The sequence below is a fragment of the Oceanihabitans sediminis genome (genome assembly GCF_003337215.1).
Lineage (GTDB): Bacteria > Bacteroidota > Bacteroidia > Flavobacteriales > Flavobacteriaceae > Oceanihabitans > Oceanihabitans sediminis.
The window spans coordinates 1-115,343 of sequence record NZ_QPIG01000001.1 but is presented as its reverse complement, the minus strand read 5'-3'; the positions used below and the strand labels follow the sequence as shown (position 1 = coordinate 115,343).

Below are 115,343 nucleotides of genomic sequence, written 5' to 3'. Positions count from 1 at the left end.
CTTTTTGGTCCTGGAAAGGATAAAACACATTTTTTGATTTTCGACCTATGCCAAAACTTTGAGTTCTTTAGCGAAAACCCGGAAGGTATTGAAGCAAGTACACAAAAAAGTTTAACCGAGATATTATTTGGCATCCGATTGCGTCTGGCTGAATATTTAAAAAGCAGTCAATTTAAAGAGGACGAGTCTTTGCAAGCTTTTAAAATAGAGTTGTTAGATGGTTTATTTAGAGATGTAGATGGATTAAATCTTGAACGTTTTGATGTGAAAATGAAGCTGGAAATTGTATACGAATTTGGCAATGGAAATAGAGAGCTTTGGAACCATTTATCTAAACGAGATGTCAAGCGAATTGAAGAGAAATTAGCGCCATTAGTAAAACCTCAAAAAGGAGATTCAGATTTAGCGAGATATTACGATAAGCTTTTATATACATTAATTGCAAAGCGATTAGAAACACCAAATAAGGAGGAGTATATTAATAGTTTTATGTTACCTATTTCTAAAGTCGCAAACACCTCAAAGAAACTTTTAAAGAAAACCACTATTCCAGCAGTAAAAGAAAAGGAGGACATAATTAAAGCTCCTTTAGAGGAAGAGTTTTGGGGGATAGAGGGTATTGTACATTTAGAAAAATTAAGAAAAGCAGTTCGTGAACTTGTCAAATATATAGACCCAGAAGATCAACGTTATGTGACAACAGATTTTGAAGATCATATTCTAGAGGATCAAGTAAAAATAAGTGACTTTATTAGTGAACCTAAAGAAGATACATATACACCTTCTCCGTTTCAAAACAATGTATATCGTCTCGAGCAATTAATTCGCGAAAACGAAAATCATATAACAATAGCTAGAATTAGAAAAGCAGAAACCATTACAAAAGAAGAACTTCAAGCTTTAGAAGCCATGCTTTTTAAAGGTGGTATTGATAAGGAAACTATTGAGAAAGAATTAGGTTCGCAATTCAATTTAGTAAAATTTATTATCTCATTAATGGGGCTTAGTTCAGAGAAAGTAGACCAATCTTTCGCACAATTCATAAACGACTATCAATTAAATGCTGTGCAAATAGAATTTCTAGACACTATAAAGAAATTCTTAACAACAAATGGTAAAATAGAGCCAAGTAAGTTATATGATTCTCCATTTAAAAACTATCATAGTCTGGGTATTGATGGAGTCTTTACCGAGCAGCAAGCCGATATAATTTTTAAAATATTAGAGGACTTTAAAGAAGCTAAATAATAAATAACGTTGTCAGTCATTAAATTGTGCAATTACACTGCATAGTCCTGTTGTATTATTGCAGTATTAATCTTTAATTCTGTTAATATGACTGCTTATCAAAACTTTTGGGACGCTGAGATAGAAACTCTTCTTCAGCAATTAGACGCACCACAAACTCTAGAAGAGAATATTGTAGACACATTAAATAACGCGAAAAGAACCGGTATCTTCCCGAATCAAGTTATTAATGCTCTTCGTATTGGGCTTTCTGTAAAAGAGGGCAACCAGAATATGGCTTTTGTTGCATCTATGCAAAGTGGTAAATCCGGAACAATCTATTTTTTGTGTAATTATGTTTTACCTGTAATAGGAATGATTAAGGAGTACGAGTCGATTCTATTTGTAACTAGTATGCGAGATACAGATTTGTATGACCAAAATTGTCGCGTACTTGAACGCGAATTTTATGACTGCGTCACTGGGGCTATGAAGCCTTCGGTTTTAAAGGTTATGAAAATGAGTGATTTCTTTAATCATCCTAACCCACATAAAGTGGTTAATGAATATGACGTGCAGTTAATTGTACGCGATGAGGATCAGTATGGTTCTGGAATAGAATCCTCTTTTGAGTTAGCCTTTTTTTCAGAATTGAGATGTCGCATTCCTGATATTAAACTTTTAGCTGTTAGTGCAACACCATATGATATTTTGGATGCTCAATTTACAGGTGCGTCTGATGTGGATGTAATTGTTGGTGTCCGACCACCAGAATACTACGGAATTTCTGAAATGTTAGAGGATGATGTAATTGAAGATATACCTCAAGGGTTTAGACCAATACAAGCTCAAGATGTTGATGGCGAAAAGATCTATACTATTCATCCTAAAACGTTAGAATATGTGAATTTTTTAAACACTTTTGACAGTGGGTTAGGTATTATTAGAGAGTCAAATACGTCCAGAGCAATAGAGTTAAGAAGGTTGTTGCGTGAGAGTTATACAAAAGAATGTACCACAATATTGATTGGCTCTGATGCAGATTGTGATTTTAGTATAAATGAGGGGATAAAAGAGCTTTCAGATTTAATACTGAAAAGAGGTCAAAGAGTTGTCTTAATTATTGTGCAAGCGCTTACAGCAGGGAAAGATTTAGGTATTCTTAAAGAGAAAGTGCGTTTTGGTATAGAGCCACGAGATAAACAATTAGCTAATGGTGCTCAGGGAATCACAGGTCGATTTTGCGGATATCATAAAAACCGAAAATTTAAGTTAATGGCAAGCATCGGGCTATTACAGCATTATGCGCAATTTGAACAAGATTGGGAGATTTTTGCGGATGAAGAATGGCGTAATAATCTCTTTAATCAGAATGTGAAAGGCTTAAGCACGCATACCAAGTTTGTGAAAATGCAAGCGGAGGGTTCATTTATACCAGTGAAGGACATAGATACCTTGTCTTATGAACAGATGTTAACAGAGGAAGGACGGGAAACTTTATCGTTTATTGATGATGAGGCGTACCTTCGTTTATTGGATTATTTTGAATCACATTTTTATGATGTTTCTACCAAGGGAATACGCTTTAATCAAAAAGGAGTTACAGTACGTATTGCATCCGGATATAATCAATCCAGCAATCGTGTATATAAAAACTGGAATTGTACGCTAGAGTCAGATTTTGGTAATATTTTTTTCAAAAAGAATCCATATCAATATGGAATCTTAATTAGCAATTATCCAGTAGATGATGAGCGTAATACATTAGGATTTACTGGTGTAAAGATTATTCAGTCTGGTAAGAAAGAGTGGAGAAATCAGATAACTAACGTTCATAATAACTCTATGTACGGTAGTAGCGACGCAGCATAATGTAATGTTTTTTAAATTTATTATTTTTAATATTATATACTTTATATGATTACAAAATTAGAAAATGCCGGACCATTAGTTGACTATTTTACTCCTTCAACTTCAAAAAAGTTTATTGAAGTTGTTGATGATGCATTACGTTCATTGGATCTTATAAAAATCGAAAGCATATTCAGAGAATATCAAATTTATCATCTAGATGAATGTCAAAATTTTATAGGACAATTAAAACATCAGTTTAATTCTTTAAAAAATGATGAGGCTAGAGTTGTTTTATTAGGTAGTTCCAAACCCAGATTAAGCAAATGTATGGGGTGTGAATTTGGTAGCTCTATCAGTGCTTATAGGTATGAATATAGTAAGCGTTATTATGAAAAAGAGTCAAAGGATGCTTATTATGATGTTGTTTACGCTAAAGAATTTGGGGTGTATTTCAATGTGATTAATAATGTTTTAGTAGAACTTAGTGTCTGTAATGCTTTTTTAACTAAAGAAGAGTGTGATGAGTTAAATAAATATGGTTCTTAAACAGTGTTAATCGTCTTATTTGCAAATAAACCTTACATATAAGTAATTTGTATGTTTACCTAGAAAAGAAAGTGACTAAATTTAAAGTTTGTTTATATCTAAAACAATTTAAATTTCCGAGCATACAGGGAGTTACTCTTTTACTACCAATATATACGGAACAGTACCAAACGAGGTTATAATGTCTGTTTGTGGTTGGAAAAAAGAAGGTGTTGTACTACATTAGATTAAGAAGGTTAAGTTTGAGTATTTTTCTGTACTGAACGAAACTAGGGATAAAAAGTAAATAATTAAATTTCAAGAAACTAATGAAAGAAGAAGTAAACGAAAATGATTCAAAAATCTTAAAGAATGTTATTAATGCGCTTGGTTTAAAGCAGCATTCTTTAAGTTTAAAGCTTGGATATAAAAGTCCGGCATCTGTATATCATGTAGTCAATGGAGTGAACTCGTTGTCAAGTGGTATGAAGGAGCGTATAGTTCAAGTGTTCCCCAATGTAAGTATGTCTTATTTGAGTTCAGGAGAAGGCCCGGTTTTACTTACAGGAGAAGACCTTAAAACTCAAATCAATATTTTGAATGTTCAGTCGGATCCGGAAGTAGAGTTTATAAAAAGAATAGCCGATATTCCTAATAGACTTGATAAAATCGAACGTATGCTTAAGGAGCTAATGGAGGATAAAGGAAAAGATTTTAATTAGTTGTCTTTTGATTTGATTTTTGAGCAAAAAAACGCCTTCTATTTCTAGGGGCGTTTTTTGTTTTGATATAGGTCTCATTAAATTTCTTGAGGCTCAAATTTAATGTCAACCTTTAAAGTATGCAGAACCTTCGCTAAAGTTTTTAGCGTCATTCCTTTGCGTTTTCCGTTCTCTATTCTAGAAACCCACTTACTTTTAGAGTTTACTCCAAAGGCCATGTACTCAACTTGCTCTTGACTTATGCCTAGCTCTTTTCTTCTTGAGCGGATTAATCCGGATACTGTTTCCATTAAAAGCTCTTCTACTTCTGAATTATGTGCCATTACTCGTTGTCTTTTAATTATTAAAAATTATGTTAGTATATTCTTTCAATTTCATAAACTTAACAAAAACTATTCTTTCCTTTTAGGTACACTCAATTAATTTTTTGGCGTAAACGAGTCAATGGTCCTTTATTAATAAATAAGGAAATATGTGTTTTTAATAATTTCCTTTACCTTCAACACAATGTCTAACGCCTCCTCTTGGGTTTTCCATGTCGCCAATATATCTTGGAATGACATGGCAATGAAAGTGCATTACAGATTGCCCAGCAGCTTCACCGCAATTCATTCCTATATTATATCCATCAGGGCTATATTTGTTTTCTATTAATTCCTTAGCCTTATCAATTAAAGTTGTTAGTTCCGCTTTTTCATTATCTTCTAATTGAAAATAATCTAATTTTTCCTGATTAGATATTATTAAAATATGGCCTGGTGATACAGGAAAACCATCCTCAATTAAGAAAAAATACTTTCCTTGATATATTTTTCTTTCTTTTTCGATATTGCTAAATACACTCATTAAAAATTTCCTTTTAATTCTATCTCTGGCTTCCACGTTATAATAGCAGAATTTAGAGCAATTTGATATTGTTTATTTAAAAAATCTATTCTTTTCTTTTTTGTGCTTCCTGTTTGATTAATAATAGTTTCAGCTAAAGGATGTTTACTTTCAATATAAAATTCATTTCTATTATATAGTCTCTCTAAGAATCTTCTTTCTGGAATACGGGCAGATTTATTTCTATTTACATTCTTATCGGCCAACACAAGATTCCATACCCCATCAATGTTAGCTCCAAGTTCATTATGAAAGGATTTATTTAAATGAGGAAGGAAATGATCCACATCACATAAATTTTCTGAACCACTTACAACAGATATGTCTTGAAAACTATAAAAACATTTTCCTTTTTGATAACCATTTAATGAATCTCTAACAGAGGTAATATCTGTTCTTCTCATTAAACTGTTTTCTAAAAAGAATAAAGATTTTTCTTCATCATATTTAACCTCAAGAAGTTTGGGGTTAAGGTTTAAGTTCCAGGCTGTTTCAACTAAATTCCATCGAGCTTCTACTTCCTGATCAAAGTTCTGAAAGTGAAAAGACTCCTTTAGCTTCAAGAGATTATCTTTTATTATAATCTCCTTGTTTCCTCCTTTATAATTCTTCTCATAAAACAAATCTGGTATTTGGCCTCCGTTTATATTTTGAAAAGCATCAACTACATTGTTGAAACCTAATTTCTCAGTTTTATGCCACAATTCTTCATCTGTAACTTCTCCTTTTATATGATCTCTGCATACATCTAAAAAACTACTTGATTTTGAGTTACCTTGTTTGTCATTTTGTTTTAGATGTTCAATAATATTTTTTGAAAAGGGTTTTGATAAATCGGACAAAGAAATTTTTGTTGTTTCATTATCTATTAGTTCTAATAGACTTTTTGCAAAAGCAAACTTATAGGTGGCACTATTTTTTCCAAATAAAATTAACGCTCTCCATTGGGACTCTAAGCTAGGGTCATTTATTTGAAATTTTGTCATTTTCACTTTTTGTATAGTTTAGGAGTAGTGCTAAGGAAGATTTTCAGTATAATTATAATGATAAATTTAATTCTTATAAAATTTTTTTGAGATATTTTTTAAGAAGAGTTTTTTTGTTATGATTGATCACTTTTATTTGAGATTGTTTAAATTGAAGTTGTATTTAATATACTTGTGGAGTGAGTTTTAACATACAATTTTAGATAATAATTACTATATTTGAATAGAAAATTATTATAAATCAGAGTACATAACCAGGTACATGATTTAATTTATATAAGGCGTAAATAGCGTAAAATAAGGGTTTTAGTTAAACTCATAACCCGAAGGTCACTGGTTCGAGTCCAGTTCCCGCTACGAAGCTTAAAGCTAATTAATTCAAAGGGTTGTGTATTCACAACCCTTTTTTTTATGTCTTCAGTTTTAAGTTTTATATTGCAGGTACATGATTCAGTACATCTTAATCAGCTATAATTGAATACGAAAAGGCAACACTGCTATGTTAGCTTTCAATATATTGAGGTTTCAATTTTATTTTTTTATATGAATTCTTTAATTTTTTAAAAATTAATTAATCTTTAATCTATCGACTTAGTAAATAACTACTCAATTCTTTTGATCGGTCTGCTATAAATGTAGTCCAATCAATTATTCTTCTAGCCATGCTCTAAATCTTGCCGTGTTAGACTGACTTGTTTTTAAGTAATTATCCTTAGCTTTTAATTTGACAGCGAGTGAGTTTTTGTTATATCGTTCTATCATGACAATATGTGATTTTTGTACCATCTCAGATCGATTGATGCGAAAGAAATCTATAGGATTAAGTTGTTCTTCTATTTCCTTTAAGCTAGTCTCGGTTAGCATGTGTTTATTACCCAAAAAATCGTAAGCAAAAACAACACCTTCTTGAGCTTGAAAGAAACCGATATTCTCTGCTTCTAAAAAGTAAATTCCTTTTTGTGAATTGATGATAAAACGTTTTTTGTACGTCTTTGTATATAAATTGTATTTAAGAAGCTCAGTAAGTTGTAATAAGCTTTGATTTTCAGAAGTAGGCATGTTATTTAATAACATAAATTTATCCCACGCTTTTTGAAAACGGTCTTTAGAAAAGGGTTTTAGCAAATAGCCAATACCATTGCTCTCAAAAGCGTTCATCAAGAATTGATGATAAGCAGTGGTAAATATGATGGGGCAAGTAATTTTAACTTCTTGGTAAATCTCAAAAGCATTTCCATCTAATAATTCAATATCCGAGAAAATTAGATCTACTTGATGCTTATGTAAAAAATCGATACCGGCTTCTATGGTGTCTATTTCGGCTATGATTTCATATGGAGTTTTTACTTCTTCAATAAATCTTTTAAGCTTTTTCCTTGCAGGAATCTCATCTTCAATAATTAGAATTTTAATCATTTTTATGCTTTATAAATTAAGGGAATTGAAACGATAAAACTGGTGCTAGTAGCCTTAACTTTTATGGGTTTTTGGGATAATAATTGGTATTGGGCTTGAAGATTCTGTAAAGCTTTTCCAGACGATCTGTTTATATTTCGTTTTAGATTTACATTATTCTCAACCAAGATGTTTTCCGTTAAAGAGATATGGATAATGATGGGGTTTTCCTGCGTTCCAAGATTGTGTTTTATGGCGTTTTCAATCAATAATTGTAGACTTAAAGGCACAACGTAAGCCTTATTTTTAGTTTCTTCTATATGTAATTGATAAGCACCCCCATATTTATATTCAATAAGTTTAAAGTATTGTTTCGCAAAAGCTATTTCTTCGTGGATATCAACTAATTCCGATTCAGAGGACTGTAGAACATAGCGATATATTTCCGAAAATTCATTTAAAAAGTCAGAGGCTTTATGCTTGTCTTCCTCAATTAATTGATCCAAAACATTTAAATTATTAAACAGAAAATGCGGATTTAATTGTGTCTTTAACTGATTTATTTTACTTTCTGTAATCGCTTGGTTGTAACACACAAGCTTTTGCTGGTACTGCTTGTTTTTATGATAATAGTAATAGGCTAGAAAAAAACTCCCATAGATTATGCCGTCTAAGAAACGCGAAAACAAAGCAAGGCTAAAGGTGTGTTGGTTGAAATTTTGTTCAATTTTCCCCAATACTGCAGCTAGTAAAAAACTCATCAATTCCAAAGAAACTAAATAGGTGAGGAGAGAAGCTCCAAATATTTTTAAAACAAGGCGAGTATCAGGTAGCTCTCTTTTCTGCCACTTCCTGATGAAAAAGTATAGAATAGAAAATAAATAGGCCGAAGTCAATAATGTAACTAAGGCTGCCTCTGGTGTAAAGGTATAGGTGTCTATCTGTCTACTAACGGAGATACGTGTGTAGATGGATTGCACATAAGCAAAGATTAAAATGAACAACAGAAAGTAGCGGTTCTGACTAGTTTTTTGAAGAATATCTTTCATTTAAAAGTTAAAGAAGCAAAATACTAAAATAGTCCTATTGTTGGATAGGACTATTTAAAAAATTAAATTTTTTTAGTTTGATTTTTGAGGAAATGACCCTAATATATTTCCATTTTCGTCGTAGAAATCTAGTTTAGCATTATTTTCTTTGTCAATATAAAACATGGCTCTAGGCATTCCTTGGTCATCAAACAAAAATAAACCATTATTTTCACTTCTAGTTTTCCCGAGCATAACACGTGGAACACTACCAATCAAGCCCTCTTCTTGGTATTGTAAGTATTTTTCTTGCATTTTTTTAGGGTCAGTCGCGCGTAATGTATCTAGTTCTTTGTTTATTTCCATTAGCTTTAGTTGAGATTCTTTGCTCGGACGATCATTAAAAACCAAAGAACTACTCACACTTCTTTTATCTCCTTGCCCAAAATCTTGGGTAAGTAATTGCATTACCTGATCTCCATCGTATTGATCATAAGTTAACGAAAGCCCAGCTGTATGTCCATTTTCTGTCTTTTTTCCATCATAAATGAACCCACCACACTCTATACCATCTTCATTAAAGAATAACATTCCAGAACGTTTTTTCCTATCTTCATTAGTAGGTCGTTGATTGATTCTCTCATTCCCATTCGGAAAACGGTCTACATTGGTGATGATCATTTTTACGCTACCATCTTTTTCATTTATATTGATACGTTCTACATCTATTTCACTGAATCTTTGATTGTCACCTTGGTTAAACGCAGTTGTGCTAGTGAATACAACACCAATCGCTACTATAGAAGCAAACACTCTTAAAAAAACTAATTCTCTGTTCATCTTTTTTTGATTTTAATTATTATATAAGTCAAATGTATCAGCTAGTCTATTAAATAACAATCAAAGAATATTGAATACGGGAATAAATTGAATGAACTAAGGAAAATTCAGGATGAATGAATTAGGCTTTTTGTTTTTTTAATATTTAACCAATCAAATGCGTAAACAAATCCCTATTTCCATTCAAATACTGATAGGTAAACTTTTGCGCTTTTAAATTTGCTTCAATTCCAGATAAATCGGCTTTGTTTTGCAACTCAATTCCAACGACCACAGGACCGGTTTCTCGGTTGTTCTTTTTTGAATATTGGAAATAGGCGATGTCGTCGTTTGGACCTAAAATGTCGTTAACGAATTCCTTTAATGCACCCGGACGTTGTGGGAATTTCAAGAGGAAATAATGCTTCAATCCTTCATACAATAAAGACCGTTCCTTGATTTCTTCCGTACGGATGATGTCGTTGTTGCTGCCACTTACCACACAAACTACGTTTTTTCCTTTGATTTGATCTTTGTAAAAGTCGAGTGCAGAAATGGTTAATGCTCCAGCAGGTTCTACGACAATGGCTTCTTCATTGTACAAACGTAAAATCGTGGTGCAAATCTTTCCTTCGGGAACAAGGATAATGTCCTCAATGTTGTTCTTGCAGATTTCAAAAGTTTTTTCTCCCACACGTTTTACAGAAGCACCATCTACAAATTTATCAATGTCCTCCAAAGTTGTGTTGACTTCATTTTGAATTGAATTTTTCATGGATGGAGCACCTTCAGGTTCAATACCAATGATTTTCGTATGCGGACTCAGTTGTTTAAACACCGAACTTACTCCAGCGGCTAAACCACCTCCCCCAATCGGAACAAACAAATAATCTATGGGATTTTTGCTGTCTTCTAACAATTCCAAAGCTATTGTTCCTTGTCCAGCCATGACTTTTTCATCGTCGAAGGGATGAATGAAAATTGCTTCGGATACTTTGCAAAATAGCATGGCTTCTTCATAAGCTTCATCAAAAGTGTCGCCTTTTAAAATCACTTCAACTTTGTCTTTCCCGAAGAGCTTGACTTGTTTTGTTTTTTGTGGTGGAGTGGTCACCGGCATGAAAATCGCCGCTTTAATATTCAATTTATGGCAAGCAAAAGCAACTCCTTGAGCGTGATTCCCAGCACTTGCGCATACTACTCCTTTGGCTTTTTCTTCGTCTTTCAGCGAAACAATTTTGTTGTACGCACCTCTCAATTTATAAGAGCGAACGGGTTGTAAATCTTCCCGTTTCAAGTAAACTTGAGCGAAGAATTCCTCGCTCAAGTTTTCATTTTTCATTAAAGGTGTATGCAGCGCAACGTTTTTTATTCGTTCCCTAGCTTCATAAACTTTGTCTAATAATTCCATTATTTCGTAGGTCTTAATTTTCGCACTTCTAATCCAGTTTGCCAAAGTTCACTGTTGTGCATAACGCTGAGTTCTTCTTCTAATTTTTCACGATAATCTGCTTTACTATTCGCTTCGATTAAGATTTCTGCTTCTTTTCCTGAAACAACACTGTCGTATAATTCATTCAAAACAGGTTCTGTTGCGTCTCGGAATTTTCCTTTCCAATCCAATGCTCCACGTTGTGCAGTGGTTGAACAATTAGCAAACATCCAATCCATTCCGTTTTCTGCAATCAGCGGCATTAAACTTTGTGTGAATTCTTCCACAGTTTCGTTAAATGCTTCACTTGGCGAATGTCCACGTTGACGTAAAACATTGAATTGCGCTTCAAATATTCCTGCTACAGCGCCCATTAAAACACCTCGTTCTCCTGTTAAATCACTGTACACTTCTTTTTGGAATGTTGTTTCGAATAAATATCCCGAACCAATGGCGATTCCTAATGCCAGAGCACGTTCTTCTGCTTTTCCTGTTGCGTCTTGGAAAACGGCATAACTGGAATTCAAACCTTGACCACTCAAGAATAAACTTCTCAGCGAAGTTCCCGAGCCTTTCGGTGCAACTAAAACAACATCGATATCCGTAGGAGGAACAATTCCTGTTTTTTCGTGGAAGGTTACGCCAAATCCATGAGAGAAATAAAGCGTTTTCCCTTTGGTTAAGTGTTTTTTCATTCCTTCCCAAGCTTGAATTTGACCCGCATCAGAAAGTAAATTCATCACTACAGTTGCTTTTTCACAAGCTTCTTCCACTTCGAAAAGTGTTTTTCCTTCTTCCCAACCATCTGCCAAAGCTTTTTTCCAACTTCCAGTTCCTTTGCGTTGACCCACAATGACATTTACTCCATTGTCTCTTAAATTGAGCGCCTGCCCAGGTCCTTGAACTCCATAACCGATTACAGCTACGGTTTTATTTTTTAATACTTCTTGCGCTTTCCCCAACGGAAATTCATCGCGCTTTACTACGTTTTCTAATACGCCTCCAAAATTTATTGTTGCCATTTTTTCTATTGTTTATTTGTTAATTCGTTTTTTTGTGAAGTTGTTAATTTGTTTTTCTGCAAATCGTTTATTCGTAAATCTGTTGAGTGATATTTTTTTTAATTCGTAATTGAACAATTCATAATTATCTAAATCTCCTCCAAGTATGTACTCAACTCCTTCATCGGTTTCGTTACTGCCACCCTTCCAGATCTTGCGAATTCCAGCACTCCATACGGTCTGAGCTTTTCGAAAAGCAATTGTGTTTCTTCAACATGTCCGGTTTTTTCGATGACCATAAATTGAGGGTCAACTGTTAATACTCGTGCATGATGTTCACGAATTACCTTTTCGACATCGCCATTCGTTAATGTTTCTGTCCTAATCTTATACAAAGCAACCTCTTGATGAACGATGTCATTTTCTTCATGAACAAAAGCCTTGATTACATCGATTACTTTCTCCAGTTGACCTACCACCTTATCTACCTGTTGGCGAGTTGTTCTTAAAACAATCGTGTAGCGAAATACGCCAGGGACTTCAGATTCAGAAGCCGTAATACTGTCAATGTTTAAATGTCTACGCGTGAAAACAATAGTCACACGATTCATCATTCCAATGCTATTTTCTGTAAAAACCGAAACGGTATATGTTTTTTCCATTTTTTTATTAGTTTAATCGTACTTCTGAAACCGAAGCGCCTGTGCAAATCATTGGGAAAACATTTTCCTCTTTTGCGACCATGACTTCAAGTAAATAAGGACCATTGTGATGCAACATTTTTAATAAATTCTCTTTCAGTTCCTCACGAGCTTCAACTTTTTTAGCGCTGATGGAATATGCCTGAGCCAAAGCAATGAAGTTCGGACTGACCATATTGGTAAAAGAATAGCGTTTTTCGAAAAACATTTGTTGCCATTGTCTCACCATTCCAAGGAATCGATTGTTGAGAATGATGATTTTTATATCTACTTCACTTTGTAAAATCGTTCCCAATTCCTGTAAAGTCATTTGGAATCCGCCATCTCCGATTATGGCAACGACTGTTTTTTCTGGTGCTCCGAACTTCGCTCCAATCGCCGCTGGAAGTGCGAATCCCATCGTTCCTAGTCCTCCAGATGTAATGTTGCTCTTCGTTTTATTGTATTCGTAATAACGCGCAGTCAACATTTGGTGCTGACCAACATCGGTAACAACAACAGCTTCTCCCTTGGTAATTTCAGAAAGCATCTTAATCACTTCTTCCATTTTTATCTCATCGCTGAATGATTCGTCTGTACTTTTTTGCAAAGTTTCAACCTCAACTTTCTTAAGATCTCTGAATTCCTGTAACCAAGCCGTATGCTTTTTCTCTTGAACGAGCTCTGTCAATAAAGTCAGTGCTTCTTTTGCATCGGAATGAACTCCAACATCAGCATTGATGATTTTATTCAACTCCGAAGCGTCAATATCCACATGAATCACTTTTGCTTGTTTGGCATAACGAGAAACATCTCCAGTCACTCTATCGTCGAAGCGCATTCCGATAGCAATCAGCACATCACATTCGTTGGTTTTGACATTCGCCGCGTAATCTCCGTGCATTCCTAAATAACCAGCATATAAAAGATGATGATTTGGGAAAGCACCCAATCCTAAAAGAGTAGAAGCCACAGGAATTCCAGATTTTTCAACGAAATTCAAAAGTTCCTGTTCGGCATTCGATAGCATGATGCCTTGACCGATCAATAAATACGGTTTTTTCGCTCCATTGATTAAAGTTGCAGCCTCTTCTACCAAGGCTGAATTCAATTTAGGTTTCGGACGATAACTTCGGATCGTCGTACATTTTTCGTACTGAAATTCCATTTCACCAAACTGTGCATCTTTGGTAATGTCGATTAAAACAGGTCCTGGACGACCAGATTTCGCTATATAAAATGCCTTTGCAATCGCCGCTGGAATATCTTCTGCTTTGGTTACCTGGGTATTCCATTTTGTAATCGGCATAGAAATCCCCACCACATCTGTTTCCTGGAAAGCATCTGTTCCCAGTAATTTCGAATCAACTTGTCCTGTGATGCAAACTAAAGGCGTTGAATCGATCATGGCATCCGCCAAACCTGTAATTAAATTCGTTGCTCCCGGTCCAGAAGTGGCGAAAACTACTCCCGTTTTCCCTGATGTTCGCGCATAACCCTGAGCAGCATGTGTTGCGCCTTGTTCATGACGAACTAAAATGTGTTTTACCGCATCTTCATAGTCGTATAAAGCATCATAAATCGGCATAATTGCTCCTCCGGGATATCCAAATATTGTATCGACTTGCTCCGCGACTAAAGATTTCATTACCGCTTGAGCGCCTGTTGTTTTTGTTGTTGTCATTTCTTTCATTATTTATCTGTTATACAACCTGTAGATGCACACGAAACACACTTTGCATATTTATACAACACTCCCTTTTTCGCTTTAAGTTCAGGCTGTTTCCAATTCAACTTTCGTTGCGCCAATTCTTCTTCACTCACTTTTAAATTCATGGTATTGTTCTTCGTATCAATGGTAATGGTGTCACCATTTTCAATAAGAGCAATCGTTCCTCCTTCATAAGCTTCGGGCGTGATATGTCCCACCACGAATCCGTGTGTTCCACCTGAGAATCTTCCATCGGTAATAAGCGCAACACTTTTCCCAAGGCCAGCGCCCATGATAGCAGAAGTTGGCTTGAGCATTTCTGGCATTCCAGGACCTCCTTTCGGTCCACAGTAGCGAATCACCACTACATCTCCCGATTTCACTTCGCCGCTTTTTATTCCATCAATTGCTTCGTATTCATCGTTGTAAACTTTTGCAGAACCTTCAAAAAATTCACCTTCGTTTCCGCTGATTTTCGCCACACTTCCATTCGGTGCCAAATTCCCAAACAGAACTTGCAAATGCCCCGTTTCTTTAACAGGAGAATCCAATGAGAAAAACACTTCCTGACCTGCCGTTAAACTCGGAACTTCAGCTAAATTCTCGGCAACTGTTTTTCCTGTTACGGTTAAACAATCCCCGTGAAGCAAGTTGTTGGCCAGTAAATATTTCATCACTGCAGGAACACCACCAACAGCATGTAAATCTTCCATCAGGTATTTTCCGCTTGGTTTTAAATCGGCTAAAACAGGAACTTTATCGCTGATTTTCTGGAAATCTTCTAATGTTAACTCGATTTCTACAGCATGCGCCATCGCGATTAAGTGTAAGACCGCATTGGTAGAACCACCCAAAACGGTAACCATGGTAATGGCATTTTTAAATGCCTTTTTGGTCATGATATCTTTTGGTTTGATGTCTTTTTCAAGTAATACGCGTATCGCCTTTCCAGCAGCTAAACATTCTTGATTTTTCTCAGCGCTCAAAGCAGGATTTGAAGAACTGTAAGGTAAACTCATTCCCAGAGCTTCAATGGCAGAAGCCATCGTGTTGGCAGTGTACATTCCGCCACAAGCACCTGCACCTGGACAAGCATTTTTGATGACGCCTTTGAAATCCTCTGGACTTATCGTGTTGTTAAATTTCTTTCCCAAGGCTTCAAAAGCCGAAACGATGTTCAAAGATTCACCTTTCCATTTTCCAGAATGAATACTTCCACCGTAAACCATGATCGCAGGACGATTTAATCTGCCCATGGCGATGATAGAACCAGGCATATTTTTATCGCAACCCACTACGGCTAAAACTGCGTCATACCATTGTGCGCTAACCACGGTTTCGATTGAATCAGCAATAACATCACGGGAAACTAAAGAAAATCGCATTCCATCTGTTCCGTTGGAAATCCCATCACTTACGCCAATCGTATTGAAAATCAATCCAACAAGGTTTTCGTTTTGAACCCCTGTTTTGACTTCTTTCGCCAAGTCGTTCAAATGCATATTGCAGGTATTCCCTTCGTAACCTGTACTCACAATCCCGATTTGTGCTTTTTGCATATCTTCTTCCGTCAACCCTATACCGTAAAGCATAGCTTGTGCAGCAGGTTGAGATTCGTTTTGCGTGATTGTTTTACTGTATTTATTTAAAGTTTTCATGATTAGTTTTTGCTCAATACGTTTGAAGTTTCTCTCACTCTTTTTGAGTAAGCATCTTGTAATTTTTTCCCTAATGAATCTTTCCAAGCTTTTGGAAATACAGTTTCATCAACCGAAGCAATTCCAATGACTTCAGCGGCTGTTCCACAGTAGAAAGCACTATCTGCTTCAAATAATTCATTCGGCTTAAATAAGCCTTGCTGAACCTCCATTTCAAGTTCTTCGGCTATTTCTAACACTGTTGCGCGCGTAATTCCGGGAAGGATATTTCCCAATTGCGGCGTGAATAAAACACCATCTTTTTCGAAGAATAAATTAGCACCCGGACCTTCTGCCAAGAAACCATCGCTATCCAAAAGCAAGGCTTCGTCATAGCCTTTATCTTTGGCTTCATTTGTAGCAAGAATTGAATTCACATAATGTCCGCAGACTTTGGCTTCAATTTTTATAGAGCGGGGGTGAGGTCGGCAATAAGAAGAAACCATTAAACGCAATTGTTTGTCGCCCAAATATGCGCCCCATTCCCAAGCGCAGATCATGATAGAAACATTGTTTGGTCGCGCTAGTGTCATGTTGGGATCACAGAACACCAAAGGACGAACATAGGCATCTGTTAGCTTATTTCTACGCAACAATTCATCCGTAGCATCTACTAAGGCTTGCACATCATACGCGAATGGAATTTGAATAAGCTCTGCTGATCTTTTCAAGCGTTCGAAGTGCTCATAAGATTTAAAAACTTGAGTTCCGTTCTCTGTAGCATAGGCGCGAATTCCTTCAAAAACGCCGTATCCGTAGTGAAGCGTTTGACTGTATAAATCTGTGGAAGCTTGGTTAGCTTTAACAAATTTTCCGTCTAGATAAATTACTGTGTTGTCGTTGTAGTACATGGTATGTGATTATTAAATTTTGATTTTTGGTTAAAAAAAAAGCCTTTCTCAAATGAATGAGAAAGGCTTAGGTATAGGTATAGCAGCATTTCTCACTCGGGGGAGCGAATATTAATAATGCTGATAATAATGTTAGTGAAAGTTGTCATGATGTGTGTTTGTTCTATGTTTGGTGTTGTTGTTTTCAATAGATTTTTTATGTGTTCTTTAAGTCTTTAAACAAAAAAAGCCTTTCTCAGGTGAGTGAGAAAGGCTTAGTATTATAGATACCAGAAATCCTCACTCTCGGGAGCGAATAATAATGCTGATAATAATAATGTTTGTATGTGTTGTCATTTTGTTTTAACTAATAAAAAAAGCCTCCTGATTTCTCGGGAGGCTTTTAAATATATTTTATATTTTTTCTATAGCATCCCTGTTGCAGGTGTGAAAATCACAATTGCAATAATAATAGCAGGAATAATAGATAAATTTCTCATTTCGGTTCTAAATTCAGGGCAAATATAGAGGAATTATTAAAAAAACAAACTTGTTTTCTCTTTTTTTGGGAAAAAACAGCAAAATCTTGTTCTGAAATAAAAATAAATATTGAATGTTTTGTCAGACCTTTTGTTAATCCGTAAATTGTGATTTTCCATAAAAAACCATAAAAAATTTACTGTTTTCATGATAAAAATAAGACTTTTTGTTCTTTTTACGCTATTTATATATTTTATTTCAAATGCTCAGGTTTCGTCAGGAGGCAAAATGACGATAAAGCTAGAACTTCAAAACCCTTCTTCCGAAATAAATAACGGTATTGCGAAAGTTTCGGTTCAGGGGGGGGAAGCTCCTTATGAATATAAATGGAGTAATGTAAATACCGACTTAGAATCTTCGAAATCTGTTGGCTTGATAGAGGGAATGAACCATTCTGTTACTATTAGTGATGCTGAAGGAAATAATACTTCAAAGACATTTAAAATTCCAGCAGAATCTATTACAGAGATTTTTAATAGTAAAGTGCAACCGGCCGTAGATGTGCTTGGAGCTATTTTGTTTTGGGATCCTTTTGCTACTTTAGGAATTTATGATCCTGTGGTATATACTTCTTCTAAAAGTATTTTACTATCCAAAGAGGAGGTAGGTGCTCGTGAGAAATTTCTATTAAAAAAATGGCTTGTTGAAGATGGTGCAGAAGTTAAAAAAGGAGAGAAAATTGCCATACTAGAAAATGAACAAAAAATAGAAATACCTTTTACAGCTTCAGCAGCAGGGGTTTTACAACATATATCTAAACAGGGAGATGTTATTTCTAGAAAACCAGCAGTTGGAACTTTTAAAGCGCTTCCGTTAGGTGAAATACAATTTCAAGAACCACAAGCTCTTTTACATCCTAATGGAGATGTGAAAACCAATACGATTCCGTTTATTGTGATTTGGCTTATTTTAGGATCGGTGTTTTTTACTCTACGATTAAAATTTGTGAATATTCGCGGATTCAAACACTCTATGGATTTAGCAAAAGGGAAGTATGACGACCCTAATGCACCTGGTACGATTACGCATTTTCAAGCAATGGCAACCGCGGTTTCTGCAACTGTTGGTCTAGGGAATATAGCAGGTGTTGCTGTGGCAATTTCTTTAGGAGGAGCAGGTGCTACTTTTTGGATGTTTTTAGCAGGATTTTTTGGTATGTCTTTAAAGTTTGCCGAATGTACTTTAGGTGTAAAATATCGTTTTATAGATGAAGAAGGTAGGATTTTTGGTGGGCCAATGAACTATTTGCGCTATGGTTTAGAAAAACAAAACCTTAAAAAATTAGGAAAGTTTTTAGCGATTTTATTTGCTGTGCTTGGTGTTGGTGCTTCGTTTGGTGGTGGAAATATGTTACAGTCTAATCAGGCTTTTAAAATTGTTTCAGAGCAAATTCCGTTTTTACAAGGACAAGGTTTTTGGTTCGGAATTGGATTTGCCTTATTAGTTGGAGCGGTGATTATAGGGGGTATTAAAAGTATTGCCAAAGTAACAGCGAAAGTGGTTCCGGTAATGGCGATTTTTTATGTTTTAGGATGTTTGATTGTGATAGGATATCATATTGAATATATAGGAGGTGCTATTACTGCAATTTTTGAAGGAGCATTTTCTGCAGACGCATTAAAAGGAGGATTTATTGGTGTGTTAATTATAGGGCTACAACGTGCGGCATTCTCTAGTGAAGCAGGGGTTGGTTCTGCTGCAATTGCACATAGTGCATCAAAAACAAATAACCCAATTGCAGATGGTTTTACTGCCTTGGTAGAGCCATTTATTGATACCATGTTGGTTTGTACCATGACTGCTTTAGTTTTAATTTTTACTGGAATGCATGAAACAAATAGCGGACTAGGAGGTGTAGAGCTTACAGCTGATGCCTTTGGAAGTGTTGTTTCTTGGTTCCCGTCTGTCTTAGCGATTGCTGTATTTTTGTTTGCTTTCTCAACTATGGTTTCTTGGTCTTATTACGGAATGCGTTCTTGGACTTATTTATTTGGAAGAAGTAAAAAACTAGAGATGGTTTATAAAGTCATGTATTTGGTTTTTGTTGTATTAGGTGCTTCGGTAAGTTTAGGAGCTGTTTTAAGTTTTGCAGATATGATGATTCTTGCTATGTCCTTTCCAAATATTATAGGCTTGTACATTATGGCTCCAGAAATTAATGCCGATATGAGGGCTTATTGGAAGAAGCTGAAAGAAGGTAAATTGTATGTGAATCCGAAATTTATTAAAACAAAGGAATAGTTGTTTGCTAACTATATAGTTTAATATAAGATTCAACTTTTTAGCAATAAATGTTTCACTATAATTTTGGCTGTTTCTTTACTGCCTTTTAATGAAGGGTGAAAACCATCTGCACCATAATATTGAAAATCGTTAGTGCTACCAAAGTGGTTTTTCCATTCTAGACCTACGGGGAGTAGTATGGCATTGTTTATTTTCGAAGCAAGACTGTAGTTTTTAATGACATTTTCAAAAGTATGGTAATATGTTAAAGACGGCCAAACCATTAGGAAACATAGTTTTGCATTGTTTGGTTTGCAGATACTCTGAAATTTTTCACCATATTCTAGTAACATTTCTCTGCCTTTAATTTGCGAAGATGGGCCTTGCTGAACTATCACAAAATCATATTGGTTTTTAGTGATTAATTCTTGGGCTGTTCCGTTTGTCCAATGATCTTCAAGGGAGTAATTTGGCAAAGCAAGCATTTTATACGCTACCTCTATTTTTTGTTTCTTAGCGAGGTCTTTTACTAATTGAGGAAGATTGTTTGTGTAAGTTAGGCTGTTTCCTATAAATAAAATAGAAACCTCTTTATTGGTAGTATCTTTAAGACTCGTTTGCTGACTAAAACCACAGATGAATGAGATGAAAACGATGCAGATTAAGTAGATGTTTTTGTTGATACTTCTCATGTAATTACTATAAATACTTTGCTTACAACTAAATTAGTGAAACAAAATGAGGTGTTCCTATTTATTTTGCATCTTCTTCATTTGTTAGCTTGATTACCCCCTTGTTTTGGTAGCATTAACTTAACCTAAACTTCGCATAAAATTCATTCAAAAGCGGACAAATAGAACAAATTTTGTGGCAAAAAGAAATGGAATTATTTTTAATGATTTTTGGAGCTTTATTCTCTGTAATGAACCCTTTTGGAACCGTACCTGTTTTTGTAGGGTTGACCCAAGAAAATAGTAGGTTAGAACGTAATAAAATAGCATTTTGGACTTCGTTTAACGTGTTAATTATATTGCTTATTTCCTTTTTTCTAGGGAAGTTTATTCTGTCATTCTTCGGAATAACATTAGACTCTTTAAAAATTGCAGGAGGGTTGATAATTGCTACTTCTGGATTTGCTTTGTTAACGGGAGATTTTAATAAGCATAAGGGGATGAAAAAGGAAAAAGTGAAAAAGGATATAGAAAACCGATCTGAAATATCCTTAACTCCGTTAGCAATTCCAATGATTGCTGGTCCGGGAACCATATCTTTACTTATTGCTTATAATCAAGAATTTCAAGAGTTACAGAGTGTTTTAATTATTCTTGGAGCAATCGTTTCGGCTGCTATTTGTATTTATTTGATTTTAAAAAGCTCTTTCTTTATAGCCAAATCGCTTGGTGCATCTGGGATTAATGCATTGTCAAGAATTATAGGTTTTATAGTAATTGCGATAGGAGTAGAATTTATTATTTCTGCTGTAGTAAGTGTTTTTAGGATTTATTGATTTTTAATCTTTCTATCCAAAATATTTTTGATTTAAAAAACTGAAGACTTGTAGGAACTATTTTATTTGATTTATCACGAGGTGATTTTGTGATAAATCTAGCTTTGGTATCGTTAAGGTTTAGAGTGTATTTTCGTTAATATCGTTCTCTTTATTGGTATGGAAAGTAATTACTTTGGCTTCATTAGCCCAAGTCCCTTTTCCGAATAGATAGTTTTTTTGTGGAGGATTTTCAATATTTGTAAGGGAATGAAAAGTAAAAGTTCCGTCTTTAAATAGTTGAAGTTTGTATTCAATATTATGTTTTGCGTTTCCACTTTTATAAAGATAATCTCCAGGTATTTGATTGCTTTTGCCGATAATACTTAGAGAGCTTATTAGGAATAGAATTAAAGTAAAGGTTTTCATATTAAAAATATTTTATAGGGTTTAGGTAGAACATCTTTTTCCAACCTTGCCTGTCGGAATCAATTTGCCAAACGTATGGTATTACTGTCATAATAGAATAATGTAGGTGTGGTGTTTTTCCTGCTGCATTACCCGTTGCTCCCACGGTTCCGATAATAGTGTTTTTACTAACAAATGATAATGAAGGCTTTTTCGCTTCATGCAGATGTGCATAGTAATGTAATCGCCATTTAGGACCGAGAACCAAAACAACATTTCCTCCTATAGGAATTGTGCCAGAAAATAATATAAGGCCAGATGTAGATGAATTAATCGGAGTTTCTTTTTTTGCGAAAATATCTACACCTTTGTGGGTTACAGATTTTCCCCAAGGATAAAACCAAAAAGACTTTTGATTATAATCAGATTTTGATGCTCCTTGAACAGGCATTTTTAAATTTTGAGGTATTAAAAAACCAATGACAAGTATTGTTACTAGGCTAATTAAAACTATCTTTCTTTTTCTCAATATATAAAGGTCTTTTGTTAATGAAATGATACTAAAGATATTAATTTTCTTTTCTTAGTTTTTCAATAATAGCTTTTAATTCCTGTTCTCTTTGTGTTCCTATAAGAAGTTTTGTGCCGTTATAGAGTTCTATTTTTAGACCAATATTTCCTCGTGTATTGTAAACGGTTCCGTATTTAGTTCCAAGTCTAATTCCCCAACCACCAACAAAACCATAATTAATTACTTCAGCAGTTTTTATTTTCTCCCAGCTTATTTGTTTTTGTTTGATAAAAGGAAAGAGGCTAATTTTTATTTCTTTTTGATTTATTTCTGTTTTTAATTTTAGAAACCAGAATAAGGCTATGAGGCTAAAAATAAATAGAGAAAAAAATACAACACCTATATCTGGCATAGGTTTGTCTCCAAAAGCTTCCCCAAGTATAAGTTGTTTGTAGATTACTAAGATTGGTAAAAAACCAATACTAATTAAAATAAGCCAAAGCCACCATTGATGGAATTTTTCGTTCTTCTTTAAATTCGATTTTCATTTTACAGCCTTTAAAATTTAAAAATTAGATAAAAACGAGCGTTTTATGAATTATAAGAAGTTAAATGTAGTGATTTTTAAGCTGTAAGAGAGATCTTTCATTGTTGTAATTACAGTCGTTAATCATTTAATTTTGAGAATATTTTGTACATTTACATAAATTTTTCTATCTTAAGTAATTGCTTGTGGTTTTAATAAAACAAAGTAAAATAATCTTAATAGTTAGATGTTTTCGATTATTAAAACAAAAGTGAAAATAGTGATGAATACCCCCAATTATAGCTTTGTAGATTTGCAGCCCTTAAAGAATGAGATAGATGGAAATCTTAAAGTATGCAAGATGTTAATAGATACTTTTTTGGTAGATATTGATGTGTATATGAATGCTATAAGTACAGAAATAAATTATAATAAATTACCCGAAATTTACCAAGTAGCCCATAAAATCATACCTAGTATTAGAATTTTTAGCATTAAAAAATTAGAACCAATTATCCTACAATTGGAATCTGAGCTAAAAAAAGAGAAGGATTTAGATCTTATAAATAAAAATATAAAGTCAAGTCTAGAAATTTTTAATCAGGTAAAAATGGAGCTGCAAAATGAGCTTAAATTAATAGAGAATGCAGCGAAGTAAAATTGTTTTAGCTGAAGACAACTCAACACTTTCCTTACTTTTAAAATATAGACTAGAAAAGGAGGGTTATGAAGTGTTGGTTGCCGTTGATGGAAAAGAAGCTGTAGAATTAGTAGAAAGCCATAAACCAGATATGGTTTTAGCAGATATTATGATGCCTTTTTACAGTGGACTTGAAGTTGTCAGTTATATTAGAAACAAGTTGAAAAAAGATATCCCAATCATCATTTTTTCATCAGCAGGTCAGGAGGAAATGGTTCTTAAAGCTTTTAATTTAGGAGCCAATGATTTTATGACAAAACCGTTTAGCCCAAATGAATTAGTTATTAGACTTAAAAGATTTTTTAGCTAAAATTAACCTACTAGTACCGTGAATTTATATGAATACCTAATTGATGCTTTCAATCAAGCTCCTGTATTAATACAAATAGGATTTCTTATAGTTTTAGCATTAATAATATGCATTATTACACTTATTATTAGTCTTAGAGCCATTCGTTCTTATTTAAATATTAAGGGCAAAGAAATTATTAAAAACAAAAAAGAATTTGAAGCTTTAGTTGTTGAGTATCTGTACTCAGGGACAGGATTCGACGAACTTAGTGAGAAACAACTAGCTATAATTACTAGAATAAAAGACGCTATTATATCTACTTCAAAGCGAAAAAGTGTTATCACTATCCTTAGTAATTTAATGAATGAGGTGTCTGGTGAAATGTCAGATTCTATCAAAACGCTCTACCATAAAATAGGTCTTATTACTTACGCTACACAACGATTAGAAAGTAAGAAATGGCATATAGTTGCCAAAGCTATTGTAGAGTTAAGACGATTCAAGGTTTATGAAACTCAAGATAAAGTAGCAACATTTTTAAACCACCCTAGAAAAGAAATTAGAAAAGAAGCACAATTATATTCTGTTCACTTATTTAAGTTTAACGGACTTAGTTTTCTAGATGATTTAGAAACTCCGCTTTCAGAATGGCATCAGCTTCTATTGCTTGAAGCTTTGTTAAACTTAGAGAACCAAAAGATTTGTGATATCACACCATGGTTGAAATCTTCCAATACAAGTGTAGTTTTATTCGCATTAAAATTAGTTAAGATTTATACGCAATTTGAAACGAAAGAAACTCTTATAGAACTGTTATCACATCCTGAAAAAGAAGTTAGAGTATATACATTAAAAGTATTAAAGGAGTTATTTGGCTATGAGGCTGAAGAATCTTTGATTGAAAATACTAGTACTAGTGACCTGAGAATAGATGCCGAAATGAGTTTATTGAATCTAGTAAAAAATTAGAAAACAGAAATGGATAACGATATCATTAAAATAATAATAGACATATTTCATTATCTGTTTTTTACAGGCTCCTTTTTGGCTGTGCTGTCATATGTTGTATTGTCCATAATTTCAGCAGTTGAAACAATAGAGTATGTTAAAAAAAACAGTTTTGTAAACTATAATCATATATTGTCATCACCTATATCGCCTTCTATAACCATTATCGCTCCGGCATATAATGAGAGTCTTAATGTTGTAGAAAATGTACGTTCCCTTTTGTCTAATCACTACCCTAATTACAATGTAATTATTGTAAATGATGGAAGTTCAGATGATAGTCTTGAAAAACTTATTGAAGCTTACGATTTAGAGCATGTAGAATATGTTGTAAATGAAAAAATAAAAACCCAACCATTTAGAGAAGGTGTTTTTAAATCGAAAAACCCTGCCTTTGAAAAACTAATTGTAGTAGACAAGGAAAATGGTGGAAAAGCAGATGCTTTAAATATGGGGTTAAACATTAGCGAAAGTAAATATGTTGCTTGTATAGATGTAGACTGCTTATTATTGGAAGACGCGCTTCAAAAAATGATTAAACCATTTATGGAAGCTACCGATCATAAGGTAATTGCAGCAGGTGGAGTAATTAGAATTGCCAACTCCTGCGTTATAAAAGGAGGAAAATTAATTGAAGTCAACTTACCAAAAAACTTAATAGTTCAAGCACAAATTCTAGAATATTTAAGAGCCTTCTTATTAGGAAGAATGGCTTGGAGTAGGTTAAATGGTTTGTTAGTAATATCGGGGGCCTTTGGTATTTTTGAAAAAGAAACAGCAATTAAAGTTGGAGGGTATGATACAGCTACTGTTGGAGAAGATATGGAAATCATTGTTAGAATGAGACGCTATATGGAAGAACAGAATAAAAAGTATAAAGTAGCCTATATTCCAGATCCATTATGTTGGACAGAAGCTCCAGATAATTATAAAACACTTATTTCACAACGAAATAGATGGACTCGCGGAACCATTGAAACTTTAAGAAAACATCGTAAAATTGCGTTCAATAAAAACTATGGAAAATTCGGTCTTTTAAGTTATCCGTATTGGTTGTTTTTTGAACGTTTAGCACCAGTTGTAGAAGTAACAGGAATTATATATTTCGGTATTTTAATAGCTTTCAATTTAGTACACTGGCAATATGCTGTTTTATTTATTGCACTTGCTTATTTATTCTCTGTGCTTTTTTCTATTGTAGCGTTATATTCCGAAGAATTAACCTATAATCAATACAAGAAAAAAGGAGCTGGCTATAAACTAATTCTCCTTTGTTTTATCGAGCCAATAATACTTCACCCAATCGTTTTATATGCAGCAATTAGAGGGAATATAGATTATTACTTCAATAAGAAAAAGAAATGGGGAGCAATGGAGCGAAAAGGAATGACTGCAGCAGAAACAAGTTAAAATTGAATATAGATCGTACTGAATGAAGCTTAGCTTAAAAAATAATGATATTTTAAATTATATGTATTTCATAATAGCTCTAATTCTAGCTTATTGGCTGATTGGGCTGTATGAAATTTTCATGTCAAAACCACAGGTGGAAGCAGAACTAAGTTTAGGCTTAGTCATTCTATATAAATTTATAAATGATTTTTGGAGCGGATTAATAGTAGGGATTTTGTTTTTTCCACTATATCTTATCTCGAATTTTTTGAGTAGAAAAGTAGCTTCCATTTTAATAGCTGTGATTTTTGTAGTATTTGTTATTCTTCACTTTTCATTGGTAAAATATAGTTTAACAACTTTAATCAATCTTGGCGCAGATGTTTTAGGCTATTCTTTTGACGATGCATTTAATACGGTTGCAAGTTCAGAAGCTATTTCGTTTGTATACTTTCTGCCATTTATTGCTTTTTCTGCAGTATTTCTGCTGCTTTATCTGCTACTTAAAAAATATGCTAAAGCTTCTATAGTTTTGTGGAGTGGACTCGCAACCCTTCTAATATTTGGAGGAATAACTTTCTTTTTATCAGCAGCTACTTCTGAGAAATTTCAAAATAAAACGGCTTTTTTAGTAACGGATATCATTAAATTTCAAAAGGATAAAAATAAATTAAGTGCGTATAATTTTTCCGAAAGATCAGATTATCCACTTTTAAAACCTTTTAATTCACCAGATGTTTTGTCTTCGTTTTTGAATACAAAGGAAGAAAAACCAAACATAGTTTTTATTGTAGTAGAAGGTCTTGGAAGTGAGTTTGTAGATGGGAATAATTATAGTGGCTTTACTCCGTATTTGGATAGTCTTATTGAGGAATCTTTATATTGGGAAAACTTTGTTAGTACAACCGGTAGGTCCTTTGGCGCTTTACCATCATTATTTGGTTCTTTGCCTTATGGCGATCAAGGGTTTTTAGAAATTAAAGACACACCATCTCATTTATCTTTAATCAATGTTTTAAAAGCTAATGGATATAATACTTCTTTCTATTCTGGTGATGCTGCTAGCTTCGACAGAAAAATTAACTTTTTAGAGTATAATGGTATAGATAATTTGATTGATGAATCTAGTTATGGTTCTGCTTTTGAGAAAACCAAAGCGAATGAAGGAGGTTTTACTTGGGGGTATCCAGATAGTGCGATTTTTAAAAAAGCACTGCAATCTCAAAGTATAGAGAAACAACCTCGATTAGATATTATTATGACGCTTACCAATCATGAGCCATTTGAATATCCAAATAAAGAGGAATATATGAAGCAGGTAGACGATTTCGTTAGGGTTTCAGAAAAAACAGATGCTTTAAAAGAGCAAATTTTAAGTCATAGAGATATTTATGGAAGTCTGTTGTATTCCGACGAAAGTCTTAAGGATTATATGGAAGCTTATTCTAAAAGGCCAGATTATGAAAACACTATTTTTATTATCACAGGAGATCATAGATTGATTCCTATTGCAATGAAAGACAAGCTTTGCAGGTATCATGTGCCGCTTTTAGTTTATAGTCCGATGTTAAAAAAAGCAGAAAGGTTTAAATCTGTTTCTTCGCATTGGGATGTGGCACCAACACTACTTAGTTATTTGCAACACAACTATACTTTTAAACCCTTAAAAGAAGCTTCTTGGTTGGGGCAGGGCCTAGACACTGTGAAAAATTTTAGAAATGTGAAGCATATTCCGTTAATGCGATATAAAGGCGATATTAATGATATGATATACAAAGAGTATTTATTTGCCAATAAAGAATTGTATAAAATTAACGAAGATTTTGAAACCTCTAGAATAGAGGATGAGGCTTTAGCCAAAACTATTTCAGATTCTTTAATGGCGTTCAAAAAAATGAATGCTTATGTGACACAGCATAATAGAATATTTCCAGAGAGCTTGAATATATATTCTGTTTCTAAACGAAAGTTTTCAGACAAAGAATTAATGTTTATAAATAAATATGCAGAAGGAAAAAACTTTGATGAATTACTTATAATAGCTAGAGATTTGGCTTTTGATAAAGAATATGAAACCGCTAGCTTACTCTGTGATTATATTCTGAATGAATTGCCAAACTATACAGAAGTAAGAGTTTTAAAAGGGCGTATTCATGCCTGGAAAGGAGATTATGAAACTGCCGAAAAGCTAATACTAGAATCTATTACTAGATCTCCTTTTGCAAGCGATGCTTATGCTGCGATTTTAGATATATATTGGTGGTCTGATCAAGAGCATAAATCCGAACAAATTTTTAAGCAGGCTATAAAAAACGAAGTGGAAGATCCCGAAATTAGCTTTAAAATGGCAAAGGCATATCAGCGAAAGAATAAGCTTGAAAATGCACAAAAAATAATGGATAGTTTAATTGAAGTCTATCCAGAATCAGCTGAATATAAAAATTTTAAATCCGGCTTATAGTAAAATAATTTAAGTATGAAAAAGCACCTTTTTATCATTTTAATATTAACTAGTATGTTTTCTTTTTCCCAAGAAAAAGAATTTACAGGAGATCCTGATACTGCATTTGAACGTGCTAGAGAATTAGCCTTTAATGAGCAAAGAGCCAAGGCGCAAGATTCCCTGAAGTTCATTTTAACAAAGTATCCTAATTACCATGATATTCGTTCGTTTTTGGCAAACACCTACTCTTGGGATGGCGATTATGATAAAGCTAAAAAAGAATTCGAATACATTCTAAAGGATCGCCCAGATAGATTAAATGATTGGAAATTGGCTATTACCAACGAATTAAGAAGCGACGCTCCTGATAGTGCTTTAGAAATGACGAATAAAGGGCTGAGTCACTTTCCGGAAAACCCGGATTTACTTTATTTAAAAGCAAGTGCTTTAGAAGATTTAGATAAAAAAGAGACTGCCTTAGAAACACTTCAACAACTTTTAGAGAAACACCCAGGACATGCAAAAGCAAAAAGCTTTAAAGATAGCTTATTAGATGATTTAAGTAAAAACACCATAGGAGCAAGTGCTTCGGTGGATTTATACTCTGAAGTTTTTGACCCGATGCAGTATTATTTATTGAAATATGCACGACAAACCAAATACGGAAGTATTCATGCAAAAGTGAATATTAATAATAGGTTTGAGTCTACTGGAGCGCAATTTGAAATAGATGCTTATCCGAAAATCACTAAAGGCTTATATGCTTATGTGAATGTAGGTTTTTCAAATTCATTCTTATTTCCTAAGTTAAGATATGGAGCAGAATTATATAAGTCTTTACCTAAAAGTTTAGAAGCTTCCCTTGGTTTTAGAACTCTTAAATATAATGCAAGTACTACTATTTACACGGGTTCTGTAGGTTGGTATACAGGTAATAGCTACTGGTCTTTACGTTCGTATGTAACTCCAGGGGAACCAAAAACAAGTGTTTCGGGGACTTTAAGTTATAGAAAATATAGCCGAAATGCAGATAATTACTATAGCGTTGGAGTAGGTTTAGGGTATTCGCCAGAAGTAAATAGGTTTTATGTAGAAGGAATTGATGAAGCTGTAATTAATTTAGATTCTCAAAAACTAAATTTAGGATATAATTTCACTTCAAAAAGTAATAAGAATGCTTGGGGAATTCAGGCAGGTATTACTCATCAAGAAATTAGTTTCGACCCAGGTGCTTATTTCTGGATCTATTCTATTTCTGTGTCGTGGAATATGAAATTTAGAGGGAAATAAATATTTCGAAATTTAAATTAATATATTTCGAAATATCTTTAAGTTTAATGCTTCTTAATTTTTAAAGAAGGTATTTAGCATGTAATTTTAAAACTAATTCTTTAGTTAACGGTTTATCCATAAAATCTTGAATATAGTTGTTTTCTATAGCTCGTTTCTTGTCGTCTGGATTAAGAGAAGAGGTCAGCATCACGAAAATGTGTTTTCCTTTTTGGCCCTCATCAAGCTTTTCATATTCTTCCATAAACTCAAAGCCATTCATAGCAGGCATATTTATGTCTAGAAAAATTAAATCAGGCTGCGGGAAAGAATCTTCTTTTCCGTTATAATTCCCTTTAGAAGTTAGGTAGTCTAAACCTTCTTGTCCGCTAGTTACCGAATGTACTTTATTGGCCACGCCAGCAATGTTGATGATTATTTCATGATATTCGTTGGTGGCAATATCATCATCAATCAGTAAAATGGTGTTAAATTTTCTCATATTTCATTTAAATCTTTAAATATAGTAAAATAAAAAGTACTGCCTTGGTTTACTTCAGATTCTATCCAAATTTCCCCTTTGTGCATATCTACAATTTTTTTGCATATAGATAGGCCAATTCCTGTTCCTTGGTAATCGTTTCTGTTATGTAGTCTTTGGAAAATAATAAATACCCTTTCATGGAATTTCTTATCCATTCCAATACCATTGTCCTTTACCGAAAACTGCCAGTATTCTCCTTGGTCTTCCACTTGGATTTGTACATGAGGGTCGGTGCCTTCTTTTCTAAATTTTAAACCGTTGTTTATTAAATTCTGAAACAATTGTTTTAGTTCTACTTCTAAGCCGTTTACCGTTGGAAGTACATCATAATCTACTGTAGCATTAGAGTCTTTAATAATTAACTCATGATCGGTTAAAATATCTTTAACTATTTGGTTGAGGTCTACAGTAGTAACGGTTTTTTCTTTTCCAATTTTAGAATAGTCTAATAAATCCTTAATAAGGGTTTTCATTCTTAAGGAAGCATCTTCTACATGCGACATATATTTAGATGCATTATCATCTAATTTGTCTATGTACAATTCTCTTATTAAGCCAACATAGCTAGACATGGTTCTAAGTGGTTCTTGTAAATCATGCGAGGCAACATAAACAAATTGTTCTAATTCTTTATTAACAGATTTTATTTCTTCAATTTGATTTTCTTGTTCATTGAAACTCTTTTTAAGAGCGTTTGCCATGTGGTTGAAATGCTTTCCTAATTCTGCTAGTTCGTTATCCCCTGTAATTTGAACTCGTTCGTCTAAATTTCCTTTACTCATTTTTAGGGCAGCCTTTTTTAATTTAAAAATAGGATCTGAAATGGAGTAAGTGATTTGAAATGTAATGATTAGGGCCAGGATAATTCCAAAAGTTCCGGTAAGCAGAATGATATTTGAAACATTTTTTAAATTTTTAGCTAATTCATTATTATAAGCTTCAAATTCGCGCTTGTAATTAACATTCAGCTGGTTTATATTTTTGTCTATGGAAGCATGTAGAACTAAAATGTCACTCTGATAAATACCTTTTGCCGTATTTAAAAGATCTTGTTGGTTTTTACTATTTTTAAATAAGAGTTTTAATTTTTCAGATATACTTATTAATTTTTCTGTATCTTTAATAAGTTCCTCAATTAATAATTTATCGGGATTTTCAATCGGTATAGATTCTTTTATAGATTTTAGTTCCGCTTCTAAGTAAGCAAGTTCCACATCAATAATTCCTCTAATTCTATTGATGGAGCTAATTCTGTCATCTCCATTTACTCTATTGTTTAATAATAAGGTGAATTCTTTATTAATAGATTCGTAGTGTTTTAAAACAGATAAAGTGGGATTTATTTCAGATTGAAGCGTTTCATACGTTTTGGTTGCGCGGTTAGTAATAACTTGGTTAAGTATTATCTCAGCTGTTAAAATGACAATTAAAACACTAAAGGCTAATATTAATTTATGGCTAATTTTCATTTTGGGGCTGTATTATCTTTTAACTTTAACGATTGGGTTTTCTTTTGAATCGTATTTGTATAAAGAAAAATAAATTCCTTTGGATCCCCCTTCTTTTTTTATTGCGATATTTCCACAAATTCCTTGATAGTAATTTACCTTCAATAGAGACTCTCTTAACCAATCATCAAAAGAACTGTCTACATCTTTACTTTGGTTTATTGTTCTAACTCTACTTAAAACTAAGTTTGTCGCGTCATAGGCTTGCATAGTAGGCCATACAGAAACAGGTTTTTTGTTAAACTGTTTTTCGAAATCTGCCAGAAATTCATTTACTAAGATTCTATTCCCATCAGCAGGAGTAAAGAAAGGATACTCGGTGCCAATTATTGCTCCTTCAGAGTTGTTATAAAATTCCGGGTCTAGTAATACGGTGGAACCAAAAAATGGCGCAGTAATTCCCATGTCTCTAGCCTCTTTCATTGCAAAGCCAAATTCTTTGTAGCCAAAAAACACATAAGCATCGTGCTCTTCGCTTTTTAATTGTTCTAGCTGTTTTTTGAAAGTTGTTTGTCCAACCTCTGTAGGTACTACATGTATTTCTATATTCGCGTTGTCTAAAAGTCTTTCAACTTCTTCTGAAGCACGAGTCATATAAACATTTGGAAACTGAAATAGAGCCACTTTTTTTAAACCTAGCTCAATAATTCTAATAGCAATTAGCCCGTTTGCCTGTTCGGTGTCTTTTGCAACTTGAAAGGTGTTTTTGTTTAAAACATTTAGTTGTTTTCCGTTGTTTAAAGGGTTTACTAAAATGACTCCGTCTTCTAAAATTTTCTCTTGTAGTCTAATATTGCTATTGGTATTACTTACAAAAACTATTTCAACATTATGTTCTTCGCGTAGCTTGTTGTAAACGGGTATTGCATTCTTAGGATTCCATTGGTCATCTTCTATAAACAGGTTTATTTTAGGTTCACCATCTGCGCGGTTTGCGTTGTATTGATCAATAGCTAACTGCATCGCGTTGGAAGGATCTACGCCTAAGTCTACAGCTCTTACAGAAAGCGGACCAATATACCCAATGTTTATTTCTTCAACTTGTTTAGGCCCACAGCTAGAGAGGCTAAGTAGTAAACAAAGGCAGGTTACTAAAGCAGTTGGAATTGATTTTGTTAAATTCATTCTTTTATATACTTAAGCCTCTATAGACTGTTTGTTTTGATGGTTGAAAATAGTTGTTTTATTTTATGGTATCAACAAAGTCTTTAAAAACTTTTTTGTGTAGTTCCATATTTAAGTCGGGGGACAAGGATACTCTTGCAATATAATCTTTATCTCCTTCTTTGGTTGTTCCTTGGGTTGAGGTTGCTGGAATTGTCCAATAACACCCTTTTAACTGACCGTAACTTACACAGTATTTGCTTTCGTTTGGAATTTCAGTAATCATTAAGTTGATTAACTTATGATTTAAAGCTCTTTTGTAGGTTTCTCTTTCTTCTGGGCTATTTCCTTTTGTAGGAAGGTCTAAAGAAAAAACCGAAGGAGTAAACCCTTGTTCTGCTAGTTCTTCGGAAACAAAATTAATTTTCGCCTCTGGTAATGTAGCTTGAATAAAGTTTACATACTCTCTGGTGTTTTTATATGCGTCTATAATTCTTTGATTCATTGAAGGCGTTTGCTCTGCTAATATTTCATATTGAAGTGCTGTAGCCTCGTTATCACAAAGAGTTAGATGTTGTTCAATTTTATCTATTAAAGCATTTGTTTTTGAATTTCCTACACAGTATCCTGCGGTACATTTTCCACCACTTGGAAATTTGGATCCACTAGCAAATGAAATAGTTCTAATGGTTGAAAGTATTTCTCCCTCCCCTAAAAAGTGCACATTCGGACAAAAAGTTTGGTCTAAGATAAAAACAGGATCTATAGCAGTTTCTCCATTTGCTGTTTTTCTTTCTTTGCTTAAAGCTTCTTTTAAAGCTATAAGATTTGGAACTTCTACTCTTGGGTTTGTAGGGATTTCTGCAATGATATAAGGAATTGCATTTTCTGCAGCAACTTTTGTTAAAACCTTTTCAATACTCTGAACCATGTCGTTGTCGCCATCTACAGGTAAATCTACAATTTCTACATTGTCAATGCAGGCAGTAACACGTCTAGCTTGATCGTTGGTTCCACCATAACAGTTTGGTGGTACAATAAACTTGATATCTTTTCCTTTATGATTTTCAAGAGCATCATGCACAAGTCCCATCATAATGGCATATTGAATAGATAATCCGCTAGATGCAACCAAAGCTTTTGTATTGGTTCCTGTAATTTTATTTATAGATTCTAGAACAAGTGCTTTGTTTGTTTTTTTGTTGTTTGCTGGTATTTCAATAGAAGTATTTGTAGCTAATGATTTAAGTGCAATATGACAATTAGCAGGTGTCATAGCAATAGTTTCTCTTCTTCTTACATGTTGAATATCGGAAACATAGTGCGCATTCTCTTTTCCGTTGATAATTAAAACACTTCCAAGATCGGAATGAAGGTTTACGTAGAAATCAATATTAGGGTTTAGACTTGTTTTATTAATTTCATTTTGTTCTGAAACTAAAACCGTGCTTCCGTTGTATTTTGAAACATCTTCGGTGCTTTCAATCTGTTTCAGTTCAAAATTATAACCGTAAACGCTTTTAAGTACCTCAGCATCAAAAATATTTGGTAATTCGCCAGTGTACAGAATTTGTGTGTTTTTCTTTTCAAATAAATTCTTTCTTAGAATCGCTATAACAGGAATTGTTTTAGAAGAAAAACTAATTACGTTGTTAGGGTGTAGCTTAAGTGATTTTGCAATTACCCATTCTAATACACAAGATAAAGGATGGCCTAAACGAATATAATCGTAGGCTGTTGGTAATTCTGCTAGGGCAGAAGTTTCTGTGTTGCTATTGTTATATAGGTTTTCAAATTGCTCTAAAAATTGGGTTTTGGCCAATTCTTCATTATAAATATCTAAACGATGTGTTGTCGTGCTTAGCCAACCGTTTGGCATGTTGTTTAATACATCTTTTATAAAATTCAGCATTTTGTTTTGTTCCATAGTTTATTCGTTAAATATAGCTGCAAGATACGTTAATCTAGTTTATTATTAATCTAGCAAGTGCTTCTCTTTATATAGTTATTATCTATATGCTATTAGGGAATTTCAATGTGAATATTTGCAAAATAGCTTATTAAGTGTTATCCTTTCCGATGTTGTATAAATATAATAAATATGAATTGTCTACAGCATAGGTTTAAAAAAAAGCAGATAGCAAGTTTGTTTTTGCTAAGGTGAATCAGCAATACAAGTGTAAAAGCTATTGTTGTTAATTTCAGCATTTTTATACAAACACCCTATAAGATTTTCTTCCTGTTTTTTAAAACAGGAGTTTTCACTTAATAAATAAACTAATATTATATGTCGATTAAAGTTACTAGAAAAGAAAGTGCTTCAAAGTTTCTTGGCTTGGTTGTAAATAAAACGGTATTCTTTGCAGCTATTGCGGCTGTTGTTTTTAGCGTTGGATTTACCCTGATTTTTCAGGAACAAGCAGATTATTATTTTGGAATTGCACAAACTGCAGTGTCTGCACATGGAGGTTGGATTTACACCTTGTCTGTAAACTTATTTATAGTTTTTTGTTTGTATATGGCCTTTGGTAAATATGGAGGTATACGAATAGGAGGAAGTAGCGCTAAACCCGAGTTTAGTTTGTGGGCATGGTTTGCCATGTTGTTTAGTGCCGGTATTGGTAACGGATTGGTGCTTTTTAGTATTGCAGATCCAGTAAGAGATTTTTTAAATCCGCCACGATTAGCAGGAGAAGAACCTGCTCTTATTGCTCAAGAGGCTATTAACTTTTCCTTTTTACATCATGGTATTCATGGTTGGGCTATCTATTCGGTAGTAGGGCTTTCTTTAGCATATTTTACTTTTAATAGAAAGATGCCACTGACCTTGCGTTCGGTTTTTTATCCAATTTTAGGAAATAGAATTCACGGTTGGATGGGAGACCTTATAGATATTATGGCGGTAATTACTACTTTGTTCGGACTAGCAACAACTATAGGTTTTGGAGTAGGACAAATTAACTCCGGATTTACTCATGTGTTTGGGGTTCCTAGTTCGCTTTTTTATCAAGTTGTTATCATTATTTGTGTAACATTAGCGGCAACGCTTTCTGCATTTAGTGGTGTAAATAAAGGGGTGCAAATGTTAAGTAAATTGAACGTAAGAGTGGCTTCAGCTATTTTCTTGTTAGTACTTATTTTAGGGCCAACTACCTTTATTTTTAAATCTTATATTCAAAACATTGGAAGTTACTTAGTGCATTTTGTAGATATGTCAACTTGGACGGAAGCTTTACGTGGAACCGATTGGCAAAAAACAAGAACCATCATGTATTGGGGATGGTGGATTTCATGGTCACCTTTCGTAGGGACATTTATAGCTCGTATTTCAAAGGGTAGAACCATTAAGGAGTTTGTTCTTTGTGTGTTAATCCTACCTGCTTTAGTTACTTTCTTGTGGTTTAGTGCTTTTGGAGGAATTACCATGAGAGATATTCTTGGTGGAGATACAGCAATGATTGCTGCGGTAAATGATAATATTTCTACAGCACTTTATGTGTTCTTCGATAAGTTCCCGCTAGCAATATTATTGAAAGTTTTAGGAGTGGTGCTTATTTGTAGTTTTATTATTACTTCGGCCGATTCTGGAGCTTTAGTAGTCGATAGTATTACATCTGGAGGTAAAATGAAAACGCCTAAATTTCAAAGAGTAATTTGGGCTGTAGCCATTGGTGTTATTGCTTCGGTTTTAATGTATGGAGGAGGATTAAACGCCCTACAAACGGTAGTGACTATTTCTGGATTGCCATTTGCAATTCTGCTCGTCATGATGTGCTTTTCTTTGTTTAGAGGAGTGAAGGAAGATCACGAAAAAGCAGAACGAAAAGAAAAACTTTTAGAGCGTGAAACGTATAGGAAAAACATTCTTCAACTTGTAAACAAAGAAAGAGAAGAAAAAAATCTTAAAAAGATTGATCGAGAATCCGATACCGGTAAAAAGCCAAATATAACCGACTTATAGAGCTTTAAGTTCCGGAAATACAAAGATTAGAATTATATTTAAAAAGCAAATTTAGAGGACATGTCAAAGAAAATAAATTTAGATAACGAGTTAAAATTGATGGTGGCTTTAGACTTAACCGAGATGGATGCTATTTTATTAAAGTACGTTAGCTTTCTTTGTGAAGTGTGGAATATTGAGCACTTATATTTCACCCATAATATCAAACAATATAAACTTTATGACTTATACGATGAGTTTTTAGAAGAAGGAATCACTGTTGAAGATATAGTAGATAGAGAAATTGAAAGAACTGTAGAGAAACATTATACAGCTTCTGTTCCGCATACCGTGCTAATTACTTCAGATGATTATACCGAAAGTATCTTAACGCATCTTGCCAAAGAATACAAGATTGACATCGTGGTAACGGGTAATAAAGATGAATTACAAGGAACCGGAGCTTTGAGTCAGAAGTTAGTTAGAATGTTAGATGCACACGTTTTATTAGTTCCAGAAGAAGCGAAACATAGATTTGAAAGAGTTTTAGTTCCTACGGATTTTAGTGCTGCATCTTCAAGGTGTTTCACGGTAGCGAAAAGCTTAGTAGAACGTTCAGGAGGAGTTATTGAAGGTTTACATGTGTATAATATTCCTTCGGTTTTCTTCCCGTATATCAATACAGAAAAAGCTATTGATAAAACAAAACGCCATTTACAGGAGAAGGTAAAACAATTCCGAAAGAAATTTAAACTACCAGAAAATATACCTTTCAAATATACCGATAGAGAAGAGCTTTCTGTTGTTGAGGTTATTGAATTACATGCAGAAAAAGGTGATTTTGATATTGTGGTGGTTTCTGCAAGAGGAGGAAATAATATTACATCACTATTTATAGGAAGCGTAACCAATGATCTATTAATTAGAAACAGAGATATGCCTTTGTTAGTTGTGCGTAGGCAATAGTCTTGTTTCTGTTTTTAGCTTAAAAAAGCCTCTCTAGAATTTGTTTTTGGAGAGGCTTTTTACATTTAAATACAGTTTCGATACAGTTTGTTTAGTACATGATATTTTAAAAGGAATAAAGCTATTTCAGTTTTTTTAGGAATAATACGTAATCAATTTAATTATAAATCCTATTAAAGCTACCAAATACTAAATGAAAGTGACTGAATTCTAAAAGACAGAGAAGGTTTCAAATAAGATTGGTATTTTTGTTAGAACATGAAAACCAATGTTTTAATATTTTGTTTGTTCATATTTGGCTTAACTAGCCTTAATGGGCAGATTGTGGCCGATTCTATACCGTATAAACTAGAGTTGCTTGCAAATGAAAATGTTAAGGTGCTACGTGCTGACAAGGAAACGTCTTTTGAAAATATAAGACAAAAAACCTCATGGTTGTCATACGATTCCTTGTACAAGCCAGAACTAGATACAAGTATTTGGCTTCAGTTTATAATAGAAAATACTTCTCAAAAACCTACTGAAATTTACTTGTATAGTTTAGAGGATTATATAACGGTTTATGTTGAAAATGATCGAAGCTTTAAGGAACTCAAGAATGGTGTTTTGGTGCCCTTGTCAGAGAGAGCAAATAAATCAGAACACTTTTTTACACCTTTAGGAATTGGGCCTCAAGAAAAATCTATAGTCTATATCAAACTTGAAACAAATAGCGGAAAGGCTATAGGTTCACCAGTTATTTATTCTGAAAGAGGATATTGGGAATTCTCAAGAAACCTCTATAAAGAAGAGGAATCTGCTATTGGGTTTTTATACTTATATATAGTTTCTTTGATTACCATTTTTGTATTTACACTGGTTTTTTGGATTCGTTTAAGTGAAAAACTTTATTTCTATTATTTAGGTTATTTGTTTTTTCAATTGGTTTATGGTTTTCTAGTACTTAAGGGAACTATGTCGCCGTTTGGTGATTTTATTAATGAAGCTCCTGTACTTGTAAACAATCTAATGGAACCTGTGCAATTTATATTTATAGGGTTTTATGTCTTTTTTATTCAACAACTCCTTGTAGTAAAAAAGTATGATAAACTACTAGAAAGAATACTTTATTACTTGGGGTTATTCTGTTTTTTGTATGCCATAACAAATTTTGTTTTTAGCCATTTACTATTAGATGCTAAGTATATGGAGCAAATGTTTTTGCTTGTTCGGTTTGTAATTCTACCTATTAATTTTATTTTAATTATCTGGATTATTTATAAAGTAAAACATCCTTTACTAATATATTTTATAGTAGGGCAGACCTTCTTTTTTGTGGGTGCAATACTTAGTACATATCTGTCTATTAATAATGTACATCTTATTCCTGGGCATATTTTTAATTTTACCGAGTCACTAAATATTGTGTTTCAAGTAGGACTGTTAGCTGAAGTGTATTGTTTTTCATTGGCCTTAGGGAAAAATGTTTTTTTACTTCAAAAAGAAAAGGAGGAAATCAATGTAGAGTTGATAAAACAGCTAAAAGAAAATCAAGAGATTCAGGAACGTATGAATCGTAAACTTGATAAAAAAGTTAGTCAAAAAAGCTATGAATTACTCCAGCTTTATTCAGAAATAGAGAAAGAAAGAGAGCAAAAAACTAAAGATGACTTTAATAAAAAACTAAAGGAAACAGAAATGATAGCTTTGCGCTCGCAAATGAATCCGCATTTCATTTTTAATAGTATGAATGCTATTAAGAGTTTGATTATGACTTCTAGAAATGAGGATGCAATAACGTATCTAGACGATTTTTCAAGCTTATTACGAAGTATCTTATACAATAGTAATCTGAAAAAAATAACAGTGGAGGAAGAACTTGAAATCTTAGAACTATATCTTTCCTTAGAACAAAGTAGAATGGGAAAAGAGTTTGTTTATTTTATTGAAGTAGCTTCTAAAGAAGCACTTTCACAATACAGTATTCCTCCTTTGCTTTTGCAACCTATTGTTGAAAATGCTATTTGGCACGGACTTCAACCTAGCTTAAAATCATTAAAAAAACTAACAATTACTTTTGATACAACTGAAAATTTAAAAATAATTATTGAAGACAATGGTGTAGGTAGAGAAGCAAGTGCTAAAAAGAAAAAATTACACACTTCTAAGGGGACATCCATAGTTCATGACCGACTAAAATGGTACAACTTCCTCAATGATTATAAAATTTATTTGACAATTACAGATCTAGTTGAGGTAGATGGAAGCTCTTTAGGAACAAGAATAACATTAACATATGATCATTAAGCTATGACGAAAATTATTATAATAGACGATGAAACACATTGTATAAATGTGCTTGAAAATTTAATAAGTAAGATAAACCCTAATTATAAGGTGGTAGGTACTTTTACAAACCCTCTCTTGGGCTTAGAATTTATTAAGAATAATAAACCGGATTTATTATTTCTAGATATTGAAATGCCTAATCTTAATGGTTTTGCATTATTGGATCATATCCTTCCTATAGACTTTGATATTATATTCACAACGGCTTACGATCAATATGCTATTAAAGCTTTCCAATATAGTGCCATTAATTACCTTCTAAAACCAATCACCGAAAAAAACATTGTAAAAGCAATCTCATCTTGGGAAAAGAGACGTAATAAAACTAGTGATAAGCAATGGCGATTGCTACAAGAGCATTTAAATAAAACAGATAATGCACCCTCGCAAATAGCTTTACCAACAGGAGTCGGTTATCAAATTGTGGATGTTGAAAACATAGTAAGATGTCAATCAGATAATAATTATACAAACATATTCTGTAATCAGGAGAAGAGAGTTTTAATTAGTAGAACATTAAAAGAAATCGAAGCACTTTTATCTGTACATAATTTTATTCGGGTACATCAATCTCATTTAATAAACCCTAAATATGTAAAAGGAATTCTTAAACAAGATGGAGGGAGCTTAATAATGAAGGATAATGCCGAAATACCAGTGTCTAGGCAAAAAACCAAACAGATTAACGATATATTAGAAACGATGCTAAGATTTAAGTAAATAAATTTTTAATTGATATCTAGTTCCTTAAAATACTTTCTATAATAATTATCACAGTTTATATACTAATTCTAACTCATCACAACCAAATTCTAACTAAGGGTTGTTGTATAACTATTTGATTGATAGGTTTGTAATTGTTTAAATATTAAAAAGAACAATTATGAAAAAGATATATCTATTACCATTGTTAGTTTTTTTGTCCCTTGTTTTTGTCGCTCCACTACATGCGCAACGTGGATTAATTAAGCGTCAAATAAAGAATAAAGTGCGTGAAGATATGAAAGAAAAGCACGCCGAACCGCAACGTGAGAAAGGTCGAAAAGCTCTTGAAGACATTACTTATGAAAATGATACTCGCTACCCTGTTCCAAACAATCCTGTAAAAGCAACCTTGGCACTGGAGATGAAAACCTTCAAGAAAAATGGAAAACTAAAAGAAACAACAACCACTAAAATGGTTTTTGGTGATACCGGTGAGTGCTTAATTAATAATGAAGGAAGTAAAGATGAGTCAAGAATGCTATTCGATTATAAAGCTGCGGCGCTTTATATGCTAAATACTCAAGATAAAATAGCTACAAAAATGCCTATGATTAACTTTCAGAAGATGGCAGAAAAATTGGCGGGAGACCAACTTTATATAGAAGATGAAAATGGAAAGTGGGAGCGAACAAACGAGGTGAAGCAAATTCATGGTAAAAGTTGTAGAAAGTACATTTACTTCAATAGTAAAGAAAAAACAAAAATGCATGCATGGGTTACTAAAGATATAAGCATTGATTTAAGTGGAAATCATCTTTTTGGCGGACAGATTCAGGATTTTTCAAGTGGTACGTCAGCAACAACTACACGAAAAATAGATGAAAATTTCCCAGAGGGCTTGATGGTAAGAAGTGTTCATTTTGAGAAAAACAATGATACTCCAAGTGTACAGATGGACCTAATTACTGTAGATAAAACCTCAGATCCAAAATATTTTGATCTTAGTGGATATGAAATTCATGATGTTTTGAGTAAGCTTTAACAAACAAAGCTATTCTTTGCTTTCAAAACATTCTTGTAGTTATGAATACAGTTATATGTAAAGTTATTAAGTTTTCAAATCATATAGCATTTGAGTCAAGTACAGAAACCAAAAGTATAAACAATGTTAAAATACTCATTGAGTAAAACCATCTTATTTGAAATTAGTCAAGAAAGCATTTTGTATTCAACTACAAAGTGCTTTTTTTATTTCTAATTTGTAGCTAATGTCTTTGAAAATTAGTTTGTTGTGAGGTTCGTGCGATTTGAATGTGTTTTTCAAGTATTCAGGTCTAGATATTCATTTTATTAATAAAGAAAATGAATACTAACTCATATCCCTCAAATACTATATGGTATATGCTAAATACTAAATTGGGGTTTGGTGATGGGGTTAATGTGTTAGTTTTGAAATAGTTATTAATTAAAAAAATCAAAAAAATGTACTTAACAAAATGTAACATTAACTTTAAAACTTTATTCTACTTAATATTTATAGGCTTTATTTTTACTAGCTGCAGTAGTGATGATGACGCTGTAGCAATTAATCAAGCACCAAATGACTTTGTCTTAGAACAAGTGGCCGATGGTGTAGATTTACAGCCTCAATTAACTTGGCAAAGTGCAACAGATCCTGATGGAGATGCTGTAACCTATCAAGTTTATTTAGATACACAAAATCCGCCATTAACATCGATTACGAATAATCTTGGAGTAAATGCTTATGGCGTTCAGGAGGAATTAATTCCTGAAACAACTTATTACTGGATGGTAGTAGCTAAGGATTCTAGCGGAAATACAACAAATAGTAATATAGGTTCCTTTACTACTCGTGATTTTACTACAGAAGAATTGCTACAAAATATATGGTTTATGTATTCAGTAAATGGTGAGGTGGAAACAGAATGTAATCAATTAACTAATGTTGAGTTCACTTCGGGCATGTTATATGAGGAAGCAGTGTATGATCTAGTCGATAATGGAAATTGTGAGGTTTCATATTATATGCTAGGCACTTATAATTTTACAGATAATAGTAATTTAAGTATTGATTTTGGAGAATATGTTGAAGTATGGGAAATATTATCTATAACACAAACGGAGTTAATGGTTGTTGTTAATAATGACAATACTTTGGTTCTTAAGAGATAGTGGTTTTTTCTTCTGATATGAAATAGTTGAACTAGTTTGAGTTAAATTACTAGAAAACTAAAATTATATATAAAAAGTTAACTATAGAATATTATAACCTTAAAAGACTTCTGTTTTCAGAAGTCTTTTTTTATACAAGCTCCATTTTGAAGGTTATTTTCCTGAATAGATAGATGATTCTTGCTGTTTTTTCCTAAAAACTTAGGATTAAAATACTCATTTGTATCAATTTAATAGTTAACTTAACTAATTATAATTTTAGTTTAAACTTTTGAAAATGAGTGAGTCAGGTGGAATAAAGTCTTTTTTTGTTGAAATTGGCGAACTAAGCTTATTTGCTACACGTTTTTTTAAAGAGCTATTTTCAAGACCTTTTGAAACCAAAGAGTTATTAAATCAATGTTTTAATATAGGCTACCGTTCGCTGCTGTTAGTTAGTGTCACGGGTTTTATAATTGGTTTGGTTCTAACCATGCAAACAAGACCAACATTAGAAGATTTTGGAGCAGAATCTTGGATGCCCTCTATGGTAAGCTTATCTATTATTAGAGAGATAGGTCCGGTAATTATAGCTTTAACCTTTGCTGGCAGAATTGCTTCAGGTATAGGAGCAGAGTTAGGTTCTATGCGAGTAACCGAGCAGATTGATGCTATGGAAGTATCAGGAACCAATCCCTTTAAATTTTTAGTGGTTACTAGAATTCTTGCAGCTACCTTAATGTTGCCACTTTTAGTGCTTTTAGGAGATGCTATTGCGCTTTTCGGGTCTTATATTGTAGAAAACCTTAAAGGAGATGTTTCCTTTGTGCTTTATTTTAATAAGGTCTTCGATGCATTGTCGTTTAGCGATATTCTTCCGGCAACGATTAAAACTTTTTTTTTCGGATTTGCTATTGCGCTAGTTGGTTGCTTTAAAGGATATAATTGCGAAAAAGGAACCGTTGGTGTTGGTGCAGCAGCAAATGCAGCAGTAGTATATTCATCAATGCTTTTATTTGTTATCGATTTTGTTGCTGTTTTTGTTACCGATATATTTTTCGAACTGTAATATTATGAATACGAATCTAAACATATCACATTCTCATGAAGTAAAAAGTCCTAGACGTCTCATGTTAGAGATTAAAGACTTAAGAAAAAGTTTTGGAAAAAACCATGTTTTAAACGGCTTCCATTTAGCATTATATAAAGGAGAAAACTTGGTTATTATGGGGAAATCTGGCTCTGGAAAATCGGTGATGATAAAATGCTTGGTTGGTTTATTGCAAGCAGATTCCGGAAGTATTAAAATCATGGATCAAGAAATAAACACCTTAAATCAATCAGATTTAGATACACTTCGAACCGAGATTGGTTTTCTCTTTCAAGGAAGCGCTTTGTATGATTCCATGACTGTAAGAGAGAATTTAGAATTCCCTTTAAGACGTCATAAAAGTAAAATGGATGCAGATACTTCTATTTCAGAATTAGTAAATAACGCACTAGAAGATGTTGGATTATTGCACACTATAGACCTCATGCCTGCAGAACTTTCTGGAGGAATGAAACGTAGAGTTGCACTTGCAAGAACCTTGATATTAAAACCGAAAATAATTTTATACGATGAGCCAACCAGTGGCTTAGATCCTATAACTTCTAAAGAAATTATTGAGTTAATGCGACGTATTCAGGGGCAGTATAAAACATCCTCTTTAATTATAACTCACGATATAGATTGTGCACGTGTAGTTTCAGAACGAATTCTTTTACTGGTAGATGGTATCAATTATGTCGAAGGTACTTTCGCAGAATTATCTACTTCCAAAGATCCACAAGTAAAAGCATTTTTTAAGTAAAAAAATATAGCATATTATGAAAAAATCAACCAATCAGAAACTAAAGTTAGGTGTATTTGTAATCCTTGGTTCGCTTATTTTTATTACTGCAATTTACTTTATAGGCGAACGCCAAAATATATTTGCAAAAACATTTACCATAGGCTCCAATTTTAATAATGTAAACGGATTAATGAAAGGAAATAACGTAAGGTATTCCGGAATTAACGTAGGGACCGTTAAGGATATAACTATGGTTAATGATTCTACAATTAACGTGAGCATGTTTATAGAAGAAAGAATGCAAACGCATATTAAAAAGAATGCCATTGCAACAATTGGTTCAGATGGTTTGGTAGGAAATATGATTGTAAATATTATTCCTGGATCGGGAACTGCAGAAATTATTTCAGACGGAGATACCATCAAGTCTTATTCGAAAATTGGAACTAACGAAATGCTTAACACCTTAAATACCACCAATGAAAATGCCGCTTTACTAACCTCAAAATTATTAGATATTGCGAATGAAATTACTAGCGGAAAAGGAACTCTAGGAATGCTGATAAACGACACAATAGCTTCCAACGATTTAAAGCAAACTATTAATTATCTTAAACTGGCCAGTTTGGAAGCCAATAAAACTATTGTAGAAATAAACGCACTTGTTGCTAATGTAGATATGGAAAATAGTGTTGCAGGTGTTATGTTGAATAATGAAGCCGAAGCACAAAAAGTAAAGGATATGATCACCAATTTAAATCAATCAAGTCAGGATATAAAATTGGTAATAGATAATTTAAACGAAACCATTACCAAATTTAAGGAGGGAGATGGTGCATTAAATTATATAACAACGGATAAAGAATTGGTTGAAAGTTTAAAAGCATCTATGGAGAATATTAATGAAGGTACAGATAAGTTTAATCAAAATATGGAAGCTTTAAAACACAACTTCTTAACTCGAGGTTATTTTAGAAAACTAGAGCGACAAGAAAAAAGAGCTGCTAAAAAGCAAGATTAAATCATAATCTATTTATGTTTACGGTATTAGTTACTTCAACCTTTTCCTTCCTGTAATTTCCTTTATTTTAATTGTAAACACAATAGGAACTTCTTCGTTATAAATTTTACTAGAAAACTCACTTATGAAATCTGGTTTGTGATGTTCTTTTTTAGTAATAATATTTTTTACACCTAAGGAAAATTGATGTAAATAAGATTTTGCTGCACTTGCAAAATGTAATTCAAAATCCCCATGAACAAGAACAGATCTCCAATCGATTACAGAATCTATATCTGCAACTTGTAAGGAAACAGCATTGTTTTTTCTCATTGCATTCATTTTGTGTCCGTCTCCAGAGTAACAAATAATAATGTTTTTTTCTTTGTCAAAGTAATATGTAATAGGAACTACAAAAGGTTTGTCTTGAGAGATGTATCCTAAATTTCCTATGTAATTATTCTCTAAAATATAATCTATTTCCCTTTGTTCTAAGTTTGTAATCATGGTATGCTAATTTGTTGTTTTCGTTTTCAATATAAGTAATAAAAATATGTGTTTCTATGATATTAATCAGTTTGAATTATTAGTTCCATTATTTCTTTAGTTCTATTTCTAGCTTAGCTAGTAGGATTAATTCCGATTTGTTTCTGCTAGAAAAGCTACTAGCAATAGCATTGCAAGTATGCAGAATAAGTCTGTTAATAGACTTAGTAAACAAGTGATGTTCTTCATTTTTAAAGTTTATAAAGTCAGAAAATAGCTTGTCAATGTTTTGGTTGTCTTCGTTTTTTAAGTTGTTAAACGTAGCGGTAATCAGTTTTAAATCATCATGGTTGGCCAAATCCATAGCTTTCCAATCAGATTCAATAACTTCTTTTAAAGCCAATATTTCCATATCGTCAATATTTTTATCTGCTGCAGCAATTGCATAAAATAACTTTCCTAAATTTTTAAAGAATAAGGTGCTCATAAAATAGTTCTACTTCTTGTGGTTATCTAAAGATAAGTCAAAGTTAGTTAGGGAAGTATGATGATTGTCATAGTTTCTTGTTTTATAATGAATTACATTTATAATGTAGTTTAAATAGTCTAGGGATTAACTTAATTAAACTACGAGCTATTAACCGATGAAAGCCAGATGTAAGTCTGGCTTTTTTCTGCTATTGTTTTGTAAGAAAAACACTCAATAATTAGAAGGGGGTTTGTTGATGTTTTAGTTTTTAAAGTGTTTGTAATGAAATGTTTAGGTGTTGTATGATAAATGTCATAATTTACATGAAGAGGATGGTTTATATTTAACTTATAAAACACAATAACTATGATTAAAATTTTAATGCCAACCGATTTTTCAGACAACTCAATGAATGCAATTAAATATGCATTAGAGTTTTTTAAGTACCAAACCGCTGAATTTTATTTCATGCATGCCTATGAAGCAGAGGTTTATAATCATGAAGAATTATTAAGTAGAACCGTTTTTGATGATATTGTTGCAAGGGTTAAGAAAGAATCCGAAGAAAATCTCGCAAAGCTATTAGCGGCAGTAAAAGAAATATCTCCAAACCCAAGGTTTTCCTATTTTACTAGGTCTGCAAATAATACTTTGTTAGATGAAGCTGAAGTAATAACAGACGATAAGAACATTGATCTTATTGTAATGGGAACAAAAGGAAAGTCAAATAAAAGCAGCTTAACTTTTGGAAGTAACACCTTGCAAGTTTTAAAATATGTAAAATGTCCGGTATTAGCTATTCCAGAAGGTTATAAGTATTCTCAGCCAAGACACGCACTGTTTCCAACCAACTTTTTAATTCCGTATAAGAGAAGAGAGCTAAAGTTGTTATGCGATTTACTTACACCATATAGAACAAAAATCGATTTACTTTATGTGTCCTCTAGTAGTAAATTATCTTTTAGACAAGAAGATAATAAAGCATTTATAGAAGGAACAGTTTGCAACAACGAACTAAACTATTTTTCAGAAGATAGTAGAAAAGTAGACGGAGCCATCAATAAATATGTGGAAGAAAATGAAGTGGATTTTTTAATTATGGTAAACACGCAGCATTCTTATCTAGAAAACATTCTTTTTCAATCAACCATTGATAAGATCAGTCTAAAGATTGCTATTCCGTTACTAGTAATGCAGAATTTAAGGCGATCATAAATATAAAATGAGGATGCTTGGTTTACTAAGATTTCTTCTGATGCTCCAGAAATTATAAAATAATAAAAGAACCAATGGTTAAGAATTAGGCTCCCATACAATCGTTCCGTTCTTAGTGTTACACGAATAAATAAAGATTCGACCTATGAATAATTTAGATATAAACATCATTAAGTCTGGTGGGGAAAAAGAGAAATTTTCACTAGAGAAGCTATATGGTTCATTAAAACGTACTGGAGCAAGTGATAAAACAGTAAATCATATTTTAGATATAGTGAGAGATGAGCTATATCAAGGTATTTCTACAAAAGAAATTTACAATAGAGCTTTTGCTTTACTAAAAAAAGACCATAGCCATTTTGCTTCTAAGTATAAGCTTAAAAGAGCAGTTTTCGAATTGGGGCCAACAGGTTTTCCATTTGAAAAATTTATTAGTGCCCTTTTGCAATTTTCAGGCTATGAAACTTATACAGGAGATATTGTACAAGGAGATTGTGTAAAGCATGAAATAGATGTAATAGCACATAAAGAGGGAGAAACTGCCATTATAGAATGTAAATATCATAGTGAGGATGGTTTAAAGTGTAATGTAAAAGTACCGCTATATGTCAACTCAAGATACTTAGACGTTAAAGAACATTGGAACAACAGTACAAACAATATAACTAAAATAACTAGCGGCTGGGTAGTAACTAATACTAGGTTTACAGAAGATGCTAAGCAATTTGGTAATTGTGTAGGCTTGAAACTACTTAGTTGGGATTATCCTAAAGGAGAAGGTTTAAAAGATAGAATTGACAGATTAGGCTTGTATCCTGTTACCGTTTCAACTTTATTAACCAAAAGAGAAAAACACTTTTTGCTAAGTAGAGATGTGGTGCTTTGTCGGGATTTATTAAACGATACTTTCTTTTTAGATCATCTAGGAATTTCAGAAACTAGAAAACATAAAATTTTAAAAGAAATAACAATGCTTTGTAACAGTTAAAACCAATACTCATGAAAGATTTTGCCAAAATAAAGTTTTTAGGTGCCGCAGAAACCGTTACTGGTTCCAAGTTTTTATTAGAAGCTGTTGGCAAAAATATTCTTATAGATTGTGGAATGTTTCAAGGTCTAAAAGAACTGCGTGAACAAAATTGGGAGGACTTATCTGTTAATGCTGAAGAAATTGATATTGTTTTATTGACGCATGGTCACTTAGATCATGTTGGTTACCTTCCTAGGCTCTTAAAACAAGGTTTTAAAGGTAAGATTGTTGGGACTGCTCCAACTTTAGCAATTGCCGAAGTTATTTTACGCGATAGTGCAAAAATTCATGAGGAAGAAGCAGATAGAGCAAACAAAGAAAAACTCACAAAGCATAATCCAGCCCTTCCGTTCTATACGGTAAAAGAAGCAGAAAGAACCGTGCAGCATTTTCAGGTGGAAGTTCAAGATAAATGGATTTCATATACAGAGCATATTTCTTATCGCTTTCAGTATAACGGACATATCATCGGAGCAACTTTTATTGAATTAGATATAGATGGAAAACGATTTGTGTTTTCAGGTGACATTGGTAGAGTAGATGATTACTTACTTAACGATCCTAAAAAACCAGAATGGGCAGATTTTCTTTTTATTGAAAGTACTTACGGAAATAAGTTACATCCAGAGGAAGATGTTGAAGAAGTTCTTTCAGAAATCATTAAAGAAACCTTACATAAAAAAGGAAACCTTATCATACCTAGTTTTGCTGTAGAAAGACTACAAACACTAATGTATATTCTATGGAAGCTTTACAAACAAAATAAGATTACTAATATCCCTATTTTCGTAGATAGCCCAATGGGAAATAATGTACTCGAAGTCTTTAACCGTTTTCCTAAATGGCATAAATTATCACCGGCAGATTACAATGCCATGTGCGAACATATAAATATTATTCAGTCATATAAAGAAACTTGGGAAACAATAGACGATAAGCGCTCTAAAATTATAATTGCAGGAAGCGGAATGGTTACCGGTGGAAGGGTTTTAACCTATTTACAGCAAATGATAGATGCATCATCTACTACTGTTTTGTTAGTAGGTTACCAAGCCGAAGGAACACGAGGAAGACAACTGTTGGAAGGCGCTCATGAAATTCATTTTTACGGAAAATATTATCCGGTTAATGCAACTATAAAAAGTATAGAGAGTCTCTCTGCGCATGCCGATCAACAAGATTTAATAGACTGGATGGCTAAGATTAAAAACGTTCCAGAAAAAATATTTTTAATTCATGGCGAACCTAATGCTTTAGATGCTTTTAGAGTAAAAATAAAAGACGTTTATAATTGGAGTGCTACGATTCCAAAATTCTTAGATGTAATAAAAGTGAATCTTTAACTTTATTTAAATAAAAACTTATATAAATTTTTCTTCTGCTTAAAAGGAATTATAGAAGAATGAAAAACTATAAATTTTAGCACGATTTAATCACTGAATAACTATATATTTTGTGAAATAATCAGCATCTTTGTAGAATAAATTCTAATTGAAAACAAGTTTATTAAACGTATTAAAATATAAAAAATGAACAAGCAAATTGACCAACAAGCAGCAGATAACATTAGAGCTTTAGCAGTAGCTATGGTAGAAAAAGCAAATTCCGGGCACCCAGGTGGGCCTATGGGAGGAGCAGATTTTATGCATATTCTGTATTCAGAATTCTTCAATTTTGACCCTACAGATATGACTTGGGCTTTTAGAGATCGCTTTTTTATGGATGCTGGTCATTTGTCTACTTTAATGTATGCGCAATATTACCTTTTAGGAAACTATGCTAAAGAAGATATTGCAAACTTCAGACAATGGGGTTCTATCACTCCAGGTCACCCAGAAGTAGATTTTGAAAGAGGAATAGAAAATACTTCAGGACCATTAGGTCAAGGTCACACTATGGGAGTAGGAGCTGCAATTGCTGCAAAATATTTAAAAGCTCGTTTTGGTGATTGGATGAATCATAAAGTTTATGGTTTTATTTCAGATGGAGGTATTCAAGAAGAAGTTTCGCAAGGAGCAGGAAGAATTGCTGGTCACTTAGGGTTAAGTAACTTTATCATGTTCTTCGATTCTAACGATATTCAATTATCAACTTCTACAGACGAAGTAACTACAGAAGATACTGCAATGAAGTATGAGTCTTGGGGATGGAAAGTAGTAACTATTGATGGTCATAACCACGACGAAATTAGAAAAGCTTTAAAAGACGCAAATAACGAAACAGAAAAACCTACACTTATTATTGGTAAAACCGTAATAGGAAAAGGTTCTGTTACTGCAGAAGGAAAACCTTTTGAAGGGTACTGCGAATTACATGGTCAGCCAATTAGTAATACAGATGCAGACTATGAAAAAACCTTATTAAACTTAGGAGCAAATCCAGAAAAACCTTTTGATATCTATAAAGATGTTCAAGAGTTTTATAAAAATGTAATAGCTGAAAAAACAGCAAACGCTGCAAAAAAGAAAGCAGAAATAAATGCTTGGAGAGCAGAGAATAAAGAATTAGCAGATAAATTAGATTTCTTCCTTTCAGGAGAATTACCAGAATTAGATTTCTCTTCTGTATCCTTTAAAGAAGGTTTAGCTACAAGAGCTGCTTCTTCTGCTGTATTAGGTTATTTAGCAGAGAACGTAGAAAACATGATTGTTTCTTCAGCAGATTTATCTAATAGTGATAAAACAGATGGTTTCCTTAAGAAAACACATGCAATTCAAAAGAATGACTTTACAGGATCTTTCCTACAAGCGGGGGTTGCAGAGTTAACAATGGCTTGTATTGCTAACGGTATTGCTTTACATGGTGGAGTTATTCCTGTAGTAGCAACTTTCTTTGTGTTTTCAGATTATATGAAACCAGCAATTCGTTTAAGTGCACTTCAAGAGTTAGGAGTGAAATATGTTTGGACACATGATGCGTTTAGAGTAGGGGAAGACGGACCAACACACCAACCTATAGAGCAAGAAGCACAAATTCGTTTATTAGAAAAATTAAAGAACCACAGCGGAGATCCAAGTTTCTTAGCCTTACGTCCAGCAGATTCTGCTGAAACAGTTGTAGCTTGGAAAATGGCTTTAGAAAACAAGAAAAGACCAACAGGGTTAATTTTATCTAGACAAGGAATTAAAGATATTGAAGCGCAAGGAGACTCTAGATATAACGAAGCTTTAGCTGCAGAAAAAGGAGGTTACTTAGTAAAAGAAGTAGAGAATCCAGATGTTGTTTTAATTGCAAATGGTTCAGAGGTTTCAACATTAGTTGCTGCTGCAGAAATTTTAGAAAAAGAAAACAACCTAAAAGTGAATATAGCTTCGGTAATTTCAGAAGGAGTTTTCAGATTACAATCTAAAGAATATCAAAATAGCGTGATTCCTAAAAATAAACCATTATTCGGTTTAACAGCAGGATTACCTGTAAACTTAGAAGGTTTAGTTGGTGAAAACGGAAAAGTATTCGGTTTAGAACACTTTGGGTATTCTGCTCCAGCAAAAGTATTAGATGATAAATTTGGCTTTACTGGTGAGAAGGTAAGTCAGCAAGTATTAGAGTATTTAAAAACAGTATAAAACAATAGATATGAAATTTTTTATAGACACTGCAAATCTAGATCAAATTAAAGAAGCGCAAGATTTAGGCGTTTTAGATGGTGTGACAACAAACCCATCTTTAATGGCTAAAGAGGGTATTACTGGTCAAGAAAATATTTTAAACCACTACAAAAAGATTTGTGAACTAGTTGACGGAGATGTTTCTGCTGAGGTTATTTCAACAGATTTTGAAGGAATGGTGAAAGAAGGGGAAGCATTAGCAGCACTACACCCACAAATTGTAGTAAAACTTCCTATGATTGCAGATGGTGTAAAAGCATGTAAATATTTCTCTGATAAAGGAATTAAAACCAATGTAACTTTAGTTTTTTCTGCAGGACAAGCTTTGTTAGCAGCTAAAGCTGGAGCAACTTATGTTTCTCCTTTTTTAGGAAGATTAGATGACGTTTCTACAGATGGTTTAAACTTAATTGATGAAATTAGAATGATTTATGATAACTACGGTTTTCAAACAGAAATTCTAGCGGCTTCTATACGTCATACTATGCACGTTATTAACTGCGCTAAATTAGGAGCAGATGTAATGACAGGACCTTTATCTTCAATTAAAGGGTTATTAAATCACCCTTTAACCGACATCGGATTAGCTAAATTCTTAGAAGATTATAACAAAGGAAACTAAGAAGTTCTTTTCCAAAGAATATATGTAAAGCAGATTATAAGAAAATTATAGTCTGCTTTTTTATTTGCCATTTGCAAAACAAAAATATTTTCCATCTAAAATATTAATGTTATTTTGTATTCATAAAATCAAACTGTTATAATGCTTTTCTACCTAATACTGTTTCACGTATTTTCTTTTCAAGATCTTGGAGCAACTACAAACCAAACGCTTTTAAATTTTGATATTATTCTAAAAGGCAAGATAGTTGGTCAGTTGCAGGCTTCAAAGTCTTTTAAAGACTCTAAAATGCATTATCAGAGCAAAACCGATATCAGTACAAGGTTTATAAAAGAAATTCATGTAAACTATAAATATCATGTTGTTTTTAGCAACAATAAGCTGCAAGAATCAGATGTTAATGTGGTAGTGAATAATAAACCTCATGCAGAAACTAAAATAGAAAGAGAGCAAAATCACTATCTTGTTAAGCAAGAAAAGAAGGAGGCTAGAGTTTTTAAAGAAGCTATAAACTATAGTACAATTTTATTGTATTTTGAAGAACCAAAAAATATAAAACATTGTTTTTCTGAAGAAGAAGGAAAAATGAATACGATTGTGCCTCTTGGAAATCACACATATAAAAAAGTGAATGCTAGAGGAAATGAAAGTATTTATTATTATGAAAACGGAAAACTTATAAAAGCAGAAATAGATGGTGGCTTAATTAAGTTTCAAATACAAGCCAAATAAATAATAAAAGAAGAAATGAATATAGGATTAGTACTTTCTGGAGGAGGAGCAAGAGGAGTTGCGCATATAGGAGCTATTAAAGCTTTAGAAGAAGTTGGGATTTTTCCAACACATATCTCAGGAACAAGTGCAGGGGCAATTGTAGGAGGAATGTATGCCGCAGGTATGCCTTGGGAAGAAATTCTTCATTTTTTTAAAACAGTGCCAATTTTTAGAACGAATAATTTCGCCTTTTCTAAACCAGGATTTATAGATTCTGAAAAACTTGCAGCAGAATTTAAAGTATGTTTTCCAGATAATTCTTTTGAAAGTTTAAAGAAGCCCCTATACGTTACAGCAACCAATGTAGAGACAGGAAAACTGCGAATTTTTAGTTCAGGTGAAGTAATCAAACCAATTTTGGCTTCGGCATCTTTTCCTGGTGTTTTCACTCCGGTAAAAATTAAGAATGCCCATTATATTGATGGAGGTGTGCTTAATAACTTTCCAACAGAACCATTAAGAAAAAAGTGTGAAACCTTGATAGGTGTATATGTAAATCCGCTAACTCCTGTTAAAGCTAAAGATATTAAATACTCATATTCTGTTCTTAAAAGAGCTTATGATATTATGTCTGCTTCAGAGTCTTTAGCAAAGTTTTCAGATTGTAATATGGTTATTTCTCCAGATGAAATCATGCACTATGGTACATTTAGTATGAAAAACATGGACGAGATATTCGAGCTTGGTTACATAAGTACTATGGATAAATTGAAGAATAATATCTTCAATATAAGTAGATCAAAAAAATGATTTTATAGAAGTAATACCTTCTTTTTTAATATACTTAAAGGAGCTATTTAGCTATCTTCTTATTAAAAATAACAAGGTTTTATAGAAAACAAACAATTGCTAACGTATCTTTGCAACAAAATTAAGAGAAATGCACAAAGCTGGTTTTGTAAATATTATTGGTAACCCAAACGTTGGGAAGTCTACATTAATGAATGCCTTTGTTGGCGAAAAATTATCTATTATTACATCCAAGGCGCAAACAACGCGTCATAGAATTTTAGGTATTGTTAATGGAGATGATTTTCAGGTGGTCCTTTCAGATACACCAGGAATTATCAAGCCTGCTTACGAGTTGCAAGCTTCTATGATGGACTTTGTAAAGTCTGCTTTAGAAGATGCAGATGTGCTAATCTACATGGTAGAAATAGGGGAGAGAGAATTGAAAGATGAAGCTTTCTTTGATAAAATCACTAATTCAAAAATACCAGTATTACTTCTTTTAAATAAAATTGATAAGTCTGATCAGACGCAATTAGAAGAACAAGTGCAGTTGTGGCAATCAAAAGTGCCAAACGCAGAAATCTTTCCTATTTCAGCTTTAGAAGGATTTAATGTAAAAGAAGTTTTTGATAGAATTTTAGACTTACTTCCAGAATCACCACCTTTCTATCCAAAAGACCAACTTACAGACAAGCCGGAGCGTTTCTTTATTAACGAAACCATTAGAGAGAAAATATTAATACACTACAAAAAGGAAATTCCTTATGCTGTAGAAGTAGACACCGAAGAGTTTTTTGAAGAAGAAAAAATTATTCGTGTTCGATCTGTAATTATGGTAGAAAGAGACACACAAAAAGGAATTATTATAGGTCATAAAGGAGCTGCTTTAAAACGTGTTGGAGTTGAAGCTAGAAAAGACTTAGAAAAATTCTTTGGTAAACAAATACACTTAGAACTTTACGTTAAAGTAAATAAGAACTGGAGAAGCAATCAGCGACAGCTGAAACGTTTTGGTTATAATCAGTAATTATTAGTATTCTGTATGAATACCATTACTTCGCAAGGTGTCACGCATAAACCCATGTAATTCATGCATCTGTCCTGTACCAGTTTTCTTTCCTATGCTTCCGCCAAAGTAAAGAGCAAACCAAATAAGGACCATAAACAGCGTTACAAATAACTGTAGTGAGTAATTGGTGTCTAAAGTCCAATTGCTATATGCCCATACGCCAAATCCAAAAAATAAACACGCCACTATAAAGTGGAAAAACATAAACATGGTCCAAACCGTTGGGTTTGGTCCAAACAACCCACGAATAGTACAAGTGCCTTTTGTGTCGTTTTCGCTAATTTCTAAATGTAATTGTGGAGACCAAAAGTGCTGTTTCACTTTAGGAATCTTGATAAAAACATGATCATCTATTCTAGAAACTATAAAATCACTTTGTGTGTTTTTAGTGTCCTCAAAGATTTTTAAAAGCGTTTGGTTATCCTGTTTTACATCAAATTTAAAACGAGGCCTTAATACAATTTCGTTGCTTAGTGACATTTATTTAACTTTAAAGCTTCTAATGTAAAGATTTTTTATAGTCTCTTTTGTATTTATTTTCAGCTAATTGAAAATAAATTAAAATTGTTAAATAACTAAACACTACCTTTGCAAGCGCTTACAGGATATGTAATGCAGATTAAAACAAGAAATATGAGTAATATAGTAGCTATTGTCGGAAGACCAAATGTAGGAAAGTCCACATTTTTTAATCGTTTAATTCAACGTAGAGAAGCCATTGTCGATGCGGTAAGTGGGGTAACTAGAGATAGACATTACGGAAAAAGTGACTGGAACGGAAAGGAATTTTCGCTTATTGATACAGGAGGATATGTAAAGGGAAGCGATGATATTTTTGAAGCAGAAATAGACAAGCAAGTAGAGTTAGCTATAGATGAAGCAGATGCTATAATTTTTATGGTGGATGTAGAATCTGGTGTAACAGGAATGGATGAGGATGTTGCTAAATTACTTCGTAAAGTAGATAAGCCTGTTTTTTTAGTTGTTAATAAAGTAGATAACGGAAAAAGAGCTGAAGATGCAGTAGAGTTCTATAGTCTAGGATTAGGGGAGTATTTTACTATTGCAAGTATAAACGGAAGTGGAACAGGAGATTTATTAGATGCTCTTGTAGAAGCTTTACCAGAAAAAACAGAAGAGGAAGCTGCAGCAGAAAAAGATGAGTTACCTCGTTTTGCTGTTGTAGGAAGACCAAACGCAGGGAAATCTTCATTCATTAATGCATTAATAGGAGAGGATAGATATATCGTTACAGATATAGCGGGTACTACAAGAGATTCTATAGATACAAAATACAACCGTTTTGGTTTCGAATTTAATCTCGTAGATACTGCTGGGATTAGAAAAAAATCGAAAGTAAAAGAGGATTTAGAATTCTATTCTGTAATGCGTAGTGTAAGAGCTATCGAGCATTGTGATGTTTGTCTTTTAGTTTTAGATGCTACTCGTGGTTTCGATGGTCAGGTACAAAATATCTTTTGGCTTGCAGAACGTAACAGAAAAGGTATCGTAATCCTGGTAAATAAATGGGATTTAATTGAAAAAGATACTAAAACTACTAAGCAGTTTGAAGCTTATATTAGAGAGCAAATTTCTCCTTTTACCGATGTGCCAATTGTGTTTATTTCGGTATTAAACAAACAACGTATTTACAAAGCAATTGAAACAGCTGTTGAGGTTTATCAAAACCGTACAAAACGAATTAAAACAAGTGAGTTAAATGACGTTATGTTGCCGATAATTGAAAATTATCCGCCACCAGCTTATAAAGCTAAATACGTAAAGATTAAGTATGTCATGCAGTTGCCAACGCCGCAACCACAGTTTGCTTTCTTCTGTAATTTACCACAGTATATAAAAGAACCATATAAACGTTTCTTGGAGAACAAACTACGTGAGAAGTTTAACTTTCACGGTGTTCCAGTAAGTGTTTATATGCGTAAGAAGTAATAAATAGATTGCTATATAAAAGCGATATAAAAGAAAAGGCTCTACGTTATGTAGAGCCTTTTTTTATGTGATAAAATGGAATTTTGAATTAGATGTTTTGAAAGTTTTTGTGAATTTACCAACTTCCACCAGCGCCACCACCAGAGAATCCTCCGCCACCGAAACCTCCTCCGAAGCCACCGCCCCCAAATCCTCCTCCAGAAGAACCTCCAAAGCTACCGCCGCCATAGCCGCCTCTTCCCATATTGCTTAAGATAATAGCGTCAAGAATGCTAAAACCACCACCTTTGTTGCTTCCAGAACCACCGCTGCCACCGCCCCGTTGGTTTTTTGAAAGAGAAACAATGATGATTATAAAAACAATAATCATAAAGAAAATAAATCCTACAGGTATTTCATCTTTTTTAGATTGTTTTCTAGTACCTTGATATTCTCCCATTAAAACCTCGAAAATAGCATCGGTACCTTTATCTAGTCCGCTGTAATAATCTCCTCTTTTAAATTCAGGGATGATAACGTTTCGGGTAAGTTCACCAACAATACCTGCGGTAAGTCTGTGCTCAACACCATAGCCAGGAGAAATCCATATCTTACGATCGTTCCTTGCTAATAAGATAAACACCCCATTATCTTCTTTTGCTTGCCCAATACCCCAATCATGAGCCCATTTAGCCGATAAAAGCCCGATGTTCTCTCCTTTGGTTGTTGGTATAATTGCTACCACAATTTGCGTAGAAGTAGTGTCAGAATATCTAATAAGCTTCTGTTCTAAGTTGTTTTTTTCTGAATTAGAAAGTAAAGCTGCGTAATCGTATACGCTTGTTTGTTCTTTTGGAATTGCAGGAATATCAAACTGTGCTAATAAGTTTTGCGAAAAGCATAAACCTATCAACAGTATTATAATATACTTTATTTGTTGGGGTTTTATCATTAGCCTTTTGAAATGTCGTTTGGTAATTCGTTAATATCTGAATGATGCCAAGGGAAATGTTTTTCTAGTACAACACCAGCTTTTAAAATACCATCTACAAGACCTTGTTTAAAATTTCCTGCTTTAAAATGTGTTTGAATTACGTCTTTAGTAGAGTTCCAAAAATCTTTTCCTACAATATCGTTAATGCCTTTGTCTCCATAAATAACAAAGGTTTGGTCTTCTACAGCAACGTAAATTAAAACACCATTCTGTTCTTTGGTATTGTCCATTTTTAGATAATGGAACACTTCCATAGCGCGATCAAAAACGTCTTTTTTAGAAGATTTTTCAAGATGTACGCGAATTTCTCCAGACGTATTTTTTTCGGCAGTACGAATAGCTTCAACAATCTCTAGTTCTTCTTGTGCAGTTAAAAAATCTTCTATTTTAGACATCTTTATTCTAGTTAAAATCGAATTCTACATCTACTGGCTTTTCAGCTCCAGCTTCAGCATCAAAATATGGTTTTCCTTCAAAGTTAAAAATACCCGCTAATATAGAATTAGGGAATGTTTTAACATGTGTATTGTAAGGTTTTATAGCTTCGTTGTAACGAGTTCTAGCGGTTTGAATCGTGTTTTCTGTGCTAGTTAATTCGTCTTGAAGTTTTAAGAAATTCTGATTAGCTTTTAATTCAGGATATCTTTCAACTGTTACTAATAAACGAGATAAAGCACTGCTTAATCCACCTTGCGCTTGGTTGAATTGCTTTAATTGTTCTGGTGTAATATTAGAAGGGTCGATAGTTGTTTTGGTAGCTTCGCTTCTTGCTTTAATTACTGCTTCTAGAGTGTTTCTCTCAAAATCTGCAGCACCTTTAACAGTGTTTACTAGATTTCCGATAAGATCGTTTCTACGTTGGTAAGAAGTTTGGACATTACCCCAAGATTCACTTACATTTTCATTAAGTCTTACTGCTGTATTGTTAAATCCTACAGCCCAATTATAAAGACCAAAGCCAATAACGGCTATGATAATTACTGGTATTAACCATTTTTTCATGATAAATTGTTTTAAGTGTTTGCGTTTGTTTTATTAGTAGCAAATGTAACGAGAATGTTACAGTTGTTCTTTAATTTTGATGAGTTGATTTTTAACTCCTTCTAATTTACTAATAATCTCAAATTTTGAAAGGGTTTTTTGCTTTTCTTCTTTTAAATGTGTTTTTGCACCTTCTAAAGTAAAGCCTCTTACTTTTACTAAATGGTAAATAAGTTTTAGATTGTTTACATCTTCAGGTGTGAATTTCCTGTTTCCTTTTGCGTTTTTCTTAGGTTTAAGGATATCGAATTCCTTTTCCCAAAAACGTATTAAAGATGTGTTCACATCAAAAGCCTTGGCAAGTTCGCCAATTCCGTAATATCGTTTTTCAGGTAACTCTATAAACATTTAAATCTAGTCTAAAGATTGATTTTCTAAAGCAGCATGCTTTAATAGTTCATTAAACTCTTCTGCAGTTAAACTTCCGTAGTAAAAGTTTATTGGGTTTATTCGTTGCTCGTCTTTAAAAACTTCGTAGTGAAGGTGAGGTGCTTCACTTCTTCCTGTGCTTCCTACAAATCCAATTACATCACCACGTTTTACTTTTTGGTTCTTTCTTACATTGTACTTGTATAAATGTGCATAAAGAGAAACATAGCCGTAACCGTGATCTATTCTAATATGGTTTCCGTAACCTGCAGCATTGCTATCTGCACGTTCTACAACACCATCGCCAGTAGCGTAAACTGGTGTTCCTCTAGGAGCGGTAAAGTCCATTCCCCAGTGCATTTTTCTTGCTTTGGTAAAAGGATCGGTACGCATACCGTAACCAGAGGCCATACGCGTTAAGTCTTCGTTTCGTATTGGTTGTATAGCCGGGATAGCAGCTAGAAGTTTTTCTTTTTCTTTGGCAAGGGTAGCAATTTCATCTAATGATTTCGACTGAACAACAATACGTTTTTGTAACCTGTCAATACGTTTGTTGCTTTCTATGATAAGTTTTGAATTATCGTAGCCTTCAAAACCTTTGTATCTGTTAATTCCACCAAAACCAGCTTTTCTTTGCTCTTCAGGAATTGGGTTAGCTTCAAAATAGTGTCTGTAAATATTATTGTCTCTGTCCTCAATATTTGCAAGAACAGCTTCTGCTTCATCAAACTTTTTGTTTAGTAATTCGAAGTTTAATTTTAGATTTTGAAGCTCTCTATTTAAGGCTTTTTCTTTAGGGGATTCTAAATAATGACTAGCAATAAAAACAAAAAAGAAACCAAACAATGCAGCAGCACTTAAAAATAGTGTAACGTACTTAATTGTGCGTCTTTTTTTACGCTCTATTTTTCGATAGGAGAGCGTTTCGGAATCATAATAATATTTTACCTTACTCATTACTTATTTTATTCTATTTTTGCAATTATTATTAAAGTTGGTTTTCCACTTAATAGTTAACAGCAAACGAACAAACTTACAAAATATTATCAAATAATTTTTTAACTTTAATAGTTAGTATGTTTAGAATTAACAAAATATTAAGCTGTAAGTCGTTGTAAGTTTGTGAAGAAAAATAAATTAACAGAAATAAGATATTAATACAAGTACATGAAGTCTCAAGATATTCGCTCTAAATTTTTAAGTTTTTTCGAACAAAAAAAACATAGCATCGTGCCGTCTGCACCAATGGTGTTAAAAGATGATCCAACTTTAATGTTTGTTAATTCTGGAATGGCTCCTTTTAAAGAATATTTCTTAGGAAACGCCCAGCCCAAAAATAGCAGAATAGCCGATAGCCAAAAGTGTTTGCGTGTTTCAGGAAAGCACAATGATTTAGAGGAAGTAGGATATGATACCTATCATCACACGCTTTTTGAGATGTTAGGAAACTGGAGTTTTGGCGATTACTTTAAAAAGGAAGCTATCGCTTGGGCTTGGGAGCTTTTAACAGAAGTTTACGGTATTGATAAAGATATCTTATATGTTACGGTTTTTGAAGGAAGTGATGATGCCGATAACCTTAAAATGGATACCGAAGCTTATGATATTTGGAAACAATATATTTCTGAAGACCGAATCTTAAAAGGAAATAAAAAAGATAATTTCTGGGAAATGGGTGAGCAAGGGCCATGCGGACCTTGTAGTGAAATTCATGTAGATATTCGTTCTGCAGAAGAAAAAGCTAAAGTAGATGGTAAATCTTTAGTGAATATGGACCATCCACAGGTTGTGGAAATTTGGAACTTAGTATTCATGCAATACAACCGTAAAGCAAATGGTTCCTTAGAGATTTTACCAAATAAACATATTGATACAGGTATGGGGTTTGAGCGTCTTTGTATGGTTTTACAAGGAGTACAGTCTAATTATGATACCGATGTATTTACGCCTATTATTAGAGAAATTGAAACCATAACAGATAAAGATTATGGTAAAGAAGAAAAAGTCGATGTTGCTATTAGAGTAATTTCAGACCACGTACGTGCGGTAGCTTTTTCTATTGCCGACGGACAATTGCCATCAAATACAGGTGCAGGTTATGTGATTCGTAGAATTTTACGTCGTGCGGTTCGTTACGGATTTACTTTCTTAGATAAAAAAGAACCATTTATTTATAGATTGGTAGACGTTCTTGTAAAGAAAATGGGGGAAGCTTTTCCTGAATTAAAAGTACAACGCCAACTTATTGAAAACGTAATTAAGGAAGAAGAAGCTTCTTTCTTAAGAACTTTAGATCAAGGCTTAATGCTTTTAGATCGTATAGTTGAATCTGCAAAAACAAAAGAAATTTCTGGAGCAAAAGTTTTTGAACTTAAAGATACATACGGTTTTCCAGAGGATTTAACCGATTTAATTCTTAGAGAAAAAGGCTTTACTTATAATGTTGAAGATTTTGAAAAGAAACTAAAAGAGCAACAAGACAGAGGTAAAAAAGCATCAGAATTAAAATCAGACGACTGGACGGTTTTAATTGATGACGAAGAACAAGAATTTATAGGTTATGATACACTTGAAGCACAAGTGAAAATTGTAAAGTATAGAAAAGTAGTTTCTAAAAAAGATGGGGAACTTTACCAATTAGTGTTTAATCTTACTCCGTTCTACGCAGAAGGAGGAGGGCAAGTTGGTGATAAAGGATATTTAGAAGATGCTCAAGGAGATGTAATTTATATTGTTGATACCAAAAAAGAAAACAATGTATCTATTCATTTCGCTAAGAGCTTACCAAAAGATGTAAATGCAACTTTTAAAGCTTCTGTAGATGCTAAGCAACGTTACAGAACAGAATGTAACCACACAGCAACACACTTATTGCATCAGGCTTTAAGAGAAGTTTTAGGGGATCATGTAGAGCAAAAAGGTTCTGCAGTTCATTCTAAATACTTACGTTTTGATTTTTCACACTTTTCAAAATTAACCGTAGAAGAATTACGCGAAGTAGAAAACTTCGTAAACAGAAGAATTGATGGAAAGTTACCTTTAGAAGAACAACGAAACATTCCTATGCAAAAAGCCCTTGACGAAGGTGCAATGGCGCTTTTTGGTGAGAAATACGGTGACACCGTTCGTGCAGTTCGTTTCGGACAATCCATCGAGCTTTGTGGAGGAACACATGTAAAAAACACCGGAGATATCTGGCATTTTAAAATTGTTTCAGAAGGAGCTGTAGCTTCAGGTATTCGTCGTATTGAAGCGATAACAAGTGATGCGGTTAAAGATTTCTATGCAGAAAACAATAAAGCGTTTTTCGAAATGAAAGATTTGCTTAATAATGCTAAAGAGCCAGTAAAAGCATTGCAAAACTTACAAGCTGAAAATTCAGAATTAAAAAAACAAATTGAAGCTTTATTAAAAGATAAGGCTAAAAATATAATAAACGATTTAAGAAACGAGTTAACCGAAGTAAACGGTATTCAGTTTTTAGCAAAGAAATTAGATTTAGATGCAGCAGGAATTAAAGATGTTTGCTTTAATTTAGGTCAGAACCAGTCTAATATATTCTTGCTTTTCGCAACCGAGCAAAACGGTAAAGCATTACTGTCTTGTTACATTTCTAAAGAATTGGTAGCAGAAAGAGACTTAAATGCAGGAACGGTTGTAAGAGAATTAGGAAAACACATCCAAGGAGGTGGCGGTGGTCAGCCTTTCTTTGCTACTGCAGGAGGGAAAAATCCAGACGGAATCGAAACCGCTCTAAACGAAGCTAAGAGTTATTTAGCTTAATACATCTCCTTTTTAGGAGTAAAAGAGAATGAACTTCTTAACAAAAATACCAATCCATCAACAAGAGAATAATCTTATAGATTATAATTCTAAACTCTTGTTGATTGGATCTTGTTTTTCTGAAAACATAGGAAGTAAATTTGATTATTTTAAGTTTCAGAATACCATAAACCCTTTCGGTATTTTGTTTCATCCAAAAGCTATTGAAGCTTTAATTGTAAATGCTATTGAAGAAAAAGAATTCACAGAACAGGATATCTTTTTCCATAACGAACAATGGCATTGTTTTGATGCGCACTCTTTACTTAGCAATACTTCTAAAGAAGTTTTACTGCAACAACTAAACGAAAGGATTACAGCAACAAAGACGCAATTACAAGAAGTTTCTCATATAATAATAACATTAGGGACTTCTTGGGTGTATAATCATATTGCTAACGATAAAACCGTTGCAAACTGTCATAAGGTTCCTCAAAAAGAGTTCGAAAAGCAAATACTTTCTGTAGATACTATTTTACAATCTCTCGAAAATATAGAAAAATCTATCAGGAGGCTGAATAAAAAGACTTCTGTGATTTTCACCGTTTCTCCCGTGCGACATATAAAAGACGGTTTTGTAGAAAACACACAAAGCAAAGCGCATTTAATTGCTGCAATACATCAATTCTTGGTTAAGAACCCTCAAAACTATTATTTTCCGAGTTACGAAATCATGATGGATGAACTTCGTGATTATCGTTTCTATAAGGAAGATATGTTACACCCAAATGAAATAGCGGTAAATTATATATGGGAGCGGTTTAAACAGACCTGGATTTCTCCTAAATCAGAAGTTACAATGAAAGAAGTTGCTGTTATTCAAAAAGGCTTAAGGCATAAACCTTTTAATCCAAGTTCAAAAGCGCATCTTCAATTTGTAGAAAATATTAAAAATAGGTCAGAGCAATTACTTCAAAAACATCCTTTTATGGAGTTTTAAGATGTTGGTAATTAATTGATAAGCGTTTTGACTAATATATTTTCTTTTCAACGAAATTAATCTTCAACTCTCAAATAAAAGACTAAATTTACAATGCTATTAATCAAGTTTCATTTTAAACATCAATAACAAGATTTATCATAAAAGATTTTGTTGTTGATGTTTTTTTATATGTATTTTTGAAATATGCGAAAAATTCTACTCGGTGTTATAATTGCTCTGGCTGTTTTATTCACTTTTAAATACTGTGAAAGTAAAAAACAAGAAAGTATTGTGCTTAAAGAAAGCTCAGCACTAATTCAAGAGCAAATAAAAAATGTTGGAAAGCTTGTAGTTACAGAAGGACACTTCAGTGAAGTTTTTAATTATAAAAGTTCTAAAGAAATATTCGGACAGTATTATACTTCAGATAAAAAAGCATTGGTGGTAGTTAATGCCGATGTGACTATCGCTTTCGATTTAAGTAAAATCGAATACGAAATAGATGAGGCTAATAAAATCTTAATCATAAAAAGTATTCCGAAGGAAGAAATAAAAATTAGTCCAGATTTAGAATACTATGATATTCAAGCGGATTTCTTTAATCCCTTTGAAGCGAAAGATTATAACGACATTAAAGAAACTATAAAAGCTTCCTTAGTGAAAAAACTAGAGGATTCCGATTTAAAAGCGAATGCTAAAAACAGATTGATTAGTGAGCTGTCCAAATTTTATATTTTAACAAATTCACTAGGATGGACACTGCAGTATAACGAAACTCCAATCTTAAAACCAGAAGCCTTTAATACCTTAAAATTATAGTTTTTGGCTTAAGCTAAACCAGCCTCCGCCATTCATAGCTTCTATACCTTGAGCCTTTAAAATAGTTGCCGCACTGCCAGAACGCATTCCGCTTGCGCAACAAGTAATTACCGGTTTGTTAAGTTTTTTTATCTCGTTAATTTTGCTATTTATTACTTGTAACGGTATGTTTTTAGATCCAGGAATTGCTCCTTGGTCATACTCTCCTTTAGTTCTTACATCTATTATCAATGTGCCTCTAGATTGAAAATCTTTAATTTTCTTAGATTTATTTCCAAAAATTGAATTTAATATTCCCATAATTTTATTTTTAAGCAAATTACCGCTATTTTTCTCTGTTTATTTGTAACAAGAGTTACAAGCTCTCTTTATAAGCATATTTAATTTTGATGAAGAAACCAGAAACTAGAAAAGAAGAAATAATAAATACTGCAGCTAAGCTATTTAAAGAAAAAGGTTATAGCGCAGTAACTATGCGTGACTTGGCAACGGCAATGGGGATGAAGGCAGCAAGTCTTTATAATCATATCAATTCTAAACAAGATATTTTAAATGCTATCATTATTTCTTTGGCAGAAGAGTTTCGGAATGGCATGCGATTAATTCACGATTCAGATGGTTCATGTGTTGATAAATTAAAAAAAATCATAGAACTAAATGTAGAAATTTCAAGGCAGAATAGTTTCGCTATGGCCTCCTTAAATAACGATTGGATGCATTTAGAGGAAAAAATGATGTACTATCAAAAGTTGAAAAAGGATTACGAAACCGATTTCAGAAACATATTAATAACCGGCATAGAAAAAGGAGAAATTGTAAATATAAATCCCGACGTTATGATGTTTTCTATGCTTACAACCTTACGTTCACTTTATATATGGATACCTAAAAAAGAAGATGTTAACCCAAGGGAACTATCAGAAAACCTGAATGTGATTTTAGTAAAAGGAGTATTAACTTAATATAAGATTATTTTATTATATTTGACATCAGACTAACAAGTGTTAGTTGAAGATTTAAGTTTAACATAACAGTTTCTTTTTCTTTTACAGGCCGAATATGGCTAAATTTAGAAAAACGAATTAAAGATAGAATGGCAGAATTTTACAAACTAAAAGTTGCAGACATTTATAAAGAAACCGATGATACTTCGGTAATCACTTTCGATATCCCTTCAGACTTACAAGATGTATTTAAGTTTAGACAGGGTCAACACTTAACCTTAAAAGCAGATATTAACGGAGAAGACGTTCGTCGTTCTTATTCCTTATGCTCTAGTCCAATAGATAACCAATGGCGGGTAGCTGTAAAGTTAATTCCTGGCGGTAAGTTTTCAAGCTTTGTAAATAATGAACTTCAGGCAAATGATACGCTTGAAGTCATGAAACCTAGCGGAACTTTCGGTGTGGAGGTCAACGTAGAAAAATCTAAAAACTATTTGTTTTTTGCTGCAGGATCTGGTATTACACCAGTTTTGTCTATGATAAAAACGCATTTACAAGGCGAGCCAAATTCTACTTGTAAACTGTTTTATGTGAATAAGACAGCAAAATCCATTATCTTTAAGGAAGAATTAGAGCAACTTAGAAATACCTATTTCGGAAGATTAGAAATTTATTATTTCTTAACCAAAGAGCGTCGCGATATCGAATTGTTTAACGGACGTTTTGATGATGAAAAAATGCAAGTCCTCACCAAAACATTCATCGATATTCCAGACACTAGCGAAGTGTTTCTATGTGGGCCAGAAAAAATGGTACATTATGTAAGTGATTATTTAATCAAAGCCGGGCTGCCTAAAGAATTGGTGCATTTCGAGCTGTTTGTTACCGGACTATCAGAAGAAGATATCAAACGTGCTGAGCGTCTAGCCAAACAAAATGTAGAAGGCGTGGAAGTCACTATCGTCGATGGCGGTAAAGAATTCGCATTCACCATGACCAAGGAGTACGACAATATTTTAGATGCTGCCTTAGGTGCTGGTGCCGATTTACCTTTCGCCTGTAAAGGTGGGGTGTGTAGCACCTGTAAATGTAAGGTCGTGGATGGCGCGGTAGAGATGAAAATCAATTACGCTTTAGACGATAAAGAGGTGTCACAAAACTTGGTGCTTAGCTGTCAGGCGGTACCAACTACAGAAAAAGTTGTTGTCGATTTCGACGTTTAATATAAACATTTGGGCGTTACCCTAAAGGGTCGGGCTTTCGGCAGTCGCTCTCTACGAGGAGCTCCAACAAAGCCTCAATCCCTAACGCACTAATCAGCCTACAAAAGGCATAATCAGAAATCAGTGATTGTTTACAAGTCCGGTTTCTAATTAAAATAAAAAATAAGTTCAATAAGCGAAAGGCGATGAGCCCAGAGCGAAAAGCTACTATTATGAGTGAAGAACAAATAAAAAATCTAGAAAAACAATTCGAAGAACGTATCGCAAGAGACGAGAAAATCGAACCTAAAGACTGGATGCCAGAAAAATACCGTAAAACACATATTCGTCAAATGTCGCAACACGCACATTCCGAAATTGTAGGGATGCTTCCAGAAGGTAACTGGATTACCAGAGCGCCATCTTTAAGACGTAAAGTAGCGCTTCTTGCTAAAGTACAAGATGAGGCTGGTCACGGACTCTACTTGTATTCGGCAACAGAAACTCTTGGGATTTCACGAGACGAAATGTACGAGCAACTCCATACCGGAAAAGCTAAATACTCTTCCATTTTTAACTACCCAACAATTACATGGGCAGATATGGGAGCCATTGGTTGGTTGGTAGATGGTGCAGCCATTATTAACCAAGTGCCACTTTGTAATACCTCTTACGGACCGTATGCAAGAGCGATGATTCGTGTGTGTAAAGAAGAAAGTTTCCACCAAAGACAAGGTTTCGAAATCATGCTAAAACTTAGTAATGGTACGCCAGAACAAAAGGAAATGGCGCAAGATGCCCTAAACCGTTGGTGGTGGCCAGCATTAATGATGCTTGGACCTACAGATGCAGAGTCTGTTCACACAGAACAATCTATGAAATGGAAACTGAAAAGAAAATCTAATGACGATCTGCGTCAGCAGTTTATAGATCAAACAGTGCCGCAAGCCGATATTTTAGGTTTAACCATTCCAGATCCAGATTTAAAATGGAACGAAGAACGCGGAAGCTACGATTTCGGTGAAATTAACTGGGACGAGTTTTGGCAAGTGGTTAAAGGTCACGGACCATGTAACAAAGAACGTATGAAAGCTAGAGTAGGAGCATGGGAGCGCGGAGAATGGGTTCGTGATGCAGCTATGGCTTATGCAGAAAAATCACAGGAAAGAAAGAAAAAACAAGTAATCTAAAAAAAGAACTTGAAAATGATCTTACACTGCAAATCGAATACATTTCGAAAGGCAAGTGAGAGTTCAATTTCAATTTAATATATAAATAATATGTCAACAAAAAACTGGCCTCTTTGGGAAGTCTTCGTAAGAAGTAAAAACGGATTAGAACACAGACATTTTGGTAGTCTTCACGCTGCAGATGCAGATATGGCTCTAGAAAATGCACGTGATGTATATACAAGAAGAAATGAAGGCGTAAGTATTTGGGTTGTAGAATCAAAAAATATTACAGCATCAAACCCAGAGCATAATGGCGAAATGTTTGAGCCTGCTCAAGATAAAGTATACCGTCACCCAACGTTTTACGATCTACCAGACGAAGTGAAGCATATGTAAAGGTGAAACTGAACTTGAAGCTGATTTAGCTAAATTGAAAAATGAAAATGATCAGCTTATTAGAATTATTGTCACAAGAATTAAAAATATAAATTGAAGGGATTTCGAATTCGATTTCAATTTCAATTTCAATTTCAACATGAAACAAAACTTATATAATTACATACTTGGAATAGCAGATAACAGCTTAATCCTTGGTCAGCGCATGGGAGAACTATGTGGCCATGGTCCAAGTTTAGAAACCGATATCGCGTGCACCAATATCTCATTAGATTTATTCGGTCAGGTGCGTAGCTATTTTCAATATGCATCAAAATTAGCAGGTGATGGTAGAACAGAAGATGATATTGCCATGCTTCGTCAAGAGCGTGAATATGTAAATGTCTTATTGGTAGAACAACCAAATACAGACTTTGCTTATACCATAGCACGTCACTTTCTTTTTGATGTATACCACTTATTATTCCTTACAGAATTAGAGAAAAGTAAAGACTTAACACTTTCTGCAATTGCGAAAAAATGTATTAAAGAAGTGCGTTACCATGAGCGATTTACTTCAGATTGGATGAAGCGTTTAGGTGATGGTACAGCAGAAAGTAAAGCCAAAATACAAGAAGCTATAAACGATTTATGGACCTATACCGATGAATTATTCCATCAAACGAAGGCCGATAAAGCTATGGTTGCAGAAGGAATAGGTGTAGATGTTACCAAGCTAAAAGACGCCTATTACGAAAAAGTAAACGAAGTTTTAACCGAAGCGACTTTAGAAACACCAGAATCTAAATACTTCCAAAAAGGAGGTAAAAAAGGTATTCATACAGAACATATGGGCTATTTGTTGGCAGAACTGCAATACATGCAGCGTGCTTACCCAAATATGGAATGGTAAAACAGAAATGTCATTCAGAGCGAAAGCGAAGAATTTCATGATAAAAAGAAAATAGAATAACGAAATCGAACACGAAGTTGAAACGCCAGATGTGAATTTTTAACTCCGAATTCAATTTCAATTTCAATTTCAACAACAAATGACAACAACAGAACAAAATATAGACGACATCTTAGTTCCAATCTTGGAGCAAGTTTCAGATCCTGAAATTCCGGTCCTGTCTATTATGGATATGGGGGTGGTACGTTCTGCAGTTATCGAAAATAATACAGTTAAAGTGCAAATCACACCAACCTACAGCGGCTGTCCTGCAATGGACGTTATTGGTGATGATATTAAAGCGGCTTTAAAACACGCAGGTTACGATTCTGAAGTAGAATTAATTCTGCACCCAGCTTGGACCACCGATTGGATTACGCCACGAGGTAGAAAAGCATTAGAAGATTACGGAATTGCAGCACCTCTTGGGCCGGAAGCCGATAAAGATGTATTGCTGCACGGAAAACGTTTTGTGAAGTGTACCAATTGTGGTTCGCAAAACACACGATTAGTCAGTCAGTTTGGTTCAACAGCGTGTAAAGCACAATTTCAGTGTGATGACTGCCAAGAGCCGTTCGACTATTTTAAATGTTTAAAATAAAAGTTATTTAAAACGAAGGGAAAATCTTCTTTAAGACCATCCCTTTTTTTTATGACAAACAAAATATAAGGTATGAGCAATAATTCAATCGAATTAAAAATCGAAAACAAAATCGCCTTCATTACACTAAACAGGCCAGAAGTTTTCAATAGTTTTAATCGCGAAATGGCTTTGCGTTTGCAAAGTGTTTTAGACGACTGTGAAAACAATCCGGAAGTTAGAGCCATGGTGTTAACCGGAAACGGAAAAGCATTTTGTGCAGGTCAAGATTTAAAAGAAGTAACCAGTCCGGAGTTAAATCCGGGATTCAAAAAAATCCTCGAAGAACATTACAATCCTATAATTACCAGAATCCGAAAAATTAAAAAACCAATTATAGGCGCTATAAATGGTGTGGCAGCTGGTGCAGGAGCAAATATTGCATTAGCCTGTGATATTGTAGTGGCTCATGAAAAAGTGAGCTTCATTCAAGCTTTTAGCTTAATAGGTTTAGTTCCTGATAGTGCAGGAACCTTCTTCTTACCGCGATTAATCGGTTTTCAAAAAGCGCAAGCCTTAGCTATGTTAGGAGATAAGATTTCTGCTGAAGAAGCAGAGAAAATGGGAATGATTTATAAAATGATTCCTTTAGAAAGCTTCGATGAAGAAGTAAATAAACTTGCATTGAAACTCGCTAATATGCCAACAAAAGCTTTAGGCTTAATCAAAGAGTTATTCAATAGCTCGATGACAAATACCTTAGAGCAACAATTAGCTCTAGAATCTAAATTACAGATTGAAGCGGCTCAAACAGAAGATTATGCTGAAGGAGTTTCTGCTTTTATTGAAAAAAGAAAACCTGAGTTTAAAGGGAAATAAGAAAGTTCGAATAAGGTTGCTTCCCGCAACTTAAATTCGATAATATAATTAAATAAACAGATTTGTTATTCCTACGCAGATAGGAATCCACAATAAAAATATAAAACATGAACGTAGGAATTATAGGTTCAGGAACCATGGGAAGTGGCATAGCGCAAGTTGCGGCCACTGCTGGTTGCCAAGTGAAATTATACGATACCAATCAAGCGGCTTTAGATAAAGCTAAGGCGTCTCTTGAGAAAATATTATCTCGTTTAATCGAGAAAGGTAGAATGGATTCTGCAGAAAAAAACAGAATTCAATCGAATATTTCTTATGTCGTTGAATTGAAAAGTTTAGCAGATTCAAACCTAACCATCGAAGCTATTATTGAAAACCTTGACATTAAGAAAAAAGTATTTTCAGAATTAGAGTCTTATGTTGCAGACGATTGTATTATCGCTTCCAACACCTCTAGTTTGTCTATCGCTTCCATTGCCTCATCACTTCAAAAGCCTGAACGTTGTGTTGGGATTCACTTTTTTAATCCAGCACCATTAATGAAGCTGGTAGAGGTTATTCCTGCAATTCAAACCTCAAAAGAAGTTCTTGAAAAGTCCATACAAACCATTAGCGATTGGAAAAAAACAGTCGCTGTTGCTAAAGACACTCCTGGATTTATCGTGAATAGAGTAGCACGTCCATTTTATGGTGAAGCATTACGAATTTACGAGGAAGGTATAGCTGACTTTGCAACGATTGATGATGCAATGAAACAAGTTGGTGGTTTTAGAATGGGACCATTCGAACTCATGGATTTCATTGGAAATGATGTGAATTATACCGTTACCGAAACCGTATTTACGGCCTTCTATTTCGATCCGAGATATAAGCCATCTTTTACACAAAAACGCTTTTCAGAAGCAGGCTACCTAGGAAGAAAATCAGGAAAAGGATATTATGATTATTCTGAAGGTGCTGTAAAACCAGAACCAAAACAAGATAAAGAATTAGCAAATCAAATATTCGATAGAGTATTGGTGATGCTAATCAACGAAGCGGCAGATGCCTTGTTTTTAAACATCGCCTCAGCCGAAGATATTGACAATGCCATGACTAAAGGGGTTAACTACCCAAAAGGACTATTGGCTTGGGCAGATGAAAAAGGTATCGATTGGTGCGTTTCAAAATTAGACGATTTATATAACGAATACCACGAAGACAGATACCGTTGTAGTCCGTTGTTAAGACGAATGAATAATAAAGGAATGACGTTTTTTAAATAGACATTTAAGGTATTAGGGATTTGGAAATAGGAATTAGTATGAAAAGCAACTACCATTTTAAGTTCGAAGATTTACAAGTTTATCAAAAAGCTATGGATTTCGGTGAAGTGGTAAATGCTTTAGTGAAAGACTTTCCAAATCATGAACTGTATGGGCTTTCATCACAATTCAGGAGGGCAGCAGATTCTATAGCATTGAATATTGCTGAAGGATATCCAGGCTCAGATGCACAATTCGTTAAGCATATAAATCATGCTATTTACAGTGCCAATGAGTGTGTGAGTTGCAGTACGAAAGCCAAAAGAAGATTTTATATTAGCTTTGAAAAAGATGAAGAGAATAGAAAATTAATTTCAGAATTAACAAAAATGCTATCTTCATTAAGAAGAAAAATTTTAGAACGAACTAATCCCTAATCCCTAATAACTAATGCCTTTAAATCCAGCTCAAATCCCACACAAAATGCTCAGCCAAGACGCCTATAGTCAATGGCTAGGAATTGAAATTCTAGAATGTGAATTAGGACGTTGCAAAGTAGGGATGACCGTTAGAAAGGAAATGCTTAATAGTATGGAGAAAGCCCATGGTGGTATCAGTTATTCATTAGCAGATACCGCCTTCGGTTTTGCAGCGAATACCCATGGTAAATATGCCGTTTCTATCGAAACGAGTATCAATCATATCGAAGCCTTAAACGAAGGGGATTATTTAGTGGCCGAATCCGTAATTGAAAATGTAAAAAACAGATTGGGCTTTAATATTATTGAAGTAAAACGTGGAGACGAATTAGTAGCTCTTTTTAAAGGGGTTGCTTATAGAACGCAAAAAGACTGGGAATAAACCATAAAACTATTAATATATGAAATGGCAAGGTAGAAGAAAAAGTGGAAACTTAGAAGACCGTCGTGGTATGGGGGCTAAAGGTAAAATTGCAGCAGGTGGTGGTTTGGTCGCCGTTGTTGTGATTCTCTTACAGCTTTTTGGTGGTGAAACAGGAAAGCAAATAGCTCCAATTATAGAACAAGTAGGTAATAGTCAAACGGTTCAGCAGGTAGAGCAAAGAGAATTAACCCAAGAAGAACAACTTATGGGTGATTTTATGGCTACCGTATTGGCAGATACAGAAGATATATGGACTCAACTTTTTAGAGAATATAATTTAGGGGAATACAAAGAACCTAAAATGGTATTGTTCAGTGACGCTGTGAATACGGCTTGTGGAAGCGCAAGTTCCGCTTCCGGACCATTTTATTGCCCAGGAGATCAAAAAGTGTATATGGATTTAGTCTTTTTCAACGAACTCAAATCACGTTTCGGTGCTAAGGGAGGCGACTTTGCTATCGCTTATGTTACAGCACATGAGATTGGTCACCATATTCAAACCATATTAGGAACGTCCAACAAAGTACGTCAATTGCAATCGCAATCTAATAAAGCGAAGGCCAATAGACTTTCTGTAGCTCAGGAGTTGCAGGCCGATTTCTATGCAGGTGTTTGGGCGCATCACAATAGAAAATATTTACAAGAAGGAGATATCGAAGAAGCTCTAAGTGCAGCTAATGCAGTTGGAGATGATGCCATTCAAAAGCGTACAAGAGGAACGGTTTCTCCAGATAGCTTTACTCATGGGACTTCAGAGCAACGTATGGAGTGGTTTATGAAAGGCTTTAAAACAGGGGATATGAGACAAGGTGATACCTTTTCTGCTATTCTGAATTAAATTTTAGATGTATACCATTGGTATTTCGTACGGGCTACGGAATCCAAAATAAAAAATTATAATATTAAAACGCTCAGCTGCTGAGAAGAATAAAAGATTATGAAAGAAGCTTATATAATAGACGGAATTAGAACACCAATAGGAAATTACAAAGGTACTTTATCTGCTGTACGAACAGACGATTTAGGAGCTATTGTAATCAAAGAAATTGTAAAACGTAATCCAAACATACCAAGTGATGCTTACGAGGATGTGATTATGGGTTGCGCTAACCAAGCAGGAGAAGACAATCGTAACGTAGCGAGAATGTCAGCGCTTTTAGCAGGCCTTCCTTTTACGGTTCCAGGAGAAACGGTGAACCGATTATGTAGTTCAGGGTTATCAGCAATCATTCACGCTAATAGAGCAATCAAAGCTGGAGATGGCGACTTGTTTATTTCTGGTGGTGTAGAAAATATGACCCGCGGGCCATACGTTATCGCTAAACCTTCTAGTGCTTTTGGAAACGATTCTAAAATGTACGACTCTAGTTTCGGATGGCGTTTTGTAAACCCGAAAATGAACGAGATGTACGGGACAGACGGTATGGGGAACACTGCCGAAAACCTAGTAGAGAAATATAATATCTCAAGAGAAGACCAAGATAAGTTCGCACTTTGGAGCCAGCAAAAAGCAACCAAAGCACAAGAAAACGGAAGACTGGCAAAGGAGATTGTTACCGTAGAAATTCCACAGCGTAAAAAAGACCCGATTCAATTTTCAAAAGATGAATTCGTAAAACCAACGAGTTCTTTAGAGGTACTGGCAAAATTACGTCCAGCGTTTAAAAAAGAAGGCGGAAGTGTAACAGCAGGAAACTCTTCAGGATTAAACGATGGTGCAGCAGCAACAATCATTGCTTCTGGAGTTGCCGTAAAAAAATATAACCTTAAACCGCTAGCAAGAATCGTAAGTTCTGCTGTGGTCGGTGTCGAGCCAAGAATTATGGGTATTGGTCCTGTAGAAGCGTCTAATAAAGCACTAGAAAAAGCAGGTTTAACAATGGACGATATGGATGTTATCGAACTTAACGAGGCCTTTGCTGCTCAAGCTTTAGCGTGTACGCGTGCGTGGGGATTAAAAGACAACGACCCGAGGTTAAATCCTAATGGAGGTGCTATCGCCATTGGTCACCCACTAGGTGTTACCGGTGCGAGAACCACGTATTCTGCAGCTCTAGAATTGAACGAGCAGAAAAAACGTTATGCTTTAGTAACCATGTGTATTGGCGTTGGTCAAGGTTATGCAGCGGTTATCGAAAACGTAAATCTGTAGTATTTGGGCGTTACCACAAGGGTCGCACTTTCCGCTATATCTTTTTTGCTTTTAATGGCAAAAAAGGATGCCGCTTCAATTGCTAACGCAAACGCAGTCGGACGGAATAAAGTCTAACAGGTTTTTTAAACCTGTTAGGTCTCAAAAATAGATGAAGAATAAAAAAGTAAAATGAAAATGAAATTGAACTCGGAGCACATTCAGCTTCAATTTTAGCTTCAATTTCAAATTTAAAAAACACCCACTGTCGTGGGCAATATTATGAAAAAAATACAAAATTACGTCAACGGAAAATGGACAGAAGGTACAGGTGAAGGTGTTCCAATGTTCGACGCTATTACAGGAGAAGTAGTTGCCTTATCGGATACGCAAGGTCTAGATTTTGGCGAAATTCTTCACTACGGAAGAACAAAAGGTGGTGAGAAACTACGTAAAATGACGTTTCAAGAACGTGGAAATATGCTAAAAAGTCTGGCGCTTTACCTTATGAAAAAGAAAGCCGCTTTTTACGAAGTAAGTTATAGAACAGGGGCAACAAAAGTAGATAGCTGGATAGATATTGAAGGTGGTTTCGGAAACCTATTTGCCAATGCATCGCTACGTAAATTATTTCCAAATCAGTCGTATCACGTAGAAGGTGATGCTATCGATTTGTCTCGTGGTGGTCGCTTTATGGCACATCATATTATGGTGCCTAAAAAAGGAGTTGCTGTTCATATTAATGCTTTTAACTTCCCGGTTTGGGGAATGTTAGAAAAATGTGCTACGAACTGGATGGCCGGTGTGCCTGCTGTAGTAAAACCAGCAACAAACACCTCGTTTCTAACCGAAGCTGTTGTTCGTGAAATTATAGCTTCTGGAATTTTACCAGAAGGCGCACTGCAACTTATTACCGGTTCGGCAAGAACGATTTTAGATACCGTAGAATCTCAAGATGTCGTGACCTTCACCGGTTCGGCAACAACAGGACGTTTATTAAAATCTCATAAGCGAATTATCGACGAGTCTGTGCCATTTAATATGGAAGCCGATTCATTAAACGCATCCGTTTTAGGTGAAGATGCTATTCCTGGAACGCCAGAATTCGACCTGTTTATTAAAGAGGTTAGAAATGAAATGACTGTGAAATGTGGACAAAAATGTACGGCTATCCGTAGAATAATTGTACCGCAAAATTTGGTTGAAGATGTTCAAATTGCCCTAGGTAAAGCCTTGTCTAAAGTAACTATTGGTGACCCGAGATTAAAAGAGGTGCGCATGGGAGCTTTGGTGAGTAAAGACCAAGTAACCGAAGTGAGAGAGCGTGTTCAAGAATTATCTAAAACAGCAAGTATTGTTTATGGTGATTTAGATAAGATTGAGACGATTGGTGCCGATGCTAAAAAAGGCGCATTCTTAAGTCCGATTTTACTTCGTGAAGATCATCCGTTTACAAATTTAGCAGTACACGAAACCGAAGCTTTCGGACCAGTAAGTACTATAATGCCATATAAAAACTTGGATGAAGCCATTACATTAGCGCAAATGGGTAAAGGATCGTTAGTATCTTCTATCGCCACTTACGATAATAAAGTAGCTAAGGACTATGTGGTTAATGCGGCAAGTCACCACGGACGAATTTTAGTGATAAACCGTGATATGGCTAAAGAAAGTACAGGCCATGGTTCACCATTACCAAACTTAGTTCACGGTGGTCCAGGACGTGCTGGTGGAGGAGAAGAAATGGGTGGAATGCGTGGTATAAAACACTATTTACAACGTACAGCCATTCAAGGTTCACCAACCACATTAACAGAAATTACAGGTATTTATCAGCAAAATGCCGAGTATAAGGAAGCAGAACAGCATCCATTTAAATACCACTGGGAAGATATCAAAGCGGGTATGTCGCTTAAAACGCATAACCGTACATTAACAGATTCTGATATTATCAACTTCGCGAATCTTACTTGGGATCATTTCTATGCACATACCGATACCACCTCTTTAGACGGTAGTATTTTTGAAAAAAGAACAGCACACGGCTATTTCATTATAGCAGCAGCAGCCGGTTTATTTGTTTATCCTAATAAAGGGCCTGTAGCAGCAAACTACGGATTGGAAGAATGTAGATTCCTTCGTCCGCTATACCACAACGACACGATCTATGTGCGTTTAACTTGTAAGCAAAAAATTGATCGTGATGTGGCTTCAGCAGAACACCCAAGCGGAATCGTAAAATGGTATGTTGAGGTTTTTGATGCCTTAACCGACGAAATGGTAGCCTTTGCAACGATCTTAACGATGGTTGAGAAAAAGCAAGAGGTTTTTGTTGAAATGACCGAAGATAAAATCAAAGAATGCCTTTCAAAATTAAAAGAAGATTCTAAACCGAAATGGGGAATTCTAACGCCTCAGCATCTTTTAGAACACCTTGAAGAAGGTTACAGATTAGCTTCAGGAGAAATTAAAGTAACCGAATGTGTCACTCCGGAAAAAATCGTTGAGAAAGTTCATAATTCATTATACAACTACGAGAAATTCCCAAAAGGAACGAGTTTCCCAACGTATAAAAAAGAAGAGTTAGAAGATTTAAAACATCCAGATTTCGAAACAGCAAAGGCAAAATTCTTTGAAGCAAGAGAGGCTTATGTTGCCTTCTATAAAGAAAATCCAGATGCCGTTTTAACAAATATGGTTTTTGGAGATTTAAATAGATACGAGTGGTATTTATTAGAGCGTAAACATTTAAACCACCATTTCCAGCAATTCGGATTAATTTAGTCTGTCATTCCTGCGTATACAGGAATCTTTAAAGAAAAAGTAATAATCATAAAATGGACTCCTGCTTTCGCAGGAAAGACAAAAAATATATTAAGATGAGTCAACCTTATGTTAAACTAGACATACAAAACGAAGTAGGATATATAGAATTTTTTCATCCTGCACACAACTCTCTACCGGGAGATATTTTAGCAAAATTAGCACAAACAATTACCGATGCAGGAACTAACGATGACATCAAAGTGATTGTTCTTAAGAGTGGAGGCGATAGAACCTTCTGTGCCGGAGCAAGTTTTAATGAATTAATTAACATCAACGATGCAGAAACAGGAAAGGTTTTCTTTTCTGGGTTTGCAAATGTTATTAATGCCATGCGCAAATGTCCGAAATTTATTATCGGTCGAGTGCAAGGTAAAACCGTAGGAGGTGGTGTTGGTTTAGCAGCATCAACCGATTATTGTATGGCATCGAAATTTGCTGCCATAAAATTAAGTGAATTAAATATTGGTATCGGACCATTCGTAGTCGGACCAGCTATAGAGCGTAAAATGGGATTAAGCGCCATGTCGCAAATCGCAATTGATGCCAACTCATTTTACCCTGCAGACTGGGCACAACAAAAAGGACTTTATACACAAGTTTACGATTCTACAGAAGCTTTAGACGAGGCTGTAAAAGCAACAGCGGAGCACTTATGTACCTACAATCCAGAAGCGATTAAAGAAATGAAAGCGATTTTCTGGAAAGGAACGGAAGATTGGGATACGCTGTTAGCAGAACGTGCTGCAACTAGTGGAACTTTAGTGCTTTCAGAATTCACAAAAGAAAAATTAAAGACCTATAAATAGCCTTGAGTCTTGAGCCTTTAGCTATGAGTTGGATTTTGAGAACTATACTTAATATGATTTAGCATTATGAAATTTGAAAGTAACTATCATTTTAGTTTTGAGAATTTAATTGTATATCAGAAAGCAATCGCTTTTGGTGAGATTATTAATGAATTGGTTGAAACCTTTCCACATAAAGAAACCTTTAGATTAACCTCTCAGTTTTCTAGAGCCGCAGACTCAATAGCTGCTAATATTTCTGAAGGTTCTGCTAGTACGGATGCCAATTTTAATAGATATCTTAAAATGGCTTGGGATAGCAGTCATGAATGTGTGACTTGGAATACAAAAGCATATTTGAGAAAGTATATTTCTAAAGAGCAATATGAATCAAATCGTGCATTATTGACTGAAAAAGGAAAAATGATATCTTCGTTAAGAAGAAAACTAAATATTAAAAATTAATCAAGCTCAAAGCTCATAGCTTTCAGCTTATCACTTAAACATGATTTACAAATTCAAAGGCTACACACCTGTTGTACATGAAAGTAGTTTTGTACATCCCTTAGCCGCAGTTACTGGCAATGTCATTATTGGAAAGAACTGTTACATCGGACCAGGCGCTACCATTCGTGGTGATTGGGGACAAATTATCTTGGAAGACGGAGTGAATGTACAAGAAAACTGTACAGTCCATATGTTTCCAGGGAAATCTATTGTCTTAAAAGAAAGTGCTCATGTGGGGCACGGTGCTATAATTCATGGGGCTAACTTAGGTAGAAATTGCCTTATCGGAATGAATTCTGTTATTATGGATGATGCCGAAATAGGAGATGAATGCATTGTAGGAGCTATGGCCTTTGTAAAAGCAGAAACAAAAATTCCAAGGCGTAGTTTAGTAGTCGGCAATCCAGCGAAAGTAGTAAAAGAGGTGAGTGATGATATGATTTCTTGGAAAACTGCAGGTACCAAGTTATATCAGCAATTACCTGCCGACTGTCACGAGACCCTAGAGGCTGTAGAACCTTTAAGAGAAGTTCCAAAAGACTTACCCAAGCAAGAGGATTTTTATAAAACGCTACAAGATTTTAGAAAGAATAATTAAGACATCTCATCATGTATAATAAAGAAATAGAAACGCTTCCACTTGTAAAACTTAGGAAGCTGCAAAGCGAACGCTTGGTAAACCTTGTAAATCGCGTATATAAAACAGTGCCATTTTATAAAGATCTATTTGATAAATCTGGTATCGATGTGTCATCGATAAAATCAATTGATGATATTCATAAATTACCATTTACCAAAAAAACAGATTTAAGAGATCGATATCCCTTTGGGTTTTTAACAGTGCCCGAAACTCAGCTAGCGAGAATTCATTGCTCTAGTGGTACTACAGGGAAACCTACCGTAGTAGCATATACCAAGAAAGACTTAAATATTTTTTCTGAAGTGGTGGCGAGGTCATTGGCTGCAGGAGGTGCCAAACCAGGAATGAAAATGCACAACAGTTATGGTTACGGATTATTTACCGGAGGTATAGGAATTCATTATGGAGCAGAACAATTAGGGATGTCTGTGGTTCCTGTTTCTGTGGGGATGACCGATAGGCAAATTACCCTATTACAAGATTTTAAACCGGAAGTTATTTGTTGTACACCGTCTTATGCGCAAACCATTGCAAGTGAATTGGAAAAGCGAAACTTGAGTAAATCAGATATCAACTTAAAATATGCTATTCTTGGTGCCGAACCATGGACAGAAGCGATAAGAACAGATATAGAATCGTCGTTAGGTGTAAAAGCAACTAATATTTACGGTCTAAGTGAAATAATCGGACCTGGAGTTTCGCAAGAAGCTTGGGATGAACAAGGAACAGGAAGTTATGTTTGGGAAGATCATTTCTTTCCAGAAATTGTAGATAAAGATACGGGAGAACCTCTTCCTTACGGAGAGGAAGGCGTGCTTGTGTTTACGACACTTTCTAAAGAAGCGATGCCATTTCTTAGATATTGGACAAACGATATTTGTAGTCTGTCGTACGATCATAGCACCTCTAGAACTCACATAAAAATGGGTAAATTAAAAGGTCGTGCCGATGATATGTTAATCATTCGAGGTGTGAATTTATTCCATACCCAAATTGAAGAAATCTTTACAGAATATACCGAACTAGCACCAAATTATCAGTTGGTGGTAACAAAACAAGGGCTTACAGATCAAGTAGAAGTAAAGGTGGAAACAAGTACTGATTTCCAAGAGAAAATAGGTTTAGGCAACGGATTTGTTAAAGATGACATTGTAAAGAATTCAGCTTTAATGGAAATGACAAATCAATTAAAAAAGAATATTAGAGATAAAGTTGGTTTAAGTATGCAGGTGACTTTATGTTGTTGTGATTCCATTCCTAAAAGTGAAGGAGGAAAACTAAACCGTATTGTCGATTTAAGAAACTCATAAGACCTCTTAAGAAGTACGAAAAAAGCCTAAGTATCGACTTAGGCTTTTTTATATTCAGATAATTCTACCCAAATCAATCTCATTGGTTTCTTTGCTGGTTGATAAAGCAATTAAACTTTGTACATTCCCTAAGTAAGGAAGCAAAGTTAGTTTCGATATAATAAACGTTTCGTAGGCCTCAATATCTTCAACGACTAACTTTAATAAATAATCAAAATTACCACTAACACGATGGCATTCAATAACTTCTGGAAAGCTATTTATTTGAGTAACAAACTTCTCTAAAAAACTTCTTGTATGCCCTTGCAAGGTAATTCCGATAAAAACAGTCTGTTTTAACCCTATTTTTTTATTGTTTAAAACAGCAACATATTTATTAATGTAACCCTCTTTTTCTAATTTTTTAATGCGCTCAAAGATGGGGGTTGTGGTCATTCCCAACTCAGTAGCGATGCTTTTTGTTGTTCGATTACTGTTTTGTTGCAGTAAAGTTAAGATCTGTCGGTCTATTTTATCAAGGCTATAATGCATAGGAAAATTATTTTTTTAACTCTACAAATATAGGTCTAAAAAGAATTTTTAGCTAAAATAATGTCTTTTAAAAGAATTATATTCTATGTAAGTTAAATACTATGGGTTTTAGGCTTTGGAAAGCGCAAAATTTAGTACTTTTATTTCTTTAATAAAACACTTTTTAAGCTTGGAAAAATTTGAATTGAAAATGCCTAAAATGGGCGAAAGTATTACTGAAGGGACAATCATTAATTGGTTAGTAGAAGAAGGTGATAGTTTTAATGAAGGAGATATAATTCTTGAGGTAGCAACGGATAAAGTTGATAATGAAGTTCCGGCTCCAGCATCAGGGAAATTAACTAAAATCCTTTTTCAAGCTAAAGATGTTGTGCCGGTAGGAACGGTAATCGCAACTTTAGAATTTTCAGAAAAAGTAGCAACTACAAATAAAGAGGTAGCTTCAGCAGCTTCAGAAGACAAAAAACCTTCTAAGACAAAAAAGCAAACCAAAAAGCCAAAAGTAGTACAACAAACACAGGTTGCAACAGGAGCTTTTTCAACAGCTAATACTAATACGTTCTTTTCGCCTTTAGTAATTAAAATAGCGAAAGAACATCATATTAGCTTTGAAGAATTAGCACGTATTCCTGCAACAGGAAAGGATGATAGACTACGTAAAAGCGATATTTTTCAATATATCGAAGAAGGTAGACCCTATAAATATGCGCAACCTATCACGCAAGATCCAACAGCATACCGAATTCCGCAATTAAATTTCGATAAAGGCAAAGGTAAAATCATCGAGATGGATAGAATGCGTCAAATGATTGCCGATCATATGGTGTATTCAAAACACACATCGCCTCACGTAACTGCTTATGTGGAAGCCGATTTAACGAATATGGTAAATTGGAGAAATGCTAATAAAGTAGCATTCCAAGAAAAATATGGTGAACGATTAACATTTACACCATTGTTTGTGGAGGCTGTAGCGAAAGCAGTAAAAGATTTTCCAAATATAAATGCTTCGGTAGATGGTAATAGCATCATTGTGAAAGAGGATGTTAATATTGGTATGGCAACAGCACTTCCTAGTGGAAACTTAATTGTTCCAGTGGTAAAAAATGCTGATACTAAGGATTTAAAAACCCTAGCTTCTAATGTAAATGAACTTGCAGGAAAAGCCAGAGAAAACAAGTTGGCTGGAGATGATATTAAAGGAAGCACATTTACCATTTCTAATGTTGGTACATTCGGGTCTGTTATGGGAACACCAATTATCAACCAACCAGAAGTTGCTATTTTAGCTTTAGGAATTATAAAGAAACGTGCAGAAGTTATTGAAACCGAAAAAGGAGACGAAATTGCTATTCGTAGCATGATGTATTTATCCTTATCTTTTGACCACAGGGTAGTCGATGGATTTTTAGGAGGAAGCTTCGTTCGTCGTGTTGCCGATTACTTTGAGCAATTTGATATAAACAGAGAAATATAATATATTGTTATTCCCGTCCTAGCGAAGAATTTCAATAAAATTAATACAGTATTATTTCGTTTTTCGAAATGAAAAAAATAAAAATATGAAGTACAAGATTACAGTTGATAAAGTAGAAAAATCAAAAGTTGACCAATTAGATTTTAACAACATTCCTTTAGGAACTACATTTACAGATCACATGTTCATTTGCGATTATGATAATGGCGAGTGGGTAGATGCAAGAGTAGTACCTATGGGATTAATTCCAACGCATCCTGCAGCAATGGCTTTGCATTACGGACAAGCAATTTTCGAGGGAATGAAAGCTTATAAGGATACCGATGGTACGCCAATGTTATTCAGACCAGAGCAAAATGCAAAACGTTTAAACGAAAGTGCAACGCGTATGGGAATGCCTGAATTACCAGAAGAAATTTTTGTTGAAGGACTTAAAAAATTAATTTCTATAGATCATAATTGGATTCCTCCAACAGAAGGAAGCGCTTTATATTTAAGACCTTTTATGTATGCCGATGAGGCTTTTATTGGGATGCGTGCAGCAACACATTACAAGTTTATCATCATGGCATCGCCAGCACAAGCACTGTATAGTAAGCGCATTAAATTATGGGCCGAAAAACAATATATCCGTGCCGCTCATGGTGGAACAGGAGAAGCTAAAGCAGCCGGAAACTACGCAGCAGCAGTACTTCCAACCGAATTAGCAAAAGCAAAAGGCTACGACCAAGTACTTTGGTTAGACGCAGCAGAACATAAATATATTCAGGAAGTTGGTACTATGAACATATTCTTCAAAATCAATGGAGAATTTATCACGCCAAACCTTGATGGTTCTGTGTTACACGGAATCACTAGAGCAAGTGTTATCGATATGTTGCGTTCTATGAATTTTAAAGTTACCGAGCGTAAAATCACGATCGATGAAATTAAAGAAGCTTCAGAAAACGGAAGTCTAGAAGAAGCATTCGGAACAGGAACCGCTGTAGGTATTGCTTACATCCAAGAAATTGGACTAGAGGATGAAACCATTCATGTTTCAGATGAAAGCCCTGTAGGGTTAGAAGTAAATGACACACTAAATGCCATTAAAACTGGTCAGTTAAAAGATAAATTTGGTTGGATGACCAAAGTAGATAAAGAGTAAATTAATTTGGGCGTTACCACAAGGGTCGGGCTTTCGGCAGTCGCTCTCTGCGAGGAGCTCCAACAAAGCCTCAATCCCTAACGCAGCATTAAGATAGATACTAATAATTACAAAAAACAAAACACAAGCATATAGATCATAATATGAAAAAGGAAATTTTAGAAAAAGGATTTTTAAATCTATGCACAGCAAAAGCAATGACAGAATTGTATGAAGCAAATTTTAAACACGTTTCAAAATATGTGCATGCAACCTCTCGTGGCCATGAAGCAATTCAAATTGCTTTAGGTATGCAATTGTTGCCTCAAGATTATGCTTTTCCATATTATAGAGATGATGCTATGTTATTATCGTTCGGTTTAACACCTTATGATTTAATGTTACAATTATTAGCAAAAAAAGAAGATCCTTTTTCAGGAGGAAGAACCTATTATTCGCATCCAAGTTTAAACGATGCCGATAAGCCTAAGATTCCACATCAATCTTCAGCAACCGGTATGCAAGCCATTCCAGCAACAGGTGTTGCTATGGGAATGAAATATATAGAGCAACAAGGCTTACAGAATCCACATGTGGTTCATGCAGAAAATGAAAAAGCTTTAAATCCTATTACAGTGTGTTCTTTAGGTGATGCGTCTGTTACCGAAGGAGAAATTGCTGAGGCCTTCCAAATGGCAGCTTTAAAACAAATGCCTATTTTGTATTTAGTACAAGATAATGGTTGGGATATTTCAGCGAATGCAGCAGAAACTCGTGCTCAAGACGCTTATGAATACTCCAAAGGTTTTAAAGGATTAGATGCAATTACTATCGACGGAGCAAACTTTACAGAAAGTTACCAAGCCTTAGAAAAAGTGATAGAAACTATTCGTACAGAACGCCGTCCATTTTTAGTACATGCTAAGGTTCCTTTATTAAATCACCATACTTCTGGAGTGCGCATGGAGTGGTATCGAGATGATTTAGAAGAAGCAAAAACTAGAGACCCGTATCCTGTTATTAAGCAACAATTGTTAGATAACGGATTCACGCAAAAAGATATTGATAGAATAGAGGCAGAGGCTAAAGAAAAAGTTCAGGCAGATTACGATAAAGCCTTATTTGCCGAAGATCCAAAGCCAGAAGATTTATTTACAAACGATTTTGCACCAACTCCAATTACAGAAGAAAAAGGAGAGCGTTCACCAAAAGGAGCAGATAAAGTTGTGATGGTTGACTGTGCTTTATTTGCGGTAGAGGAATTAATGAGAAAACACAAAGAGTGTTTATTATATGGTCAAGATGTTGGAGGGCGATTAGGTGGTGTGTTTAGAGAAGCAGCAACCTTAGCACAGAAATTTGGTGACGATCGTGTATTTAATACAGCCATTCAAGAAGCTTTTATAGTTGGTTCTACTGTGGGAATGTCAGCAGTTGGATTAAAGCCAATTGTTGAGGTACAGTTTGCCGATTATATTTGGCCAGGATTAAATCAGTTATTTACCGAAGTAAGTAGAAGTTGCTATTTATCTAATGGTAAATGGCCAGTAAGCATGATTCTACGTGTGCCAATTGGTGCTTATGGAAGTGGTGGTCCTTACCATTCTTCTTCAGTAGAAAGTGTTATTACTAATATTCGCGGTATTAAAATTGCTTATCCAAGTAATGGTGCAGACTTAAAAGGCTTAATGAAAGCTGCTTATTACGATCCAAACCCGGTGGTTATCTTAGAGCATAAAGGATTGTATTGGTCTAAGGTTCCAGGAACACAAGGAGCAACATCGGTCGAGCCTAGTGAAGATTATGTATTGCCATTTGGAAAAGCATGGTTGTTACAAGAAATTTGGAAACAAGATGATGTAGAAACACTAACGATAGTTACCTACGGAATGGGAGTGCATTGGGCAATGAATGCAAGTGAAGAATTAGGATTGAAAGATCAAATAGAAGTAATTGACTTACGAACACTTTATCCTTTAGATGAAGATACCGTTATGAAATCTGTAAAGAAAACAGGTAAGTGCTTAGTAGTAACAGAAGAACCTTCAAACAATAGTTTTGCAAGAGCTTTAGCTGGAAAAATACAAGAAGAGTGCTTTAGATATTTAGATGCACCAGTAATGACCATTGGAAGTGAGAATATGCCTGCAATTCCTTTAAATAGTATCTTAGAAGAAACGATGATTCCTTCTACAGAAAAGGTAAAAGTTCAAATTGAAAAACTTTTAAGCTATTAATTAAATCTATTTTAGGTTTCAAATTATTTTGTATATTGAACACTTAAAATTCAAATATTATAAATATTAAATAAATATGAAAAAGTACTTTACACTTTTAAGCTTTATAGCAGTTTTCTTTATTGGTTTACAACAAACACAGGCACAGGATTCTAGACAACAGTCACCAGAGCAAGTAGCAAAAATGCAAACGCATGCAATACACCAAGCAGCAACACTTACAGGAGATCAACAAGCGGAAACTTTTTATATTTTAGTGGATTACCATCAAAATTTAAAGGGTTTAAGAGGAAACACAAGTATTGAAGATGTTAAAAAAGTAAAAGCATCTTTAGTTGAATCTACAAACGCTAAATTAAAAGCTGTTTTAAATGCAGAGCAATATGCAGCGCATTTAGAGTTATTAAACGAATATTCTAAGTAATTTTAGTTTATATATAATAAAAAAGCCACTCGTTTGAGTGGCTTTTTTTTGTTTTTACTTTTTTGCTCCCGGAGGATATTTTTCTAATATCTTAGTTACAAACTCTTGAATTCGTTCTTCCTTCTTGTTTTGAGAAAGGTAACCAGTTCCTTGTCCTTGCCAAACTAATTCTTTCTTAGAAGCATCTATTAGGTCTATATATAAAACCCCTTCTGTATTTCTTGTAACAGTACTATTGTTCCAATAGTAAGGTCTCCAGCCCCAACCATAACCGTAAGGTCCGTAACCATTATTATATACATTTACTTCTTCTCTAGATTTTGTAAAAATACTTACTAGTAAATCTGGTTTTTCAGATTTAGTGAAACCTTTAGCGGTTAATTCAGCTTCTATAGCACGTAATATTCTACGCTTATCAATATCATTAATTTCAGCTTTATCAATGCCAGTTTTATAAAAAGCAAAGGTTTTATAATTATTAAAATCTGCTTGTTTATCGTAATCGGATGCAACTCTTACAGAGCTACACGAAGTGGTAATTACTAATAAAAGTAATAAAGTCGTAATGGATAATAGATGTCTCATAGTTGCAAGTTTTAATTTCTAATTCAGTAAAGCATCGTCTACATGATTAGGAAGTGTAACTTTTAAATTAGGTTCTACCTCCATAGCACGTTTAATTGCAAATTCTGCTCCTGGATTTCTAGCCCAACTTCTTCTTGAAATTCCGTTGTTTACATCCCAGAACAGCATGGCATTTAGTCGTTTAGATGCTTCTATACTACCATCAAGAACCATACCAAATCCGCCGTTAATTACTTCTCCCCAGCCAACGCCTCCACCATTGTGAATGCTTACCCAGGTAGCACCTCTAAAACTATCTCCAATAACATTATGTATCGCCATATCTGCTGTAAATCGAGATCCGTCATAGATATTACTAGTCTCTCTATAAGGAGAGTCTGTTCCTGAAACATCATGGTGGTCACGTCCTAAAACCACATAGCCAATTTCTCCTTTTGCAATAGCATCATTAAATGCTTGTGCTATTTTCATACGTCCCTCGGCATCTGCATATAAGATTCTAGCTTGAGAACCAACTACTAGTTTGTTTTCTTGCGCTCCTTTAATCCACTGAATATTATCCGCCATTTGTTGTTGAATCTCTTCTGGAGAGTTCTTCTTAATTTCTTCTAAAACCTTACAAGCAATAGCATCTGTTTTTTCTAAGTCTTCTGGTTTTCCACTAGCACATACCCAACGGAAAGGTCCGAAACCATAATCGAAACACATTGGTCCCATAATATCTTGTACATAACTAGGGTATTTAAAGTCAATACCATTTTCTGCCATGATATCTGCACCAGCTCTAGAAGCTTCTAATAGGAATGCGTTTCCGTAATCAAAGAAGTAGGTTCCTTTTGCAGTGTGTTTATTGATTGCTGCTGCGTGACGACGTAAGGTTTCCTGAACTTTTTCTTTAAATAGTTTCGGATTGTTAGCCATCATTTCGTTTGCTTCTTCAAAAGAAATTCCAACAGGATAGTATCCTCCAGCCCATGGATTGTGAAGTGAAGTTTGGTCACTTCCTAAATCGATATGAATGTTTTCTTGATCAAATTTTTCCCAAACATCCACTACGTTTCCTAAATAAGCGATAGAGATGGTTTCTTTTTCTTCTTTAGCTTTATTTACTCTCGCAACTAGTTCGTCTAAGTCTGTGATTTTTTCGTCAATCCATCCTTGATCAAATCGTACCTGCGTTATTTTCGGATTTACCTCTGCGCAAACGGTAATACAACCTGCTATATTACCAGCTTTTGGTTGTGCTCCAGACATTCCTCCTAATCCTGAGGTTACAAAAAGGTTTCCTTTTGGTTCTTTTTTAATTTTTCTAAATCCGTTTAAAACGGTAATAGTAGTACCGTGAACAATTCCTTGCGGACCAATATACATATAACTACCTGCCGTCATTTGTCCGTATTGTGTAACTCCTAATGCATTAAATTTTTCCCAGTCATCAGGCTTAGAATAATTAGGTATCATCATTCCGTTGGTAACAACAACTCTTGGAGCGTCTTTATGACTAGGGAATAGCCCCATTGGGTGACCAGAGTACATAACTAGGGTTTGCTCATCATTCATTTCTGCTAGGTACTTCATGGTAAGTCGGTACTGTGCCCAGTTTGAAAAAACACCACCATTCCCTCCGTAGGTGATAAGCTCATGTGGATGTTGCGCAACAGCATAATCTAAATTGTTTTGAATCATTAGCATGATTGCTGCTGCCTGTTTAGATTTTGCAGGATATTCCTCTATCGGTCTAGCGTACATTTTATAATCTGGACGTAGACGATACATGTAGATTCTTCCGTAGGTTTCTAATTCGTTTTTAAACTCTGGAAGTAATTCTGCATGGTGTTTTTTGTCGAAATAGCGCAATGCATTTCTAAGGGCTAATTTTTTTTCTTCCGCAGATAATATTTCTTTGCGTTTTGGTGCATGGTTTATAGATGCATCGTACGCTTTTGCTTTTGGTAAATTATCTGGAATTCCTTCTAATATTTGCTCTTTAAATGTCATTTTTTAGTGGTTTGTTTTTCCGTTAATTTTTCGGAATGTGATATTATTATCTATTTTCTAGAGTTCGTTTTTTTATTATAACCGTAAGGACAATGTCTGCAACCGCTTTCGCAACAATAGCCCCTTTTTAAGTGATATTGCTCTGTGAAGCATTTATAACCTTCTGGTGTTAGGTAGTAATCTCCTTCTTCTATTGGAATAATTTTCTTCATGTTTTTTCTTATACCTAAATGTAATAGGACAAATATAATGTAAATTAGAATAAATACCTGTTTACAAATTCCTTGGTTTTTAGGGGAGATTTCTAAGAAAACACGAAGTTTGGAAGGGTTTTTGAAAGTACTATTTTATGATTTTTATCTCAAAATATATAGTTCCTAAAGGATATACCGGAGTGGCTTTGTTTCCGTTTGTGTTTTTAAAGTACATAGCTTTAAAGAATGACGAGGTATTAATTAATCATGAGAAAATTCACTTAAGACAGCAGTTAGAATTACTAGTACTTCCTTTTTATATCCTTTATTTTACCGAATTTTTATATAGATGCTTGCAATATAGAAGCAGGTCTAAAGCTTATAGAAATATTTCTTTTGAACGCGAGGCTTATACAAATGAAAAAGACCTCAATTATTTAAAATCGAGGTCTTTTTACAGTTTTTTAAAATATTACTAGCGTTTTAAAACTACTTTTTGTGATTTTTGAGCTCCGTTGCTTAAAGTAACTTTTACAATATAAGTTCCAACTGCATAGCTGTAGTTGTTTATGCTGAAGTTTGTAGAATTAATATTATTATGATTTTCAAGCGTTCTACCTAATAAGTCATATACGCTTACACGTTGTATCGTGCTTTTAGATTTTATTTCTATCGAATTATTATTAGGAGTATAAATTTCTAACCCCGAAGCAAGGTTATGATTTTCGATGCTTAATGTCTCGTTTGTATATCGTAAAATGAATCTATCGTTATAGGTTCCTGCATCTATGTTTAAGCTATAAGGAGAGACTCTTAAGTCGTGAATGATACCTGTGTAAGTATCTTCTAAAAAGATGTCTTGGAAAGTGTTTTCAAACAAACCGTCCATAGTGTTAATAGCAATAGTATAGTTTCCTGCTTGCGGAATTACAACCCCTAGAGGTACCGTGTCTGAATCTTCAAACGGAAGCGCTTTTCCTTGAATGGCCATTTTCTCATCTTCAATAATAGAGTAGAAGCGCGTGCTTGTTTCACTTAATTCGATACCATCGTAAAGTTTATCAATACCATCAGTAGCATTTTCAATATACCCTACCAAAATTGAATTAGCACGATTGTTTGGAGCGATTAAATCTAGCCATATTCTGTGTTTTTCTAAAGCATTTCTATTTGTTAGTACAGGATCTATTTGGGATGTTCTGAAAAATTGTGAATTATCATAAGGGAACAGGTTTGTAGGCATGGAATTATTATAACGCATGCTATTATTGAATGTTACCATAGAAGGTGAACTTGCATTGTGATCCATGAGTACAAAAAATGCTTGACCAGCGGCAATATTCCCACTAAACCCAGCAGGGTTCGAGCCAGTACTATTGTAACCAATATAGTCGTTTTTATTATAGTTGTACACATAGTCACCATAAAAAGGATCTTCTATGGTGCTTGGTGCAGTGGCATGAGTCCATACATACACGGTTCCATAAATAGCAGGTGTGTTTGGGTCTGGTGTATCGCTTAATATACCTCCGTTTACTGCTATAAATAAATCGGCAGAGATAGAAGAAGGATATGGGTTTCCTATTAAATTCCAATTGTCGTCTAATTCTGTTGCATCTGTATCCCCAGCACCAGCATAATCTGCTCCAGTATAACCACCATGCATGATAGGAATTTGAAGCCTTCCATTTCTTGGTACTCCTGTAAACTCCACGGTATTGGCTGCTGCTACACCTTCAGGGTTTGTGCCAGTAACTCCGCGAATAATATAGCCTTTAGCTGCTTCCATAATTTCAGTAGTAGCTTGCCAATTTCCATACATGGTAGCAGTAGTTGGTAGCCATTTGTATATTCTGTTTGATCCTGGAGATACAGCTGTTACTGCAAAATTTTCAACTGGAGAAGACCAATACACGTAATCTTGAGGTGTTAGGTTGTTAACTACCCGTTGCATCTGTATGTTACCCGCATTGGTAATGCCTGTATTGGTTACTTGTATCAGGTTAGAGTTATTTCTTAAAATCAATTTACCATCTACGGTAATATCATCTGTTATAATCAAGCCGGCGTCTGGTAATAGCTCTAAATACCCATTGGTTTCTACCAATAAGGTTTTTCCTAAACCTACGCTAGTAGCTGAGGCCACAACAAGTGGAGAGCGATTAGAAGTCGTTGCTACATCTGGAATAACAACACAGTCTTGGTTGGTAGGTACTCCCGTTGGAGTCCAGTTTTCACTGGTAAACCAATCTGTACTTGCCGAGCCGTTCCATACTTTTTTGTTGGCGGTTACAACAATATCATCTGTAAGCATGACAGGCCCACTACACAATGTATACTGTGAAACGGCAAAATAGGTGTCTTCTGAATTGACATTTAAAGTGATGCCTGTTCCTATAGGGATTCCACCTACACCGCCATTGCTAGCTGAATACCAAGTAACAGAATCAGGATTGATTTTAGCGCCATTAGGTGTAAATCGCCAAGCTTCATTAAAGGTTTCCCAATTAGGATCTAGGCCATTTCTGCATGGTGCAACCGTGTATTCATTAGCCGGGTTGCTAGGGCTGCTGTCTGTATTGGCACCTTGAATACCCACAATAGCATTTCCGTTATTCCAAGGGGAAATATTATTGTTGTCGATACGTTTTTCTTGTATAAATACTTCAATAATGTTTGTGGTTTCATGCAAAACAATCATTCCTGTATAAAGTATCGAGTTGTCGCTAAACATAGGGATGTTGTTCCAAGAAACTTGAAATTGTCTGCATGGAGCAGCGCCTACTATTCGACTTCTAATTGGCTGTCCGGCTAAACCTGAAGGATCTATGTCATGATAAACACCATAGATTGTTTGTTCGAATAAGGCTCCGGCAGTACTAGGTAGGTTTTCATTAAATGAATATCCACTAGAGCTGCCAGGATTTATTGCGCTATTAAATGTTATCATACCGTTTGCTCCAATAAGGGTTTGTGTATAGGTGTTGTTGTAGTAACAAAAAGGAAACTCTAAATTGGTCTTGTTGTCAGCCCAATAATCGTCTGTTGTAACCGTTTGACTTCCGGTAGAGTAGCTAAAGTCGTAAATTGGTGCGGGATTTGGATAGCTTATTTTTTCAACTTTATAGCTTGAGGTTTCATGTAAATTTGAATTCACCTTTAAGGTAACAGTAGGAAATTCACAACTTATATTTGCTTGTGGGTCAGACACAAAAGGATTGGCAGTAAAAGGGTCATTTCCTTGTACATCTATAATTGTTGGGCATGTTGTTGGTGTGAAAACAGTATCTGAACAGCCAGTTGCAAACAGAGTAGTTAGCCAGTAACCTTGATCTGTAGCATTACAGTTTCCTCTAACAAACACATAATAGGTTGTGCCTGGTGTTAATCCTGTTAAAGATATTGTAGTTCCGGTGGTTGTACCGGATATATCGCCAGCAGGAGTGGATGTTGTATTGTCTGTTGAAATAATATAATCATATCCATTTCCTGGTTGTGGTGAAGGATGTGTCCAGCTAATTGTAGCTGTCGTAGTGGTGTTAGATTCGGCTGTTAAGGTTTGTGGGTTGGCTGTACAGTTTAATGGGGTTACATTTAAAGTGTAATCGTGTGTTTCACTACGATCATCATAGCCACATGGGCTAACATCTGGAGAGCTCCAATCTGTACGGATACGCATTCTGTAAGAGCCAGCAGGGGCTGTGTTTGGGACGATAAAACTCCCGTTTATTATATTTGCATATGCAGACGAGTCAAAAACTTTTTCATTAGCATCATCAAAATCTAAATCGTTATTCCAATCTACCCAGATATTCATTTGGTAACTTTCTGTACTTCCGTGTGTGGCTGTAAAGTTGATAGTCCCGCCATTAATTTGAGTTATATTATGTGAGCTTGTAAAGTCGCCATAGCCGTTTGGTGAAAACCCAGAAGCTGTATGATTGATATTTGTTGAGGCGCCTGAAGTTGTAAAGTCATCTATAAAGTCTAATGTATTTGTAGATGAAGGGATGCAGTAGGTAGGTAAAACTGTAGTTGCATTTCCATTTAAAGAGGTGTTGCTGTACATTGGTCCACTTGAACATTCATCGTTATTAAATGCATACACATAAAAATAATATGTGGTGGTCTGTGTTAAGCCTGTTGCTGTAAAATTAGTGTCATTATCAGTATCAACTACCGTATAGGCTCCAAACGTTTGACCGTTTGTGTAGGTTGTTCCGTTTGCGATTGTGGGTGGTGTTGCGGATAAGCTTCTAATCACTAAATAATTATTAGCTGTTGGTACAGAAGCGTTGAATGAACCGGCAATTGAGTCATCTGTAACCGTTCCAAAAGTTATAGGTCCTGTCGGTGTATTAGGTGTGGTGCATGGGGGGGGGGTTCCAATACAGATATCAAAATTTGTGGTTGCTCCAGAGCTTGCAGACCATGAATATACTTGAACATAATAGGTGGTTCCAATTGTTAGTCCTGTAGTTGTACTGTTATTGGGGTCTGAACAAGTAAGAGCTGTGGTTGATCCCGTACAAGGGTTGTTGGCATATACCGCATGGTATAAGTCTGTTGTGCTTCCGGTAACATTCAGTAAGTCGACCGTGTGCGCCGTGTTTGTAGCGACAAATGTGTACCATACGTCATCGTTTGGAATACCAGAGCAAGGGTTAACTCCAGAATTACTAGCGTTTAGTATGGTTCCAGCTGTCGTGGCAGTACAGCTATCATCAAGGTTAATTGTAAGGCTAATAGCTCCGGAGCATTCGTCATTCGCTGGCGGCGGAGGCGGGGTACCTATACAGAGATTGAATGTTGAATTGTGAGTTGCGTTGCTCCATGAATAAACTTGAACATAGTAGATTGCTCCTATTGTAAGCCCCCCAACAATACTCTCATTTGGATCGCTACAGGTACCTGTGATTAAGTTTAATGTAGCGCAATCACCGCTATAAACTGCATGATAAAGATCTGTGGTACTCCCAGAAATATTATTAAGGTTTATATGATGAACTGTAGATGTTGCCGTAAAGCTAAACCAAACATCATCATTAGGTGTGCCATTACAGGTAGTAGTTGCATTGGAGTTACTTGCGAACGCTAAGGTTCCTGAAGCCACGCTTCCACAATTTAGATCGGCATTTACTGGTGCTGCAATAGCATTACAAGGCTCGTCGTTTGAGGGAGGGGTAGCTACATTAGAAATTAATGAAATATTGTCGATAGCAATAGGTGGGTTTGTTCCTACGCTACCATCATTACTCCATTCGAAAACTAGTCTGAATGTAGTGCCTGCGTAGGATGCAGGAATAATTAGTGTGGTATTTATCCAATTGGTCTGTGCGCTATAGTTTGTGCCTATTTGAACTTTTCCTGTTGGAGCTGTTCCGGTGGAGGTTATTTTATTTCCATAAGTTGGGGTGTAGATAGTTGGTACTAACCAAACTTGCATTTTGTCAAAGGAACTTTCTCCACGACCTTTCCAATCAAAATTTAAAGTGATATTAGAATTGGAAGCAGGAATTGTAATTGTTCTGTATATATGTGAAACACTTGTAGTTCCAATGTCATACGTATGTGTAGGAGGATTTGCGTTCCTTGAGTCGGTAATATATGCAGCTCTTGCTCCTGTATGGCCAGTGGAACCTGAATCGCATACCCATTGATTTTCATTTGGATTTCCTGCTGTCGCAGTCCAACCATTGGCAGCAAATGTATTTCCGGTTTCAAAACCACCATCGCTAGTTGACGATATATGAGTTGTTTGTGAATAACCAATTACAGAAGCTAAAAGCAGAAATACTAAAGAAAAAGATTTAAAGGCGTGCTTGATACCATACTCCATAGTTAGGTTTAGGTAGGTTTGTTTCATTTGCTATTAAGTTAGTTATATAGCAAAGCCTTCTTGTTATAGATTTGGGAGTCTTAACAGAAATGAATTCGCTATTAATTTGTTGTTAAATATATGAAAATATAATAATGTATCATTTATCTTTTTTCAGGAAAATTATCATTTTTTGTTAAAACGAAGTGGAAAGCATAATAATCCTAGTTGTTTGTGCTGTTTTCGTTTGAAGAAATTGCAAATTAGATTATTGTTTGTAGGTGAAATTTATACCCATTTATTGTTAGTTTTATATCTCGTAGTGACTCCGTAGTGACCCCGTATGAAAGTCACTTAAAAATTTAGCATTTATTCTCGATACTGTCCTCTATGCAATTCGTATATTTGTCTAGATTATTTTTAACACTACTATACGTGATTACCCTACCAGATCAAGTAAATATTAGTTTGAACAGTCAGCTTTATTTAAAACCAGATTATTTAAATCATTCGTTTATATCTGGAAATAAGATTCGGAAACTAAAATGGAATATATTAGAGGCAAAAAAACTACAACAAACCACCTTATTAACTTTTGGAGGAGCTTTTTCTAATCATATAGCGGCAGTAGCTGCAGCAGGAAAAGAGTATGGTTTTAAAACTATAGGAGTTATAAGAGGGGAGGAGCTTCAGAAAAAAGTGAAACAAAATCCTACACTTTCCTTCGCTTCAGATTGTGGAATGCAATTTAAATTTGTTAGCAGAGAAGACTTCAGAAATAAACACAAAAATTATTTTATAGAATTATTAAAAGCTACTTACGGGGATTTTTATCTTATTCCTGAAGGGGGCACCAATAGTCTAGCTGTTCAGGGCTGTGAAGAAATTTTAGCCAAAGAAGACGCGCAATTCGATTTTATTTGCTGTCCGGTTGGAACAGGAGGAACCATTTCAGGAATAATCAATGCTAGTTTACATCACCAAAAGATTCTCGGATTTCCGGCGCTAAAAGGTGACTTTTTACAAGAAGAAATTAGTAAATTTACCAGCAAAACAAATTGGGAGCTTATTACCGATTATCATTTTGGTGGTTATGCCAAGGTGAATACCCATTTAATTAGCTTTATCAATCAGTTTAAGAAGGAAAAAAATATACCCTTAGATCCTATTTATACTGGAAAAATGCTGTTTGGAATTCAAGATTTAATGAAAAAAGGATTTTTTCCAGAACAAGCCAAAATATTAGCAATTCACACAGGAGGATTGCAAGGGATTGCAGGTATGAATAATGTATTAAAAAAGAAAAAATTGCCATGTATTCAATAATGAAAATGAAGAAAGTATTTGTTATATGCTTTTTATTGCTATTTGCTTTTAGTTGTGGTTCTAGTAAAAAAGTAGTTACTAAAAAAAGAACTACAAAAGACAGAACGGTTAAAGTAGATAGAACTCCAAAAGTATCTCCTAAAGAAGAAACTCCAAAAACAGATGAAGCTCCAGCTCATATTCCAGAAGTATATGCAAATCCTACAGAAGAATATATTGCCATATATAGCGATATAGCAAAAGACGAAATGCGTAAATATAAAATTCCTGCAAGTATCACTATTGCTCAGGGAATTTTAGAGTCTGGTTCTGGAAGAGGAAGACTTTCGGTAGAAGCAAATAATCACTTCGGAATTAAATGTCACGAATGGACAGGAGCTAGAATTTACCATGATGATGATGCTTTGCAGGAGTGCTTCAGAAAATATAATAACTCTAAATATTCTTTTAGAGATCATTCTTTATTCTTAACCGAAAGAAAACGATACAGTAAGTTATTCGAATTAGAACAAGACGATTATAAAGGATGGGCAAAAGAATTACGAGCAGCTGGTTATGCAACCGACAGAAAATATCCAGACAAGCTTATTAGTTTAATTGAGCGTTATCAATTATACAAATTAGATGCTGAGGTTTTAGGGAAGTCTTTAATCAATAATGATAAGCATACCGTTGCCAAAGGCGATACCTTATATTCTATTTCAAGAAAGTTTAATATTTCTGTAAAAGACCTTCAAGAATTAAACGGATTAGAAGGAACAGATATTCATATTGGTCAAGTACTTTTTGTAAAACCAATGCCAAAAGATTATTAATATATTATGAACTATACACGTAGTAGTGCATTATTTGCACAAGCAGAAAAAGTAATTCCTGGAGGTGTAAATTCCCCTGTTAGAGCTTTTAAAGCAGTAGGAGGAACTCCAATATTTATTAAAGAGGCTAAAGGAGCTTACTTAGTAGATGAAGACAATAATAAATATATAGACTATATAAATTCCTGGGGTCCTATGATTTTAGGGCACGCATATAAGCCGGTTGTAGATGCGGTTGTAGAGAAAACCAAAAAGGGAACTTCCTTTGGAACACCAACAGAAATTGAAACACAAATTGCAGAATTAGCAGTTTCTATGGTTCCAAATATAGATATGATTCGTTTTGTGAACTCAGGAACCGAAGCATGTATGAGTGCGGTTAGATTAGCAAGAGGTTATACCGGAAAAGATAAAATCATCAAATTTGCTGGTTGTTATCATGGGCATAGCGATTCGTTTTTAATTCAAGCGGGAAGCGGAGCCGTAACTTTTGGAGCTCCTAATAGTCCGGGAGTTACACAAGGAACAGCAAAAGATACTTTGCTTGCTAGATACAATGATATTGAAAATGTAAAGCAAATTATAGAAGCCAACAAAGGCGAAATAGCTTGTATTATTCTAGAGCCAGTTGCTGGTAATATGGGGTGTATTCCACCACAGAATGATTTTCTAAAGCAATTAAGAGAAGTATGTGATGCTAATGATATTCTTTTAATTTTTGATGAGGTTATGACAGGTTTCCGCCTTGCAAAAGGAGGAGCTCAAGAGCTTTTTAATATGAAAGCAGATATTGTTTGCTTCGGAAAAGTAATTGGTGGAGGTTTACCAGTTGGAGCATTTGCTGCAAATAAAGAAATTATGAGTCATTTAGCTCCTTTAGGTCCAGTATATCAAGCAGGAACTTTAAGTGGAAACCCATTAGCAATGGCTGCTGGATTAGCGATGCTACAGGAATTAAATAAAGATTCGGAAATTTATACTCGTTTAGAAGAAAAAACAGCTTATTTACATAACGGTATAGTAGAAGCTTTAACAAAAAATAATATTACTCACACTATAAATAGAGTGGGGTCAATGATTTCTGTTCATTTTGATGAAGGTGCTGTTGTAGATTTTGAAACAGCGGCTAAAGGTAATAACGAAACATTTAAAAAATTCTTCCATGGTATGTTAGATAATGGCGTTTATATAGCACCAAGTGCTTTTGAAACTTGGTTTATAACAGATGCTTTAAGCTATGAAGATTTAGATAAAACCATTGCAGCGGTAGATGCAGTTGCAAAAACCTTATAAATAAAAAAGCTCCTCAAGAAACTTCTTGAGGAGCTTTTTTTAATTAGACTAATTTCGAATCCGATTATTTCTGATGCTTTTTTAAGCTAGACTTATCTTCTCCTTTATGCATTCGTTTCTTTTTAGAAATCATTTTTCTTTTCCCTGCTTTATTTCTTTTCTCAGATTGAAGCTTTTCCCACTTTTCATATTGTTCCGCGCTTAAAATACTTTTCAACTTTTGCTTGGTTGCAATTTGAGCATCTAAACGATTGTTCTTCATTTTAAGAATTTCTTCCTTAGTAGGCTTTTCTTCAGCATTTTTTCTAAGCTTTCTAGTTTCCATTTCAGCTTTTCTAACTTTAGCATTTTCTAAATGAATTTTAGAAATTTCTTTTTGCTGTTCTTCGGTTAAATCTAAGGCTAAAACCATTTTTTTAGTTTGTAACTGGGCAAATTCTTCTGCCGATACATCTGCTTTCATTGCTTTTCGCTCTTGGGCAGATAGTTGAATACTTACAAAAGCTAATGTTACTATTATTAATTTCTTCATAACTATATTTTTTAATGTTTGTTATTTCTTTGACTTTGTAATTGGCTAATGGTTTAAAGCAAGAAACCTTTTTAACTCGCTATTAACGTTTCTGTTAGCGAGTATTCGACTGTGAAGTGTAGTCTGAAAGGCGTATTTTTTTAAAAGCGAATGACGTCTTCCTCAGTAGCTCCTATAGCTTTCATGACATTATCTATAGACTTGTCTGTGTCAGATAAACTTACTTCAGCAGGAATAATTAGCACTCTAAATATTTGATTTGTTACCATGTTTTGTGATACAGCATTCGCATCAAAATCTGGTTCTAAATAAATGGTATAATCCAACTGTGTAAAGTCGAAATTATAAAACATCAAACCTAAATCGGTAATAAAAGGTTGCGGTAATTGTCGCCAAACGTCTAGTCCGTTATCTACTTCCTCTAATCTATACACCAAAATCGCATCGTTATTATAAAGTTGAATGCCATGTGCAGAGAAGGTTTCTCTAAAAGAATAAGTATTCGTGTTTGGGTCTGGTGCTAAGTCAACGTCAATTTCAAAAACAGGAGCTTCAAATATAGAACCGTCAATACCGTCTTGTCCGTCATAACCGTTTGCTCCAGGAGGTCCTGCTGGTCCTTCGCAATTCATTATAAATAAGGTAAGGAATAAGCCGAGAAGTATATGATATTTTTTCATAAGTATAAATTTTAAATGATTAGTAATTATAGGCCATTTATAGTTTATAAGGTTGCTAACTATTTGGCTATCTTTGTAAAGATAACTAAAACACTAAGATAATGAAACGAATAGCAATCCTTTTAATGACAACAGTTTTTGCTTTTTCTTGTAAAGAGCAAGGGAAAAAAGTTCTTGTAACAGAAGATGTAAAACCTACGGAAATGCAACAGAATTTAAACAAGTATGTGCCAGTAAAACTATCGGCAGATTTAAGCTCTTTAACAGACAACGAACGAAAAATGCTTCCTCTTTTAATAGATGCGGCTAACAAAATGAACGATTTATTTTGGTATGAAGCTTATGGAGATAAAGATGCGTTATTAAATGGTATCACAGATGAAGACACAAAGAAGTTTGTAGAAATTAATTACGGACCATGGGACCGATTAAACGGAAACAAAGCCTTTGTAGATGGGGTAGGTGAAAAGCCAGACGGAGCAAATTTTTATCCAAAAAATATGACTAAAGAAGAGTTTGCTTCTGCCGAAATGGAAGATAAATCTAGTATTTATAATTTTGTTCGTAGAGATGAAAACGGAAAATTATATACCATTCCTTACCACGAGAAGTTTAAAACGGAAGTAAAAGAAGTTTCAGATTTATTATTAGAAGCTTCAAAACTTGCAGATGATGCAGGTTTAAAAAATTACCTTGAGTTACGTGCTGCCGCATTACTTAATGACGAGTATCAAGCAAGTGATTTGGCTTGGATGGATATGAAAACAAATACTTTGGATATTGTAATTGGCCCGATTGAAACTTATGAAGATCAACTTTTTGGAAATAAAGCTGCTCATGAGGGTTATGTACTTATTAAAGATCAAGAATGGAGCGAACGTTTAGCAAAATTTTCTGCCTATTTACCAGAATTACAAAAAGGACTTCCGGTAGATGCAGCGTATAAAAAAGAAACTCCTGGAACAGATAGCGATTTAAATGCATACGATGTGGTGTATTATGCAGGCGATTGTAATTCGGGAGGAAAAACAATTGCTATTAATTTACCAAATGACGAAGAAGTTCAACTGCAAAAAGGAACAAGAAGATTGCAGTTGAAGAACGCTATGCAGGCAAAATTCGATAAAATTGTGTTACCTATTTCAGATGTTTTAATTGATGAAAGTCAACGTAAACACGTAACTTTTGATGCATTTTTCGCAAACACTATGTTTCACGAAGTTGCTCACGGACTAGGAATTAAAAATACTATCAACGGAAAAGGAACTGTTCGTGAAGCATTAAAAGAACACGCAAGTGCTCTAGAAGAAGGAAAGGCAGATATTCTTGGTTTATATATGATTCAACAGTTGCATGCAAAAGGAGAATTGAAGGAAGATATAAAAGATAATATGGTGACTTTTATGGCTGGTATTTTTAGATCAGTACGTTTTGGAGCTTCTTCTGCTCACGGAAAAGCCAATATGATTCGCTTTAATTTCTTTAAAGAACAAGGTGCTTTTAGTCAAAATGAAGATGGTACTTTTAAAGTTAATTTTGATAAGATGGAAACTGCTATGAAAGATTTATCTAAGCTTATCTTGACGCTTCAAGGAAATGGAGATTATGATGGAGTAGCAAAATTAGTAGCTGAAAAAGGAATGATTTATGAAGAATTACAAGCTGATTTAGATAAATTAAGCTCTGCTAATATTCCAGTAGATGTCGTTTTTGAACAAGGAAAAGAGGTGCTAGGATTATAGAAGTATCCATTTTATAAAATAAAAAAGGCTTCCGAGTTATATAGGAAGCCTTTTTTTATTGATGATTCAATTTGAAATATCGTTCTAATTCAAAATTAATTTCTTTGTAATGCTAGTATGCTTGTTTTTTATAACGGCAATATATACGCCTTTTTGTAACTTTTTCAGATGAAGTCTTTCTAGGTTTTGTAAATTCGATTTACTAAAAACTTCTTTTCCTAATACGTCATAAATTTTTATACTGCTATTATTTAATGAAGCATTACTGCTTAAATATACGATTCCGTTACTACTAGGGTTTGGATACAATTTAAAAGTTTCCTTATCGTTTTGTGAAATGCTTAAAGTTTCTGAGCTAACTGCAAATTCTAATAATGCACCTAGAGAGCCTTTGGTTACTTCATATAAATAATTAGGATCCATGTTGGATAAAACATCTGAAGCAGTATGACTGTATTGAGATTCATTAGCTTCATATAAGCCTGTTATTACTTCTCCGTTATATTGAAAAGGAACATAATCGGATCCGTATGCATAGGATAATTGCGTTGTTAAATTAGAATACAATTCTATGCAATTCGCCAAAATACTCGTCATTGCAGATGAAGCACTATTGTTTCCGGTTGGAGAACTTCTGTCTTCTTCGCAAGTAATGCTATTGTTTGTTTGATTGCTTACACCGCCAACTTGATCGATATTAAATACCAATCTAATATCTAAATTTTGAGGAGATACCGTATTGTCAACGTAATACTGACTTCCTATAAGTCCGTCTTCTTCACCACTAAAATGAACGAATTTTATAGAGTATTCGGTATTTACATCTTTTAAAAGTCTTGCAAGCTCTAATAATAAAACGGTGCCACTTCCATTGTCATTTGTTCCTGGGCCATTTAAAGTGTCGTAATGTGCGTCTATAATTATATATGTGTTTGGATAAACGGTTCCAGTTTTTGTTACGATGATATTGTTGCTTGTACCTCTATTATATGAAAAGGGTTGTAGTTCAATGTCTGTATAACCCAAATTTTGATAACGAGAAGTAATCCAGTTTTCTGTATTTGTTAATGCAGTTGTACCCACTCTTTTAGTGCCGAAGTTTTCAAAACTTGTTAAATCGGCAAGAATATTTGAAGCAGAAACATTATCAACTACGCTTTGGTAATAGGTATTATGGTTTTGCGCATAAGATGTTATGCTAATAAAAAAAAGAAAAAAGTATTTTGTGATAAAAGGTTTCATGGAGGGAATTTTTCGCTAAAGTAGAATAAAGTTTTAAAGAAGAAAAGGGAATAGAAACCTAATTATTCTATAACACATGTTATGGTTACTGAAGCTTCTCTGCCTACACGAAAGGTTCCAAAATCAAGACCTATATCATAATCAAACCTATTGATAGTAAGGTTTCCTGTAAAAATATTATTTTCAAAAGTAAAAGGAATTTCTACTTCTTTTGTAACTCCGTGAATGCTTAAGTTTCCTATAGTAGTATATCCTGATGCCGATTTTACTACCTGTTTAGATTGGAAACAAATTTTAGGGTATGTTTCTGTTTCAAAAAAATCAGGACTACGTAAGTGATTGTCTCTTTTGTTGTTGCTTGTGTTTATTGTTTCAGCATCTATACAGATTTGAAAGTTTGCGTTTTCTATTGCCTTGCTATCAAAATTAAAATCACCTTGCATTCCAGTAAAAGTCCCTTTTACTTTAAAGAATACGCCTCCGGAAATGTGAAAGTTTACAATGGACTTTTGCTGATTGATAGTTTGTTGAGCGTAGGCTGAAGTTATATTGGTAAGAAGCAATATCGTTAATATATATAGTATCTTTTTCATAGCTTCAGTTATTTAATTCCGTATTAAGTTACGATATTTTCAGCAGTTAATTAGAATAAAAAAAAGGAACTACGTTCTGTAGTTCCTTTTTGGTATATAGATTTCCGCGAAAGCAGAAATAATAATTTATACTATTTCAACAAATAAGCCTTCGTCTGTTTTCTCTACTTTAGCTAGATTGTTTTTAGTAAGTTCTTTTATGGTTTTATCCCATTTCTTATTACTTAAACCAGATTTAGATTTTAAATCTGTAAGCTCTAATTTTTCAGCGTCTTTTAAGATTTTTAAAACTTCTTTTGCTTCATCACTAATAGCTAAAGCTTTTTTCTCCGGACGCATTTGCGGGAAGAATAATACCTCTTGAATACTTTGGTTGTTGGTTAAGTACATAAGTAATCTGTCCATACCAATCCCCATTCCGGATGTAGGAGGCATTCCGTACTCTAAAGCACGTAAGAAGTCATGATCTATAAACTCTGTAGCTTCGTCATCTCCTTTTTGAGCAAGTTTCAACTGGTCTTCAAAACGCTCACGTTGATCAATAGGGTCGTTAAGTTCAGAATAAGCATTCGCTATTTCTTTACCACAAACCATTAATTCAAAACGCTCTGTTAAATCAGGATTGTCACGGTGCTCTTTACACAACGGACTCATTTCTTTTGGGTAGTTTGTAATGAAAGTTGGTTGTATATAGTTTCCTTCACATTTTTCACCAAAAATTTCATCAATCAATTTCCCTTTCCCCATCGTATCGTCTACTTCAATACCCATAGATTTAGCAGCTTCACGAATATCATCTTCACTTTTACTAGTGATATCAAATCCTGTGAAATGCTTGATAGAGTCGGCCATGGTTACTCTAGCATAAGGAGCTTTAAAATCTACTTCATGTTCTCCAAAAGTAACCTTTGTAGTTCCGTTTACTGCAATAGCACAATGTTCTAACAATTTCTCACAGAAATCCATCATCCAGTTGTAGTCTTTGTAAGCTACATAAACTTCCATGGCAGTGAATTCTGGATTATGTGTTCTGTCCATTCCTTCATTTCTGAAGTTTTTAGAAAACTCATAAACTCCATCAAATCCACCAACAATTAAACGTTTTAGATAAAGCTCATTAGCAATTCGCATGTATAAAGGAATATCTAAACTGTTGTGGTGTGTTATAAATGGTCTAGCAGCTGCTCCTCCAGGAATAGGTTGTAAAATTGGAGTTTCTACTTCATAATAACCCGCTTCGTTAAAGAAGTTACGCATTGCGTTAAAAAGTTTTGTTCTCTTAATGAAAACCTCTTTTACTTTTGGGTTTACTACTAAATCTGCATAACGTTGTCTGTAACGTAATTCTGGATCGTTAAAAGCATCATGTAAATTACCATCTGCATCTTCTTTTGGTAATGGTAATGGTTTTAAAGATTTACTTAATAAAGTGAAGTCTGTTACACGTACACTTTTTTGACCAACTTTAGTGGTGAATAAATCTCCTTCTATACCAATAAAATCACCTATATCTAGTAATTTTTTATATATGTCGTTGTATTTGCTTTTGTCTTCACCTGGACATATTTCATCTCTATTAAAGTATACTTGAATTCTACCTTCACTATCTTGTAGTTCGGCAAAACTAGCATTACCTTGAATACGTCTTGACATTAAACGCCCAGCTATTTTAACTTTATCGCCTTCTTTAAAATTCTTCTTTATTTCACCTGTAAGGTGGGTTAAAGGATATAAATCTGCAGGATAAGGATTAATGCCTAAATTTCTTAATTTGGCTAACTTATCTCTTCGTACTAATTCTTGTTCAGATAATTGAGACATTTAATTTGTATTTTGTTTTAAAGAATCAGCAAAGATAATGCTTTGTAACAAATTAGAAGAAACAACGTCTAATAATTGTCATTAATCAAATCAATCTTTACTTCCTTTGTGGTTATATAGTTACGATAGAAGTTTAGAAGTATCATTAAAATATATTATATGAGTTTTTGGAGAGTACTACTTTCAATCATTTGTCCGCCTTTAGCTGTTTTAGATAGAGGATGCGGTTCTATCTTAATTGTTTTTATTTTATGGCTTTGTGGTTGGGTGCCAGGAGTTATAGCTGCACTAGTAATTTTGAATAATCCTAAGCAATAAAAAACGTATATTTGCAGAGTATTAAATACCATAATTGCTTTGAACAAAACAATAGAATTACAGGATTTAGGATTAAAAGATTATAAGGAAACTTGGGATTACCAAGAGTCTTTATTTCAATCTATAGTAGATGCAAAAATCAAGAATAGGAGAGAGGAGTCAACTACTCCAACAAAAAACTACTTCTTATTGGTAGAGCATCCACACGTTTATACTTTAGGAAAAAGTGGAGATATGTCTAATTTATTAATAAACGAAGAGCAACTTACAGAAAAAGGAGCTAGTTTTTATAAGGTAAATAGAGGAGGAGATATCACTTATCACGGACCAGGACAAATTGTTGGTTACCCAATTTTAGATCTTGATAATTTCTTTACAGATATACATAAATATCTTCGTTTGTTAGAAGAAATGATTATTCTTACCCTTGCGGAATACGGAGTAGAAGCCGAGCGTAGCCCTGGTGAAACTGGTGTTTGGCTTGATGTAGGAACACCATTTGCTAGAAAAATATGCGCAATGGGTGTGCGTGCTTCTCGTTGGGTAACCATGCACGGATTTGCATTAAATGTAAATGCCGACTTAGGTTATTTTGATAATATGATTCCTTGTGGTATTCGCGGAAAAGCAGTTACTTCTTTAAATGTTGAATTAGGTAAAAAAGAAGTAAATGAAGAAGAAGTAAAAGAAAAACTTCTGAAGCATTTTACAGCACTTTTTGAAGCAGAATTCAAATTGAAGACAGAAGCACTTTAGGTTTCTTTTTTAGTCTATTCAAGAATATTTTCTCTTTTAGCTAAACGAGTAGCTATAATGCTCACAATGAAAATTTGTGCAGCATGAAAAACCATTAGCGGAAGTAAAATAAAGCCAATAGACATGCTGCTTGGAAATAAAATGTCAGCGAAAACAGTTCCGTGAACTAGAGACTTTTTAGTTCCGCAGAATTGTGCCGTTATTTTATCTTCTGAATTAAAATGTAATTTCTTAGAAATAAATCCAGTTATAAAATATACCATATAGAATAAAGCAATTACTATCGCGAAAAGTAATAGTAAATCGGTAGCTTTTACTGAACCGAAAAGATCTTCAGCAAAAGATTCTGCAAAGCTTTTATAAATAATAAGTAGTATAATAGACTTGTCAAATAAAGTAAGCTGCTTACTATATTTTAAAGCGAACTTCCCCCAAAACCTCTGTAAAATAATCCCTAAAATAACAGGAAGTAAAATTTGTGTAATAAGGGAAATATAAATGGATTGTATATTGTAGTCTGTAGTAGATTGTTTTAAAAACAAACCGATCCATAATGGTGTAACTACAATGCCAATTAATCCGGAAATACTTGCGTTAAAAATTGCGGCAGGAATATTTCCTTTTGCAATAGAAACCATAACTACTGATGAGGAAACTGTAGATGGAAGTGCAGCCAAAAATAAAAAGGAAAGCCAAAGTGTTTGAGTAGCCTCAGTATTTATTAATGGTTTAAAAGCAATTACAAGAAGAGGAAAAAACAAAAAAGTAGTGAGCTGAACCAAAAGATGTAGCTTCCAGTTTTTTAATCCGCTTCTAATTTTATCCGGACTTAACTTCAATCCGTAGAAAAAGAAAATTAACGAAATCCCAATAGAGCCAATAGTATCGAAAGGGATAGTGCTTTCTTTGCTTCCTAAAGAAGGAAACAAGTAAGCGACAACTATTACGATAAGGATGGCTATTACGAACTTGTCAATTTTAAATCTCATATTATCCTTCTACATTAAAGAACACTTTATAATAATGCATTTTTTTGTCTTCATCATAACCACGCTCTAGATATTCGGTGGAAGCATCTGGTGCATCAATATCTAGTTTGATTTGTATGTTGGTGTCTAGTTTAATTTCGGTTTTAAACTTTTTCTTTTCTTTTTTAACAACAGCTTCAGCTACATCAAATTGATTTCTAATTAAAACATTCTGTTCTCCTTCAAAAGTTTTCTTATAGTCTTCAAAAGCGACTTTTTGTTTTTCTTCTTCAAAAACTTCATCTATAAAACGTTCTACATTTACTATTTCATTTTCTTTAAAATGATCAATTGTTTTTGCTAAAAAAGTATTTCTTTCTTGTTCCCCGTAAGAGGTTTTAATAATTTCTTCTGAAAATTCTTTACAAAGTTCCAGGTAGTTCTGTGTGTGATTATTTGCATCGTCTGCAAACTTGATATTTAAGAAATGACTTGTCCAATATTGTGCATCGTAATTATTGTTGTCTGCACTTAAAACGATTCGTCCTTCCATATCGTTTTGGTTTAAAATCAAGCATCCTTTATCTACTTTTTTAGAACTGATTCCTTTTTGAACCAATACATCGTAATTGTCATTTTCTAAAAAGGTTTGAAAGAAGTTTATTTTGTTTTCAATTTTAAAAATACCAAGAGCATTTGTGGTCATTTCCTTGTGTTCAATTCCTTCAAAAAGAACCACTAAAACGTCACCTGTTTTTATTTGTGAGGAGTTGGATTGCTCGTACAAATGCTTCACGATATTCTGAGAAGTTTCTACAAAAGCATCGTCATCATTAAAAATGGTGTCAGAGTAATTATTGATTTCGTTTAAACGAACATCGGCATGGTGGTTAAAGCGATAACTCTGCACCACACTACCAAAAGGTCTTAATAAAAAAGGCAGCATAAGGTCATAACTAGCCTCGTCAAAATCTACAGTTTTGTTAGAAAATGCGTTTTTTGTGCTGTTGTGTTTATTACCAACTTTGTGAATTATAAATTTTGATATAGATGCGTTTTTACGTGTAATCATAATGTAGAATTTAAGAATACAATACTAATCATTTTGCTAGGAATAGACATAAAAAAGCTGAAGCATTTTACTTCAGCTTTTCCTATTTAGGTTCTTAGATTGCTTTTAATTTTATTAATTTATCTGATATATTAAAACCGAATTACTTTCACCTTTTGTTACAAACTCTAAGTTTCTGTCTTTGTCTAAATTATCTAGTTCTATTGCAGAAGTACCGTAAACAGGGAAGTTATTTTGAAGTTCGGCATTGCTGTCAAATAAATAAACTTTTTGCGACTGTAAATCGGTTACTGAAACATAAATCTTGTTATTTAAATAGAATAACTTCGGAATATCATAATTACCAAAATCTAACTCTAAGGTTTTATTTTTAATAGTTAGTTTATTATCCGTTTGTGCTACCAAAGTTCTGCTAGTGGTAACTAAATGGTGCTTATTGCCAAGGTTTAAGTTTTGGCTAGCGCTAGACCCCTTGGTTGTAATACTTACAAGTTTTCCGTCCTTTGTGGTGGTTGTAAACTTATCGTTATATAAGTATACAGCTTGCTTGGAGTACTCATACTTGTCTTTTATAGGGACTCTTATTTTTCCAACTCTATCCAGAATATAAAGTTTATTGTCTGTTTTTATGGTTAAATAATCTTTGCTGCCAATTCTAAAGTGCTGCGGTTGGTGGTTGATAGCGCTTTCAGCAGAATTAAATTTGAAGCCTTTTACTGTTTTTCCTTTGGCATCGTACATAAGTACGTTTTTACCTTGTGTTACTAATAAGCGGTATTTTTTATTATTGTCATACTCAAAAACCGAAAGTGGTTGCGTAATAGCATCTTTGAAATTCAAAGGAAACGGAGCGACTTCCTTTCCGTTTCTATCTAAAACATATACTTTATTGGAAGTAGCAAAAGCAAGCTGCAATCTTCCGTTTTTATACATGTCTATTTGTTGTATTTGACCAAGAACTGCACCCGGAAGCTGTTTTTTCCAAAGTACTTTTCCTTTGTTTGAAATCATGTATAGGTTGTTTTTAATATCTTGAACTATGATTTCTTTTTGATTTGTAATATGGTTTTTTACTAATTGCGGGTTGATTAATAAATCTGCATCTAATTTGATGTTGTATAATTCGGTAATAGAATTTTCTCTAGCTCTTGTTTTGTTCTTTTTAATTATAATATTCACGTGAGCGAAATTGTTATCGTATACAAATTGAAATGCCGAAGCTTTGTATGAGTCTAGTCTTATATCGAACTCTTCTCCTAAATTCTTTTGAATATGATTTTCTAATGTAGGGTTATTGGTGACTATTAATAATGAGGAAGCGTCTGTTAAGTGGACGGTGGTGTCTTGGTAATAATCTCTTTCACCATAAGTAGTTTTATTCTGGTAGTTTGCAATAATGTTTTCTAAAGTTTCTTTATTGTTAGCAAACACGAAAAAGTCATCTATATTAACGTAATAATTAGCTTTACTAGAAGTTATAAATGGCGAAAAAGTTTTATTAAATAATGCAGTTTCACTAAAATCAAAAATTTCAATTTGTCTATAGGTGTCCGCTAAGTTTTGCTCATTTAATAAAGCGTCTTTTGTGGCAATAGCGTCTAAAGAGTTTAAAACTACTGCTTGGTTATTTCCTTCGTAAATAACTCCAACTTCAATAATATTATCAAAAAGGGAGCTGCTAGTTTCAGAAGAATCTTGTCTGTGTAGTTTTAGATTTTTATTAAAAACAGCAAAATCATCAAAAGTAAAACTCATAAAGCCATCGCTATTACTAGGAGCGATATTGGCTGTTTTATTAACCTTAGCTACACTGTTTTTAAAAACATTAATTAGACTTTTAGTAGAGTCTGTTGCTTTAGTGATACCGCTTAAAATGAAATTATCCTGACTTATATCTGCATCTACAAGTGTATTATTGGTGAATGATTTAAACGGAATGGAATCCTTAATAAATATAGATTGTGCAGGTTTTTGTTCTTTGTTATTTATAAGAATAGAAAAAGCTTTGGTATCATCGGTGGTTCTTAAGATGCTTTTTAAATCTTCGTTTTTATTTTTGGTAGTAAGTGATTTTTCTAAAATATGTTTACTGGAAGAAGCTATAAATATACTGTCTTTAAAAGTGTTGTAGGTGATGTTCTTTTCAATCTCAGTTTTGTTAATAGATATCTTTTGAAACGGATAGCTTTCAACTTTAATATTTGGAAGGGAATCGACTGCAAATAAATCTGCCGTTTGTTTAGTGATTATCGTATAATGTAAGTTGTTTTGTTCGTCATAATTAAAACAAAGTAAAAGCAGATTGGTAGTATTTAAGTGTTTTAGGTTCTCTAATTTTTCACTTAGATTTTCGTAAGTTTTACTTTTAGAAAGTTCATTTAAAAAGTCACTATTATTTAAATTGCTCTTTAAACTTTCTAAATTATGAATAGGAATTATTACGGAAGCATTTTCTGGAATATAATCTGTTGGGTTTACATGTTTATTAGCATTATTACAGCTACTAAGTAAAATTAAAAATAAAAGAAGGTTCCAAATTTTTTTCATGCATGTAAGAATTTGTACAAATATAAGAAGTACATTCAAGTATTAATAGTTTATAAATTTTATATGTCTAGTTGTATTTGATCCGGAAGTAATCTAAATGTTTTTCGGTGGTATTTGGTGATGCCGTACTTTTTAATTGCCTCTCGATGTTCTTTGGTTGGATAACCCTTATTCTTTTTCCAATTATACATTGGGAATTCTTCATGAATCTTATTCATATACGCATCTCTATAGTTCTTTGCTAAAATAGAAGCTGCAGCAATACTAAGATATTTCCCGTCTCCTTTTATAATCGTTTCATGTGGAATGTCCTTGTATGGTTTGAATTTATTGCCATCTACAATAATAAATTCTGGAGTTTGCCTTAATGCTTCAATGGATTGATGCATGGCTAAAATGGAAGCATTAAGAATATTGATCTCATCTATTTTATCCTGAAAAACGTGTGCAATGCCAAAGTGTAGTGCTTCTGTTTCAATAATAGGCTTTAAGACTTCTCGCTTTTTCTCGCTTAGTTGCTTGGAGTCGTTAAGAATATTGTTTGTAAAATCGCATGGCAAAATTACAGCAGCAGCAGTCACAGGTCCGGCCAAACAGCCTCTGCCAGCTTCATCTGTTCCGCATTCCATTTTTAATTCCGAATAATTTAATTTCAGCATTTATGTTAATCTTAATATTAAGGAGTAATTATAAATCGTATAATTGTAATTATACCTATAAGATATTTTCTATTTTTGTCACCTTAAACACCAAAGCTTTAGTAGAGGCTTACAAAAATTAATAATCTGCTTTAGGCAGTTGCAAGGTCTAAAAAATAATTATGAAGCAAAAAATTCTTATATTCTTTTTGTTAAGTGTTTTTCATTTTGGGTACTCACAAGTTTCGCCAAAGCAAGAATTACAAAAAAGACCTTCGCAAAACAATAATCAAAACAATATTTTAAACGACAGTTTATCATCTAGTTTCGGTAGAGACAGAAGTAATAATGTTGTTAAAAATGAAGATGCTAAAATTACCGACTATCTAATAATTTCTCATAAAAGAGATTCGGTACATTTAGATACTACGCTTACTATAAAAAAAGAGTATAAATTTAATTACTTACGAAAAGATAACTTCGAGTTGTTACAATTTGCCAATGTGGGGCAAACCTATAATTCACTAGCTTATCAATTTGCAAACAATAAGCTTATGCCTCTTTTTGGTGCAAGAGCAAGGCACTTCAACTTTATGGAAGTAGAGGATATTAATTACTATCGTGTGCCAACCCCGTTAACCGATTTGTATTATAAAACAGCCTTTACACAAGGGCAACAATTAGACGCTTTATTAACGGTAAATACATCGCCACAACTAAATTTCTCTATTGCTTATAAAGGAATGCGTTCCATTGGTAAATACCAACACCAACTCACAAGTACAGGGAATTTCAGATTCACAACTTCATATAATACCAAAAATAACCGCTACATAGCCAATGCGCATTTTGTAGCACAGGATTTAATGAATGAAGAAAATGGCGGATTAAAAGATAGTAACCTAATCTATTTTGAAAATGGAGATCCAGAATTTAAAGATAGGGGAGTTCTTGAAGTGAATTTTGAAGATGCCGAGAGTATATTAAAAGGAAAACGTTTTCGTTTAGATCACCTATATTATATAGTACAGCAAAAGGATTCGCTCTCAAACAACAATCTAAGTCTAGGTCATATTATTTCATTCGAAGACAAATTTTTTCAATTCGACCAAGTTAGTGAAAATAGTTATTTTGGTGAATCATTTAAACCAAGAGATATAAGTAAAAGAGTAACGCTAGAAAACCTATACAACGAACTGAATCTAAGATACACCAACAAAACTCTTGGAAACTTTCAGTTTAATGTAAATCATAACGATTTTAATTATGGCTATGATAATGTATTGGTGTTAAACGGAAACAAAATTACAAACCGATTAAAAGGGAACGTTTTTGGAGTAGGAGCTTCTTATGCTAAAACTATAAACAAATTTGAGTTACAAGGAGAGTTAGGAGTAAACATTTCTGGAGATTTCGACGGAAACTATCTTACGGCTAAAGCCGCATACGCAATAAGTAATGATATAAAACTTAGTGCTAAGATTAACTCTAGTTCAAAAGCAGCTAATTATAACTTCCTTTTATATCAACACGATTATAAAAACTATAACTGGCAGAATAATTTCAATAACACCAAAACCCAAGATCTAGAGTTTCAATTACAATCAAACAAGTTTGTAAATTTAACCCTAAATTTTACTTCCATTAGCGACCATATGTTTTTTGCTAAAAGTGAATTCGATGGTATGGTAAAGCCATTTCAAAACACCAATACTATAAACTACTTAAAGCTTAAAGTAGAAAAAGATATTAGATATAAAAATCTAGGATTGTATAATACGGTAATGTATCAAAATGTTCAGGACGATGCGCAAACTTTAAATGTGCCACAGTTTGTAACCCGAAACACCTTATACTATTCCAACCATTTCTTTAAAAACGCACTGTTTCTACAAACAGGAGTTACATTCAATTACTTTACTAAGTATTATATGAATGCTTACGATCCTGTTTTGGCAGAATTCTACACGCAAACCGAAAAAAAATACGGAGCATTCCCTAGAATGGATTTCTTTATAAATGCAAAAATTCGCCAAACCAGAATCTACTTAAAAGCAGAACACTTAAATTCAGCATGGACAGGCTATAATTATTACTCAGCACCAAACCACCCATACAGAGATTTCGCAGTTCGCTTCGGAGTAGTATGGAATTTCTTTATGTAATTTCTTGGGCGTTCCTTTACTTAACTTTTTAGGAGTTAAGTAAAGTCAGGCTATCCGCTATATCTTTTGGCTACTTTTTTTAATAATCATATTCATACTATATTATAGTATACATATAATAAGGAGAAACATTTTTCATTTAAACCTAGCCAAAAGGATGCCGCTTCTATCCTTAACGCAGATAAACCAACAACAAAACACCAAACTACTACCACTAATTTCTAATCCCTATTACCTAATTCCTGTTTCCTAATCCAAACAATTACTCACTAACAAAAAATAATCAACTCATAACCCCTTAAAAATAAGGTTATAAAAAGCGGTTAAAAAATAATTAAGAAATTAATATAAAAAAGTCATTGTTGTATTAAAAAAGGTATCTATATTTGCACCCCGCTACGG

The 115,343-nt window shown here is 34.1% G+C and carries 105 protein-coding genes (1 of these 105 running past the window's edge); 62 read left to right on the top strand and 43 right to left on the bottom strand.

What is annotated here, in order from left to right; translation table 11 throughout:
* From DU428_RS00525 to DU428_RS00510, 4 genes are all read left to right on the top strand, one after another.
* Positions 1-1,248, top strand: the 3' end of a protein-coding gene (locus tag DU428_RS00525; protein WP_113965557.1) for a DEAD/DEAH box helicase family protein. It extends 2,244 nt beyond the left edge of the window; 1,248 of the gene's 3,492 nt are visible here — the last part of the coding sequence; the start codon falls outside the window, past its left edge; it ends in the stop codon at positions 1,246-1,248.
* Positions 1,249-1,335: 87 nt separating this feature from the next.
* Positions 1,336-3,099 (top strand): hypothetical protein, encoded by a 1,764-nt coding sequence (locus tag DU428_RS00520; RefSeq protein WP_113965556.1) that lies wholly within the window; start codon positions 1,336-1,338, stop codon positions 3,097-3,099.
* A gap of 45 nt (positions 3,100-3,144) precedes the next feature.
* The gene (locus DU428_RS00515) at positions 3,145-3,627 is read left to right on the top strand and encodes a hypothetical protein (RefSeq protein WP_113965555.1); all 483 of its coding nucleotides are present in this window, start codon (positions 3,145-3,147) and stop codon (positions 3,625-3,627) included.
* A gap of 308 nt (positions 3,628-3,935) precedes the next feature.
* A complete protein-coding gene (locus tag DU428_RS00510) occupies positions 3,936-4,328 on the top strand; it encodes a helix-turn-helix domain-containing protein (RefSeq protein WP_113965554.1) in 393 nt (130 codons plus the stop codon).
* A gap of 77 nt (positions 4,329-4,405) precedes the next feature.
* Here DU428_RS00510 and DU428_RS00505 read toward each other — a convergent pair whose 3' ends face one another.
* From DU428_RS00505 to DU428_RS00450, 12 genes are all read right to left on the bottom strand, one after another.
* Positions 4,406-4,651, bottom strand: coding sequence for a helix-turn-helix domain-containing protein (locus DU428_RS00505; protein ID WP_113965553.1), 246 nt, complete (start codon positions 4,649-4,651; stop codon positions 4,406-4,408).
* Between the two features lie 157 nt (positions 4,652-4,808).
* The gene (locus DU428_RS00500; protein ID WP_113965552.1) at positions 4,809-5,174 is read right to left on the bottom strand and encodes an HIT family protein; all 366 of its coding nucleotides are present in this window, start codon (positions 5,172-5,174) and stop codon (positions 4,809-4,811) included.
* Positions 5,174-6,199, bottom strand: a complete 1,026-nt coding sequence (locus tag DU428_RS00495) for an HNH endonuclease domain-containing protein (RefSeq protein WP_113965551.1) — start codon at positions 6,197-6,199, stop codon at positions 5,174-5,176. The genes DU428_RS00500 and DU428_RS00495 overlap by 1 nt, the downstream gene beginning before the upstream one ends.
* A 648-nt stretch (positions 6,200-6,847) precedes the next feature.
* Positions 6,848-7,615 (bottom strand): LytR/AlgR family response regulator transcription factor, encoded by a 768-nt coding sequence (locus DU428_RS00490; RefSeq protein ID WP_072348636.1) that lies wholly within the window; start codon positions 7,613-7,615, stop codon positions 6,848-6,850.
* 2 nt (positions 7,616-7,617) lie between these two features.
* Complete coding sequence (locus tag DU428_RS00485) at positions 7,618-8,643, bottom strand: sensor histidine kinase (RefSeq protein ID WP_072348638.1); 1,026 nt, start codon at positions 8,641-8,643, stop codon at positions 7,618-7,620.
* 72 nt (positions 8,644-8,715) lie between these two features.
* Positions 8,716-9,462 (bottom strand): hypothetical protein, encoded by a 747-nt coding sequence (locus DU428_RS00480; protein WP_113965550.1) that lies wholly within the window; start codon positions 9,460-9,462, stop codon positions 8,716-8,718.
* A gap of 145 nt (positions 9,463-9,607) precedes the next feature.
* Positions 9,608-10,852 (bottom strand): threonine ammonia-lyase IlvA, encoded by a 1,245-nt coding sequence (gene ilvA, locus DU428_RS00475; RefSeq protein ID WP_113965549.1) that lies wholly within the window; start codon positions 10,850-10,852, stop codon positions 9,608-9,610.
* Positions 10,852-11,895, bottom strand: coding sequence for a ketol-acid reductoisomerase (gene ilvC, locus DU428_RS00470; RefSeq protein ID WP_113965548.1), 1,044 nt, complete (start codon positions 11,893-11,895; stop codon positions 10,852-10,854). Before ilvC ends, ilvA begins: the two co-directional genes overlap by 1 nt.
* Positions 11,896-12,023: 128 nt before the next feature.
* Positions 12,024-12,536 carry an acetolactate synthase small subunit gene (gene ilvN / locus DU428_RS00465; RefSeq protein WP_072348646.1) on the bottom strand — a complete coding sequence of 171 codons (513 nt, stop codon included), beginning with the start codon at positions 12,534-12,536 and terminating at the stop codon, positions 12,024-12,026.
* A 7-nt stretch (positions 12,537-12,543) separates the two neighbouring features.
* Complete coding sequence (gene ilvB, locus DU428_RS00460; protein WP_113965880.1) at positions 12,544-14,238, bottom strand: biosynthetic-type acetolactate synthase large subunit; 1,695 nt, start codon at positions 14,236-14,238, stop codon at positions 12,544-12,546.
* Between the two features lie 8 nt (positions 14,239-14,246).
* A complete protein-coding gene (gene ilvD / locus DU428_RS00455; protein WP_113965547.1) occupies positions 14,247-15,923 on the bottom strand; it encodes a dihydroxy-acid dehydratase in 1,677 nt (558 codons plus the stop codon).
* 2 nt (positions 15,924-15,925) lie between these two features.
* Positions 15,926-16,813: a branched-chain amino acid transaminase gene (locus tag DU428_RS00450; RefSeq protein WP_113965546.1), complete on the bottom strand. Its 888-nt coding sequence runs from the start codon at positions 16,811-16,813 to the stop codon at positions 15,926-15,928.
* Positions 16,814-17,479: 666 nt separating this feature from the next.
* Here DU428_RS00450 and DU428_RS00445 point away from each other — a divergent pair.
* On the top strand, positions 17,480-19,573 hold the full coding sequence (locus tag DU428_RS00445; protein ID WP_113965545.1) for an amino acid carrier protein: 2,094 nt from the start codon (positions 17,480-17,482) through the stop codon (positions 19,571-19,573).
* 32 nt (positions 19,574-19,605) lie between these two features.
* Here DU428_RS00445 and DU428_RS00440 read toward each other — a convergent pair whose 3' ends face one another.
* Positions 19,606-20,247, bottom strand: a complete 642-nt coding sequence (locus tag DU428_RS00440; protein ID WP_072348654.1) for an SGNH/GDSL hydrolase family protein — start codon at positions 20,245-20,247, stop codon at positions 19,606-19,608.
* Positions 20,248-20,435: 188 nt separating this feature from the next.
* Here DU428_RS00440 and DU428_RS00435 point away from each other — a divergent pair, with 188 nt between their 5' ends.
* Entirely contained in the window at positions 20,436-21,062 is a 627-nt protein-coding gene (locus DU428_RS00435; RefSeq protein ID WP_072348656.1) for a MarC family protein, read from the top strand.
* A gap of 120 nt (positions 21,063-21,182) precedes the next feature.
* Here DU428_RS00435 and DU428_RS00430 read toward each other — a convergent pair whose 3' ends face one another.
* From DU428_RS00430 to DU428_RS00420, 3 genes are all read right to left on the bottom strand, one after another.
* On the bottom strand, positions 21,183-21,470 hold the full coding sequence (locus DU428_RS00430; protein WP_072348658.1) for a hypothetical protein: 288 nt from the start codon (positions 21,468-21,470) through the stop codon (positions 21,183-21,185).
* Position 21,471: 1 nt separating this feature from the next.
* Positions 21,472-21,900: a M23 family metallopeptidase gene (locus DU428_RS00425; RefSeq protein WP_113965544.1), complete on the bottom strand. Its 429-nt coding sequence runs from the start codon at positions 21,898-21,900 to the stop codon at positions 21,472-21,474.
* A gap of 118 nt (positions 21,901-22,018) precedes the next feature.
* Positions 22,019-22,372, bottom strand: a complete 354-nt coding sequence (locus DU428_RS00420) for a hypothetical protein (protein ID WP_243633428.1) — start codon at positions 22,370-22,372, stop codon at positions 22,019-22,021.
* Between the two features lie 361 nt (positions 22,373-22,733).
* Here DU428_RS00420 and DU428_RS00415 point away from each other — a divergent pair, with 361 nt between their 5' ends.
* From DU428_RS00415 to DU428_RS00390, 6 genes are all read left to right on the top strand, one after another.
* Positions 22,734-23,144: a hypothetical protein gene (locus DU428_RS00415; RefSeq protein ID WP_113965542.1), complete on the top strand. Its 411-nt coding sequence runs from the start codon at positions 22,734-22,736 to the stop codon at positions 23,142-23,144.
* Entirely contained in the window at positions 23,131-23,496 is a 366-nt protein-coding gene (locus DU428_RS00410; protein WP_113965541.1) for a response regulator transcription factor, read from the top strand. Before DU428_RS00415 ends, DU428_RS00410 begins: the two co-directional genes overlap by 14 nt.
* An 18-nt stretch (positions 23,497-23,514) precedes the next feature.
* Positions 23,515-24,447: a HEAT repeat domain-containing protein gene (locus DU428_RS00405; protein ID WP_072348668.1), complete on the top strand. Its 933-nt coding sequence runs from the start codon at positions 23,515-23,517 to the stop codon at positions 24,445-24,447.
* Positions 24,448-24,456: 9 nt separating this feature from the next.
* Positions 24,457-25,896, top strand: coding sequence for a glycosyltransferase family 2 protein (locus tag DU428_RS00400; protein WP_072348670.1), 1,440 nt, complete (start codon positions 24,457-24,459; stop codon positions 25,894-25,896).
* A 121-nt stretch (positions 25,897-26,017) separates the two neighbouring features.
* Positions 26,018-28,339, top strand: a complete 2,322-nt coding sequence (locus DU428_RS00395) for a sulfatase-like hydrolase/transferase (protein ID WP_243633427.1) — start codon at positions 26,018-26,020, stop codon at positions 28,337-28,339.
* 15 nt (positions 28,340-28,354) lie between these two features.
* On the top strand, positions 28,355-29,611 hold the full coding sequence (locus tag DU428_RS00390) for a YaiO family outer membrane beta-barrel protein (RefSeq protein WP_072348675.1): 1,257 nt from the start codon (positions 28,355-28,357) through the stop codon (positions 29,609-29,611).
* Between the two features lie 61 nt (positions 29,612-29,672).
* Here the strand turns inward: DU428_RS00390 and DU428_RS00385 are convergent, their stop codons facing one another.
* The 4 genes from DU428_RS00385 to DU428_RS00370 are packed head-to-tail and all read right to left on the bottom strand — an operon-like array spanning position 29,673 to position 34,673.
* Positions 29,673-30,092 (bottom strand): response regulator, encoded by a 420-nt coding sequence (locus DU428_RS00385; RefSeq protein WP_113965539.1) that lies wholly within the window; start codon positions 30,090-30,092, stop codon positions 29,673-29,675.
* A complete protein-coding gene (locus tag DU428_RS00380) occupies positions 30,089-31,603 on the bottom strand; it encodes a sensor histidine kinase (protein ID WP_113965538.1) in 1,515 nt (504 codons plus the stop codon). The genes DU428_RS00385 and DU428_RS00380 overlap by 4 nt, the downstream gene beginning before the upstream one ends.
* Positions 31,604-31,615: 12 nt before the next feature.
* A complete protein-coding gene (locus DU428_RS00375) occupies positions 31,616-32,767 on the bottom strand; it encodes an ABC transporter substrate-binding protein (protein WP_113965537.1) in 1,152 nt (383 codons plus the stop codon).
* A 58-nt stretch (positions 32,768-32,825) separates the two neighbouring features.
* Entirely contained in the window at positions 32,826-34,673 is a 1,848-nt protein-coding gene (locus DU428_RS00370) for a PLP-dependent aminotransferase family protein (protein ID WP_072348682.1), read from the bottom strand.
* 360 nt (positions 34,674-35,033) lie between these two features.
* Here DU428_RS00370 and DU428_RS00365 point away from each other — a divergent pair, with 360 nt between their 5' ends.
* The 9 genes from DU428_RS00365 to DU428_RS00325 all read left to right on the top strand — a co-directional run bounded on the left by DU428_RS00365 (position 35,034) and on the right by DU428_RS00325 (position 45,713).
* Positions 35,034-36,707 carry a BCCT family transporter gene (locus tag DU428_RS00365; RefSeq protein ID WP_113965536.1) on the top strand — a complete coding sequence of 558 codons (1,674 nt, stop codon included), beginning with the start codon at positions 35,034-35,036 and terminating at the stop codon, positions 36,705-36,707.
* A 60-nt stretch (positions 36,708-36,767) separates the two neighbouring features.
* Positions 36,768-37,652, top strand: a complete 885-nt coding sequence (locus tag DU428_RS00360) for a universal stress protein (RefSeq protein WP_072348686.1) — start codon at positions 36,768-36,770, stop codon at positions 37,650-37,652.
* Positions 37,653-37,910: 258 nt separating this feature from the next.
* Positions 37,911-39,938 carry a histidine kinase gene (locus DU428_RS00355; protein WP_072348688.1) on the top strand — a complete coding sequence of 676 codons (2,028 nt, stop codon included), beginning with the start codon at positions 37,911-37,913 and terminating at the stop codon, positions 39,936-39,938.
* A 3-nt stretch (positions 39,939-39,941) separates the two neighbouring features.
* Complete coding sequence (locus DU428_RS00350; protein ID WP_113965535.1) at positions 39,942-40,700, top strand: LytR/AlgR family response regulator transcription factor; 759 nt, start codon at positions 39,942-39,944, stop codon at positions 40,698-40,700.
* 280 nt (positions 40,701-40,980) lie between these two features.
* A complete protein-coding gene (locus DU428_RS00345; protein ID WP_243633426.1) occupies positions 40,981-41,727 on the top strand; it encodes a DUF4412 domain-containing protein in 747 nt (248 codons plus the stop codon).
* Between the two features lie 440 nt (positions 41,728-42,167).
* Positions 42,168-42,878, top strand: a complete 711-nt coding sequence (locus DU428_RS00340; RefSeq protein WP_113965534.1) for a hypothetical protein — start codon at positions 42,168-42,170, stop codon at positions 42,876-42,878.
* A gap of 277 nt (positions 42,879-43,155) precedes the next feature.
* Positions 43,156-43,926 (top strand): MlaE family ABC transporter permease, encoded by a 771-nt coding sequence (locus DU428_RS00335; RefSeq protein ID WP_113965533.1) that lies wholly within the window; start codon positions 43,156-43,158, stop codon positions 43,924-43,926.
* Positions 43,927-43,930: 4 nt separating this feature from the next.
* Positions 43,931-44,710, top strand: a complete 780-nt coding sequence (locus tag DU428_RS00330; protein ID WP_113965532.1) for an ABC transporter ATP-binding protein — start codon at positions 43,931-43,933, stop codon at positions 44,708-44,710.
* A gap of 16 nt (positions 44,711-44,726) precedes the next feature.
* A complete protein-coding gene (locus DU428_RS00325) occupies positions 44,727-45,713 on the top strand; it encodes an MlaD family protein (protein ID WP_113965531.1) in 987 nt (328 codons plus the stop codon).
* A gap of 30 nt (positions 45,714-45,743) precedes the next feature.
* Here the strand turns inward: DU428_RS00325 and DU428_RS00320 are convergent, their stop codons facing one another.
* Positions 45,744-46,199: a pyridoxamine 5'-phosphate oxidase family protein gene (locus tag DU428_RS00320; RefSeq protein ID WP_113965530.1), complete on the bottom strand. Its 456-nt coding sequence runs from the start codon at positions 46,197-46,199 to the stop codon at positions 45,744-45,746.
* Positions 46,200-46,287: 88 nt separating this feature from the next.
* Positions 46,288-46,665 carry a hypothetical protein gene (locus DU428_RS00315; protein WP_072348705.1) on the bottom strand — a complete coding sequence of 126 codons (378 nt, stop codon included), beginning with the start codon at positions 46,663-46,665 and terminating at the stop codon, positions 46,288-46,290.
* 348 nt (positions 46,666-47,013) lie between these two features.
* Between DU428_RS00315 and DU428_RS00310 the strand changes: the two genes are divergently transcribed.
* The 8 genes from DU428_RS00310 to era all read left to right on the top strand — a co-directional run bounded on the left by DU428_RS00310 (position 47,014) and on the right by era (position 55,655).
* Positions 47,014-47,862, top strand: coding sequence for a universal stress protein (locus tag DU428_RS00310; protein ID WP_113965529.1), 849 nt, complete (start codon positions 47,014-47,016; stop codon positions 47,860-47,862).
* Between the two features lie 145 nt (positions 47,863-48,007).
* The gene (locus DU428_RS00305) at positions 48,008-48,850 is read left to right on the top strand and encodes a restriction endonuclease (protein ID WP_072348709.1); all 843 of its coding nucleotides are present in this window, start codon (positions 48,008-48,010) and stop codon (positions 48,848-48,850) included.
* An 11-nt stretch (positions 48,851-48,861) separates the two neighbouring features.
* Positions 48,862-50,235 carry an MBL fold metallo-hydrolase RNA specificity domain-containing protein gene (locus tag DU428_RS00300; RefSeq protein WP_113965528.1) on the top strand — a complete coding sequence of 458 codons (1,374 nt, stop codon included), beginning with the start codon at positions 48,862-48,864 and terminating at the stop codon, positions 50,233-50,235.
* Between the two features lie 186 nt (positions 50,236-50,421).
* Positions 50,422-52,458, top strand: coding sequence for a transketolase family protein (locus DU428_RS00295; protein WP_072348713.1), 2,037 nt, complete (start codon positions 50,422-50,424; stop codon positions 52,456-52,458).
* 10 nt (positions 52,459-52,468) lie between these two features.
* Entirely contained in the window at positions 52,469-53,122 is a 654-nt protein-coding gene (gene fsa, locus DU428_RS00290; RefSeq protein WP_072348715.1) for a fructose-6-phosphate aldolase, read from the top strand.
* Positions 53,123-53,263: 141 nt separating this feature from the next.
* Positions 53,264-53,854, top strand: coding sequence for a DUF6134 family protein (locus DU428_RS00285; RefSeq protein WP_113965527.1), 591 nt, complete (start codon positions 53,264-53,266; stop codon positions 53,852-53,854).
* Between the two features lie 15 nt (positions 53,855-53,869).
* A complete protein-coding gene (locus DU428_RS00280; RefSeq protein WP_072348719.1) occupies positions 53,870-54,646 on the top strand; it encodes a patatin-like phospholipase family protein in 777 nt (258 codons plus the stop codon).
* Positions 54,647-54,776: 130 nt separating this feature from the next.
* Positions 54,777-55,655, top strand: coding sequence for a GTPase Era (era, locus tag DU428_RS00275; RefSeq protein ID WP_072348721.1), 879 nt, complete (start codon positions 54,777-54,779; stop codon positions 55,653-55,655).
* Between the two features lie 3 nt (positions 55,656-55,658).
* On the opposite strand, the gene DU428_RS00270 is transcribed toward era, so the two are convergent.
* A complete protein-coding gene (locus tag DU428_RS00270) occupies positions 55,659-56,177 on the bottom strand; it encodes a GTP-binding protein (RefSeq protein WP_072348723.1) in 519 nt (172 codons plus the stop codon).
* Positions 56,178-56,330: 153 nt separating this feature from the next.
* Here DU428_RS00270 and der point away from each other — a divergent pair, with 153 nt between their 5' ends.
* Complete coding sequence (der, locus tag DU428_RS00265) at positions 56,331-57,647, top strand: ribosome biogenesis GTPase Der (RefSeq protein WP_113965879.1); 1,317 nt, start codon at positions 56,331-56,333, stop codon at positions 57,645-57,647.
* 115 nt (positions 57,648-57,762) lie between these two features.
* Here the strand turns inward: der and DU428_RS00260 are convergent, their stop codons facing one another.
* The 5 genes from DU428_RS00260 to DU428_RS00240 are packed head-to-tail and all read right to left on the bottom strand — an operon-like array spanning position 57,763 to position 60,987.
* A complete protein-coding gene (locus DU428_RS00260; protein ID WP_072348725.1) occupies positions 57,763-58,578 on the bottom strand; it encodes a TPM domain-containing protein in 816 nt (271 codons plus the stop codon).
* On the bottom strand, positions 58,578-59,015 hold the full coding sequence (locus DU428_RS00255) for a TPM domain-containing protein (RefSeq protein ID WP_072348727.1): 438 nt from the start codon (positions 59,013-59,015) through the stop codon (positions 58,578-58,580). Before DU428_RS00255 ends, DU428_RS00260 begins: the two co-directional genes overlap by 1 nt.
* Before the next feature lie 7 nt (positions 59,016-59,022).
* Positions 59,023-59,622: a LemA family protein gene (locus DU428_RS00250; protein ID WP_072348729.1), complete on the bottom strand. Its 600-nt coding sequence runs from the start codon at positions 59,620-59,622 to the stop codon at positions 59,023-59,025.
* Positions 59,623-59,679: 57 nt separating this feature from the next.
* Positions 59,680-60,009, bottom strand: a complete 330-nt coding sequence (locus DU428_RS00245; protein ID WP_072348731.1) for a MerR family transcriptional regulator — start codon at positions 60,007-60,009, stop codon at positions 59,680-59,682.
* A 6-nt stretch (positions 60,010-60,015) separates the two neighbouring features.
* On the bottom strand, positions 60,016-60,987 hold the full coding sequence (locus DU428_RS00240; RefSeq protein WP_072348733.1) for a M23 family metallopeptidase: 972 nt from the start codon (positions 60,985-60,987) through the stop codon (positions 60,016-60,018).
* A 210-nt stretch (positions 60,988-61,197) separates the two neighbouring features.
* Between DU428_RS00240 and alaS the strand changes: the two genes are divergently transcribed.
* The 3 genes from alaS to DU428_RS00225 all read left to right on the top strand — a co-directional run bounded on the left by alaS (position 61,198) and on the right by DU428_RS00225 (position 65,593).
* Complete coding sequence (gene alaS, locus DU428_RS00235) at positions 61,198-63,813, top strand: alanine--tRNA ligase (protein ID WP_113965526.1); 2,616 nt, start codon at positions 61,198-61,200, stop codon at positions 63,811-63,813.
* 28 nt (positions 63,814-63,841) lie between these two features.
* On the top strand, positions 63,842-64,792 hold the full coding sequence (locus tag DU428_RS00230) for a GSCFA domain-containing protein (protein ID WP_113965525.1): 951 nt from the start codon (positions 63,842-63,844) through the stop codon (positions 64,790-64,792).
* Between the two features lie 186 nt (positions 64,793-64,978).
* On the top strand, positions 64,979-65,593 hold the full coding sequence (locus DU428_RS00225) for a DUF4230 domain-containing protein (protein ID WP_072348740.1): 615 nt from the start codon (positions 64,979-64,981) through the stop codon (positions 65,591-65,593).
* Here the strand turns inward: DU428_RS00225 and DU428_RS00220 are convergent.
* The gene (locus tag DU428_RS00220) at positions 65,588-65,893 is read right to left on the bottom strand and encodes a rhodanese-like domain-containing protein (protein WP_072348742.1); all 306 of its coding nucleotides are present in this window, start codon (positions 65,891-65,893) and stop codon (positions 65,588-65,590) included. The two genes, DU428_RS00225 and DU428_RS00220, sit on opposite strands and share 6 nt — an antisense overlap.
* An 89-nt stretch (positions 65,894-65,982) precedes the next feature.
* Between DU428_RS00220 and DU428_RS00215 the strand changes: the two genes are divergently transcribed.
* The 17 genes from DU428_RS00215 to DU428_RS00130 all read left to right on the top strand — a co-directional run bounded on the left by DU428_RS00215 (position 65,983) and on the right by DU428_RS00130 (position 82,043).
* Positions 65,983-66,555 (top strand): TetR/AcrR family transcriptional regulator, encoded by a 573-nt coding sequence (locus tag DU428_RS00215; protein WP_072348743.1) that lies wholly within the window; start codon positions 65,983-65,985, stop codon positions 66,553-66,555.
* A 131-nt stretch (positions 66,556-66,686) separates the two neighbouring features.
* Complete coding sequence (locus tag DU428_RS00210) at positions 66,687-67,760, top strand: 2Fe-2S iron-sulfur cluster-binding protein (protein ID WP_072348745.1); 1,074 nt, start codon at positions 66,687-66,689, stop codon at positions 67,758-67,760.
* Positions 67,761-67,972: 212 nt separating this feature from the next.
* Positions 67,973-68,929, top strand: a complete 957-nt coding sequence (paaA, locus tag DU428_RS00205) for a 1,2-phenylacetyl-CoA epoxidase subunit PaaA (protein ID WP_229791281.1) — start codon at positions 67,973-67,975, stop codon at positions 68,927-68,929.
* 90 nt (positions 68,930-69,019) lie between these two features.
* Positions 69,020-69,307: a 1,2-phenylacetyl-CoA epoxidase subunit PaaB gene (paaB, locus tag DU428_RS00200; RefSeq protein WP_072348749.1), complete on the top strand. Its 288-nt coding sequence runs from the start codon at positions 69,020-69,022 to the stop codon at positions 69,305-69,307.
* 139 nt (positions 69,308-69,446) lie between these two features.
* The gene (gene paaC / locus DU428_RS00190; protein ID WP_110475873.1) at positions 69,447-70,199 is read left to right on the top strand and encodes a 1,2-phenylacetyl-CoA epoxidase subunit PaaC; all 753 of its coding nucleotides are present in this window, start codon (positions 69,447-69,449) and stop codon (positions 70,197-70,199) included.
* Positions 70,200-70,338: 139 nt separating this feature from the next.
* Positions 70,339-70,839: a 1,2-phenylacetyl-CoA epoxidase subunit PaaD gene (gene paaD, locus DU428_RS00185; RefSeq protein ID WP_113965524.1), complete on the top strand. Its 501-nt coding sequence runs from the start codon at positions 70,339-70,341 to the stop codon at positions 70,837-70,839.
* Positions 70,840-70,911: 72 nt separating this feature from the next.
* Positions 70,912-71,697, top strand: coding sequence for an enoyl-CoA hydratase-related protein (locus DU428_RS00180; protein ID WP_072348755.1), 786 nt, complete (start codon positions 70,912-70,914; stop codon positions 71,695-71,697).
* A gap of 107 nt (positions 71,698-71,804) precedes the next feature.
* Positions 71,805-72,962 carry a 3-hydroxyacyl-CoA dehydrogenase NAD-binding domain-containing protein gene (locus DU428_RS00175; protein WP_072348757.1) on the top strand — a complete coding sequence of 386 codons (1,158 nt, stop codon included), beginning with the start codon at positions 71,805-71,807 and terminating at the stop codon, positions 72,960-72,962.
* 38 nt (positions 72,963-73,000) lie between these two features.
* The gene (locus DU428_RS00170; RefSeq protein ID WP_113965878.1) at positions 73,001-73,378 is read left to right on the top strand and encodes a four helix bundle protein; all 378 of its coding nucleotides are present in this window, start codon (positions 73,001-73,003) and stop codon (positions 73,376-73,378) included.
* Positions 73,379-73,391: 13 nt separating this feature from the next.
* Positions 73,392-73,802 (top strand): hotdog fold thioesterase, encoded by a 411-nt coding sequence (locus DU428_RS00165; RefSeq protein ID WP_113965523.1) that lies wholly within the window; start codon positions 73,392-73,394, stop codon positions 73,800-73,802.
* Between the two features lie 19 nt (positions 73,803-73,821).
* Entirely contained in the window at positions 73,822-74,682 is an 861-nt protein-coding gene (gene ypfJ, locus DU428_RS00160; protein WP_113965522.1) for a KPN_02809 family neutral zinc metallopeptidase, read from the top strand.
* Between the two features lie 99 nt (positions 74,683-74,781).
* The gene (pcaF, locus tag DU428_RS00155) at positions 74,782-75,996 is read left to right on the top strand and encodes a 3-oxoadipyl-CoA thiolase (RefSeq protein WP_113965521.1); all 1,215 of its coding nucleotides are present in this window, start codon (positions 74,782-74,784) and stop codon (positions 75,994-75,996) included.
* 261 nt (positions 75,997-76,257) lie between these two features.
* Entirely contained in the window at positions 76,258-78,759 is a 2,502-nt protein-coding gene (paaZ, locus tag DU428_RS00150) for a phenylacetic acid degradation bifunctional protein PaaZ (RefSeq protein WP_072348768.1), read from the top strand.
* Positions 78,760-78,854: 95 nt separating this feature from the next.
* On the top strand, positions 78,855-79,607 hold the full coding sequence (locus DU428_RS00145) for an enoyl-CoA hydratase/isomerase family protein (protein ID WP_072348771.1): 753 nt from the start codon (positions 78,855-78,857) through the stop codon (positions 79,605-79,607).
* A 66-nt stretch (positions 79,608-79,673) separates the two neighbouring features.
* The gene (locus DU428_RS00140) at positions 79,674-80,051 is read left to right on the top strand and encodes a four helix bundle protein (RefSeq protein WP_072348773.1); all 378 of its coding nucleotides are present in this window, start codon (positions 79,674-79,676) and stop codon (positions 80,049-80,051) included.
* A gap of 40 nt (positions 80,052-80,091) precedes the next feature.
* Positions 80,092-80,691, top strand: coding sequence for an acyltransferase (locus DU428_RS00135; RefSeq protein WP_113965520.1), 600 nt, complete (start codon positions 80,092-80,094; stop codon positions 80,689-80,691).
* An 11-nt stretch (positions 80,692-80,702) separates the two neighbouring features.
* A complete protein-coding gene (locus DU428_RS00130; protein ID WP_072348778.1) occupies positions 80,703-82,043 on the top strand; it encodes a phenylacetate--CoA ligase family protein in 1,341 nt (446 codons plus the stop codon).
* A 54-nt stretch (positions 82,044-82,097) separates the two neighbouring features.
* Here the strand turns inward: DU428_RS00130 and DU428_RS00125 are convergent, their stop codons facing one another.
* Complete coding sequence (locus tag DU428_RS00125; protein ID WP_113965519.1) at positions 82,098-82,574, bottom strand: Lrp/AsnC family transcriptional regulator; 477 nt, start codon at positions 82,572-82,574, stop codon at positions 82,098-82,100.
* Positions 82,575-82,773: 199 nt separating this feature from the next.
* Between DU428_RS00125 and DU428_RS00120 the strand changes: the two genes are divergently transcribed.
* From DU428_RS00120 to DU428_RS00105, 4 genes are all read left to right on the top strand, one after another.
* Positions 82,774-84,051, top strand: a complete 1,278-nt coding sequence (locus DU428_RS00120; protein WP_243633450.1) for a dihydrolipoamide acetyltransferase family protein — start codon at positions 82,774-82,776, stop codon at positions 84,049-84,051.
* A gap of 85 nt (positions 84,052-84,136) precedes the next feature.
* Positions 84,137-85,198 (top strand): branched-chain amino acid aminotransferase, encoded by a 1,062-nt coding sequence (locus tag DU428_RS00115; protein ID WP_113965518.1) that lies wholly within the window; start codon positions 84,137-84,139, stop codon positions 85,196-85,198.
* 143 nt (positions 85,199-85,341) lie between these two features.
* A complete protein-coding gene (locus DU428_RS00110) occupies positions 85,342-87,414 on the top strand; it encodes an alpha-ketoacid dehydrogenase subunit alpha/beta (protein ID WP_113965517.1) in 2,073 nt (690 codons plus the stop codon).
* 76 nt (positions 87,415-87,490) lie between these two features.
* Positions 87,491-87,838, top strand: coding sequence for a hypothetical protein (locus tag DU428_RS00105; RefSeq protein WP_072348786.1), 348 nt, complete (start codon positions 87,491-87,493; stop codon positions 87,836-87,838).
* Between the two features lie 54 nt (positions 87,839-87,892).
* On the opposite strand, the gene DU428_RS00100 is transcribed toward DU428_RS00105, so the two are convergent.
* The 3 genes from DU428_RS00100 to DU428_RS13360 are packed head-to-tail and all read right to left on the bottom strand — an operon-like array spanning position 87,893 to position 90,633.
* Entirely contained in the window at positions 87,893-88,423 is a 531-nt protein-coding gene (locus DU428_RS00100; protein WP_072348788.1) for a DUF4136 domain-containing protein, read from the bottom strand.
* Positions 88,424-88,441: 18 nt separating this feature from the next.
* A complete protein-coding gene (locus DU428_RS00095; protein ID WP_113965516.1) occupies positions 88,442-90,421 on the bottom strand; it encodes a urocanate hydratase in 1,980 nt (659 codons plus the stop codon).
* 50 nt (positions 90,422-90,471) lie between these two features.
* Complete coding sequence (locus DU428_RS13360) at positions 90,472-90,633, bottom strand: DUF5522 domain-containing protein (RefSeq protein WP_165839136.1); 162 nt, start codon at positions 90,631-90,633, stop codon at positions 90,472-90,474.
* Between the two features lie 137 nt (positions 90,634-90,770).
* On the opposite strand from DU428_RS13360, the gene DU428_RS00090 reads away from it, so the two are divergent.
* Positions 90,771-91,094, top strand: a complete 324-nt coding sequence (locus DU428_RS00090; RefSeq protein ID WP_113965515.1) for a hypothetical protein — start codon at positions 90,771-90,773, stop codon at positions 91,092-91,094.
* On the opposite strand, the gene DU428_RS00085 is transcribed toward DU428_RS00090, so the two are convergent.
* Complete coding sequence (locus tag DU428_RS00085) at positions 91,091-96,481, bottom strand: GEVED domain-containing protein (protein WP_113965514.1); 5,391 nt, start codon at positions 96,479-96,481, stop codon at positions 91,091-91,093. The two genes, DU428_RS00090 and DU428_RS00085, sit on opposite strands and share 4 nt — an antisense overlap.
* Positions 96,482-96,823: 342 nt before the next feature.
* Here DU428_RS00085 and DU428_RS00080 point away from each other — a divergent pair, with 342 nt between their 5' ends.
* From DU428_RS00080 to hemL, 3 genes are read left to right on the top strand one after another with little or no spacing between them, the layout of a single operon-like run.
* Entirely contained in the window at positions 96,824-97,759 is a 936-nt protein-coding gene (locus DU428_RS00080; RefSeq protein ID WP_113965513.1) for a 1-aminocyclopropane-1-carboxylate deaminase/D-cysteine desulfhydrase, read from the top strand.
* 5 nt (positions 97,760-97,764) lie between these two features.
* Complete coding sequence (locus DU428_RS00075) at positions 97,765-98,574, top strand: glucosaminidase domain-containing protein (protein WP_072348945.1); 810 nt, start codon at positions 97,765-97,767, stop codon at positions 98,572-98,574.
* Positions 98,575-98,580: 6 nt separating this feature from the next.
* Complete coding sequence (hemL, locus tag DU428_RS00070) at positions 98,581-99,867, top strand: glutamate-1-semialdehyde 2,1-aminomutase (protein ID WP_113965512.1); 1,287 nt, start codon at positions 98,581-98,583, stop codon at positions 99,865-99,867.
* Between the two features lie 64 nt (positions 99,868-99,931).
* Here the strand turns inward: hemL and DU428_RS00065 are convergent, their stop codons facing one another.
* Together DU428_RS00065 and DU428_RS00060 are read right to left on the bottom strand one after the other, a co-directional pair.
* Positions 99,932-100,399 (bottom strand): hypothetical protein, encoded by a 468-nt coding sequence (locus tag DU428_RS00065; protein WP_113965511.1) that lies wholly within the window; start codon positions 100,397-100,399, stop codon positions 99,932-99,934.
* Positions 100,400-100,539: 140 nt separating this feature from the next.
* Positions 100,540-101,079 (bottom strand): collagen-like protein, encoded by a 540-nt coding sequence (locus DU428_RS00060; protein WP_123796476.1) that lies wholly within the window; start codon positions 101,077-101,079, stop codon positions 100,540-100,542.
* Positions 101,080-101,180: 101 nt separating this feature from the next.
* Between DU428_RS00060 and DU428_RS00055 the strand changes: the two genes are divergently transcribed.
* A complete protein-coding gene (locus tag DU428_RS00055; protein WP_113965509.1) occupies positions 101,181-102,821 on the top strand; it encodes a dipeptidyl-peptidase 3 family protein in 1,641 nt (546 codons plus the stop codon).
* A gap of 84 nt (positions 102,822-102,905) precedes the next feature.
* Here DU428_RS00055 and DU428_RS00050 read toward each other — a convergent pair whose 3' ends face one another.
* From DU428_RS00050 to lysS, 3 genes are all read right to left on the bottom strand, one after another.
* Positions 102,906-104,063 (bottom strand): M28 family metallopeptidase, encoded by a 1,158-nt coding sequence (locus DU428_RS00050; RefSeq protein WP_113965508.1) that lies wholly within the window; start codon positions 104,061-104,063, stop codon positions 102,906-102,908.
* 62 nt (positions 104,064-104,125) lie between these two features.
* Positions 104,126-104,656 carry a YceI family protein gene (locus DU428_RS00045; protein WP_072348806.1) on the bottom strand — a complete coding sequence of 177 codons (531 nt, stop codon included), beginning with the start codon at positions 104,654-104,656 and terminating at the stop codon, positions 104,126-104,128.
* Positions 104,657-104,782: 126 nt separating this feature from the next.
* Positions 104,783-106,477, bottom strand: a complete 1,695-nt coding sequence (lysS, locus tag DU428_RS00040; protein ID WP_072348808.1) for a lysine--tRNA ligase — start codon at positions 106,475-106,477, stop codon at positions 104,783-104,785.
* Between the two features lie 159 nt (positions 106,478-106,636).
* Between lysS and DU428_RS00035 the strand changes: the two genes are divergently transcribed.
* Entirely contained in the window at positions 106,637-106,795 is a 159-nt protein-coding gene (locus DU428_RS00035) for a YqaE/Pmp3 family membrane protein (RefSeq protein WP_072348810.1), read from the top strand.
* 39 nt (positions 106,796-106,834) lie between these two features.
* Entirely contained in the window at positions 106,835-107,551 is a 717-nt protein-coding gene (gene lipB / locus DU428_RS00030) for a lipoyl(octanoyl) transferase LipB (protein WP_113965507.1), read from the top strand.
* Positions 107,552-107,565: 14 nt separating this feature from the next.
* On the opposite strand, the gene DU428_RS00025 is transcribed toward lipB, so the two are convergent.
* The 4 genes from DU428_RS00025 to DU428_RS00010 form a co-directional block, all read right to left on the bottom strand.
* Positions 107,566-108,540: a bile acid:sodium symporter family protein gene (locus DU428_RS00025; RefSeq protein WP_113965506.1), complete on the bottom strand. Its 975-nt coding sequence runs from the start codon at positions 108,538-108,540 to the stop codon at positions 107,566-107,568.
* Position 108,541: 1 nt separating this feature from the next.
* Positions 108,542-109,591, bottom strand: coding sequence for a nucleoid-associated protein (locus tag DU428_RS00020; RefSeq protein WP_113965505.1), 1,050 nt, complete (start codon positions 109,589-109,591; stop codon positions 108,542-108,544).
* Positions 109,592-109,705: 114 nt separating this feature from the next.
* Positions 109,706-112,138, bottom strand: coding sequence for a ribonuclease HII (locus DU428_RS00015; protein ID WP_072348818.1), 2,433 nt, complete (start codon positions 112,136-112,138; stop codon positions 109,706-109,708).
* 59 nt (positions 112,139-112,197) lie between these two features.
* Positions 112,198-112,797 (bottom strand): ribonuclease HII, encoded by a 600-nt coding sequence (locus DU428_RS00010; protein ID WP_072348820.1) that lies wholly within the window; start codon positions 112,795-112,797, stop codon positions 112,198-112,200.
* Positions 112,798-112,958: 161 nt separating this feature from the next.
* Between DU428_RS00010 and DU428_RS00005 the strand changes: the two genes are divergently transcribed.
* Positions 112,959-114,941, top strand: coding sequence for a putative porin (locus tag DU428_RS00005; protein WP_072348823.1), 1,983 nt, complete (start codon positions 112,959-112,961; stop codon positions 114,939-114,941).
* The last annotated feature ends 402 nt before the right edge of the window (positions 114,942-115,343 follow it).

Excerpts from the sequence above, each read along its gene's own strand:
- DU428_RS00520 (WP_113965556.1), top strand. The coding sequence starts at position 1,336 with ATGACTGCTTATCAAAACTTTTGGGACGCTGAGATAGAAACTCTTCTT.
- DU428_RS00515 (WP_113965555.1), top strand. The coding sequence starts at position 3,145 with ATGATTACAAAATTAGAAAATGCCGGACCATTAGTTGACTATTTTACT.
- DU428_RS00510 (WP_113965554.1), top strand. The coding sequence starts at position 3,936 with ATGAAAGAAGAAGTAAACGAAAATGATTCAAAAATCTTAAAGAATGTT.
- DU428_RS00505 (WP_113965553.1), bottom strand. The coding sequence starts at position 4,651 with ATGGCACATAATTCAGAAGTAGAAGAGCTTTTAATGGAAACAGTATCC.
- DU428_RS00500 (WP_113965552.1), bottom strand. The coding sequence starts at position 5,174 with ATGAGTGTATTTAGCAATATCGAAAAAGAAAGAAAAATATATCAAGGA.
- DU428_RS00495 (WP_113965551.1), bottom strand. The coding sequence starts at position 6,199 with ATGACAAAATTTCAAATAAATGACCCTAGCTTAGAGTCCCAATGGAGA.
- DU428_RS00490 (WP_072348636.1), bottom strand. The coding sequence starts at position 7,615 with ATGATTAAAATTCTAATTATTGAAGATGAGATTCCTGCAAGGAAAAAG.
- DU428_RS00485 (WP_072348638.1), bottom strand. The coding sequence starts at position 8,643 with ATGAAAGATATTCTTCAAAAAACTAGTCAGAACCGCTACTTTCTGTTG.
- DU428_RS00480 (WP_113965550.1), bottom strand. The coding sequence starts at position 9,462 with ATGAACAGAGAATTAGTTTTTTTAAGAGTGTTTGCTTCTATAGTAGCG.
- ilvA (WP_113965549.1), bottom strand. The coding sequence starts at position 10,852 with ATGGAATTATTAGACAAAGTTTATGAAGCTAGGGAACGAATAAAAAAC.
- ilvC (WP_113965548.1), bottom strand. The coding sequence starts at position 11,895 with ATGGCAACAATAAATTTTGGAGGCGTATTAGAAAACGTAGTAAAGCGC.
- ilvN (WP_072348646.1), bottom strand. The coding sequence starts at position 12,536 with ATGGAAAAAACATATACCGTTTCGGTTTTTACAGAAAATAGCATTGGA.
- ilvB (WP_113965880.1), bottom strand. The coding sequence starts at position 14,238 with ATGACAACAACAAAAACAACAGGCGCTCAAGCGGTAATGAAATCTTTA.
- ilvD (WP_113965547.1), bottom strand. The coding sequence starts at position 15,923 with ATGAAAACTTTAAATAAATACAGTAAAACAATCACGCAAAACGAATCT.
- DU428_RS00450 (WP_113965546.1), bottom strand. The coding sequence starts at position 16,813 with ATGTACTACAACGACAACACAGTAATTTATCTAGACGGAAAATTTGTT.
- DU428_RS00445 (WP_113965545.1), top strand. The coding sequence starts at position 17,480 with ATGATAAAAATAAGACTTTTTGTTCTTTTTACGCTATTTATATATTTT.
- DU428_RS00440 (WP_072348654.1), bottom strand. The coding sequence starts at position 20,247 with ATGAGAAGTATCAACAAAAACATCTACTTAATCTGCATCGTTTTCATC.
- DU428_RS00435 (WP_072348656.1), top strand. The coding sequence starts at position 20,436 with ATGGAATTATTTTTAATGATTTTTGGAGCTTTATTCTCTGTAATGAAC.
- DU428_RS00430 (WP_072348658.1), bottom strand. The coding sequence starts at position 21,470 with ATGAAAACCTTTACTTTAATTCTATTCCTAATAAGCTCTCTAAGTATT.
- DU428_RS00425 (WP_113965544.1), bottom strand. The coding sequence starts at position 21,900 with ATGCCTGTTCAAGGAGCATCAAAATCTGATTATAATCAAAAGTCTTTT.
- DU428_RS00420 (WP_243633428.1), bottom strand. The coding sequence starts at position 22,372 with ATGCCAGATATAGGTGTTGTATTTTTTTCTCTATTTATTTTTAGCCTC.
- DU428_RS00415 (WP_113965542.1), top strand. The coding sequence starts at position 22,734 with ATGTTTTCGATTATTAAAACAAAAGTGAAAATAGTGATGAATACCCCC.
- DU428_RS00410 (WP_113965541.1), top strand. The coding sequence starts at position 23,131 with ATGCAGCGAAGTAAAATTGTTTTAGCTGAAGACAACTCAACACTTTCC.
- DU428_RS00400 (WP_072348670.1), top strand. The coding sequence starts at position 24,457 with ATGGATAACGATATCATTAAAATAATAATAGACATATTTCATTATCTG.
- DU428_RS00395 (WP_243633427.1), top strand. The coding sequence starts at position 26,018 with ATGTCAAAACCACAGGTGGAAGCAGAACTAAGTTTAGGCTTAGTCATT.
- DU428_RS00390 (WP_072348675.1), top strand. The coding sequence starts at position 28,355 with ATGAAAAAGCACCTTTTTATCATTTTAATATTAACTAGTATGTTTTCT.
- DU428_RS00385 (WP_113965539.1), bottom strand. The coding sequence starts at position 30,092 with ATGAGAAAATTTAACACCATTTTACTGATTGATGATGATATTGCCACC.
- DU428_RS00380 (WP_113965538.1), bottom strand. The coding sequence starts at position 31,603 with ATGAAAATTAGCCATAAATTAATATTAGCCTTTAGTGTTTTAATTGTC.
- DU428_RS00375 (WP_113965537.1), bottom strand. The coding sequence starts at position 32,767 with ATGAATTTAACAAAATCAATTCCAACTGCTTTAGTAACCTGCCTTTGT.
- DU428_RS00370 (WP_072348682.1), bottom strand. The coding sequence starts at position 34,673 with ATGGAACAAAACAAAATGCTGAATTTTATAAAAGATGTATTAAACAAC.
- DU428_RS00365 (WP_113965536.1), top strand. The coding sequence starts at position 35,034 with ATGTCGATTAAAGTTACTAGAAAAGAAAGTGCTTCAAAGTTTCTTGGC.
- DU428_RS00360 (WP_072348686.1), top strand. The coding sequence starts at position 36,768 with ATGTCAAAGAAAATAAATTTAGATAACGAGTTAAAATTGATGGTGGCT.
- DU428_RS00355 (WP_072348688.1), top strand. The coding sequence starts at position 37,911 with ATGAAAACCAATGTTTTAATATTTTGTTTGTTCATATTTGGCTTAACT.
- DU428_RS00350 (WP_113965535.1), top strand. The coding sequence starts at position 39,942 with ATGACGAAAATTATTATAATAGACGATGAAACACATTGTATAAATGTG.
- DU428_RS00345 (WP_243633426.1), top strand. The coding sequence starts at position 40,981 with ATGAAAGAAAAGCACGCCGAACCGCAACGTGAGAAAGGTCGAAAAGCT.
- DU428_RS00340 (WP_113965534.1), top strand. The coding sequence starts at position 42,168 with ATGTACTTAACAAAATGTAACATTAACTTTAAAACTTTATTCTACTTA.
- DU428_RS00335 (WP_113965533.1), top strand. The coding sequence starts at position 43,156 with ATGAGTGAGTCAGGTGGAATAAAGTCTTTTTTTGTTGAAATTGGCGAA.
- DU428_RS00330 (WP_113965532.1), top strand. The coding sequence starts at position 43,931 with ATGAATACGAATCTAAACATATCACATTCTCATGAAGTAAAAAGTCCT.
- DU428_RS00325 (WP_113965531.1), top strand. The coding sequence starts at position 44,727 with ATGAAAAAATCAACCAATCAGAAACTAAAGTTAGGTGTATTTGTAATC.
- DU428_RS00320 (WP_113965530.1), bottom strand. The coding sequence starts at position 46,199 with ATGATTACAAACTTAGAACAAAGGGAAATAGATTATATTTTAGAGAAT.
- DU428_RS00315 (WP_072348705.1), bottom strand. The coding sequence starts at position 46,665 with ATGAGCACCTTATTCTTTAAAAATTTAGGAAAGTTATTTTATGCAATT.
- DU428_RS00310 (WP_113965529.1), top strand. The coding sequence starts at position 47,014 with ATGATTAAAATTTTAATGCCAACCGATTTTTCAGACAACTCAATGAAT.
- DU428_RS00305 (WP_072348709.1), top strand. The coding sequence starts at position 48,008 with ATGAATAATTTAGATATAAACATCATTAAGTCTGGTGGGGAAAAAGAG.
- DU428_RS00300 (WP_113965528.1), top strand. The coding sequence starts at position 48,862 with ATGAAAGATTTTGCCAAAATAAAGTTTTTAGGTGCCGCAGAAACCGTT.
- DU428_RS00295 (WP_072348713.1), top strand. The coding sequence starts at position 50,422 with ATGAACAAGCAAATTGACCAACAAGCAGCAGATAACATTAGAGCTTTA.
- fsa (WP_072348715.1), top strand. The coding sequence starts at position 52,469 with ATGAAATTTTTTATAGACACTGCAAATCTAGATCAAATTAAAGAAGCG.
- DU428_RS00285 (WP_113965527.1), top strand. The coding sequence starts at position 53,264 with ATGCTTTTCTACCTAATACTGTTTCACGTATTTTCTTTTCAAGATCTT.
- DU428_RS00280 (WP_072348719.1), top strand. The coding sequence starts at position 53,870 with ATGAATATAGGATTAGTACTTTCTGGAGGAGGAGCAAGAGGAGTTGCG.
- era (WP_072348721.1), top strand. The coding sequence starts at position 54,777 with ATGCACAAAGCTGGTTTTGTAAATATTATTGGTAACCCAAACGTTGGG.
- DU428_RS00270 (WP_072348723.1), bottom strand. The coding sequence starts at position 56,177 with ATGTCACTAAGCAACGAAATTGTATTAAGGCCTCGTTTTAAATTTGAT.
- der (WP_113965879.1), top strand. The coding sequence starts at position 56,331 with ATGAGTAATATAGTAGCTATTGTCGGAAGACCAAATGTAGGAAAGTCC.
- DU428_RS00260 (WP_072348725.1), bottom strand. The coding sequence starts at position 58,578 with ATGATAAAACCCCAACAAATAAAGTATATTATAATACTGTTGATAGGT.
- DU428_RS00255 (WP_072348727.1), bottom strand. The coding sequence starts at position 59,015 with ATGTCTAAAATAGAAGATTTTTTAACTGCACAAGAAGAACTAGAGATT.
- DU428_RS00250 (WP_072348729.1), bottom strand. The coding sequence starts at position 59,622 with ATGAAAAAATGGTTAATACCAGTAATTATCATAGCCGTTATTGGCTTT.
- DU428_RS00245 (WP_072348731.1), bottom strand. The coding sequence starts at position 60,009 with ATGTTTATAGAGTTACCTGAAAAACGATATTACGGAATTGGCGAACTT.
- DU428_RS00240 (WP_072348733.1), bottom strand. The coding sequence starts at position 60,987 with ATGAGTAAGGTAAAATATTATTATGATTCCGAAACGCTCTCCTATCGA.
- alaS (WP_113965526.1), top strand. The coding sequence starts at position 61,198 with ATGAAGTCTCAAGATATTCGCTCTAAATTTTTAAGTTTTTTCGAACAA.
- DU428_RS00230 (WP_113965525.1), top strand. The coding sequence starts at position 63,842 with ATGAACTTCTTAACAAAAATACCAATCCATCAACAAGAGAATAATCTT.
- DU428_RS00225 (WP_072348740.1), top strand. The coding sequence starts at position 64,979 with ATGCGAAAAATTCTACTCGGTGTTATAATTGCTCTGGCTGTTTTATTC.
- DU428_RS00220 (WP_072348742.1), bottom strand. The coding sequence starts at position 65,893 with ATGGGAATATTAAATTCAATTTTTGGAAATAAATCTAAGAAAATTAAA.
- DU428_RS00215 (WP_072348743.1), top strand. The coding sequence starts at position 65,983 with ATGAAGAAACCAGAAACTAGAAAAGAAGAAATAATAAATACTGCAGCT.
- DU428_RS00210 (WP_072348745.1), top strand. The coding sequence starts at position 66,687 with ATGGCAGAATTTTACAAACTAAAAGTTGCAGACATTTATAAAGAAACC.
- paaA (WP_229791281.1), top strand. The coding sequence starts at position 67,973 with ATGAGTGAAGAACAAATAAAAAATCTAGAAAAACAATTCGAAGAACGT.
- paaB (WP_072348749.1), top strand. The coding sequence starts at position 69,020 with ATGTCAACAAAAAACTGGCCTCTTTGGGAAGTCTTCGTAAGAAGTAAA.
- paaC (WP_110475873.1), top strand. The coding sequence starts at position 69,447 with ATGAAACAAAACTTATATAATTACATACTTGGAATAGCAGATAACAGC.
- paaD (WP_113965524.1), top strand. The coding sequence starts at position 70,339 with ATGACAACAACAGAACAAAATATAGACGACATCTTAGTTCCAATCTTG.
- DU428_RS00180 (WP_072348755.1), top strand. The coding sequence starts at position 70,912 with ATGAGCAATAATTCAATCGAATTAAAAATCGAAAACAAAATCGCCTTC.
- DU428_RS00175 (WP_072348757.1), top strand. The coding sequence starts at position 71,805 with ATGAACGTAGGAATTATAGGTTCAGGAACCATGGGAAGTGGCATAGCG.
- DU428_RS00170 (WP_113965878.1), top strand. The coding sequence starts at position 73,001 with ATGAAAAGCAACTACCATTTTAAGTTCGAAGATTTACAAGTTTATCAA.
- DU428_RS00165 (WP_113965523.1), top strand. The coding sequence starts at position 73,392 with ATGCCTTTAAATCCAGCTCAAATCCCACACAAAATGCTCAGCCAAGAC.
- ypfJ (WP_113965522.1), top strand. The coding sequence starts at position 73,822 with ATGAAATGGCAAGGTAGAAGAAAAAGTGGAAACTTAGAAGACCGTCGT.
- pcaF (WP_113965521.1), top strand. The coding sequence starts at position 74,782 with ATGAAAGAAGCTTATATAATAGACGGAATTAGAACACCAATAGGAAAT.
- paaZ (WP_072348768.1), top strand. The coding sequence starts at position 76,258 with ATGAAAAAAATACAAAATTACGTCAACGGAAAATGGACAGAAGGTACA.
- DU428_RS00145 (WP_072348771.1), top strand. The coding sequence starts at position 78,855 with ATGAGTCAACCTTATGTTAAACTAGACATACAAAACGAAGTAGGATAT.
- DU428_RS00140 (WP_072348773.1), top strand. The coding sequence starts at position 79,674 with ATGAAATTTGAAAGTAACTATCATTTTAGTTTTGAGAATTTAATTGTA.
- DU428_RS00135 (WP_113965520.1), top strand. The coding sequence starts at position 80,092 with ATGATTTACAAATTCAAAGGCTACACACCTGTTGTACATGAAAGTAGT.
- DU428_RS00130 (WP_072348778.1), top strand. The coding sequence starts at position 80,703 with ATGTATAATAAAGAAATAGAAACGCTTCCACTTGTAAAACTTAGGAAG.
- DU428_RS00125 (WP_113965519.1), bottom strand. The coding sequence starts at position 82,574 with ATGCATTATAGCCTTGATAAAATAGACCGACAGATCTTAACTTTACTG.
- DU428_RS00120 (WP_243633450.1), top strand. The coding sequence starts at position 82,774 with ATGGGCGAAAGTATTACTGAAGGGACAATCATTAATTGGTTAGTAGAA.
- DU428_RS00115 (WP_113965518.1), top strand. The coding sequence starts at position 84,137 with ATGAAGTACAAGATTACAGTTGATAAAGTAGAAAAATCAAAAGTTGAC.
- DU428_RS00110 (WP_113965517.1), top strand. The coding sequence starts at position 85,342 with ATGAAAAAGGAAATTTTAGAAAAAGGATTTTTAAATCTATGCACAGCA.
- DU428_RS00105 (WP_072348786.1), top strand. The coding sequence starts at position 87,491 with ATGAAAAAGTACTTTACACTTTTAAGCTTTATAGCAGTTTTCTTTATT.
- DU428_RS00100 (WP_072348788.1), bottom strand. The coding sequence starts at position 88,423 with ATGAGACATCTATTATCCATTACGACTTTATTACTTTTATTAGTAATT.
- DU428_RS00095 (WP_113965516.1), bottom strand. The coding sequence starts at position 90,421 with ATGACATTTAAAGAGCAAATATTAGAAGGAATTCCAGATAATTTACCA.
- DU428_RS13360 (WP_165839136.1), bottom strand. The coding sequence starts at position 90,633 with ATGAAGAAAATTATTCCAATAGAAGAAGGAGATTACTACCTAACACCA.
- DU428_RS00090 (WP_113965515.1), top strand. The coding sequence starts at position 90,771 with ATGATTTTTATCTCAAAATATATAGTTCCTAAAGGATATACCGGAGTG.
- DU428_RS00085 (WP_113965514.1), bottom strand. The coding sequence starts at position 96,481 with ATGAAACAAACCTACCTAAACCTAACTATGGAGTATGGTATCAAGCAC.
- DU428_RS00080 (WP_113965513.1), top strand. The coding sequence starts at position 96,824 with ATGCAATTCGTATATTTGTCTAGATTATTTTTAACACTACTATACGTG.
- DU428_RS00075 (WP_072348945.1), top strand. The coding sequence starts at position 97,765 with ATGAAGAAAGTATTTGTTATATGCTTTTTATTGCTATTTGCTTTTAGT.
- hemL (WP_113965512.1), top strand. The coding sequence starts at position 98,581 with ATGAACTATACACGTAGTAGTGCATTATTTGCACAAGCAGAAAAAGTA.
- DU428_RS00065 (WP_113965511.1), bottom strand. The coding sequence starts at position 100,399 with ATGAAGAAATTAATAATAGTAACATTAGCTTTTGTAAGTATTCAACTA.
- DU428_RS00060 (WP_123796476.1), bottom strand. The coding sequence starts at position 101,079 with ATGAAAAAATATCATATACTTCTCGGCTTATTCCTTACCTTATTTATA.
- DU428_RS00055 (WP_113965509.1), top strand. The coding sequence starts at position 101,181 with ATGAAACGAATAGCAATCCTTTTAATGACAACAGTTTTTGCTTTTTCT.
- DU428_RS00050 (WP_113965508.1), bottom strand. The coding sequence starts at position 104,063 with ATGAAACCTTTTATCACAAAATACTTTTTTCTTTTTTTTATTAGCATA.
- DU428_RS00045 (WP_072348806.1), bottom strand. The coding sequence starts at position 104,656 with ATGAAAAAGATACTATATATATTAACGATATTGCTTCTTACCAATATA.
- lysS (WP_072348808.1), bottom strand. The coding sequence starts at position 106,477 with ATGTCTCAATTATCTGAACAAGAATTAGTACGAAGAGATAAGTTAGCC.
- DU428_RS00035 (WP_072348810.1), top strand. The coding sequence starts at position 106,637 with ATGAGTTTTTGGAGAGTACTACTTTCAATCATTTGTCCGCCTTTAGCT.
- DU428_RS00025 (WP_113965506.1), bottom strand. The coding sequence starts at position 108,540 with ATGAGATTTAAAATTGACAAGTTCGTAATAGCCATCCTTATCGTAATA.
- DU428_RS00020 (WP_113965505.1), bottom strand. The coding sequence starts at position 109,591 with ATGATTACACGTAAAAACGCATCTATATCAAAATTTATAATTCACAAA.
- DU428_RS00015 (WP_072348818.1), bottom strand. The coding sequence starts at position 112,138 with ATGAAAAAAATTTGGAACCTTCTTTTATTTTTAATTTTACTTAGTAGC.
- DU428_RS00010 (WP_072348820.1), bottom strand. The coding sequence starts at position 112,797 with ATGCTGAAATTAAATTATTCGGAATTAAAAATGGAATGCGGAACAGAT.
- DU428_RS00005 (WP_072348823.1), top strand. The coding sequence starts at position 112,959 with ATGAAGCAAAAAATTCTTATATTCTTTTTGTTAAGTGTTTTTCATTTT.